This window comes from Noviherbaspirillum aerium, from assembly GCF_008929045.1.
Classification (GTDB): domain Bacteria; phylum Pseudomonadota; class Gammaproteobacteria; order Burkholderiales; family Burkholderiaceae_D; genus Noviherbaspirillum; species Noviherbaspirillum aerium.
The window spans coordinates 57,672-173,014 of sequence record NZ_VFAH01000003.1; the positions used below are offsets into that span (position 1 = coordinate 57,672).

At 59.2% G+C, this 115,343-nt stretch carries 103 protein-coding genes and 3 tRNA genes (2 of these 106 cut by a window edge); 29 read left to right on the forward strand and 77 right to left on the reverse strand.

Translation table 11 applies throughout. From position 1 onward, the window contains the following. The 3 genes in view from FH061_RS06095 to FH061_RS06105 are tightly spaced (at most 21 nt apart) and all read right to left on the reverse strand, a layout consistent with a single transcriptional unit that may run on beyond the window. Window positions 1-1,128 carry the 5' end (the start) of a RelA/SpoT family protein gene (locus FH061_RS06095; RefSeq protein WP_151634062.1) on the reverse strand. 1,134 nt of this gene lie to the left of the window's left edge, so the window shows 1,128 of its 2,262 coding nt (coding positions 1-1,128); its start codon is at window positions 1,126-1,128; its stop codon lies beyond the left edge, outside the window. A gap of 15 nt (window positions 1,129-1,143) precedes the next feature. Continuing rightward, window positions 1,144-1,491, reverse strand: coding sequence for a RidA family protein (locus FH061_RS06100; RefSeq protein WP_151634064.1), 348 nt, complete (start codon window positions 1,489-1,491; stop codon window positions 1,144-1,146). Between the two features lie 21 nt (window positions 1,492-1,512). Continuing rightward, window positions 1,513-2,379 (reverse strand): alpha/beta fold hydrolase, encoded by an 867-nt coding sequence (locus tag FH061_RS06105; protein WP_151634066.1) that lies wholly within the window; start codon window positions 2,377-2,379, stop codon window positions 1,513-1,515. Between the two features lie 112 nt (window positions 2,380-2,491). Here FH061_RS06105 and FH061_RS06110 point away from each other — a divergent pair, with 112 nt between their 5' ends. Beyond that, window positions 2,492-3,286: a 3-hydroxybutyrate dehydrogenase gene (locus FH061_RS06110; protein WP_151634068.1), complete on the forward strand. Its 795-nt coding sequence runs from the start codon at window positions 2,492-2,494 to the stop codon at window positions 3,284-3,286. 164 nt (window positions 3,287-3,450) lie between these two features. Here FH061_RS06110 and FH061_RS06115 read toward each other — a convergent pair whose 3' ends face one another. Then, window positions 3,451-4,104, reverse strand: coding sequence for a 3-oxoacid CoA-transferase subunit B (locus FH061_RS06115; protein ID WP_151634070.1), 654 nt, complete (start codon window positions 4,102-4,104; stop codon window positions 3,451-3,453). A gap of 14 nt (window positions 4,105-4,118) precedes the next feature. Further along, window positions 4,119-4,817, reverse strand: coding sequence for a CoA transferase subunit A (locus FH061_RS06120; RefSeq protein ID WP_151634072.1), 699 nt, complete (start codon window positions 4,815-4,817; stop codon window positions 4,119-4,121). Between the two features lie 130 nt (window positions 4,818-4,947). Between FH061_RS06120 and FH061_RS06125 the strand changes: the two genes are divergently transcribed. Continuing rightward, window positions 4,948-5,508, forward strand: a complete 561-nt coding sequence (locus FH061_RS06125) for a PAS and helix-turn-helix domain-containing protein (RefSeq protein ID WP_151634074.1) — start codon at window positions 4,948-4,950, stop codon at window positions 5,506-5,508. A 21-nt stretch (window positions 5,509-5,529) separates the two neighbouring features. Here the strand turns inward: FH061_RS06125 and FH061_RS06130 are convergent, their stop codons facing one another. Further along, window positions 5,530-5,943 (reverse strand): acyl-CoA thioesterase, encoded by a 414-nt coding sequence (locus FH061_RS06130; protein ID WP_151634076.1) that lies wholly within the window; start codon window positions 5,941-5,943, stop codon window positions 5,530-5,532. A 57-nt stretch (window positions 5,944-6,000) separates the two neighbouring features. Next, window positions 6,001-6,777 carry an SDR family oxidoreductase gene (locus FH061_RS06135; RefSeq protein ID WP_151634078.1) on the reverse strand — a complete coding sequence of 259 codons (777 nt, stop codon included), beginning with the start codon at window positions 6,775-6,777 and terminating at the stop codon, window positions 6,001-6,003. 162 nt (window positions 6,778-6,939) lie between these two features. Between FH061_RS06135 and FH061_RS06140 the strand changes: the two genes are divergently transcribed. Then, a complete protein-coding gene (locus FH061_RS06140; RefSeq protein WP_151634080.1) occupies window positions 6,940-8,616 on the forward strand; it encodes an electron transfer flavoprotein-ubiquinone oxidoreductase in 1,677 nt (558 codons plus the stop codon). Between the two features lie 57 nt (window positions 8,617-8,673). Here the strand turns inward: FH061_RS06140 and FH061_RS06145 are convergent, their stop codons facing one another. The 20 genes from FH061_RS06145 to FH061_RS06240 form a co-directional block, all read right to left on the reverse strand. Next, complete coding sequence (locus FH061_RS06145; RefSeq protein ID WP_151634082.1) at window positions 8,674-9,228, reverse strand: NUDIX domain-containing protein; 555 nt, start codon at window positions 9,226-9,228, stop codon at window positions 8,674-8,676. 68 nt (window positions 9,229-9,296) lie between these two features. Beyond that, window positions 9,297-9,602 (reverse strand): DUF2818 family protein, encoded by a 306-nt coding sequence (locus tag FH061_RS06150; RefSeq protein ID WP_151634084.1) that lies wholly within the window; start codon window positions 9,600-9,602, stop codon window positions 9,297-9,299. Window positions 9,603-9,616: 14 nt separating this feature from the next. Beyond that, a complete protein-coding gene (gene nuoN, locus FH061_RS06155) occupies window positions 9,617-11,098 on the reverse strand; it encodes an NADH-quinone oxidoreductase subunit NuoN (RefSeq protein ID WP_151634086.1) in 1,482 nt (493 codons plus the stop codon). Window positions 11,099-11,146: 48 nt separating this feature from the next. Next, window positions 11,147-12,637: an NADH-quinone oxidoreductase subunit M gene (locus FH061_RS06160; RefSeq protein ID WP_151634088.1), complete on the reverse strand. Its 1,491-nt coding sequence runs from the start codon at window positions 12,635-12,637 to the stop codon at window positions 11,147-11,149. Between the two features lie 27 nt (window positions 12,638-12,664). Then, on the reverse strand, window positions 12,665-14,740 hold the full coding sequence (gene nuoL / locus FH061_RS06165; RefSeq protein ID WP_151634091.1) for an NADH-quinone oxidoreductase subunit L: 2,076 nt from the start codon (window positions 14,738-14,740) through the stop codon (window positions 12,665-12,667). 27 nt (window positions 14,741-14,767) lie between these two features. After that, a complete protein-coding gene (gene nuoK / locus FH061_RS06170) occupies window positions 14,768-15,076 on the reverse strand; it encodes an NADH-quinone oxidoreductase subunit NuoK (protein ID WP_040040991.1) in 309 nt (102 codons plus the stop codon). Between the two features lie 12 nt (window positions 15,077-15,088). Next, window positions 15,089-15,733, reverse strand: a complete 645-nt coding sequence (locus tag FH061_RS06175) for an NADH-quinone oxidoreductase subunit J (RefSeq protein ID WP_151634093.1) — start codon at window positions 15,731-15,733, stop codon at window positions 15,089-15,091. Between the two features lie 44 nt (window positions 15,734-15,777). Beyond that, window positions 15,778-16,266 carry an NADH-quinone oxidoreductase subunit NuoI gene (gene nuoI, locus FH061_RS06180; protein WP_151634094.1) on the reverse strand — a complete coding sequence of 163 codons (489 nt, stop codon included), beginning with the start codon at window positions 16,264-16,266 and terminating at the stop codon, window positions 15,778-15,780. An 18-nt stretch (window positions 16,267-16,284) separates the two neighbouring features. Continuing rightward, a complete protein-coding gene (nuoH, locus tag FH061_RS06185) occupies window positions 16,285-17,352 on the reverse strand; it encodes an NADH-quinone oxidoreductase subunit NuoH (protein ID WP_151634096.1) in 1,068 nt (355 codons plus the stop codon). Then, window positions 17,352-19,688: an NADH-quinone oxidoreductase subunit NuoG gene (gene nuoG / locus FH061_RS06190; RefSeq protein ID WP_151634098.1), complete on the reverse strand. Its 2,337-nt coding sequence runs from the start codon at window positions 19,686-19,688 to the stop codon at window positions 17,352-17,354. The genes nuoH and nuoG overlap by 1 nt, the downstream gene beginning before the upstream one ends. A gap of 87 nt (window positions 19,689-19,775) precedes the next feature. Beyond that, window positions 19,776-21,071, reverse strand: coding sequence for an NADH-quinone oxidoreductase subunit NuoF (gene nuoF, locus FH061_RS06195; RefSeq protein WP_151634100.1), 1,296 nt, complete (start codon window positions 21,069-21,071; stop codon window positions 19,776-19,778). Then, window positions 21,068-21,547 carry an NADH-quinone oxidoreductase subunit NuoE gene (gene nuoE / locus FH061_RS06200; RefSeq protein ID WP_151634615.1) on the reverse strand — a complete coding sequence of 160 codons (480 nt, stop codon included), beginning with the start codon at window positions 21,545-21,547 and terminating at the stop codon, window positions 21,068-21,070. The genes nuoF and nuoE overlap by 4 nt, the downstream gene beginning before the upstream one ends. 33 nt (window positions 21,548-21,580) lie before the next feature. Then, complete coding sequence (locus FH061_RS06205; RefSeq protein WP_151634103.1) at window positions 21,581-22,834, reverse strand: NADH-quinone oxidoreductase subunit D; 1,254 nt, start codon at window positions 22,832-22,834, stop codon at window positions 21,581-21,583. Next, window positions 22,834-23,430 (reverse strand): NADH-quinone oxidoreductase subunit C, encoded by a 597-nt coding sequence (locus FH061_RS06210; protein ID WP_151634105.1) that lies wholly within the window; start codon window positions 23,428-23,430, stop codon window positions 22,834-22,836. The genes FH061_RS06205 and FH061_RS06210 overlap by 1 nt, the downstream gene beginning before the upstream one ends. A gap of 19 nt (window positions 23,431-23,449) precedes the next feature. Next, window positions 23,450-23,926 carry a NuoB/complex I 20 kDa subunit family protein gene (locus tag FH061_RS06215; protein WP_151634107.1) on the reverse strand — a complete coding sequence of 159 codons (477 nt, stop codon included), beginning with the start codon at window positions 23,924-23,926 and terminating at the stop codon, window positions 23,450-23,452. A gap of 3 nt (window positions 23,927-23,929) precedes the next feature. Continuing rightward, window positions 23,930-24,289: an NADH-quinone oxidoreductase subunit A gene (locus FH061_RS06220; RefSeq protein WP_151634109.1), complete on the reverse strand. Its 360-nt coding sequence runs from the start codon at window positions 24,287-24,289 to the stop codon at window positions 23,930-23,932. Window positions 24,290-24,389: 100 nt separating this feature from the next. Further along, window positions 24,390-24,474: transfer RNA gene (locus FH061_RS06225), tRNA-Leu, on the reverse strand. A gap of 71 nt (window positions 24,475-24,545) precedes the next feature. Beyond that, the gene (secG, locus tag FH061_RS06230; protein WP_151634111.1) at window positions 24,546-24,929 is read right to left on the reverse strand and encodes a preprotein translocase subunit SecG; all 384 of its coding nucleotides are present in this window, start codon (window positions 24,927-24,929) and stop codon (window positions 24,546-24,548) included. A 37-nt stretch (window positions 24,930-24,966) separates the two neighbouring features. Beyond that, entirely contained in the window at window positions 24,967-25,713 is a 747-nt protein-coding gene (gene tpiA, locus FH061_RS06235; protein WP_151634113.1) for a triose-phosphate isomerase, read from the reverse strand. 138 nt (window positions 25,714-25,851) lie between these two features. After that, entirely contained in the window at window positions 25,852-26,832 is a 981-nt protein-coding gene (locus FH061_RS06240; protein WP_151634115.1) for an NAD(P)H-quinone oxidoreductase, read from the reverse strand. Between the two features lie 253 nt (window positions 26,833-27,085). On the opposite strand from FH061_RS06240, the gene FH061_RS06245 reads away from it, so the two are divergent. After that, window positions 27,086-29,401, forward strand: a complete 2,316-nt coding sequence (locus FH061_RS06245) for a diguanylate cyclase domain-containing protein (protein WP_151634117.1) — start codon at window positions 27,086-27,088, stop codon at window positions 29,399-29,401. A gap of 273 nt (window positions 29,402-29,674) precedes the next feature. Here the strand turns inward: FH061_RS06245 and pnp are convergent, their stop codons facing one another. Then, window positions 29,675-31,813 carry a polyribonucleotide nucleotidyltransferase gene (gene pnp / locus FH061_RS06250; protein WP_151634119.1) on the reverse strand — a complete coding sequence of 713 codons (2,139 nt, stop codon included), beginning with the start codon at window positions 31,811-31,813 and terminating at the stop codon, window positions 29,675-29,677. A 192-nt stretch (window positions 31,814-32,005) separates the two neighbouring features. Continuing rightward, on the reverse strand, window positions 32,006-32,275 hold the full coding sequence (gene rpsO, locus FH061_RS06255; protein ID WP_151634121.1) for a 30S ribosomal protein S15: 270 nt from the start codon (window positions 32,273-32,275) through the stop codon (window positions 32,006-32,008). A gap of 139 nt (window positions 32,276-32,414) precedes the next feature. On the opposite strand from rpsO, the gene FH061_RS06260 reads away from it, so the two are divergent. Continuing rightward, on the forward strand, window positions 32,415-32,969 hold the full coding sequence (locus FH061_RS06260; protein WP_225984511.1) for a hypothetical protein: 555 nt from the start codon (window positions 32,415-32,417) through the stop codon (window positions 32,967-32,969). A 94-nt stretch (window positions 32,970-33,063) separates the two neighbouring features. Here the strand turns inward: FH061_RS06260 and FH061_RS06265 are convergent, their stop codons facing one another. The 6 genes from FH061_RS06265 to FH061_RS06290 all read right to left on the reverse strand — a co-directional run bounded on the left by FH061_RS06265 (window position 33,064) and on the right by FH061_RS06290 (window position 40,334). Further along, the gene (locus FH061_RS06265) at window positions 33,064-34,602 is read right to left on the reverse strand and encodes a 2-isopropylmalate synthase (protein ID WP_151634123.1); all 1,539 of its coding nucleotides are present in this window, start codon (window positions 34,600-34,602) and stop codon (window positions 33,064-33,066) included. A gap of 355 nt (window positions 34,603-34,957) precedes the next feature. Next, the gene (gene pssA / locus FH061_RS06270; RefSeq protein ID WP_151634125.1) at window positions 34,958-35,842 is read right to left on the reverse strand and encodes a CDP-diacylglycerol--serine O-phosphatidyltransferase; all 885 of its coding nucleotides are present in this window, start codon (window positions 35,840-35,842) and stop codon (window positions 34,958-34,960) included. A 337-nt stretch (window positions 35,843-36,179) separates the two neighbouring features. Beyond that, window positions 36,180-36,959 (reverse strand): SIMPL domain-containing protein, encoded by a 780-nt coding sequence (locus FH061_RS06275; protein ID WP_151634127.1) that lies wholly within the window; start codon window positions 36,957-36,959, stop codon window positions 36,180-36,182. Window positions 36,960-37,064: 105 nt separating this feature from the next. Then, window positions 37,065-38,081, reverse strand: a complete 1,017-nt coding sequence (gene ilvC, locus FH061_RS06280; RefSeq protein WP_151634129.1) for a ketol-acid reductoisomerase — start codon at window positions 38,079-38,081, stop codon at window positions 37,065-37,067. A 43-nt stretch (window positions 38,082-38,124) separates the two neighbouring features. Next, window positions 38,125-38,616, reverse strand: a complete 492-nt coding sequence (gene ilvN, locus FH061_RS06285) for an acetolactate synthase small subunit (RefSeq protein ID WP_119738913.1) — start codon at window positions 38,614-38,616, stop codon at window positions 38,125-38,127. Next, on the reverse strand, window positions 38,616-40,334 hold the full coding sequence (locus FH061_RS06290) for an acetolactate synthase 3 catalytic subunit (protein ID WP_151634131.1): 1,719 nt from the start codon (window positions 40,332-40,334) through the stop codon (window positions 38,616-38,618). Before FH061_RS06290 ends, ilvN begins: the two co-directional genes overlap by 1 nt. Window positions 40,335-40,841: 507 nt before the next feature. Between FH061_RS06290 and FH061_RS06295 the strand changes: the two genes are divergently transcribed. From FH061_RS06295 to FH061_RS06330, 8 genes are all read left to right on the forward strand, one after another. Further along, complete coding sequence (locus tag FH061_RS06295; protein ID WP_151634133.1) at window positions 40,842-41,411, forward strand: RNA polymerase sigma factor; 570 nt, start codon at window positions 40,842-40,844, stop codon at window positions 41,409-41,411. After that, window positions 41,408-41,815: a DUF3619 family protein gene (locus FH061_RS06300; protein ID WP_151634135.1), complete on the forward strand. Its 408-nt coding sequence runs from the start codon at window positions 41,408-41,410 to the stop codon at window positions 41,813-41,815. Before FH061_RS06295 ends, FH061_RS06300 begins: the two co-directional genes overlap by 4 nt. A gap of 72 nt (window positions 41,816-41,887) precedes the next feature. Continuing rightward, complete coding sequence (locus FH061_RS06305; protein WP_225984512.1) at window positions 41,888-42,499, forward strand: DUF3106 domain-containing protein; 612 nt, start codon at window positions 41,888-41,890, stop codon at window positions 42,497-42,499. 73 nt (window positions 42,500-42,572) lie between these two features. Next, window positions 42,573-43,040: an RDD family protein gene (locus tag FH061_RS06310; protein WP_404822427.1), complete on the forward strand. Its 468-nt coding sequence runs from the start codon at window positions 42,573-42,575 to the stop codon at window positions 43,038-43,040. Between the two features lie 403 nt (window positions 43,041-43,443). Continuing rightward, window positions 43,444-44,289 (forward strand): esterase/lipase family protein, encoded by an 846-nt coding sequence (locus FH061_RS06315; RefSeq protein WP_318840958.1) that lies wholly within the window; start codon window positions 43,444-43,446, stop codon window positions 44,287-44,289. Between the two features lie 190 nt (window positions 44,290-44,479). Beyond that, window positions 44,480-44,947 carry a fasciclin domain-containing protein gene (locus FH061_RS06320; RefSeq protein ID WP_151634143.1) on the forward strand — a complete coding sequence of 156 codons (468 nt, stop codon included), beginning with the start codon at window positions 44,480-44,482 and terminating at the stop codon, window positions 44,945-44,947. Window positions 44,948-45,157: 210 nt separating this feature from the next. Beyond that, window positions 45,158-45,823: a TetR/AcrR family transcriptional regulator gene (locus FH061_RS06325; RefSeq protein WP_151634145.1), complete on the forward strand. Its 666-nt coding sequence runs from the start codon at window positions 45,158-45,160 to the stop codon at window positions 45,821-45,823. Between the two features lie 154 nt (window positions 45,824-45,977). Beyond that, entirely contained in the window at window positions 45,978-46,571 is a 594-nt protein-coding gene (locus FH061_RS06330; RefSeq protein ID WP_151634147.1) for an LOG family protein, read from the forward strand. 101 nt (window positions 46,572-46,672) lie between these two features. Here FH061_RS06330 and FH061_RS06335 read toward each other — a convergent pair whose 3' ends face one another. Further along, on the reverse strand, window positions 46,673-47,914 hold the full coding sequence (locus tag FH061_RS06335) for a cystathionine gamma-synthase family protein (RefSeq protein WP_151634149.1): 1,242 nt from the start codon (window positions 47,912-47,914) through the stop codon (window positions 46,673-46,675). Window positions 47,915-48,218: 304 nt separating this feature from the next. Here FH061_RS06335 and FH061_RS06340 point away from each other — a divergent pair, with 304 nt between their 5' ends. From FH061_RS06340 to FH061_RS06350, 3 genes are read left to right on the forward strand one after another with little or no spacing between them, the layout of a single operon-like run. After that, on the forward strand, window positions 48,219-48,908 hold the full coding sequence (locus FH061_RS06340) for a PAS domain-containing protein (RefSeq protein ID WP_151634151.1): 690 nt from the start codon (window positions 48,219-48,221) through the stop codon (window positions 48,906-48,908). Continuing rightward, window positions 48,905-49,321: a response regulator gene (locus FH061_RS06345; RefSeq protein WP_151634153.1), complete on the forward strand. Its 417-nt coding sequence runs from the start codon at window positions 48,905-48,907 to the stop codon at window positions 49,319-49,321. The genes FH061_RS06340 and FH061_RS06345 overlap by 4 nt, the downstream gene beginning before the upstream one ends. 15 nt (window positions 49,322-49,336) lie before the next feature. After that, window positions 49,337-52,690, forward strand: coding sequence for an EAL domain-containing protein (locus FH061_RS06350; RefSeq protein WP_151634155.1), 3,354 nt, complete (start codon window positions 49,337-49,339; stop codon window positions 52,688-52,690). A gap of 233 nt (window positions 52,691-52,923) precedes the next feature. Here the strand turns inward: FH061_RS06350 and purF are convergent, their stop codons facing one another. The 18 genes from purF to aroC all read right to left on the reverse strand — a co-directional run bounded on the left by purF (window position 52,924) and on the right by aroC (window position 73,733). Continuing rightward, the gene (purF, locus tag FH061_RS06355) at window positions 52,924-54,441 is read right to left on the reverse strand and encodes an amidophosphoribosyltransferase (protein WP_151634157.1); all 1,518 of its coding nucleotides are present in this window, start codon (window positions 54,439-54,441) and stop codon (window positions 52,924-52,926) included. Between the two features lie 24 nt (window positions 54,442-54,465). Next, window positions 54,466-54,954, reverse strand: a complete 489-nt coding sequence (locus tag FH061_RS06360; protein ID WP_151634159.1) for a CvpA family protein — start codon at window positions 54,952-54,954, stop codon at window positions 54,466-54,468. Window positions 54,955-54,973: 19 nt separating this feature from the next. Continuing rightward, window positions 54,974-55,924, reverse strand: coding sequence for an SPOR domain-containing protein (locus tag FH061_RS06365; RefSeq protein WP_151634161.1), 951 nt, complete (start codon window positions 55,922-55,924; stop codon window positions 54,974-54,976). Window positions 55,925-55,985: 61 nt separating this feature from the next. Beyond that, window positions 55,986-57,290: a bifunctional tetrahydrofolate synthase/dihydrofolate synthase gene (gene folC, locus FH061_RS06370; RefSeq protein WP_151634163.1), complete on the reverse strand. Its 1,305-nt coding sequence runs from the start codon at window positions 57,288-57,290 to the stop codon at window positions 55,986-55,988. A 116-nt stretch (window positions 57,291-57,406) separates the two neighbouring features. Then, window positions 57,407-58,279 (reverse strand): acetyl-CoA carboxylase, carboxyltransferase subunit beta, encoded by an 873-nt coding sequence (gene accD / locus FH061_RS06375; RefSeq protein WP_151634165.1) that lies wholly within the window; start codon window positions 58,277-58,279, stop codon window positions 57,407-57,409. A gap of 90 nt (window positions 58,280-58,369) precedes the next feature. Next, window positions 58,370-59,173: a tryptophan synthase subunit alpha gene (gene trpA / locus FH061_RS06380; RefSeq protein WP_151634167.1), complete on the reverse strand. Its 804-nt coding sequence runs from the start codon at window positions 59,171-59,173 to the stop codon at window positions 58,370-58,372. 106 nt (window positions 59,174-59,279) lie between these two features. Further along, window positions 59,280-60,548: a tryptophan synthase subunit beta gene (gene trpB / locus FH061_RS06385; RefSeq protein ID WP_151634168.1), complete on the reverse strand. Its 1,269-nt coding sequence runs from the start codon at window positions 60,546-60,548 to the stop codon at window positions 59,280-59,282. 211 nt (window positions 60,549-60,759) lie between these two features. Beyond that, window positions 60,760-61,431 carry a phosphoribosylanthranilate isomerase gene (locus FH061_RS06390; RefSeq protein ID WP_151634170.1) on the reverse strand — a complete coding sequence of 224 codons (672 nt, stop codon included), beginning with the start codon at window positions 61,429-61,431 and terminating at the stop codon, window positions 60,760-60,762. Between the two features lie 57 nt (window positions 61,432-61,488). Continuing rightward, entirely contained in the window at window positions 61,489-62,286 is a 798-nt protein-coding gene (gene truA, locus FH061_RS06395; protein ID WP_151634172.1) for a tRNA pseudouridine(38-40) synthase TruA, read from the reverse strand. Between the two features lie 72 nt (window positions 62,287-62,358). Continuing rightward, window positions 62,359-65,433: a FimV/HubP family polar landmark protein gene (locus tag FH061_RS06400; protein ID WP_225984513.1), complete on the reverse strand. Its 3,075-nt coding sequence runs from the start codon at window positions 65,431-65,433 to the stop codon at window positions 62,359-62,361. A 314-nt stretch (window positions 65,434-65,747) separates the two neighbouring features. Then, on the reverse strand, window positions 65,748-66,884 hold the full coding sequence (asd, locus tag FH061_RS06405) for an aspartate-semialdehyde dehydrogenase (RefSeq protein ID WP_151634176.1): 1,137 nt from the start codon (window positions 66,882-66,884) through the stop codon (window positions 65,748-65,750). A gap of 39 nt (window positions 66,885-66,923) precedes the next feature. After that, window positions 66,924-67,994, reverse strand: coding sequence for a 3-isopropylmalate dehydrogenase (leuB, locus tag FH061_RS06410; RefSeq protein WP_151634178.1), 1,071 nt, complete (start codon window positions 67,992-67,994; stop codon window positions 66,924-66,926). A 97-nt stretch (window positions 67,995-68,091) separates the two neighbouring features. Then, entirely contained in the window at window positions 68,092-68,739 is a 648-nt protein-coding gene (leuD, locus tag FH061_RS06415) for a 3-isopropylmalate dehydratase small subunit (protein WP_151634180.1), read from the reverse strand. A gap of 75 nt (window positions 68,740-68,814) precedes the next feature. Further along, window positions 68,815-68,937, reverse strand: coding sequence for an entericidin A/B family lipoprotein (locus FH061_RS06420; protein ID WP_151634182.1), 123 nt, complete (start codon window positions 68,935-68,937; stop codon window positions 68,815-68,817). A gap of 22 nt (window positions 68,938-68,959) precedes the next feature. Next, complete coding sequence (leuC, locus tag FH061_RS06425; protein WP_151634619.1) at window positions 68,960-70,363, reverse strand: 3-isopropylmalate dehydratase large subunit; 1,404 nt, start codon at window positions 70,361-70,363, stop codon at window positions 68,960-68,962. A gap of 150 nt (window positions 70,364-70,513) precedes the next feature. After that, the gene (locus FH061_RS06430) at window positions 70,514-71,338 is read right to left on the reverse strand and encodes a M48 family metallopeptidase (RefSeq protein ID WP_151634184.1); all 825 of its coding nucleotides are present in this window, start codon (window positions 71,336-71,338) and stop codon (window positions 70,514-70,516) included. Next, window positions 71,335-72,591, reverse strand: a complete 1,257-nt coding sequence (locus tag FH061_RS06435; protein WP_151634186.1) for an MFS transporter — start codon at window positions 72,589-72,591, stop codon at window positions 71,335-71,337. Before FH061_RS06435 ends, FH061_RS06430 begins: the two co-directional genes overlap by 4 nt. Before the next feature lie 41 nt (window positions 72,592-72,632). Further along, entirely contained in the window at window positions 72,633-73,733 is a 1,101-nt protein-coding gene (gene aroC / locus FH061_RS06440; protein WP_151634188.1) for a chorismate synthase, read from the reverse strand. A gap of 398 nt (window positions 73,734-74,131) precedes the next feature. Between aroC and FH061_RS06445 the strand changes: the two genes are divergently transcribed. Both FH061_RS06445 and FH061_RS06450 read left to right on the forward strand, forming a co-directional pair. Next, entirely contained in the window at window positions 74,132-76,402 is a 2,271-nt protein-coding gene (locus tag FH061_RS06445) for a putative bifunctional diguanylate cyclase/phosphodiesterase (RefSeq protein WP_225984514.1), read from the forward strand. A 389-nt stretch (window positions 76,403-76,791) separates the two neighbouring features. Further along, the gene (locus tag FH061_RS06450; protein ID WP_192804944.1) at window positions 76,792-80,058 is read left to right on the forward strand and encodes a PAS domain S-box protein; all 3,267 of its coding nucleotides are present in this window, start codon (window positions 76,792-76,794) and stop codon (window positions 80,056-80,058) included. Window positions 80,059-80,110: 52 nt separating this feature from the next. Here FH061_RS06450 and FH061_RS06455 read toward each other — a convergent pair whose 3' ends face one another. Beyond that, window positions 80,111-81,997 (reverse strand): MFS transporter, encoded by a 1,887-nt coding sequence (locus FH061_RS06455; protein ID WP_151634192.1) that lies wholly within the window; start codon window positions 81,995-81,997, stop codon window positions 80,111-80,113. Window positions 81,998-82,314: 317 nt separating this feature from the next. Continuing rightward, the gene (locus FH061_RS06460; RefSeq protein WP_151634194.1) at window positions 82,315-82,761 is read right to left on the reverse strand and encodes a CBS domain-containing protein; all 447 of its coding nucleotides are present in this window, start codon (window positions 82,759-82,761) and stop codon (window positions 82,315-82,317) included. A 198-nt stretch (window positions 82,762-82,959) separates the two neighbouring features. Here FH061_RS06460 and FH061_RS06465 point away from each other — a divergent pair, with 198 nt between their 5' ends. From FH061_RS06465 to FH061_RS06475, 3 genes are all read left to right on the forward strand, one after another. Further along, window positions 82,960-84,279 (forward strand): O-acetylhomoserine aminocarboxypropyltransferase, encoded by a 1,320-nt coding sequence (locus tag FH061_RS06465; protein ID WP_151634196.1) that lies wholly within the window; start codon window positions 82,960-82,962, stop codon window positions 84,277-84,279. A 1-nt stretch (window position 84,280) separates the two neighbouring features. After that, window positions 84,281-85,084 carry an alpha/beta fold hydrolase gene (locus tag FH061_RS06470; RefSeq protein ID WP_151634198.1) on the forward strand — a complete coding sequence of 268 codons (804 nt, stop codon included), beginning with the start codon at window positions 84,281-84,283 and terminating at the stop codon, window positions 85,082-85,084. Between the two features lie 214 nt (window positions 85,085-85,298). Next, complete coding sequence (locus FH061_RS06475) at window positions 85,299-85,616, forward strand: DUF962 domain-containing protein (protein ID WP_151634200.1); 318 nt, start codon at window positions 85,299-85,301, stop codon at window positions 85,614-85,616. A gap of 15 nt (window positions 85,617-85,631) precedes the next feature. Here FH061_RS06475 and FH061_RS06480 read toward each other — a convergent pair whose 3' ends face one another. Continuing rightward, a complete protein-coding gene (locus FH061_RS06480; RefSeq protein WP_151634202.1) occupies window positions 85,632-86,963 on the reverse strand; it encodes a YihY family inner membrane protein in 1,332 nt (443 codons plus the stop codon). Window positions 86,964-87,013: 50 nt separating this feature from the next. Between FH061_RS06480 and wrbA the strand changes: the two genes are divergently transcribed. From wrbA to FH061_RS06500, 4 genes are read left to right on the forward strand one after another with little or no spacing between them, the layout of a single operon-like run. Further along, window positions 87,014-87,625, forward strand: a complete 612-nt coding sequence (wrbA, locus tag FH061_RS06485) for an NAD(P)H:quinone oxidoreductase (RefSeq protein ID WP_151634204.1) — start codon at window positions 87,014-87,016, stop codon at window positions 87,623-87,625. After that, complete coding sequence (locus tag FH061_RS06490; RefSeq protein WP_151634206.1) at window positions 87,622-88,014, forward strand: DUF2069 domain-containing protein; 393 nt, start codon at window positions 87,622-87,624, stop codon at window positions 88,012-88,014. Before wrbA ends, FH061_RS06490 begins: the two co-directional genes overlap by 4 nt. Further along, a complete protein-coding gene (locus FH061_RS06495) occupies window positions 88,011-89,417 on the forward strand; it encodes an FAD-binding oxidoreductase (protein ID WP_151634208.1) in 1,407 nt (468 codons plus the stop codon). Before FH061_RS06490 ends, FH061_RS06495 begins: the two co-directional genes overlap by 4 nt. Window positions 89,418-89,435: 18 nt before the next feature. Then, a complete protein-coding gene (locus tag FH061_RS06500; protein ID WP_151634210.1) occupies window positions 89,436-89,903 on the forward strand; it encodes a DUF4124 domain-containing protein in 468 nt (155 codons plus the stop codon). 39 nt (window positions 89,904-89,942) lie between these two features. Here FH061_RS06500 and FH061_RS06505 read toward each other — a convergent pair. From FH061_RS06505 to FH061_RS06530, 6 genes are all read right to left on the reverse strand, one after another. Continuing rightward, a tRNA-Arg gene (locus FH061_RS06505) sits at window positions 89,943-90,019 on the reverse strand. A 449-nt stretch (window positions 90,020-90,468) separates the two neighbouring features. Beyond that, window positions 90,469-90,545: transfer RNA gene (locus tag FH061_RS06510), tRNA-Pro, on the reverse strand. A 262-nt stretch (window positions 90,546-90,807) separates the two neighbouring features. After that, window positions 90,808-92,145, reverse strand: coding sequence for a phosphoglucosamine mutase (gene glmM / locus FH061_RS06515; RefSeq protein ID WP_151634212.1), 1,338 nt, complete (start codon window positions 92,143-92,145; stop codon window positions 90,808-90,810). Next, a complete protein-coding gene (gene folP, locus FH061_RS06520) occupies window positions 92,142-93,005 on the reverse strand; it encodes a dihydropteroate synthase (RefSeq protein ID WP_151634623.1) in 864 nt (287 codons plus the stop codon). Before folP ends, glmM begins: the two co-directional genes overlap by 4 nt. Window positions 93,006-93,077: 72 nt before the next feature. Then, window positions 93,078-94,964 (reverse strand): ATP-dependent zinc metalloprotease FtsH, encoded by a 1,887-nt coding sequence (gene ftsH, locus FH061_RS06525; RefSeq protein WP_151634214.1) that lies wholly within the window; start codon window positions 94,962-94,964, stop codon window positions 93,078-93,080. A gap of 135 nt (window positions 94,965-95,099) precedes the next feature. Next, the gene (locus FH061_RS06530) at window positions 95,100-95,747 is read right to left on the reverse strand and encodes an RlmE family RNA methyltransferase (protein WP_151634216.1); all 648 of its coding nucleotides are present in this window, start codon (window positions 95,745-95,747) and stop codon (window positions 95,100-95,102) included. A 35-nt stretch (window positions 95,748-95,782) separates the two neighbouring features. Here FH061_RS06530 and yhbY point away from each other — a divergent pair, with 35 nt between their 5' ends. Then, entirely contained in the window at window positions 95,783-96,256 is a 474-nt protein-coding gene (yhbY, locus tag FH061_RS06535) for a ribosome assembly RNA-binding protein YhbY (protein WP_151634218.1), read from the forward strand. Between the two features lie 262 nt (window positions 96,257-96,518). On the opposite strand, the gene greA is transcribed toward yhbY, so the two are convergent. The 5 genes from greA to FH061_RS06560 form a co-directional block, all read right to left on the reverse strand. Continuing rightward, window positions 96,519-96,995: a transcription elongation factor GreA gene (greA, locus tag FH061_RS06540; RefSeq protein ID WP_151634220.1), complete on the reverse strand. Its 477-nt coding sequence runs from the start codon at window positions 96,993-96,995 to the stop codon at window positions 96,519-96,521. A gap of 100 nt (window positions 96,996-97,095) precedes the next feature. Next, window positions 97,096-100,326: a carbamoyl-phosphate synthase large subunit gene (gene carB, locus FH061_RS06545; protein ID WP_151634222.1), complete on the reverse strand. Its 3,231-nt coding sequence runs from the start codon at window positions 100,324-100,326 to the stop codon at window positions 97,096-97,098. Continuing rightward, window positions 100,319-101,470, reverse strand: coding sequence for a glutamine-hydrolyzing carbamoyl-phosphate synthase small subunit (gene carA / locus FH061_RS06550; RefSeq protein ID WP_151634224.1), 1,152 nt, complete (start codon window positions 101,468-101,470; stop codon window positions 100,319-100,321). The genes carB and carA overlap by 8 nt, the downstream gene beginning before the upstream one ends. Before the next feature lie 268 nt (window positions 101,471-101,738). Next, window positions 101,739-102,146 carry a GlcG/HbpS family heme-binding protein gene (locus FH061_RS06555; RefSeq protein ID WP_151634226.1) on the reverse strand — a complete coding sequence of 136 codons (408 nt, stop codon included), beginning with the start codon at window positions 102,144-102,146 and terminating at the stop codon, window positions 101,739-101,741. A gap of 74 nt (window positions 102,147-102,220) precedes the next feature. Continuing rightward, window positions 102,221-103,369: a response regulator gene (locus FH061_RS06560; protein ID WP_151634228.1), complete on the reverse strand. Its 1,149-nt coding sequence runs from the start codon at window positions 103,367-103,369 to the stop codon at window positions 102,221-102,223. A 179-nt stretch (window positions 103,370-103,548) separates the two neighbouring features. On the opposite strand from FH061_RS06560, the gene FH061_RS06565 reads away from it, so the two are divergent. Continuing rightward, a complete protein-coding gene (locus tag FH061_RS06565; protein ID WP_225984528.1) occupies window positions 103,549-104,019 on the forward strand; it encodes a C40 family peptidase in 471 nt (156 codons plus the stop codon). 33 nt (window positions 104,020-104,052) lie between these two features. Here FH061_RS06565 and FH061_RS06570 read toward each other — a convergent pair whose 3' ends face one another. Beyond that, window positions 104,053-104,982: a patatin-like phospholipase family protein gene (locus tag FH061_RS06570; protein WP_151634232.1), complete on the reverse strand. Its 930-nt coding sequence runs from the start codon at window positions 104,980-104,982 to the stop codon at window positions 104,053-104,055. Between the two features lie 187 nt (window positions 104,983-105,169). On the opposite strand from FH061_RS06570, the gene FH061_RS06575 reads away from it, so the two are divergent. Further along, window positions 105,170-106,216, forward strand: coding sequence for a Fe(3+) ABC transporter substrate-binding protein (locus FH061_RS06575; RefSeq protein WP_151634234.1), 1,047 nt, complete (start codon window positions 105,170-105,172; stop codon window positions 106,214-106,216). 49 nt (window positions 106,217-106,265) lie between these two features. On the opposite strand, the gene FH061_RS06580 is transcribed toward FH061_RS06575, so the two are convergent. The 8 genes from FH061_RS06580 to pstS form a co-directional block, all read right to left on the reverse strand. Further along, window positions 106,266-106,484 (reverse strand): hypothetical protein, encoded by a 219-nt coding sequence (locus tag FH061_RS06580; RefSeq protein ID WP_151634236.1) that lies wholly within the window; start codon window positions 106,482-106,484, stop codon window positions 106,266-106,268. Window positions 106,485-106,542: 58 nt separating this feature from the next. Continuing rightward, a complete protein-coding gene (gene phoR / locus FH061_RS06585) occupies window positions 106,543-107,862 on the reverse strand; it encodes a phosphate regulon sensor histidine kinase PhoR (protein ID WP_151634238.1) in 1,320 nt (439 codons plus the stop codon). 11 nt (window positions 107,863-107,873) lie between these two features. Then, on the reverse strand, window positions 107,874-108,563 hold the full coding sequence (locus FH061_RS06590; protein WP_151634240.1) for a response regulator: 690 nt from the start codon (window positions 108,561-108,563) through the stop codon (window positions 107,874-107,876). A 2-nt stretch (window positions 108,564-108,565) separates the two neighbouring features. After that, a complete protein-coding gene (gene phoU, locus FH061_RS06595) occupies window positions 108,566-109,273 on the reverse strand; it encodes a phosphate signaling complex protein PhoU (protein WP_151634242.1) in 708 nt (235 codons plus the stop codon). Window positions 109,274-109,362: 89 nt separating this feature from the next. Continuing rightward, window positions 109,363-110,145, reverse strand: a complete 783-nt coding sequence (gene pstB / locus FH061_RS06600; protein WP_151634244.1) for a phosphate ABC transporter ATP-binding protein PstB — start codon at window positions 110,143-110,145, stop codon at window positions 109,363-109,365. A 1-nt stretch (window position 110,146) separates the two neighbouring features. Beyond that, the gene (pstA, locus tag FH061_RS06605) at window positions 110,147-110,995 is read right to left on the reverse strand and encodes a phosphate ABC transporter permease PstA (protein ID WP_151634625.1); all 849 of its coding nucleotides are present in this window, start codon (window positions 110,993-110,995) and stop codon (window positions 110,147-110,149) included. Continuing rightward, window positions 110,989-112,020, reverse strand: a complete 1,032-nt coding sequence (pstC, locus tag FH061_RS06610) for a phosphate ABC transporter permease subunit PstC (protein WP_151634246.1) — start codon at window positions 112,018-112,020, stop codon at window positions 110,989-110,991. Before pstC ends, pstA begins: the two co-directional genes overlap by 7 nt. A gap of 105 nt (window positions 112,021-112,125) precedes the next feature. Continuing rightward, complete coding sequence (gene pstS, locus FH061_RS06615; RefSeq protein ID WP_151634248.1) at window positions 112,126-113,169, reverse strand: phosphate ABC transporter substrate-binding protein PstS; 1,044 nt, start codon at window positions 113,167-113,169, stop codon at window positions 112,126-112,128. Between the two features lie 207 nt (window positions 113,170-113,376). Here pstS and ppk1 point away from each other — a divergent pair, with 207 nt between their 5' ends. Beyond that, window positions 113,377-115,343 carry the 5' portion of a polyphosphate kinase 1 gene (ppk1, locus tag FH061_RS06620; protein ID WP_151634627.1) on the forward strand. It continues 127 nt past the right edge of the window, so the window shows 1,967 of its 2,094 coding nt (coding positions 1-1,967); the start codon lies at window positions 113,377-113,379; its stop codon lies beyond the right edge, outside the window.

The following is a 115,343-nucleotide window of genomic DNA, read 5'->3' on the forward strand; positions in this document are numbered from 1 at the left end:
CTCGTCATACTTCTGCGCCGCGAAAGCCGACCCGCCGCTTTCCTTGTAGCGCCAGTGGGCGGCGACGCCATACTCTGCGAAACGGTGCATCTCATGCGTGCGGATCTGCACTTCCAGCGCCTTGCCGTCTTCACCCACTACCACCGTATGCAGCGACTGATACCCGTTCGACTTCGGCCGGGAGATATAGTCATCGAATTCTGCCGGAATCGGCGCCCAGATGTTGTGGACCAGGCCAAGCACCGCATAACAGGTCTTGATGTCTTCGACGATCACGCGGAACGCGCGCACGTCATAGAGCTCGGAGAAATCGAGCGACTTGCCCCGCATCTTGTTCCAGATGCTGTAGATGTGCTTGGGCCTGCCGAACACTTCGGCCTTGATGTCGGCCGCCGCCAGTTCGGACCTGAGCCGGTTGATCGCATTTTCGACGAAGCTTTCGCGCTCGAGCCGCTTTTCCTCAAGCATCTTCGCGATGCGCTTGTATGTGGCGGGCTCGATGAAGCGGAATGCAAGATCCTCCAGCTCCCACTTCAGCTGCCAGATGCCGAGCCGGTTTGCCAGCGGCGCATAGAGGTCCAGCGTCTCGCGCGCATAATTGTGCGTCTTCTCGTCTTCGAGCTTGATCTCGGCAAAGTAGCGCAACGTCGTGATGCGTGACGCCAGCCGGACCAGTACCGCGCGCATGTCGGACGCCATGGCAAGCAGCATCTTGCGCAGCGTTTCCAGCTGTTCGGCTGCCTGCAGGGAAGCATTCTTGCCGCGCGCCGGCTCCTTTTGTCCGAATGTCTGTCCATGCAGCTTCATCAGCGTCCGGATGCCGGTCACCAGATCGGAAATTTCCTTTCCGAAACGATCTTCGATGGATGCATAGGCTGCGGCATCGAAGTCGGCCAGCTCGAAAAGCAGGCCCGCTATCCGGGAATCCGTGTCGGTATTGAGCAGAGCAAGCGTCGTTGCCACACCCTGCGAAAAGGCAAACGCATCCTGCCCCGTCACCACCGCATGGTCGCGGTAGAGTGGCTCGACAAACGCGAGCGCATCCAGCACGCGCGCTCCATCCTCGGCACTCAGGCCGGCAGTGAGCTGTACATGCGTTTCGCTGGGCGAAGCAACAATCGAGACCATGAAAATCGAAAGTCTTTATTGCGCTGCCGTGACAACCATTTCGACCAGCCATTCCGGCTTGGCCAGCTTTGCCTGCACCGTGGCGCGCGGCGGCGAATTGCCTTCCGCAACCCACTCGTTCCAGACGGAATTCATCCCGGCGAAGTCCTTGATGTCGGCAATGTAGATCTGGCACATCAGGATGCGCGACTTGTCGCTGCCCGCCTCGGCAAGCAGCCGGTCGATATGGCCGAGTACCTCGCGCGTCTGGCCTTCGATGTTCTGGGTCAGGTCTTCTGCAATCTGGCCGGCAAGATAGATCGTGCCGTTATGGATGGCAAGCTCGGAAAGAGTCTTGCCGACATGGAGACGTTGTATTTCCATATGCTCATTTCAAGAAACGTTTTAACCCAGCAGGAAATCCCGGACGATCCGGATCTGCTGTTCCTGCATGAGGGTCGGAGCGTGCCCTACCCCCGGTAGTTCAACCAGCTTCGCTCCTGGTCCACGCGCCGCCATGGCAAGCGCCGTCTCGTGCGAAACGAGGTCGGACTGCTCGCCGCGCAGCAGAAGCGTCGGGCATGCGATCGCGTCATAGGCCATCCAAAGCAGAGCCTCGCCCTGCTTTGCCGATTCCGGCGTCGCCGCCTTGAATGGCTCCGCCACTCCAAGATCGTAATGGCGGACCCATTGCCCATCCTCATTCCGGCGCAGCACATCCGCCGCAAGCTTGTGCCACTCACCCTCGTCATGCGGGCCGAACGGCTGCGAAATCTCGCGTATGTAACGTGCGCCCTCCTCGAAGCTCGCAAAGCGCATGTCCTGACCGATGTACTGCCCTATCCTGGCGATTGCCTCGGGATTGAGCGTCGGCCCGACATCATTGAGCACCAGCCTGTTGATCGGACTGTCCTTGAGCGAAGCCAGGCTCATTCCGATCAGGCCGCCCATCGAGGTGCCGACCCAGTGCACGGTATCGGCATTCAGGCGCGCCAGCAGCGTCACCATGTCGGCGACATACTGCGGCACCTGGTAATGCTGCGGGTTCTTCAAACGCCCCGAACGGCCGCGACCCACCACATCCGGGCATACGACCCGGTACTCGTCGCAAAGAGTCATGGCAAGGCGGTCAAAATCATCGGACACCCGCGTCACGCCATGGACACAGACCAGTACCCTGGGGTTTGCGGGATCACCCCACTCCTTGTAGGCCATCTGGTGCAGACCGGATGGTGACAGGCATTGCACCGCTTTAATCTGGACTTGGCTCATATTTGTGTCGAATCAGCGAATCTGCTTGCCATTCTCACATTTTAATGGGCGTTCCGCTTAAAATTCTATTTAAGTTCGGCTCAGGTACAAAATTTCATTCGCAGGAGAAATCATGCAGGGCACTATGCATCAGGGAAAAACGGCGCTTGTTACCGGGTCGACGTCAGGAATCGGATTGGGTATCGCCAGGAAGTTTGCCGGCCAGGGAGCGAACATCGTCTTCAACGGCTTTGGCGACGCGAGTGAAATTGAAGCGCTGCAAACCGCGGTAAAAAACGAGTTCGGCGTCCAGACTGCCTATCACGGGGCTGACATGTCCAAGCCCACCGAGATTGAAGCCATGATGAAGTTTGCCGCAGAGAAGTTCGGCGGCGTGGATATCCTGGTCAACAATGCCGGCATCCAGCATGTTGCGAACATCGAAGATTTTCCGGTGGAGAAATGGGACGCCATCATTGCGATCAACCTGAGTTCCGCCTTTCACACTACCCGGCTCGCCCTGCCCTCGATGAAAGCGAAGAACTGGGGACGCATTCTCAACATCGCATCGGTTCACGGTCTGGTCGGCTCAGCGCAGAAATCGGCTTACGTCGCCGCCAAGCATGGCATCGTCGGCCTCACCAAGGTAACGGCTTTGGAAAACGCGCAAGGCGGCGTGACATGCAATGCAATCTGTCCCGGCTGGGTACTGACACCGCTGGTGCAGAAGCAGGTGGATGCACGCGCCGCGCAGCAAGGCCTGTCGAACGACGAAGCAAAAACGTCGCTGCTCTCGGAAAAACAGCCCTCGGGAGATTTCGTCACTCCCGAACAGCTGGGTGACCTCGCGGTATTCCTCTCCAGCGATGCAGCGTCGCAGGTACGCGGCGTGGCCTGGAACATGGATGGAGGCTGGGTGGCCCAGTAATATCCCGACTCATATTCCGACTCAGGCCATGCCGCACGATCGCCGGCGGCATGGCAGGTCTCTACCACAGGACTTGCATCGGACCCATCAATAAAAAAACGGTGCCCGCATTTAGCCGGCACCGTTTTTTATCGGGGAAATACGCAGAAGAGCGCAGGAGAGAATCAGGAAATCGCGCTGAGGTCCACTGCCGCACCGGTCTTCTCGACCAGTTCTTCCTTGCTCACGCCCGGCGCCAGTTCGACCACCTTCAGCCCCTTGTCCGTCACATCCAGCACGCCGAGGTCGGTGATGATGCGATCGACGACGCCCACGCCGGTCAGGGGCAGATCGCACTTCTTCAGGATCTTGTGCGATGTCGTGCCATCCTTGGCTTTCGCCACATGCTCCATCAGGACGACCACGCGGCCCACACCTGCAACCAGGTCCATCGCGCCGCCCATGCCCTTGACCATTTTGCCCGGGATCATCCAGTTGGCCAGGTCGCCCTGTTCGCTCACCTGCATTGCTCCCAGGATGGCGATATTGATCTTCCCGCCCCGGATCATGGCGAACGAGTCGGCGGAACTGAAGAAGGAGGAACCGCGCAGCGATGTCACCGTCTGCTTGCCCGCGTTGATCAGATCGGGATCGACCGCATCATCCGTCGGGAACGGGCCGATGCCGAGCAGGCCGTTCTCCGACTGCAGCCACACTTCCATATCGTTCGGAACATAGTTCGCCACCAGCGTCGGCAAGCCGATGCCCAGGTTCACATAGAAACCGTCCTGCAGTTCCTTCGCTGCGCGTGCAGCCATTTCATCACGAGTCCATGCCATGTTCGTTCTCCAGATTACTTTGCACGCACTGTGCGTTGTTCGATACGTTTTTCGGGCGTTGCATTGACGACGATGCGGTGCACGAAAATGCCTGGAGTATGGATCTGGTCGGGATCGAGCTCGCCAGTCTCCACCAGCTTCTCGACTTCCACGACGGTGATCTTGCCAGCCATGGCGACATTCGGATTGAAATTGCGCGCGGTCTTGCGGAAGACCAGGTTGCCCACCTTGTCGGCCATGTAGGCCTTCACCAGCGACACGTCGGCCACCAGCGAGCGCTCCATCACGTATTTCTCACCGTCGAATTCACGCACTTCCTTGCCGTCGGCGACGATCGTGCCGACACCGGTCTTGGTGAAGAAGGCCGGGATGCCGGAGCCGCCGGCGCGCAGCTTTTCAGCCAGCGTGCCCTGCGGAGTGAACTCCAGTTCAAGTTCGCCCGCCAGGTACTGCCGCTCGAACTCCTTGTTCTCGCCGACATAGGATGCGATCATTTTTTTGATCTGGCGCGTTGTCAGCAGCTGGCCCAGGCCGAAACCGTCGACGCCGGCATTGTTGGAAATCGCCGTCAGGTTTTGCACGCCGGAGTCGCGCAACGCGGCGATCAGCGCTTCGGGAATGCCGCACAGGCCGAAGCCGCCCACGGCGATAGTCTGCCCGTCCTTGACGATGCCGGCCAGCGCGCTGGCGGCATCCGGATAAACTTTATTCATACCGACCCTCTTCTTGTATAAAGTGCCCGTAGGCTGTTCTAATGTGTCCGCCAGCATAAGATGGTGGACTTGGCCATGCAATACCGTAAAAATACGAATTTTCCGCCTTAAGCAAGCGCCCCGAGGAAGAATGAGCGCATTTCCAACTATAGATTACGAGACAATCTTCCGGCATGCCCCGGTCGGCATGTGCGTTTCCCACCATAGGGTCATCCAGTCCTGCAACGAGGCGCTGGCCCGCATGTTCGGCTATCAGCCTGACCAGCTGGTAGGAAAATCCTTCCTGGTGCTATATCCCACCCTGGATGAATTCGAGCGCACCGGTGCCCGCATCGTGCCGATCATGAGCGCCAAGGGCCATTATTCGGACGAGCGCATCATGAAACGGGCGAACCAGGAGCTATTCTGGTGCCATGTGAGCGGCCGTTCATTGATCCATGACGACCCGCATGCGGCCGGCATCTGGACTTTTGAAGACTTGAGCGCAAAACGGCCCGTCACGGCGGAACTCACGCCGCGCGAACGGGAAATCGCCGCCCTTCTGGTCGAGGGCAAGACCAGCAAGCTGATCGCACGCCAGGTCGGACTCAGTCCGCGCACCGTGGAGATGCACCGTGCCAAGCTGATGCGCAAGTTCTCAGCGTCGACCTCCAGCGAGCTGGTGCATCGCCTCGTCGGCGTCACCGGTTGAGCGACCCTGCCCGGCCCTGTCTTATTCCGGTGTCGCGAGCAGAGCCCGGATGCGTTCGGGAAGCGGCGTCGATTTCTCCTTGGGGAAATCGACCCACACGATCTTCGCCCCGCCTTCCGCGGCGATCACATCGGGCTCGTCGACGCGGCGGATTTCCTGATAGCTTTCAAAGCTGGAACGTCCCGGCTCGCCGACATAGGTACGGATTTCGATGTCGCCCGGATACTTCAGCTGCTTGATGAAGGTGCATCGGGCATTGACAATGACCGGCCCTTCCCCGCTCGGGTCTGGCTGGCAACCGGCTTCCACGAACCAGGAGATGCGGGCCTGCTCCAGGTAGCGGAAATATACCGTGTTGTTGACATGTCCCATCGCATCCATGTCGCCCCAGCGGATGGGCATGCGCAGCGTATGGACGAGCTTCTTTCTTGTCATCGGATTCAATCGATTCAATCAGTAATCGGTGGTTGGGGATGCCTGCGGGGTGCCGGATCAGTACGCCGCCATGCCGTCGTCGGCGGTGACGATCGCGCCATTCATGAAGCGCGACTCTTCGCCCGCGAGCAGCAGCAGCAGGCCATCCAGATCCTCCGGCTGGCCGAGACGCTTGCGCGGCAGCATGTTGATCAGGTTCTGGCCGTTTTCGGTGGCGAAATAGTCTTCGTTGATCTCGGTGCTGATGTATCCCGGACAGATGGCATTGACGTTGATGCCGAAACGCCCCCACTCGACCGCCATGGATTTGGTCATATGCACGACCGCCGCCTTGCTCATGCAGTAGATACCGATCTGAGGCAGCACGCGCAAGCCGGCCACCGAAGCAATATTGATGATGCGATGCTGTTTCTTCGGATCACCCTTGGCGCGGGCGATCATGCGCTTGGCAGCCTCCTGGGCAACGAAGAACGCGCCGCGCTGGTTGGTGTCCATGACAAAGGCATAGTCTTCCGGGGTGACGTCGACCAGGCGTTGAGTGGTCGATACGCCGGAATTGTTGACCAGGATATCGATCGGGCCGGCTTCGGTTTCGGCATGGGCAATGGCGGACTTGATGCTGCCATAGTCGGTGACGTCCAGAGCGACGACATGGGCCGCACCGCCGCCAGCCTCGATTTCGGCGCGCAGCTCCTTGAGCCGCTCCACCCGGCGCGAAGCGAGAACCACCTGCGCGCCTGCCTGTGCCAGCACCTTGGCGAAACGCGCTCCCAAACCGCTGGAAGCGCCGGTAACCAGAGCGATCTTGCCTTCAAAGTTGACTTCAATCCCCACAAGTTTCTCCTTTTATTGATTCCGGACTCGGTCTTGATAGATGGCTAGACGTTATCATTACATGAAAGAGCGGCAATTAGAGCGGAGCGTCTAGCGTTCAATCGCGAAATCCACGACAATTAGCACGTTCGTTCGATAATTCTAAACTACCTTGGTGAGACCATGACGCAGACCCAAAACCTGATAGAACAATACGGCCCGCGCGAAGCGATGAAATATGACGTCGTGATCGTCGGCGGCGGCCCGGCCGGCCTGTCAGCCGCGATCCGCTTGAAGCAGCTTGCCGCCGAACAGGGCAGCGAGGTCTCCGTCTGCGTGCTGGAAAAAGGCAGCGAAGTCGGCGCCCATATCCTCTCCGGCGCCGTCATGGACCCGATCGCCATGAACGAGCTCTTTCCCAACTGGAAGGAACTCGGCGCCCCGCTCAATACGCCGGTCACCGAAGACCAGTTCCTGTTCCTGACCGAGAAGAAAGCCACCAAGACCCCCGGCTGGGCGCTGCCCGCCTGCTTCCAGAACCACGGCAACTACGTGGTGTCGCTGGCAAACGTGGTGCGCTGGCTAGGCCAGCAGGCCGAATCGCTTGGCGTGGAAATATTCCCCGGCTTCCCGGCCGCCGAAGTCCTGTACAACGACGACGGTTCGGTCAAAGGCGTGGCCACAGGCAACATGGGCGTGGACCGCGAAGGCAATCCGACCGACGCCTTCCAGCTCGGCATGGAACTGCATGCGAAGTACACCTTCTTCGCCGAGGGCGCGCGCGGCCACCTGGGCAAGCAGCTCATGTCCAAGTACCATCTCAACAAGGATGCCGATCCCCAGACCTATGCCATCGGCATCAAGGAACTGTGGGAAATCGATCCGAAGATGCACAAGCCCGGCCTGGTGATTCACACCGCCGGCTGGCCGCTCGATGCCGATACCTATGGTGGTTCCTTCCTCTATCACCTGGAAAACAACCAGGTGGCGGTGGGTTACGTGATCGGGCTGGCATACCAGAATCCCTACCTCTCGCCCTATGAGGAATTCCAGCGCTACAAGACGCATCCGGAAATCCGCAAGTACTTCGAAGGCGGCAAGCGCATCTCGTACGGTGCGCGGGCGCTGGTGGCCGGCGGCCTGCAGTCCCTGCCGAAGCTGACCTTCCCGGGCGGCGTGCTGATCGGCTGCGATGCTGGCTTCCTGAATGCGTCGCGCATCAAGGGCAGCCATGCGGCGATGAAGACCGGCATGATGGCGGCGGAAGCGGCCTTTGCCGCGCTCGGCGCCGGTCGTGCCCAGGATGAGCTGACCGCATTTCCGGAAGCGTTCAAGGCATCATGGCTGCATGAAGAACTGTACAAGGGCCGCAACTTCAAGCCGTTCATGACGCAGGGCCTGTACAAGGGCACGCTGATGGTGGGCATCGACCAGGTCCTGTTCCGCGGCAAGGCGCCCTGGACGCTGCGCCACAAGCATGCCGACCATGAATGCCTGCGCCCGGCTTCGGACTTCAAGCCGATCGTCTATCCGAAGCCCGATGGCAAACTGACCTTCGACAAGCTCAGCTCGGTGTTCATCTCCAACACCAATCATGCGGAAGAACAGCCGGTGCACCTGACGCTCAAGGATGCGAGCGTGCCGGTCAACGTCAACCTGGCGAAGTATGCGGGGCCGGAACAGCGCTACTGCCCGGCTGGCGTGTACGAGTATGTGCAGAACGACGCCGGCGAGGACCGGCTGCAGATCAATGCGCAGAATTGCGTGCACTGCAAGACCTGCGACATCAAGGATCCGACGCAGAACATCGTCTGGGTCACGCCGGAAGGCGGCGGCGGACCAAATTATCCGAATATGTAACGCAATAAAAAGAGCCGCACATGCGGCTCTTTTCTCATCCTTCGGCATCAAGCCCAGTCAAGGCTTCCATTGGCCGCTAATGATTCTTTCCAGCCAGAAGCTGCCGATCACGGTCTTCACGTCCGTAATCTTCCCGGACCTCACCCATTCCAGCATCTCGGGAACGGTCGCAGTAAAAGTTTCCAGGAACTCGCCTTCATCGAGTTCACTCTCTCCGGCCGTCAAACCGCGTGCCAGGAAGATATCGAGATGTTCATCGGAATAGGCAATCGCATTGTGGATGGTGCAGAGGAAGTGCCAGTCGGTTGCGGTGTACCCCGTCTCTTCCTTCAATTCCCGCTTCGCGCAATCCAGCGGATCCTCATTCGGATCGATTTTGCCGGCGGGAAATTCAATGAAGACATCATGCAAGGGATAGCGGAACTGCCGTTCGAGCAGAACAGTTCCGTCATCCAGCAACGGAAGAATCACCACTGCGCCGGGATGCTTGATGTACTCGCGCTTGGTCTGCTTGCCGTCAGGCAGGCGAATGGTATCGCGCTGGACCTTTAAAAAATGTCCGTCATAGGCGACTTCGGTATCGACCTGCGTTTCTTTCAAATCCGGATTCACGTGCCTGCCCTATCAACGATGGAAAACCATCATTGTAATCTCCGGGCAATGTCCGGCATTAGAGCAAATCAAGCATGCTGCTTGCGCAGATAGCGGAAGACGAAGCCCGGAAACGAGAGAACGAGGAAAAGACAGCCGGTAATGGCGTAGAACTCCCAACGCTGCGGAAACGCATTGCCTATGCGTGATTCAATGAAGTAGGCAATAGCTCCGACGATGAAGTAGAGGATGATGAGTTCCAGCAGGCGAAGCCAGAGAGACTTGGCTGGACGCTTGAAAGACACGATGCCGAGAAAGCGTTCGTTGAGAAACGGGAGGTTGGCGGCGGCTGCCGCCAACAGGATCACGAACCAGCTTGAAAGCGAAACATCCACTGCGCTATATCGTTTCAGGAAGACAGGGTTCTGACCATCGCCGTTGCGCACAGCGCCATCAGCGGGCCGGGAAGGATGCCGAGGACAAGCACCGCCAGGCCATTGATTGTCAGCGTCATGCGCATATCGCCGGGCACCACGATCTTGCTGTTATCCACCGGCTCGTCAAAGTACATGACCTTTACCACGCGCAGATAGTAGAAGGCGCCGATCAGGGACAGAAGCACCGACACCACCGCCAGCCAGACCTGACCCGTGCTCAGCACTGCCTGCAGGACCGCCAGCTTGGCATAGAAGCCAACGGTAGGAGGAATGCCGGTAAGGGAGAACATGAGGATCAGCATGACAAGGGCGAACAGCGGGCTGCGCTGGTTAAGGCCTTTGAAGTCGTCAATGCTCTCCGCCTCGAAACCGGCGCGCGCCAGCAGCATGATCAGCCCGAAGGTACCGAGCGTCGTCAGCACATAGGCAACGGAATAGAACATGGCCGAGCTGTAGGCATTGGCCGCCGAGGCGATATTGCCATTCACCACGCCGGCGAGCATGCCAAGCAGCATGAAACCCATCTGACCGATGGTCGAATAAGCCAGCATGCGCTTGAGGTTGGTCTGCACGATGGCCGTGATGTTGCCCACTGCCATGGAGAGCACCGCAAGAACCGTCAGCATCTGCTGCCAGTCGATCGCCAGCGGGAACAGGCCTTCCACCAGCAGGCGGATACAGATCGCGAAGCCAGCCAGCTTGGGAGCGCCGCCAAGCAGGAGCGTGACAGCCGTCGGCGCACCCTGGTAGACGTCGGGCACCCACATGTGGAAAGGCACCACACCCAGCTTGAACGCCAGACCGGACACCACGAAGACCAGGCCGAACACGAGCACCGTCTTGTTGACGCTGCCAGATGCGGTTGCCTTTGCAACTTCGGTCAGGTCGAGCGAGCCGGTGGCGCCATAAAGCATGGACATGCCGTACAGAAGGAAGCCAGAGGACAATGCGCCGAGGATGAAGTATTTCATCGCCGCTTCGGTCGACACGGCATTGCCGCGGCGAAGAGCGACCAGCGCATAGGTTGACAGCGACATGAGTTCGACGCCGAGGTAAATGATCAGGAAATTGTTCCCGGAGATCATGACCATCTGTCCAAGCAGCGCAAACAGCGCCAGGACATAAAATTCACCGCCAAGTCCATTGCCAAGCATGCCGCGCTCGGTGGCGTATTGACGGGAATAGATCAGCGTCACGCCCATGGCGATATATGAACAGATCTTCAGCAGGTTCGACATCGCATCCGACACGAACATGTTGTTGAAGGTGTATGCCGTGGGGCGTGCGTAATCGACGGCATTCAGGCCGATACAGACCACCAAGGCGATGAGGGTAAGCGCATAGGTGATATTACGCTTGCCATCCTTCAGGAACATATCAATCAGAAGGATTGCCGATGTCGCTATCAGCAGGAAAATTTCCGGATAAACCGGTACGAAATTTACATTGTTCATCTTGTCGTCGCTATTGTGCGTTCATTCATGCATTCAGCCGGATGCCGGTTATTGCAACTTGGAGACTGCGACATGCTTGAGCAGGTCATCGACTGAAATCTGCATGACATCGGTAAACGGTGCCGGGTAGACGCCCATTGCGATCACGGCAATTGCCAGTACGCCCAGCATGAAGAACTCGCGGCCATTGAGATCGGTCAGCTCGGCCACATGCTTGTTGCCGATGTCGCCGAACACCACGCGCTTGACCAGCCACAGGGAGTACGCCGCGCCGAAGATCAGCGCCGTCGCGGCAAGCATGCCGATCCAGAAATTGAACTTGACCGCGCCCAGGATCACCATGAATTCGCCGACGAAACCGGAGGTCGCAGGCAGTCCGCAGTTCGCCAGCGAAAACAGCACGAAGAATGCGGCGAAGCGGGGCATGGTGTTGATCACGCCGCCGTAGTCGGCGATCTGGCGGGAATGCATGCGGTCGTACAGCACGCCGATGCAAAGGAACATGGCGCCCGACACGAAGCCGTGGGAAATCATCTGCACGATACCGCCCTGCACCGCCATGTCGTTGAACATGAAGAAACCGAGCGTTACGAAGCCCATGTGCGCAATCGACGAATAGGCGACGAGCTTCTTCATGTCGGCCTGCACCAGGGCAACCAGGCCGATGTAGATCACCGCAATCAGCGACAGCGTGATGATGAACCCGGACAGCGCATGGCTGGCGTCAGGAGCGATCGGCAAGGAGAACCGCAGGAAACCGTAGGCGCCCAGTTTCAGCATGATCGCGGCCAGCACCACCGAACCGCCGGTCGGCGCTTCCACGTGGGCGTCTGGCAGCCAGGTATGCACCGGCCACATCGGCACCTTGACCGCGAAGGCCATCAGGAAAGCGAAGAAGATCAGTATCTGGACATTGAGCGGTAGCGGAAGCTTGTGCCAGGTCAGGATTTCGAAACTGCCGCCCGACTTGAAGTACAGGTACAGGAGCGCCACCAGCGTCAGCAGCGAGCCGAGCAAGGTGTAGAGGAAGAACTTGACTGCCGCATAGACGCGGTTGGCGCCGCCCCAGACACCGATGATGATGAACATCGGGATCAGGGTCGCTTCGAAGAAGACATAGAACAGCAGACCATCCAGCGCGCAGAACACGCCGATCATCAGTCCCGAGAGGATCAGGAAGGCGCCCATGTATTGCGCGACGCGCTTTTCGATCACTTCCCAGCCGGCGATGACGACGATCACCGTGATGAAGGCCGTCAGCAGGACAAACCAGACCGAGATGCCATCAACGCCAAGCAGATACTGCACGTTGAATCGCTCGATCCAGGACGCCCTCTCGACAAACTGCATGCCGTGCGCCGCCTTGTCGAACTGGTTAATCAGCGGCAAGGTGACGAGGAAGCTGATGATCGAACCGATCAGCGATACTCCGCGCACCAGGCCAGGATTGCTGTCCCTGCCGAATGCGAGGACAAACACGCCGAATGCGATCGGACACCAGATCGCAAGGCTCAAGAGAGGAAAAGTTGACTGCATCATGGTTTTTATTTGCTTTACATCGCCAACTTATTTGGCAAACGACGGGAACGGCATGAAATAGATCAGGAAGCCCAGCACGCCAATGATCATCACGAAGGCGTAATGGTAGATGTATCCGGACTGCAGATGACGAATCACCGTGGAGAACCATCCCACCGCCTTGGCACTGCCATTGACGATCAGTCCGTCGATCAGCGTGCGGTCGCCCACTTTCCACAGCCCGCCTCCCAATACGCGCGCGCCGGAACCGAAGACTACCTCATTGAACTTGTCCATGTAGTACTTGTTTTCCAGGATCGTATAGATGCCATGGAACTTGCTGTAGAACCACGCAGGAACCCTGGGATTGATCATGTAGCAGTAATACGCGGCTGCGACCCCGGCCAGTGCCAGGTAGAACGGCGCCGTCGAGAATGCATGCAGACCCATCGCCGTGGCGCCATGGAATTTTTCACCCAGGAGCTGCATTGCCTTGTGCGACTCGCCGACGAAGATCACGTCCTTGAAGAAGTCGCCGTACAGCATCGGACCGATGGCGATGAAGCCGATCAGGACGGATGGAATGGCCAGCAGGATCAGTGGCAAAGTCACGACGAACGGCGCCTCATGCGGCTTTTCGCCAGGTGCAAGGCCGTGGTGATGATGTGCGTCGTGCGCATTGTCATGCTCTTCGTGCGCGTCGTGCGCATCATGCCCGTGATGATCATGATGGCCGTGCGCCTTGCCGAAACGTTCTTCGCCGTGGAAAACGAGGAAATACATCCGGAAGGAATAAAAAGCCGTGACGAAGACACCGGCCAGCACGGCGAAGTTGGCGAAACCGGAACCCCAGATATGGCTTTCATGCACGGCTTCGATGATGCTGTCCTTCGAATAGAAACCGGAGAAGAACGGCGTTCCGATCAGGGCCAGCGAACCGAGCAGCGAGGTGATCCAGGTGATCGGCATGTACTTGCGCAGGCCACCCATGTTGCGGATATCCTGGTCGTGGTGCATGCCGATGATGACGGCGCCGGCACCAAGGAACAGCAGCGCCTTGAAGAAAGCATGCGTCATCAGATGGAACACCGCTACCGAGTAGGCGGACGCGCCGAGAGCGACCGTCATGTATCCCAGCTGCGAAAGCGTTGAATATGCCACCACCCGCTTGATGTCATTCTGGATGATGCCGAGGAAACCCATGAACAGCGCGGTAATCGAGCCGATTACCAACACGAAGGACAGAGCGGTGTCGGACAGTTCGAACAGCGGCGACATGCGGGCCACCATGAAGATACCGGCTGTCACCATCGTGGCAGCATGGATCAGCGCGGAAATCGGTGTCGGACCTTCCATCGAATCAGGCAGCCAGACGTGCAGCGGAAACTGGGCCGATTTACCCATCGCACCGATGAACAGGCAGATGCATGCCACGGTGATCAGCATCCAGTCGGTACCGGGAAGCAGCAGCTTGGCCAGTTCATCCTTCTTGGCAAAGACTTCGCCGTAATTCATGGAACCTGCGTACGCAAGCAGCAGGCCGATGCCGAGAATGAAACCGAAATCGCCCACACGGTTGACCAGGAAGGCCTTCATGTTCGCGTAGATTGCAGTAGGACGGGTGTACCAGAAACCGATCAGCAGATACGAAACCAGACCGACCGCTTCCCAGCCGAAGAACAACTGCAGGAAGTTGTTGCTCATGACGAGCATCAGCATCGAGAAGGTGAACAGGGAAATGTACGAGAAGAAGCGATTGTAGCCTTCGTCATCCGCCATGTAGCCGATCGTGTAGATGTGCACCATCAGCGACACGGACGTCACGACGCACATCATCATTGCAGTCAGGCTGTCGACCAGGAAACCGATCTCCAGCTTGAGCCCCATCACGGTCATCCAGTTGTAGATGGTGCCGTTGTATGTGGCGCCGTCCATCACAGCCAGCAAGGTCTGGACAGAAATGATGAATGCGATCAGGACGCCAAGAATGGTGGCCGAGTGCGATGCGGTACGGCCAATCTTGTTGCCGAAAAACTTGGTTCCCAACAGGCCCGCGATTGCAGAACCTGCCAGTGGTGCCAGCGGCACAGCCAAGAGTAGATGTGGGTTGAGTTGCCCCGCCATGATGGACCTTATCCGTTATTTTTCTGGTTAACCTTTGAGACTATCGAGATCTTCCACATTGATGGTGTCCAGATTACGGAACAGCACCACCAGGATGGCAAGACCGATCGCGGATTCCGCTGCAGCCACCGTCAGAATGAAGAAGACGAAAATCTGCCCTGCCGCATCGCCGAGATAATGCGAGAAGGCGATGAAATTCATGTTCACCGCCAGCAGCATCAGTTCAATTGCCATCAGCAATACGATGATGTTCTTGCGGTTCAGGAAGATGCCGACGATCGAGATGGCGAAAAGGATCGCGCCAAGGATCAGATAATGTGCAAGTGAAAGAGCCACGGTGCGATTTCCTTATTGTTTTTCTGCGGCGGAAGCCGGTGCGCTGGCACTGCCGTTCGCGCGCTCGGATTCGGCCTTCATGCTGACCATGCGGATACGGTCGTTGCGCTTGACCTTGACCGCTGCGGCAGGATCGAAGTACTTCGAGTCCTTGCGGCGGCGCAGGGTCAGGGCCACGGCCGCCACGATCGCCACCAGGAGCACGACCGCCGCGATTTCAAACGCATAGATGTACTCGGTATAGATCAGCTTGCCCAGCTCCTTGGTGTCGCCGATGTTGGCGGACGCCGCAGGCGCCTGTGCCGCCGGATCCCAGAAACCATGGAACAGCACGGCAGCCATCTGAAGAACGATGAGCACGCCGACGCCGGCAGCCAGCGGGAAGTAACCCCAGAAGCCCTCGCGCATCTTGCCGATATCGATATCGAGCATCATCACGACAAACAGGAAAAGCACCATGACCGCGCCCACATACACGAGCACCAGCACGATGGCCAGGAACTCGGCTCTCAGCAGCATCCAGATGCCTGCGGCCGAAAAGAAGGAAAGCACCAAGAACAGCGCGGCATGCACGGGATTGCGTGCGGTGATGACACGAATCGCGGCAAGTATCAGAATTGCCGAGAACGCGTAGAACAAAGCAGTTTTAAATTCCATAATCGACCAAGTGAGTCAGCTTTACGAAGGCCTGACGGCCGGCATCAACGATATGCGGCGTCGGCTGCTCGGGCAGCGGCAATGTCCTTTTCATAACGATCGCCGACAGCAAGCAGCATTTCCTTTGTAAAGTACAGGTCGCCGCGCTTTTCGCCGTGATATTCAAGGATGTTGGTTTCGACGATGGAGTCGACCGGGCAGGATTCCTCGCAAAAGCCGCAGAAGATGCACTTGGTCAGGTCGATGTCATACCGCGTGGTACGGCGGGTGCCGTCGTCACGCTCGGTCGATTCGATGGTGATGGCCATTGCCGGGCAAACCGCTTCGCACAGCTTGCAGGCGATGCAGCGCTCTTCGCCATTCGGATAGCGGCGCAGCGCATGCAGGCCGCGAAAACGCGGCGACAATGGGGTTTTCTCTTCGGGGAACTGCACGGTGATCTTGCGGGCGAACATGTATCGTCCGGTAAGAGCCAGCCCCTTGAGCAGCTCTCGCAGCATCAGGCTGCCGAAAAAATCTTTGATGGCTTCCATATTGATCAGCCTCTTTCTTTACTTCCAAATATTCCAGGGGGTCTGCATCCAGGCGGCGACAATCACCAGATAGGCCAGGGTCAGCGGAATGAATACCTTCCAGCCCAGGCGCATGATCTGGTCATAGCGGTAACGCGGGAACGAAGCGCGGGCCCAGATGAACAGCGAAACGACGAGGAAGGTCTTGATGCCGAGCCAGATCCAGCCCGGGATGAAGTCCAGGAACGATACCGGCGCCGCCCATCCGCCAAGGAACAGCAGCGAGGCAAGCATCGAGATCAGGATCATGTTCGCGTATTCGGCAAGGAAGAACATCGCGAAGGACATGCCCGAATATTCCACCATGTGGCCGGCCACGATTTCCGACTCGCCTTCCACCACGTCGAACGGGTGACGGTTGGTTTCCGCAATGCCCGAAATGACGTAGATCACGAAGATCGGCAGCAGGGGCAGCCAGTTCCATGACAGCATCGGCAGGCCCTTGTCGGCGAAGAAGCCCTTGTTCTGGCCCATCACGATATCGGTCAGATTGAGGCTGCCCGAGACGAGCAGCACGATCACCAGCGCAAAGCCCATTGCAATTTCGTATGACACCATCTGGGCGGATGCGCGCATCGCACCGAGGAAGGCGTATTTCGAATTGGATGCCCAGCCGGCGATGATCACGCCATACACTTCCATCGAGGTAATCGCCATGACGAACAGCAGGCCGGCGTTGACGTTGGCCAGCACGGTTTCCGGACCGAACGGAATGACGGCCCAGGCGGCCAGCGCCGGCATGATGGTCATGATCGGGGCGATCACGAACAAGGCCTTGTTGGCGCGTGCGGGAACGACGATTTCCTTGAGCAGGAGCTTGAGCGCATCCGCGATCGGCTGCAGCAGCCCCGCCGGACCGACACGGTTCGGGCCGATACGGATATGCATCCAGCCGATCATCTTGCGTTCCCACAGCGTGAGATAAGCAACGCAGCCCATCAGAGGAAGAACGATGGCGACGATCTTGACGAGATTCCAGATCAGCGGCCACAGCATGCCGAACACGTTCTGCCCGGTGCTGTTGATGGTCGTAAACACCTGATCCATTAGATTTTCTCCACGCTGATAGGACCGAACATGCCGCCGAGACCGATGGTGCTGGGATGTGCAGCTGCCACCCGGACCACGTTGGCCGGAAGTTTGGCATCGACCGTCACCGAAACGACAGCGGCGCCCTGCCCTTGCAGCACCTTGATCTGTGCGCCCTCACCAATGCCGAGCTGCTCGGCGAGCAATGCGGAGATGTGGGCCTTCGGCGCCTTCGCATCGGTTGTCTGCTGCAGCGAACCGGCACGGCGTACGATGGCATCGCTGAAGTAGATCGGCACGTCGGCGATACGCTCGAGCTGGCTGGCGGCTGCCGGCTTGGCTGCCTGCGGCGCCAGGTTGGCGATGTTGTTCAGCTTCGATGACAGATCGGCTTCTTCGGCCAGCTTCGTGCCCAGTACTTCAACGCGAATCTGCTCCGAGGTGTCGTAATTGAAACCGCCGATGTCGAGCAGGTTGCCGAGAACGCGCAGCACTTTCCACGCTGGGCGAGTTTCGCCGAGCGGCTTGACGGTGCCATTGAAACCTTGTGCGCGGCCTTCGCAATTGACGAATGTGCCTGCCGTTTCGGAAAACGGCGCGATCGGCAGCAGCACGTCGGCGTATTCGGCGCCATGCTTGTAAGGCGACATGACAACGACCATCTCGGCCTGATTCAGCGCTGCGCGCGCTGCCTGCGGATCGTAGCAATCGTATTCCGGTTCCGCGTGCATCAGCACGTAGGCCTTGCGCGGCTGCGCAAAGAGCTGCAGCGCATTGGCCCCATTGCTAGGCAGGGCGTTGGCGATATGTCCGCCGACAGTATTGGCCGCTTCGGTCAGGTAGCCGAACTTGGCATCGGTCTGCTGCGCGATCCACTGCGCCGCGGCATGCAGCTGCGAAGCTTGCGGATGATGGGCTGCCGAATTGCCCAGAACAACGGCCTTGCGTTCGCCGGACAGCAGGCTGTCCGCGATACCTTTCGCGACTTCGCCGGCTTCGATACCTTCATAGCCGCTGGGCGCAGCGATGCCCTTGGCGGCGGCGATTGCCACCACCACTTCGCTCAATGCCGACAGCCATTCGGACGGCGCCTTGATCAGGCGGTTTGTAATCGGCAGCAGCAGCTCGTCGTCGGTGGCATTGAGGATGCTGACCTTGGTGCCGCGCTTGGCCGCATGCCGCAGGCGGGCTGCGAGAAGCGGATGATCCTTGCGCAGGAAGGAGCCGATCAGGAATGCGCGATTGACTTGACCGAATTCGTCGATCGACATGCCGAGCCAGGGTGTTACCTTGCCGTCCAGGCTGAAGTCGGACTGGCGCAAGCGGAAGTCGATATTGTCGGAACCCAAACCGCGCACCAGTTTCTGCAGCAGGCTCAGTTCTTCCAGCGTCGAGTAAGGCGCGGCCAATGCCGCAATGGCGTCGGCACCATGCTCATGGCGAATATTGCGCAGCCCGTGTGCCACGTATTCCAGCGCGGTCTGCCAGTCGGTTTCGATCCATTTTCCATCCTGCTTGATCATCGGCACCGTCAGACGGTCCTCATGATTCAGGCCTTCATAGGAAAAACGATCCTTGTCGGACAGCCAGCATTCATTGACCGCTTCGTTTTCAAGCGGAAGTACGCGCATGACCTTGCCGCCCTTGACCTGAACCATCAGGTTGGAACCAAGGCCGTCATGCGGACTCACGGAACGGCGGCGTGACAATTCCCAGGTACGTGCGGTATAGCGGAACGGCTTCGAGGTCAGCGCGCCGACCGGGCACAGGTCGATCATGTTGCCCGACAGTTCGGAGTCAACGCTGTTGCCGACGAATGTGGTGATTTCCGAATGTTCGCCGCGGTTGAGCATGCCGAACTCCATCACGCCGGCAATTTCCTGGCCGAAGCGCACGCAGCGGGTGCAATGGATGCAGCGCGCCATCTCGCGCATGCTGATCAGCGGACCTGCGTCTTTCGGATCGATGACGCGCTTTTCTTCTTCGTAGCGCGAAGCCGACGGACCGTAACCCACGGCGAGATCCTGCAACTGACACTCGCCGCCCTGATCGCAGATCGGGCAATCCAGCGGGTGATTGATGAGCAGGAACTCCATGACGCTCTTCTGCGCCTTGATTGCCTTGTCGCTGTTCGAGCGGACGATCATGCCGTTGGTCACCGGTGTTGCACAGGCGGGCAGCGGTTTGGGGGCCTTCTCGACTTCAACGAGGCACATGCGGCAGTTCGCCGCGATGGACAATTTCTTGTGATAGCAAAAATGCGGTATGTAGGTGCCAACCTTGTTGGCAGCATCCATAACCATGCTGCCTTCCTGCACTTCTACTTTTTTGCCGTCGATTTCAATTTCAACCATGGCTCTGTTTTGCCTCAGTATGGGTAAGGCGCGCCGGGCGCGCCAGGTAACTTGTTCCGTGCCGGGCCCTGCGGCCCTTTACGCGAATCAGACATAGGCAGGGACGATGCAGCGCTTGTGCTCGATGTGGTATTCGAACTCTTCACGGAAGTTTTTCACCATCGCGCGCACGGGCATCGCCGCAGCGTCGCCGAGTGCACAGATGGTACGTCCCTGAATGTTGTCCGCGATCGAATTCAGCATATCCAGATCATCGGCGCGGCCTTGGCCGTGTTCGATGCGATGAACCATCCGGTACAGCCAGCCAGTGCCTTCGCGGCAAGGGGTGCACTGTCCGCAGGATTCCTCGTAATAGAAATACGACAGACGCAGCAGCGACTTCACCATGCAACGGGTTTCATCCATGACGATGACGGCGCCTGAGCCGAGCATCGACCCCGCCTTGGCGATCGAGTCGTAATCCATGTCGGTTGCCATCATCACATCGCCGGTGAGTACCGGCATCGATGAACCGCCGGGAATGACCGCCTTGATCTTTTTGCCATCGCGCATGCCGCCCGCGAGTTCCAGCAGCGTTGCGAACGGCGTACCGAGCGGAACTTCATAATTCCCGGGGCGTGCCACGTCGCCGGACATCGAGAAGATCTTGGTGCCGCCATTGTTCGGCTTGCCCAATGCCGCATAAGCCTCGCCCCCCATGCGCATGATGAAAGGCACGGCCGCGAAAGTCTCGGTGTTGTTGATCGTGGTCGGCTTGCCGTACAGACCGAAGCTGGCTGGGAATGGCGGCTTGAAGCGCGGCTGCCCTTTTTTGCCTTCCAGGGATTCGAGCAGAGCGGTTTCCTCGCCGCAGATATAGGCGCCGTACCCATGGAAAGCGTGCAGCTGGAACGTGAATTCGCTGCCCATGATGTTGTTGCCCAAGAAGCCGGCGGCACGCGCCTCTTCCAGCGCTTCTTCGAAACGCTCGTATTCTGCCCAGACTTCGCCGTGGATATAGTTGTATCCGGCGGTGATGCCCATCGCGTACGCGCCAATCGCCATGCCTTCGATCAGGGCATGGGGGTTGTAGCGAATAATGTCACGGTCCTTGAACGTACCGGGTTCGCCTTCGTCGGTATTGCAGACCAGGTATTTCTGCCCCGGGAACTGACGCGGCATGAAACTCCACTTCAGGCCCGTCGGAAAACCCGCGCCGCCGCGACCGCGCAGCGACGATGCCTTCAATTCGGCGATGACCTGTTCCGGCGCGATCTTTTCGTTGAGGATGCGCTTGAGTGCCTCGTATCCTCCACGCTTCACGTAGTCGGACAGATGCCAGTTGCTGCCGTCGAGCCCGGCGAGGATCAGCGGATTGATATGTCGGTTGTGCAGGCTGGTCATTTCTTCAATTCCTCTACCAGCGCATCGATTTTCTCATTCGACATGAAGCTGCACATGCGCTTGTTGTTGACCAGCATGACGGGCGCATCGCCGCAGGCACCCATGCATTCACCCTCAACCAAGGTGAACTGGCCATCAGCGGTGGTTTCCTTGTAGTCGATACCCAGTCTGTCTTTCAGGTAATGCGCAGCTTTTTCGCCGCCCGAAAGCTGACACGGCAGGTTGGTACAGACCGAGATCTTGTACTTGCCCACCGGCTTGGTGTCGTACATATTGTAAAAAGTTGCTACTTCCTGTACCGCGATCGGAGCCATCCCGATATAGTTGGCCACATCCAGCAGCACCTCGGGAGGCAGCCAGCCTTTCTCGTCCTGGGCAATCGCCAGTGCCGCCATGACAGCGGACTGCCGTTGATCGGCAGGGAATTTCGCGAGTTCGCGATCAATTTTCTTGTAAGCTTCTTGACTTAACAGCATATCGTCAACCATCCGTGCGCAGTCTCTGCGCGGTTATCGGTCAATCTCACCGAACACGATATCTTGCGTGCCGATGATCGTTACTGCGTCCGCAATCATGTGGCCCTTGGCCATTTCGTCCAGACCCTGCAGGTGCGGGAAGCCGGGTGCGCGGATTTTCAGGCGATAAGGTTTGTTCGCACCGTCGGAAATCAAGTAGACGCCGAACTCGCCCTTCGGATGCTCAATCGCCGCATAAGCCTCGCCTTCCGGAACATGGAAGCCCTCGGTAAAGAGCTTGAAGTGGTGAATCAGCTCTTCCATGTTGGACTTCATGTTGACGCGCGACGGCGGCGCGACCTTGTGGTTGTCGGTCATCACGGGGCCGGGATTGTTGCGCAGCCACTCGATGCATTGCTTGATGATGCGGTTCGACTGGCGCATTTCCTCGACACGCACCAGATAGCGGTCATAGCAATCGCCATTGACGCCAACCGGGATGTCGAAGTCGAGCAGGTCATAGACTTCATACGGCTGCTTCTTGCGCAGATCCCATGCAATGCCGGAGCCACGCAGCATCGGGCCGGTGAAGCCCATCGCCTTTGCTCTTTCGGGAGTCACCACGCCGATGCCGACAAGGCGCTGCTTCCAGATACGATTATCCGTCAGCAGGGTTTCATACTCGTCGACGTAACCCGGGAAACGGTTCGTGAAATCTTCGATGAAGTCGAGCAGGGATCCCTGGCGATTTTCATTGAGCTGACGAATCGCCTTTTCATTACGAACGGCAGATGCCTTGTACTGCGGCATCGTGTCGGGAAGATCGCGGTAGACGCCACCCGGGCGGTAGTAGGCCGCATGCATGCGCGCCCCCGAGACCGCCTCGTAGCAGTCCATCAGGTCTTCACGCTCGCGGAACGCGTACAGGAACACTGCCATGGCGCCGACGTCGAGACCATGCGCACCGATCCACAGAAGATGGTTCAGTATGCGTGTAATTTCGTCGAACATGACGCGGATGTACTGGGCGCGCAGCGGGACTTCAATACCAAGCAGCTTTTCCACGGCCATTACATAACCGTGCTCATTACACATCATCGACACATAGTCGAGACGGTCCATGTAGGGAACGGACTGCAGGAAAGTCTTCTGCTCGGCGAGTTTTTCCGTCGCGCGGTGAAGCAGGCCGATATGCGGGTCGGCACGCTGAATCACTTCGCCGTCGAGTTCAAGAACAAGGCGCAGCACGCCATGCGCTGCCGGGTGCTGCGGACCGAAGTTCAGTGTGTAATTCTTGATTTCAGCCATTATTTCATCCCGTATTTCTCTTCGCGGATCACGCGCGGAATAATTTCACGCGGCTCAATCGTCACGGGTTGGTAAATCACTCGGCGCTGCTCGGCGTCGTAACGCATTTCAACATACCCGGACACCGGGAAGTCCTTGCGGAACGGATGGCCTATGAAGCCGTAGTCGGTCAGAATGCGGCGCAGGTCATTATGTCCTTCGAACAGGATGCCGAAGAAATCAAACGCCTCCCGCTCATACCAGTTTGCTGCCGACCAGGTATCGACCAGCGAAGCCACGACAGGCATGTCATCATCCGGAGCGAATACGCGTACACGAATACGCCAGTTGTGAGTCACGGACAGCAGATGCGAGACAACAGCGAAACGCGGGCCGTCCCAGACTCCGTCGCCATAGGTGGAGTAATCAACGCCGCACAGGTCAATCAGCTCTTCGAAACGCAGATCGGCATGATCGCGCAACGTGCGCATCACGGACAGATAATCGGAGGCAGCGACGACGATCGTCACCTCTCCCAATGCCACCTTGAGATCCTGGATCTGGCTGTCGAGCGCATTGCGCACTGCAGCTTCAAGGGTTTCAATTTTTGTCGTCATATCTCTTTAACACGACCTGTTAGCGCGCAATCGTATTGGTGCGCTTGATCTTGTTCTGCAATTGAAGAATGCCGTAGAGCAGCGCCTCAGCGGTCGGGGGACAGCCCGGCACATAGACATCCACCGGCACGATGCGGTCACAGCCGCGCACTACGGAGTAGGAATAGTGGTAGTAACCGCCACCGTTTGCGCAGGTACCCATCGAGATGACCCAGCGCGGCTCCGCCATCTGGTCATATACCTTGCGCAGCGCGGGCGCCATCTTGTTGCACAGTGTGCCGGCAACGATCATCACATCCGACTGACGGGGCGACGGGCGGAACACAATGCCGAAACGATCAAGGTCATAGCGCGATGCGCCGGCATGCATCATTTCAACCGCACAGCAGGCCAACCCGAACGTCATCGGCCACAAGGATCCGGTACGTGTCCAGTTGATCAGCTTGTCTGCTGTCGTGGTCACAAAACCTTCGTTCAATACACCTTCAATAGCCATGACTTACTCCCAATCCAGTGCGCCCTTCTTCCAGATGTACCAGAAGCCCACGACGAATTCGGCGATAAACACCATCATCGTCAGGAAGCCCGGCCATCCCAGGTCGCGCATTGCCACGCCCCAGGGGAAGAAAAATGCGGTTTCCAGATCGAACAAAATGAACAGAATGGCGACGAGGTAGTAACGCACGTCGAACTTCATGCGCGCATCCTCAAATGCCTCAAAGCCGCACTCGTACGGCGACAGTTTTTCCACGTCCGGCTTGTGCGGCGCCAGCACACGTCCGAGCACCTGCGGAACTACGCCGACACCGATGCCGACAAGAATGAACAAAAGTATGGGGAAATAATTTTCGAGGTTCACGATAGGAAGCGGATGTTGGTTAATTAAATGATTGGCAAATCAAACCAAATAGCCTCGATAAAAAGCCAGCTCGGGAAATCCCTCGCTGGCTCTAGATTATTGGTGCCGACGGCGAGACTCGAACTCGCACAGCTTTCGCCACTACCCCCTCAAGATAGCGTGTCTACCAATTTCACCACGTCGGCTAAGACTGCTATTTTACCCTGTTTCGCAGCATTTGTTCAACGCACAATTGCTGACGACCAAGCCCAATAAACTATTTCGGAATCTGGTTTGCCTGTCCCGCACCGCCGGCCGGAGCTGCGGGTGCAGCAGGAGCAGAATTGGTTGCGCCTGCAGGTGCCGGCGCGTTGGCCGCAGGCACGGGCAGATTATCCATCACGCCACCCGTTGCGGGTCCTCGCTTGCTGCCGATGAGAGCCAGCGCGAGCGTTGCCGAGAAAAAGACGACAGCGGCGACGCCCGTGGACTTGGAAAGGAAGTTCGACGAACCGGTGGCCCCGAACAGGCTTCCGGACGCACCGGAACCAAATGCAGCCCCCATGTCAGCGCCTTTTCCATGCTGAACAAGTACCAGCCCGATAATGGCCAGTGCGGAGACGACTTGCACTACAACAATCAATGTGAACAATACGTTCATTACATGCTTTCCAATGCTTGATTAAAACCTGTACTGCTTAGGCAGACCGGATGATGGCCAGAAAATCCGCTGCCTTGAGCGCCGCGCCGCCGATCAAACCGCCATCGATGTCCTGCATTGCCAGCAACTCCTTTGCGTTGTCCGGCTTCATGCTGCCGCCATACAGAATCTGGATGGTTTCGGCAGCGGAAGCGCTCTTGGACGCCACCCGCGCACGCAATACCGCATGAACGTCCTGCGCCATCTGAGGTGTTGCCGTCTTGCCGGTACCGATTGCCCATACCGGCTCGTATGCGATCACCATCTTGCTGCAATCGCCCGCATCAATGACGGACAATACTGCATCCAACTGCATGCCGACCACCGATTCCGTCTTGCCTGCCTCGCGCTCTTCAAGAGACTCGCCCACGCATACGATCGGAATGAGCCCCGACTTGATTGCTCGTACCGCCTTGGCGGCGACCAGTTCACTGCTCTCGCCGTGATAGGACCGGCGCTCAGAATGTCCGACAATGACGTAGGCACAGTCGAAATCATTCAGCATGGCAGCAGCGACTTCTCCCGTGTATGCCCCCGACTCGTGAACGGACACATCCTGACCGCCCCACTTGATAGACGTACCCGAGAGTAGCGACTTGCATTGCGCCAGATAGGGAGACGGCACACATACCGCAACATCACATGAGGCTTGCGAAAGTTCGCTCTTGATTCCATCCAGCAAAACGGCATTGGCAGCGAGGCTGCCATTCATTTTCCAGTTTCCGGCTATGAGTTTGCGACGCATAATGGCCTAAAATTTCGATAACCCTTGATTCTAGCGCGCCGCAACATGGATGGTCAAACCCGAGCAACTTTCTATGACTGCGAACAAGCGGTTGATGTTCCTCAAACTGCGTGGCGGGCGTAAATAAATCCGACCAGCTTATTCGAGACTGAGGACAATCTTTCCGACATGGGTACTGCTCTCCATCAATGTATGGGCCTGGGCAGCCTGTTCAAGCGGGAAGATGCTGTGAATTACTGGCTTGATCTTGCCAGCCTCGATGAGCGGCCAGACATTACTGACAAGCTTGTTCGCAATGGCGGCCTTGAATTCGATTGGGCGCGGGCGCAAGGTAGAGCCGGTGATGGTAAGCCGGCGGCGCAGTACCTGTGCCAGATCGATATCCGCTTTCGCGCCGCCAAGCAATGCGATGATGACAATGCACCCATCATCTGCAAGACAATTGATTTCACGATTGACATATTCGCCGGCGACCATGTCCAGGACCACGTCAACCCCCTTGCCGCCGGTTTCCGCCTTGATTACTTCGACAAAATCTTCTGCCCGATAATCGATACCTCTTGCCGCGCCAAGCTGTTCGCATGCAAGCCGCTTTTCCTCGTTGCCGGCAGTTGCGAAAACCCTGTGTCCCATGGCTGCCGCCAATTGAATTGCCGTAACGCCGATGCCTGACGTTCCCCCCTGCACCAGGAGGGTTTCATTGCCGGATAAGCGCGCGCGGTCGAACACGTTGCTCCAGACGGTAAAGAAAGTCTCCGGCAGCGAAGCGGCCTCAACGGCGTTCAGGCCCTTGGGTACAGGCAGGCACTGACGTACGGGAGCCGCGCAATACTCCGCATAGCCGCCGCCTTGCACCAGCGCGCAAACGAACTGCCCTTTGGCGAAACCCGTACCGTCAAGGTTGCCGTCAACGATTTCACCTGCCACTTCCAGACCCGGCAGATCCGATGCGCCCGGGGGCACCGGATAATGCCCCAGGCGCTGCAGCACATCAGGACGATTGATGCCTGCCGCATGCACCTTGATAAGGACTTCCCCTTCCTTCAAAACAGGCAGAGGGCGCTCGCACAACTGAAGCACTTCAGGTGCGCCGGGACGGGTAATCTCAATCGCTTTCATGATGGTCCTGTCAATATGGAAAAGGCATTTTACGCCAAACGCGTCGGCCTACCCGAAGCCTGCGCTCGGACGGCAATGTCTATTGCCCTAGCCCGCCGCCCTAAACAACTCTATCGATCGCGTTAGGAACACGAGTTGAATTCTGATTATCAATCCGATTTGTAACAAAAATGCATGTCAGGGTTACAAAACAAGTTGAACTTAACGCCAAGTTCTTATTTCCAAAGTGCAATAACATTTCACGCAGGCAAACATGCAGGATTCCACTTGCAAAATCACTGAAGCCGCAGGACAGCCGGCCGACACTCCGCTGGCCATTCTCCAATGCGCTCTGGCGCAGGCAATACAAGTGTCATGCCGCCAGTTTGCCTTTGAGTGGGACATCGGCACTAACCATCTAGTGATTACTCCCCAATTGGAGAGCCTGCATGCAATAGATATTGCACAGGTATCTCGACCATGGTGCATGACCATCCTGCCCTCGCTGCTACATCCGGAAGACCAAGCCGCCTTTTGCAAACATTTGCATGCTGTTCTGCGCAACAACGGAAATCAGGCTGAAACATGCAAAGTTTCGTTCCGCATAGCGATTGACAACAAGCCCGAATGGCGCTGGATGGAACTGAACAGCCGTATTCTTGAGAGGAATGAACATGGACACACGGTACGCCTCACAGGCACCCTGGCGCTCCGCGGAATGCAATCGCTGACAAACAAAACCAATCCAGGCGGCGCAGGCAACGAGGAAAAAATTCCGACGGCCATTCTCACTGCGGCGCCCGATTGCATCATCTCTATCAACCATATGGGGGAGATCCTCACTTTCAACAACGCTGCCGAACAAACCTTCGGCTACCGAAGCAGTGAGGTAATTGGCCGACGGCTCCCGGAGGTTCTCATTCCAAGGCCGTGGCGCGAAAAGCACGAGCAGGAACTAGAAAAGTGCCGGACCATTGGAAAAAGCGCATTGCTCAATCGCCGCATGGAAGTGACCGCAATGCATGCAAACGGAACGGCTCTCAGCGTGGAAATGACTGTCGTTCCCCTGAGTGTCGAAGACAATCCGGTCTTTACCGTGTTTATCCGGGACATATCCGAGCTCAAGCGCGAGGCGATGCGCTATCAGCAACTGGTGGACTTGTCACCGGAAGCTATTCTGGTATGTCAGAACAACCGCCTGGCCATGCTCAACCGCGCAGGCGCACGTCTTCTAGCAGGCAGTCAATTGGCTGCAGATCTCCTCGGACGCAGCGTGACGGATTTCATTCATCATGACTTTCATGCCCTTTTTGCCCAAAGCGCGGTTCCATCAAAGGCCGATACAGACGATATCCCGTTTGTCGAGCAGATATGGATAAAGGCGGACGGCACGCCGTTCAATGCCGAAATTGGCATCAGACAGTTGAGCTACAACGGCGCACCCGCGCTGCAGGTAGTGGTGAGGGACATTACGCAACGCAAGCATGCAGAGTCCCTTCAAATCGGCCAGAACCGCATACTGAACATGATCGCGACCGGAGCGGAACTTCCGGACATTCTTCATGAACTGGCCTGCTTCGTCGAGCGACACTCCGATCAGGGCCTCTGCTCGATACTGCAGGCAAATGCCGACCGGACCCTACTTGAGAACTGTGTTGCGCCCAGTCTTCCGCCTGCGTACATCGACGGCCTCGGCAAGATCGTGGTTGGTCCCGCCGGAGGCTCATGCGGCACCGCCGTATATCGATCTCAACCTGTCATGGTGACCGACATTGCCAGTGATCCACTATGGGAACCGAACAAGTCGCTTGCACTTCGACACGGGCTGAAAGCTTGTACCTCCTGGCCCATATTTGGAAAGAATCATACGATTCTCGGCAGCTTTGCCCTTTACTTTCGCCATGAGACTGCACCAGGCATTCAGGATCTGCGCCTGTTCAATATCTGCACGCATCTGGCCGGGATTGCGATGGAGAGCCGCGCTTCTGAAGAGAGAATCCGCTACCTCGCTCATTACGACGGCTTGACTTCCCTGCCCAACCGCTTCCTCTTCAAGGATTACCTCGACAACGCCTTGCGCAACGCACAACGGTATGGACGGCGATTTGCCGTCCTCTTTCTCGATCTGGACAGGTTCAAGGAAATCAATGACACGATGGGGCATGAAGCAGGCGATCATGTATTGCGGGAAGTCTCCAAACGCATGCGCGCTTGCCTGCGCGAGACAGACAAGATTGCCCGCATGGGCGGCGACGAATTCTACGTGCTGATCGAGGATCTGGATGACAGCCGCCATGCCGCCGATATCGCGCAGAAGCTGCTGAACGCCGCATCGCTTCCCATCACGGCCGAAGGCAAGGAATGCCGAATCAGCGTCAGCATTGGCATTGGCATTTACCCGGACGACGGGAGCAGTGGTCCCGCACTCATCAAGAATGCGGACAATGCGATGTACCGGGCAAAGGAGCGTGGCAGAAATGCCTTCCAGTTCTTTTCAGTGCCAGCCGCAAATGACCAGGAAACGTCATTGCTTGACGAGCCCTTATCACGCGTCCACTGGCTGAAGAAAAACATGATGCAGTCAAGCTAGAGCGGTTTCACCCTGACCCGCCTGCCGATTCCGGACAGATTGCCGCCGGTCAGGGCGAAAACGCTCTAGCCAGGCATCGGCGTTGCAGAATTTCCAGAACCGGCTCGCCGCATGCGAAGCAAGAGGCGACGTTATCTCTATCGCTGGCACGGCCATGCAAGACAGAACCCTTGCCGCGGCAAGCGACTGCTATAAAAAAACCGCCCGGACTATCGTCACGGGCGGTTTCTGCAATGAGACACAGTGCCATAGTCATGGCACTTTGAATCGTGCTTACTGCTGTTGCTGTTGTTGTTGTGCAGCACCTGACTCTTCCGCTGCTGCGGCCTTCATCGACAGTTTAAGGCGGCCGCGATCATCCGTTTCCAGGACCTTCACGCGAACCTGCTGTCCCTCTTTCAGATAGTCTGCAACTGCATTGACACGCTCGTTGGCGATCTGGCTGATATGCAACAGGCCGTCCTTGCCCGGCATGACCTGTACGATCGCGCCGAAGTCGAGAAGCTTGAGCACTACACCGTCGTAGCTCTTGCCGACTTCCACCGAGGCAGTCAGTTCCTCGATGCGACGCTTTGCTTCCTGGCCGGCCGCCGCATCCACGGAGGCAATGGTCACGACACCTTCATCGCTGATATCGATCTGGGTACCGGTTTCTTCGGTCAGTGCACGAATGACTGCGCCACCCTTGCCGATCACGTCACGGATTTTCTCCGGGTTGATCTTGATGGTGATCAGGCGCGGAGCGAAGTCCGACAGTTCGGACTTGCCGGTCGGCAGTGCGTCCTGCATCTTGGCCAGAATATGCATGCGGCCTTCTTTCGCCTGCGCCAGCGCAACCTGCATGATTTCCTTGGTGATGCCCTGGATCTTGATGTCCATCTGCAGCGCGGTGATGCCGTTTGCCGTGCCGGCCACCTTGAAATCCATGTCGCCCAGATGATCTTCGTCACCAAGGATGTCCGTCAGGACGGCGAACTTGCTGCCTTCCTTGATCAGGCCCATCGCGATGCCGGCGACATGCGCCTTCATCGGCACGCCCGCATCCATCAGCGCGAGGCAGCCGCCGCACACCGATGCCATCGAGGATGAGCCGTTGGATTCGGTGATTTCGGAAACCAGACGCACGGAATAACTGAACTCTTCGGGAGAAGGCAGCGCTGCCTGCAACGCACGCTTGGCAAGACGGCCGTGGCCGATCTCGCGCCGCTTCGGCGTACCAACGCGCCCGGTTTCACCGGTAGCAAACGGGGGCATGTTGTAGTGAAGCATGAAGCGGTCCGAGTACTCGCCCATGAGCGCATCAATCTTCTGCTCGTCGCGAGCCGTGCCCAGCGTTGCGACGACAAGCGCCTGCGTTTCGCCGCGCGTGAACAGTGCCGATCCGTGGGTGCGCGGGAGCACGCTGTTGCGGATGCTGATCGGACGCACAGTGCGCGTATCCCGGCCGTCGATGCGCGGCTCGCCTTCGAGAATCTGGGAGCGGACGATGCGCGCTTCCAAGTCGAACAGAATGCTGCCGACTTCCGCGGAGTCCGGCGCTGCCTGGCCCGCTGCTGCGGCCTGCTCCGCTAGAGCGGCGCCGAGCTGAGCAGATACTTCGTTCAGCTTGGCTGTACGCGCCTGCTTGTCCTTGATCTGGTACGCCTCGCGCAGCCTGCCTTCGGCCAGTTCGGTGACACGGGCGATCAATGCCTCGTTCTTCGGCGCGGGCGCCCACTGCACTTCAGGCTTGCCGCCGTCGCGAACGAGTTCGTGAATCGCATCGATCACTGCCTTCATCTGTTCATGGCCGTACACCACGGCGCCGAGCATGACTTCCTCGGACAGCTGATTGGCTTCGGACTCCACCATCAGCACAGCCTGTTCAGTACCGGCGACGACGAGATCCATCTGCGACTTGGGCATCTGGGAAGAAGTCGGGTTGAGTACGTACTGGCCGTCGATATAGCCCACGCGCGCGGCGCCGAGCGGACCACTGAAAGGAATGCCGGCGACGCTGATGGCGGCAGATGCGCCGATCATTGCCGGGATGTCGGGATCGATTTCAGGATTCACCGAGAGGACATGCACGATGACCTGCACTTCATTCAGGTAGCCTTCCGGGAACAGAGGGCGGATCGGGCGATCGATCAGGCGGGAAGTCAGGGTTTCCTTTTCCGACGGACGGCCTTCGCGCTTGAAGAAGCCGCCAGGGATACGGCCTGCGGCGTAGCTCTTTTCGACATAATCGACAGTCAGCGGGAAGAAATCCTGGCCGGGCTTCGCATCCTTGCGAGCGACCACGGTGGCCAGCACGACGGTGTCTTCCACCGACACCATCACGGCACCGGAAGCCTGGCGCGCAATTTCGCCGGTTTCGAGCGTGACCGTATGCTGCCCATACTGGAAGGTCTTGGTAACTTTGTTGAACACGGTGTTTCCTTTCTATTTTTGCCGACAGATTTTCAGGCGCTGTCGTTCACCTCACCACGGATGACCCGTCACGCATGACACGCCATCTTTACTGCATGAAATCACGAAACAGGAATCGCCAAATGGCAAAATGCCTGCATCAGAGACTGACGCAGGCATTTTTCCAGTCAAACTCGCGAATATCGCAAGAGTTTACTTACGCAGACCGAGCTTCTCGATAAGAGCGCGATAGCGATTTGCATCCTTGGTCTTCAGGTAGGACAGCAGACGCTTACGGCGATTAACCATCATGATGAGGCCACGGCGGGAGTGGTGATCCTTGCTGTGGGCCTTGAAGTGGCCGTTCAGTTCGTTGATGCGGGCTGTCAGGAGCGCAACCTGCACTTCCGGAGAACCTGTGTCGTTTGTGCCGCGGGCGTTGTCCGCGATGATTGCGGCCTTGTTGATGTTTTCTACTGTCATGACTTACCTTTCACATGCGGTGCACAGAGTCGCAACCCCGACGCACCGTGAACATTTTTGAAATAAACTTGGTCAAAAAAACCAAGACGCGAAGTATAGCGGAATTGGCCCCTTAATTCAAATACTTAGGTAAGTCATCATGTATTTCCTGAAGAAAATGGCGAACTCGACTGCATGCAGGCATATGCTTGCCATGGGCATTCTGGGCATGCTGGCGGCAATGAGCGGATGTGCCTCCCTCATTCCGCCTGCGGTCAATGCCGGCGATAGCGCGTCTGATCTGGTGGCGAAACGCGGGCACCCCACCCACCGCTACAGGGACGGAAACGAAGAGATCTATGAATACATGCAGGGTCCATGGGGGCAGCGGACTTACATGGCCCGGCTTGATGCGACAGGCAGGGTGAAATCGTTTGAACAGGTGCTGACCAGCGAGAAATTTGCATCAATCGAGGTTGGCAAGGCAACGAAGGACACCGTACTGCGGACCATAGGAGCACCCAGCGACACGTCGTATCTCCCGCTGCGCGATCTTGAAGTCTGGTCCTATCCTTACAAGGAGAGCAATGTCTGGAATTCGCTCATGCATGTGCATTTTGACCGGAGCGGCGTTGTACAGCAGATGATGAACGGCCCTGATCCGAGATTTGATCCGGACAGGCGTCTTCCATTCGCATTCGGCGGCTTGCGCTGACCTTTCCCAAATATTGCCACGATGGCATCACATTCATAACCCGCATGAAAAACGCCGGCACTGCCGGCGATTCCACGTTGAGGTCCTGATGCCCTTAGAGCTGCGGATTGAGCCTTTCGGCTTTCGAATGCAGCTTGTTGAGAGCCGACAGATAAGCCTTTGCAGAAGCGACGACGATGTCGGGATCCGCACCGATGCCGTTGACGATGCGGCCCGATTTGGAAAGACGCATCGTCACTTCACCCTGCGACTGCGTACCGGTGGTAATGGCGTTCACCGAGAACAGGAGGAGTTCCGCTCCGCTCTTGGCTTCCGTTTCAATCGCGTTGACCGTCGCATCAACCGGCCCATTGCCCTCGCCCGTGCAGCTCAGTTCCTTGCCGTTCATCGTGAAAACCACCTTGGCGCTGGGTCGTTCACCGGTCTCGGAACGCTGGGCAAGCGAGACGAAGCGATAGAACTCATTGTCATGGGAATGCTGTTCGTCCGCGACGACGGCAATGATGTCTTCATCGAAGATCTCCGACTTGCGGTCCGCCAGTTCCTTGAACCGGGAGAAGGCGGCGTTGATCTCCGTCTCCGATTCCAGTTCAATACCGAGTTCCTCGAGACGTTGCTTGAATGCATTGCGGCCAGACAGTTTGCCAAGAACAATCTTGTTGGCTGTCCAGCCCACGTCTTCAGCCCGCATGATTTCATAGGTATCCCGCGCCTTGAGCACGCCGTCCTGGTGAATGCCGGAGGCGTGTGCAAAGGCATTGGCGCCGACCACTGCCTTGTTGGGCTGCACCGCAAACCCGGTGATCTGGGAAACCAGCTTGGAAGCGGGAACGATTTGCGAAGTATCGATCGACAGGTCCAGTCCGAAATGGTCGCGGCGGGTACGCACCGCCATCACGACCTCTTCCAGTGCCGTGTTGCCGGCCCGCTCGCCGAGGCCATTGATCGTGCATTCCACTTGGCGGGCACCGCCGATGACCACGCCGGCCAGCGAATTCGCCACGGCCATGCCGAGGTCGTTGTGACAATGAACAGACCAGACCGCCTTGTCGGAATTCGGGATGCGCTCTCGCAGCGTCTTGATCATCTGTCCATACAGTTCAGGCACGCCATAACCGACGGTATCCGCGAAATTGATGGTGCGCGCACCCTCGTTGATCACGGATTCAATCACCTTGCAGAGAAAGTCCATGTCCGAACGGCTGCCGTCTTCCGGGCTGAACTCCACATCGTCGGTGAACTGGCGCGCGAACCGTACTGCAAGTTTTGCCTGCTCCAGTACCTGCTCGGGCGTCATGCGCAGCTTCTTTTCCATATGCAATGGCGAAGTCGCGATGAAGGTATGGATCCGCTTGCGCTCTGCGGGAGCCAGGGCTTCCGCGGCACGCGAAATATCACGGTCATTCGCACGCGACAGCGAACAGACCGTGGATTCCTTGATCGTACCGGCGATGGCCTTGATCGATTCGAAGTCGCCTGGCGACGCTGCCGCAAAACCGGCCTCGATGACATCAACACGCAGGCGCTCCAGCTGTTTGGCGATGCGGATTTTCTCGTCCTTGGTCATCGACGCGCCTGGCGACTGCTCGCCGTCTCTCAAGGTCGTATCAAAAATAATCAGCTTATCGGCCATGCTGCACTCCTGTGGGGGTCATTGGAAAAAGGTCATCGCAATCGCCATCTTCATCTCAGCTCCCATCGCGGAACACCATGGGTCGGGACTGCATGACTTGTAAGAGTTGGGAGTCGGTGCGCTTTAGCGCACTAGTAGACGCAGCAGGCCAGGCAGGCTGCCGGACAAGGCGAATGCAGAAATGTGGCTTTCGCGGAACATGCAAAAAACTATAAGCGGATTCTCTCGAAAGCGCAATAAGCGGATTTCCGCGTCGCCATGTCATGTTTTTAAGCGGTAAACGGGGTTGGAAGGCATACATCAGAGGCCTGCCTCTCCGTCCGCATCATCGAGCCGCAGCACATTACTCCGGCGTTTAATCCTTGATATCCGGCGTTTCCGCCTCGGAAGTCTGCACGATGCTGACCGGCTTGCCTTTGAACAGGCGCCAGAAGTAAACCGCGTATCCGGACAGACCATACAGCACAAACATGCCAAACAGCACTTTGGGCGGGTCGCTTGAAATCAGCACGAAAACCAGCACGATAAGGAAGATGGCGATAAAGGGAACCGACTTGCGGAAGTTGATTTCCTTGAAACTATAGAATGGCACATTGGTTACCATCGTCAGCCCGGCATACAGGGTGATGGTCCAGGCATACCATGCCAGATCGGTGCCGGCAAAGCCCAGATCATGCATCAACCAGATGAACCCGGTTACCAGGGCCGCGGAGGCAGGACTAGGCAAGCCTTGGAAATACCGCTTGTCCACGACGCCGATATTGGTATTGAAACGTGCCAGACGCAGTGCCGCACCCGCGCAATAAACAAATGCGGCAAGCCAGCCGAGCTTGCCCATTCCGCGCAGCGACCATTCATACACGACCAGCGCAGGAGCCGCTCCGAAGGAAAGCATGTCGGCAAGGCTGTCATATTGCGCTCCGAATTCGCTTTGCGTATTGGTGAGGCGTGCCACCCTGCCATCCACGCTGTCGAGCAGCATGGCGGCAAAAATCGCCACTGCCGCATAGTCGAACTTGAGATTCATTGCCATCACGATGGCAAAAAAACCGCAAAAAAGATTGGCAGTGGTAAATGCGTTCGGCAGCAGATAAATGCCCCGCCGCCGGGGCGGAGGCAAAGACGATTCGCCATCGGCGGTGCCGCGACCGATGGCATGGTGCAAGCTCCGTTTGTTAAAGCGCGCCTTCGGGAATATCCCGGCGCCGCCCTTCGCCTTGCGACGATTGAAGGTTGCCATGCTGGTTCCGTATCTATGAATAAAAATGCCGACAAGTCTTCGGCGTCGTTGCCGCATCGCGTCGCTGTCCGGACTGCTCCGCGCCTCGCTGCTGAGGCGAATACAAGCCTACTCCATCAATGACTGTCACGATGACTGGCGTCCTGCCGGGAAATTGCCTGATGAGACAGGCATTCCCTATAAGCAAGCGCGTGGCTATTCTAGACGAGCCGCTACCAAATGTAACCCCTTGACATGCTTGCGCCCTGTCCGATGGAATCGGACTTTGGACAGTTCCTCCCCGCAGCTCAACTCCGGATGGACTTTTCTTCAAGCATGTCATGCACCGGGAGCGGCATTATTTGAAACGCACCTTCCCCACCACGCGCGAATTCAGCACCGTTTCCCCTGGCTCGAAACTCGGTTCTTCCACTGCCGCAGGTGCGGCTGCCCCCACACTCATGGGCTTGGCCATGCGCATGTCCGAACGCTCGGCAAAAGCGCCCGACGCTTCGAAATCCACGGTATCCAGCACCGCATCCGACACATTGCGCCCCATGGCTTTGGCAACCGCTGCAATGCGGTCGGTCAGGTTTGCGTATGCGGCGGCAATGCGCTCCTCCTCCAGCTTGCGATTGGTAGCGGGACTCAGGGTGAATTGCAGGCCGCTCAGGGCGAGAACCTTCTGGGCGGCTGCGACTGTCCGCGGCAGCTCCGCAAGACTGGAGGTGGTTACTTCGAGATACTGGCCGACACGCCAGCCGATTGCCTGACGCGGTTTGGTTAAGGGCCTGGGCTGTCCCTCATCCGCGTAGACCGGGTAGGTATAGTAGCCGCCGGTCTTCAATTCGGCCCTGGCATCCTCCTTGCGCAAGATTTCCATGCCCTGCTTCATCTTGAGATTGACGCGCGATGCCGCCGCAGACTTGTCCTTGTCCTGTTCTTCAATCATGAAGCTTACCCGGGCCTCGTCATTCGCGTGGCGCACCTCTCCAAACGCGGGCACGATGACCAGCGTGCCGCTCGTTTGTGCAGCCGCCGGCGCCGCGGATGCCGCTGGCATGGCAGCTTGCGCATGAACGGGCAGCGCATGAATAGCGATTGAAGTCAGCAGAACTCCGGTCAGTACACGGCGCATTCAAATATCTCCGGCAATAAAAAAGGGCTGCACACATGTGCAGCCCCTGCATTCTACCTATCCGCGGCGCATTGATTGTTTGCCGCTCGTAAGCAATGTTACAACTTAGTTCTTGGTCTGGTCGACAAGCTTGTTCTTCTTGATCCAGGGCATCATCGCGCGCAGCTTTTCACCGACTTGCTCGATCTGGTGCTCCGAAGTCAGGCGGCGACGGGAAATCAGTGTCGGGGCGCCAGCCTTGTTTTCAAGGATGAAGCTCTTTGCGTATTCGCCGGTCTGGATATCCTTCAGGCACTGACGCATTGCGTTCTTGGTATCTTCGGTAACAACGCGCGGGCCGGTGACGTACTCGCCATACTCTGCATTGTTCGAGATCGAGTAATTCATGTTGGCGATGCCGCCTTCATAAATCAGGTCAACGATCAGCTTCAGTTCGTGCAGGCATTCGAAGTAAGCCATTTCCGGAGCATAGCCGGCCTCGACCAGTGTTTCGAAACCTGCCTTGATGAGTTCGACGGTACCACCGCACAGAACTGCCTGCTCGCCGAACAGATCGGTCTCGGTCTCTTCACGGAAATTGGTTTCGATGATGCCGGCACGGCCGCCGCCGTTGGCCATTGCATACGACAGGGCGATGTCGCGGGCGCTGCCGGACTTGTCCTGATAAACCGCGATCAGGTGCGGCACGCCGCCGCCCTGGGTGTAAGTGCCGCGCACGGTGTGGCCCGGCGCTTTCGGTGCAACCATGATGACGTCGAGGTCGGCACGGGGAACGACCTGGCCGTAATGGACGTTGAAGCCGTGCGCGAATGCGAGCACTGCACCCTGCTTGGCGTTCGGTGCGACGTTTTCGTTGTAGACCTGGGCGATGTTTTCATCCGGCAGCAGGATCATGATGACGTCGGCAGCCTTGACCGCCTCATTGACTTCCATGACGTTCAGGCCGGCATTCTTTGCCTTTTCCCAGGAAGCGCCGCCCTTGCGCAGTGCAACGGTAACCTTGCAGCCGGAATCGTTCAGGTTTTGAGCGTGGGCATGGCCCTGCGAACCGTAACCGATGATGGTGACATTCTTGCCTTTGATGAGGGACAGGTCGCAGTCTTTATCGTAGAAAACTTTCATGGATCTTCCTAACAGGTTATATAGTTTTGTTTGGTGTGCAGTGTCAGACTTTAAGAATGCGCTCGCCGCGGCCGATGCCGGAGCCGCCCGTGCGGACAGTCTCCAGGATCGCGGTGCGGTCGATCGATTCAATGAAGGCATCGAGCTTCGATTTGTTACCCGTCAGTTCGATGGTGTAAGTCTTCTCGGTGACATCGATGATGCGGCCGCGGAAGATATCCGCGGTACGCTTCATTTCTTCGCGTTCCTTGCCGACGGCGCGCACCTTGATGAGCATGAGTTCACGCTCGATATGCGCGCCTTCGGTCAGATCGACAACCTTGACCACTTCAATCAGGCGGTTGAGATGCTTGGTGATCTGTTCGATCACGTCATCCGATCCGCTGGTGACGATGGTCATGCGCGACAATGTCGCATCCTCGGTCGGCGCCACGGTCAGGGTTTCAATGTTGTAGCCGCGGGCCGAAAACAGGCCGACCACGCGGGACAACGCGCCCGCTTCGTTTTCAAGCAATACGGAAATGATATGGCGCATTACAGATCCTCCGAACCCAGCAGCATTTCAGTCAGGCCCTTGCCAGCCTTCACCATCGGCCAGACATTCTCGGTCTGGTCGGTAATGAAGTTCATGAATACCAGCCGGTCTTTCATGCCGAAGGCTTCGCGCAGCGCCCCGTCAACATCGCCCGGTTTTTCGATCTTCATGCCGACATGGCCGAAGGATTCTGCGAGCTTGTTGAAGTCCGGCAGGGAATCCATGTACGACTCGGAATAGCGGGAGCCGTAATCGATCTGCTGCCACTGGCGAACCATGCCGAGGAAGCGGTTGTTGAGCAGGATGATCTTGGGTGTCAGGTGATACTGCTTGCAGGTGGCGAGTTCCTGGATGCACATCTGGATCGATGCCTCGCCGGTGATGCATGCCACCGTGGCGCCCGGGTTGGCCATCTGCACACCCATTGCGTAAGGCAGGCCGACGCCCATGGTGCCAAGGCCGCCGGAGTTGATCCAGCGCCGCGGCTTGTCGAAGCCGTAGTATTGCGCGGCCCACATCTGGTGCTGGCCGACATCGGAAGTAATGAAGGCGTCGCCCTTGGTGACCTCCCACACTTTCTGCACCACGGACTGCGGTTTGATGACTTCGTTCGACGGCGCGAATTTCAGGCATTCGCGGCCGCGCCACTCGTTGATCTGGCGCCACCAGGCTGCCAGTGACTGCGCATTCGGCTTGGCTTCGGCGGCATCGAGCTGCGACAGCAGTTCGACCAGCACGTCCTTGACGTTGCCGACAATGGGAATGTCCACCTTGACGCGCTTGGAGATCGAAGAGGGATCGATGTCGATGTGAACGATCTTGCGCGGATGTGTCGCGAAGTGCTTGGGATTGCCGATCACGCGGTCGTCGAAGCGCGCGCCAATGGCAATCAGCACGTCGCAGTGCTGCATGGCCATGTTGGCTTCATAGGTGCCATGCATGCCGGGCATGCCGACGAACTTGTCACTGGAAGCGGGATATGCGCCAAGCCCCATCAGGGTATTGGTGCAGGGATAGCCCAGCTTGTCGACCAGCTTGTTGAGCTCGTTGGAGGCATTGGCGAGGATCACGCCGCCGCCGGTATAGATCATCGGACGCTCGGCCGACAGCAGCAGCTGCACGGCCTTGCGGATCTGGCCCGCATGGCCCTTGTCTACCGGCTTGTAGGAGCGCATCTCGAGTTCTTTCGGATACTCGAATGCAGCCTTGTGCATCGTGATGTCCTTGGGAATGTCGACCAGTACCGGGCCGGGACGGCCGGTGGTGGCGATGAAGAAAGCCTTCTTCATCGTCTCCGCAAGATCCTTGACATCCTTGACGAGGAAGTTGTGCTTGACGCACGGGCGGGTGATGCCGACCGTGTCGCACTCCTGGAACGCATCCTGGCCGATCGCATGCGACGGCACTTGCCCGGAAATGATCACCATCGGGATCGAATCCATGTAGGCGGTCGCCAGGCCGGTGACGGCATTGGTGACACCGGGGCCGGAAGTCACGATGGCGACGCCGACTTTCTGCGAACTGCGGGAATAGGCATCGGCCGCATGGATCGCAGCCTGCTCATGACGTACCAGTATGTGCTGGAATTTGTTCTGATTGAAGATGGCGTCGTAGATGTAGAGAACCGCGCCGCCGGGATAACCGAACACGTGTTCGACGCCCTCTTCCGCCAGGCAGCGGACGACCATCTCCGCGCCGGTGATTTCATTGCTACTCATTGCCAGGTTCCTTTCAAGGTCCATTGGAGATTGATCGGATGCTCTCTCCTGCGAAATCGTGCGTGACAACAGCGCCTGGGCGTCCCTTCTTTGTGCGGTCACGCCATTTCGTTGCGCACCAGTAGATGCGATTCAAAATGCCGCTTAACGCGACTCGTTCAGCCGGGGAATCTGGAGTACCGCTACGGTTTTCTCACGCTTGTGGCGTGGGTTAGAGCAAACAGCTTTTAAAAGTAAAGCGCGTCTGATCGGGAGGCGGCATCATGGGCCGCGCGAACAGACTATCCTTCAAGATGGGAAGGGAGTGATACGTTAATGGCTCGCACTCTTTTGGTCAAGCTAAATTGCATTAAATCCGTTAGAAATCAAGCGGTTTTCACAAAAACCATGCACAATTACGCGCGCTTTTGTTAACATGCGCACTGTTTTCACATCGTCTGCCCGCAATTTGCCGCCACGTTCCGCTCCACCTATTCAGGCATACAGAAAAAATGCTCCGCCTCCCTGATGGCAACTGAAAAAGAACTTTCCGACTTCCTCGAAAGCGTGGAACGCCGGGCCTTCAAACAAGCCGTATACGCGGTACGCAAGGATGAATCGGCACTTGATATTGTTCAAGATGCAATGATCAAGCTGGCTGAAAAGTACGGCGACAAACCTCCCGCCGAACTGCCCCTGCTGTTCCAGCGTATCCTGCAAAACACGATCCATGACTACTTCAGGCGTGAGAAGGTGCGCGATACCTGGGTCAGCCTGTTCTCGTCGCTGGGAAGGGAAACCGAGGATTCTGACAACTTCGACATTCTGGAAACCTACGAGGCCGAGGAAGGCACCGAGGCGGCGGAGTCCAGCGCGGACAAAATCGAACGTGAACAGGTGCTCGCAGTCATAGACCAGGAAATTCAAAAGCTCCCCGGGCGTCAACGAGAGGCATTTCTGATGCGTTATTGGCAGGATATGGATGTCGCCGAAACCGCTGCGGCAATGGGCTGCTCGGAAGGCAGCGTCAAGACACACTGCTCTCGGGCGACACATACCCTGGCCCAGGCGCTGCGCGCAAAGGGAATTACCTTATGAACACCAGAGAACTCAATTTCGCGTACAAAATTCGTCACGCGCTCAATGAAAACCTCGATCATCTGCCGCGGTCGACCGCCGATCGGCTGGCTGCCGCGCGCAAGGCGGCCGTATCCCGGAAAAAGCAGGAATCGGCGCTGCGCGCATTATTTACGCGCCCTGTTCTCGCCTCCCGGGGCGCAACCCACGTCTCGGGTGGCCGCCTGGCATGGCTGGGACGCATGGGGCTTGCCGTGCCGCTGATCGCGGTAGCGGTCGGTCTGGCCGGCATCTATCAGTTCGAGCAGCAGCGCAGAATCAGCGACACGGCCGAGCTCGATGCCGAAATGCTTGCCGACGAACTGCCGATTTCCGCCTATCTTGACCAGGGTTTCAACACCTTCCTGGCAAAGCGGGGCGAGTAAGTCATGGATATGCCGCAGACACTGTCGTTATCGGGCATCCGTATCCTGCGGGCCGCATGCTTATCATGCAGCATGATCGCCACCCTGGCCGGTGCAGCAACATTGAATGCTTCCGCACCTCCTGCCTCTTCGGCATCGCCTGCGACCGCTGTACCCGCAGCAGGTTCATCCGCCGCGACTAGGCAACAGCCCAATACGCGCCCGCTGTGGACCGAGCTGACGCCGGCGCAGCAACAGGCCCTCTCCCCTCTGGCCGCGGAATGGAACCAGCTGGATGGTTTTCGCAAGAATAAATGGCTGGCCATCGGCAACAAGTTCGCCGCCATGAAACCGGATGAGCAGCAACGTGTGCAGGAACGCATGCGTGACTGGGTCAGGCTGACACCGGAAGAGCGGCGCACCGCGCGCGCCAATTACACGCGAGCCAAGACACTGGGCTCGGGCCAGAAAAACGAGCAATGGGAAAAGTATCAGCAGTTGCCGGAAGAGCAGAAGAAGGAACTGGCTGACACCCCTGCCGCCAGGAAGCGGGTCACCACGCTTCCCTCGCCCAGCGTTCAACGCAATGCCAGCACCACGCTTCCTCCCATCAAGGCTGCGCCGAAACCGGTGCATGAACAATCGGTGACACCGAAAGTCACAGGCCAGTCCGCAATTTCACCAGTCGCCATTCCATCCAAATAACAACTCAGAAATGCCGCCTGTTACGATGCCCACTTCTTTGAACCCGCCCTCACTGAGACGTCGCCTTGCCAGCATGGTCTATGAAACCATGCTGCTGTTCGGGGTGGTGTTCGTTGCAGGATGGCTGTTCTCCACGCTGCTTGAACAGAAGCACGCACTCTATCTGCGCAACATGCTGCAGGACTGGCTGTTCGTCGTGATCTGCCTGTATTTTGTCTGGTTCTGGACTCACGGCGGACAAACCCTCGCAATGAAAACCTGGCGTCTGAGGGTCGTCACAACGTCCGGTGATGCGCTCGGCTACAAAAGGGCGTTGGGCCGCTATCTTCTGTCATGGATGTGGATATTGCCCGGTCTTGCCGCAGCATGGGCGCTGAACGCAAAAACATGGATGCTGCTGGTGGTTCCCATGATCAACGTCGTTCTCTGGGCACTGACGGCTTATCTCGATCCGCAGCGGCAGTTTCTCCATGACAGGATCAGCGGCACGCGCATTGTGCGGGTGGCGGACAAGCCGGCACAAGTCGAGGCCGCCGCATAGCCACGGGACTGCGTGCGGCGCGGCAGCATTCCCTGTCTGTCGCGATCCGTAATTTCCTCCTGCCACTCGTGCCACTCCTGCCGGGGAGCGCGTATCGACACTGTCTATCCGGTTGATGGCGGCTGCCAGACGCCGTCAACCGATATCATGCCGACAGAGCCGACCGCGGCATACCGCACGCTTCCGGTGAACTGGACGCATCGCCCGCATTACGCGCCAGCTTATTGACAAGATCAACCCAATGCGTCGCTCCATCCTCAAAACCGGCTCGTCATTCGCGAATTCGTTCTGTTAAGCCATGGTTGCACGCATCTGTAAATTCATTCTCCTCGTTCAGTTTATCGCGATCATTGCGATTGCCGGATGTCTGGCCGGCATACTGCACTGGAGCTGGCCGGCCGCTTTGCTCTTCGCATTTTGCTTCGCACTGGCGGTTCGCTTCGTGATCGCGGCAAACAATTTCCGGCTTGCCGCTCGTACGCGCAGCAAGCTTCCGGAACGATATCGGATCGGACCGCTCGCCTTCTGCCGCCTGCTGCTGGGCGAATACCGCGCCACCATGCTGAGTTCGTCATGGAGCATGCCGTTCAGGCGCTTCTGGCGGCGCATGCCGGTACAGCCGCGGGGATTGCCGGTCCTGCTCGTTCATGGCTATGGATGCAACAGCGGTTACTGGCATGGCATGAGCAAGGCATTGTTCAATGCGCACATTGCGCACCAGGCAATTGACATGGAGCCCATCGTCTGCAGCATCGATGAGTACGCCGCACTCATTCATGATGCGATCGAAGCATTGTGCCGCGATACCGGGCATACCCAGGTGGTGGTTGTGGGCCATAGCATGGGAGGACTGGCGGTGCGGGCCTATATGCGCGCTCATGGCCAGCGCCGAATCGCCAGGGCGGTTACGCTGGGCACACCGCACCACGGCACTGCCCTGGCGCATTTCGGGATCGGCCTCAACACGCAGCAGATGTGCTGGACTGCCGCCGAGCAGGGAGGCGTGGCAAGCGACTGGCTGCGCCAACTGGCCGCAGGAGAAGGCGAACGCATTTACCGACTGTTCGTTTCCATCTACTCGCATCACGACAACATCATCTCGCCGCAAACCTCGTCGCGTCTCGAAGGCGCCGTCAATATCGAGTTTCATGCGATCGGTCATGTCGCCCTCGCCCTTGATCCCCGCGTCCAGGCAACGGTAGTTCGCGAAATCCTCGCCGTCCCCGGCCTTCAGCAAAGTACGGCATAGCCTCGATGGCGGCGCGCCCCGCCGCCCTCCTGCGGCAGGCAATGAGCTGCCCCTGCAGGAAGTCGGGCTTCGGCACCGGAACTTTTCCGGCTTTCCGAAAACAGAATGACAAGACGCGATCACCGCCAACGCAGCGGTAGCTTCAATGCCGCGCGGAACCTATTCATTGCCTCACCACAAGGAGTTACACATGAAGCGTTCGATCGCTGCCATCGCATCCGGTATCGTCCTGTCGTTTGGAAATACGTCATACGCCTCGGACCTGGTGGAGACCGCCTCCACCGGCGCCACGTTCAAGACCTTCATCGCTGCGGCTCAGACCGCCGGCCTGGCGAACACGCTGAAAAATTCCGGCCCCTATACGGTATTCGCGCCAACCGATTCGGCATTCAACAAGCTTCCGCCCGACACCTTGCGGACCCTGATGAAAGACAAGGAAAAGCTGGCTGAACTGGTGAGCTATCACATCGTTCCCGGCAAGATCACGGTTGCCGATGTCAAGCCGGGCAAGGTAAAGACCGTGCAAGGCGAAGAAGTGACATTGACCTCCGACAACGGCAAGGTGACGATAGACAATGCCAACGTGATCCAGAGCGACATGATGGCGGACAACGGCGTCATCCATGAGATCGATACGGTCATCCTTCCAAAGAAGTGAGCCCCTGAAGCGCTGCGCCGCAAACCGTCGGCGGTAGAGCCGCTGCTTCCGCGATCCTGGCCATTCCGCGTCCCGGATTTCTCCCGCTCCCTCTCCCGGATGCCAAGCGGCACCAGGGCATCGCGACTTCCGGGCCGGCTGCTTATCCGGAAGGCATCAACGGTGTTATCCTTGCCGCGAAATGAACACAGGAAATGGGAGCCAGCGCTCATGCAACCAAAAGCCCCTCGACGCACGCGTGAGCGGATCCTCGAACTGTCCTTGCGGCTCTTCAACGACTTCGGGGAACCGAACATCACCACGACCGTGATTGCCGAGGAAATGGAGATTTCGCCCGGCAATCTGTACTACCATTTCCGCAACAAGGATGACATTGTCAATTCCCTGTTTGCCCAGTTCGAAACCGAGATCAGCCGCATGCTGGCCGTGCCGGCCGACCGCCGCCCGACCGTGGAAGATGTGTGGCAGTACCTGCACCTGATGTTCGAACTGGTCTGGCGCTATCGGTTCTTCTATCGCGACCTGAGCGATCTGCTGTCGCGCAACCGCAAGCTCGAACTGCATTTCAAGCAGATACTGACGCACGAGATCCAGGTTGCCCAGCAATTGTGCACCGGCTTGCGCGCGGACCAGGCGCTTGAGGCCACGGACCGGGAAATCGAGACCCTGGCGACCAACATGGTCGTGGTGGCCACTTACTGGCTCTCCTATGAATACGTGCGCAATCCTCGCAAGTACACCGAACAGGAAGTCATGGCGGAAGCCCTGGCGCGGGGCTGCTACCAGGTCCTGTCGCAAATCGTTCCCTATCTGCGCGGCGAAACCCGCGTCATGTTCAACAGGCTCGCTGACGAATATCTGCAGAAGCTGAAGTAGGCGGCTGCGGCGCACTCCCGCCATGGCCGCAGCCGCATGGCGCTTTCCGTCAACGGACCCGCATCGCCAACGCGACTCCCGGTATACTCGGATTCCCGTTGATTTTTCCTGTATTGCTCCGCCACGCGCGGCGCATCTGATAGCCCTGGCCTCTATGAAATCAATTTGTATCTATTGCGGTTCATCCGTTGGCGCTTCCCCCGTGTACGCGGACGGCGCCCGCCTGCTCGCCAGGACCATGGTCGACAATAATATCGCCCTGGTCTACGGCGGCGGCAATGTCGGCCTGATGGGCGTGATCGCGGACGAAGTGCTGCGTCTTGGCGGCGAAGCAACCGGCGTCATTCCCAAGGCGCTGATGGACAAGGAAGTCGGCCATGGCGGACTGACGCGCCTGCATATCGTCAAGGACATGCACGAGCGCAAGGCGCTGATGGCGGAGCTGTCGGCGGGATTCATCGCCATGCCCGGTGGTATCGGCACCCTCGAAGAACTGTTCGAAGTCTTTACCTGGGCACAGCTCGGTTTTCATGAGAAGCCGATCGGCCTGCTGAACGTCAATGGCTTTTACAATGGCCTGATCGGCTTCCTCGATCATGTGATCAACGAACGCTTCCTGCGCCGCGAGCAAGCCGAGCTGCTCGTTCATGCGGAGGAACCGGCCGCCCTGGTCGAGATGCTGAAAAACCATCGTCCGCAGCGGCATGCGAAAACCTTCGACAGGGTTACCGCCGGCAAGATCATTTAGCCCGAACTCGGCTCTGTTCCGCAAGGAAGACGTGGCATTCGCTCCTCCCTCCCGGATATCGGCCTCGGACGGCAGAGCCTGAACGGCGCGCCTGATCGCCGTCAGGCATCGAGGGCTTGCCGGAAATCGTCGAGCAGGTCTTCGGTATCCTCGATGCCGACCGACACGCGGATCAGCGATTCGGCGATGCCCATGCTGGCACGCCTCTCCGGGCCCATCTCATAAAAGATGGTGTGGGCGACCGGGATGACCAGCGTCCGCGTGTCGCCGAGATTACTCGCCGGGATGCCAAGCTTTAGGCGGTTCAGGTAATCGAAACAGTCGATGCCTTCCTTGAGCTCGAAGCTGAACAGGCTGCCGTAGCCGGAAAACAGTTCGCTCGCGATGGCGTGCTGCGGATGGGATGCCAGGCCAGGATAATAGACCGCCGCAACACGCTCGTCGGCTTCCAGCATGCGCGCCAGCGCAAGCGCATTCGCGCATTCGCGCTCCAGGCGCAAAGCCATGGTTTCAGAACCGACCGCAATATGGTGCGCGGCTTCCGGCCCGAGCGTGCCGCCGAAATCGCGCAGGCTCTTCGCACGGATCTGAGCCATGCCCCACTGGCTCGGCGTGTACTTCTTGTAGGTTTCAATGATGTTTGGGAACCTGGTCCAGTCATAGAGTCCGGTGTCGGTCAGGCTCCCGCCCAGCGCATTGCCATGGCCACCGATTGACTTGGTCAGCGCATTGACGACCAGACCCGCGCCTACCATCTTCGGCCGGAATAGATAAGGCGACGTCATCGTGTTGTCGACCACATAGAGGATGCCGCGGTCCCGGCACAGCTGACCGATGCGCTTGAGATCGGCGATCTGGGTGCGGGGATTGGCGATCGTCTCCACAAATACGATGCGGGTCGATGGCGTCAGCGCCGCCTCGACATTCTTCACATCGGTCGCATCGACCATGGAAACCTTGACGCCCTGGCCGTTCACCGTCTGCCACAGGCTGTTGGTGTTCCCGAACAGGAAAGCCGAGGACACGACATGGTCGCCTTCACGCAGCAAGGCCTGGGCCACCGCGCCGATAGCCGCCATGCCGGTTGAAAAGCAGATCGTGGCCAGCCCCTGCTCCATCTTGGTGACCTTGTCTTCCAGCGCCGCCACCGTGGGATTACCCTGGCGGCCATAGCGGTATCCGGGCTGCTTGCCCTGGAAGACTTCGGCCAGCTGGCGCGCATCGCGGTAACCGTAAGTAACCGAGGTGTGGATCGGCTTGTGCAGTGAGCCGTGTTCGATCGGCTTCTGGCGATCGCTATGCAGGATGCTGGTGGTGAAACCGTATTTTTTTGTGTCGGTCATGGCGTAAAAAAACCCGCTTGGCTTGCGCAAAAACGGGTCGGAACACAAAACCGTTTTAGCAGCATTTGTCATGGGACTCTACCCGGGCGCCCGCAATCAGAACAAATCGGCGCAGACCCGTATCGTAACGTAAAAAGTAATGAACGCAAAATGGCAAGTGCAGGTCAGTGCGTGAGCGGCATTCCGATGCCTGTTCGGCTCGCTCCATGAAACAAATCGGGCTTGTTTTCCGGCCGGAGCGGAAGAGGTGTTTTGCAGTTAATTGTTACGTTCAAAATATTTTTTTGCACTATTTTTATAACAAGTGATCGTAGTCAAACGGCAGCGATTTTCTGTCACGCATTTGTCTTCAGCCGGTAGCATTGCCCGGGGTCTCACTACTCGAAAAGATTGCAAATTTTTGCCGATGGATTTCAATGAACTGGTGTTGCAAGAAATTCTGGACGCGGTCGTCGTTCTGACACCCGAGGGGAGAATTGCACATTGGACAAAGGCTACCCAACAGGTATGCGGCTATGGCAGCATGGAAGCAAGCGGACAACGGCTGCATGAGTTGCTCATGCCGCAGGAGCTTCATGACGGGCAATTGCATTCACTGGCATTGCTGAAACCGGCCGGCGGATACTGCTACGAGCCGGTGCGCAGGACCAGGAGCGTCGCTTTCATTCACGTCGACATTCCAAGCAAGGCGGTTCATGCGGACAACGGCGCGTTCGCTTATGTATTGAGCAGCCAGAAAGACGTCACGGAACTGAAGGTCAGGCGCGACGCCACATTACTTGAAGCAAAATTCCATGACCTGCTGGATTGCATGCCGGACGGGATGCCGGCCCGCTGCCAGCTGCACGACCGGATCCATGGGCACCATGATCTGCATGGACCGCATGCATCGCATTGCGGCGATTGGTTCAGGCTCCATCCCGATGAACCGCAGCAGACCTGCGGCGATTCTCGCGACGCCTGTCCGGCATCTGGCATGGAGTCGTCTGATTGAACAACTGCATCCCTGACATCGACGACAACCCTGCCAGCATGGGACTGACGGTCTATCTGCCCAACGCAGTTGGAAACCAGGCCATGACCGCGCACGACGGCCTGAGCAGCCTGGCAGACGCACGGCGCGAACGCCCGGACCCGATCATCTGCAACGTTCAACCTCCCGGGTTGAATGGCTATGGCGTGATTGCCATACTCAAGTCGGAGGGAACCCTGGCTTCGATCCTCGCCATTGCGGTGACTGCGCTAGCCATGGCGGAAGACCTGCAGAAACCGCCGGCCGCCCGATTCGACGGCTATGTCAGCAAACCGGTCGAGCCGGAGCGCCTTGTCGACGCAATCGAACAGTTCCTGAAATCCTCGCATGCCGGCAGCCCGCAGCCAGCCCGGGCACCGAACATCCCACAGTAACGCAAAGGAGGCAAAATGGCGACCATACTGATCGTTGACGATCATGTTTTGAACCGGCAGTTTCTCATGGTCCTCCTCGGTTACAGTGGTCACCGGCTGCTCGAAGCCGCCAGCGGCGCCGAGGCACTGGAGCAGGCCGCGAAGGGCCGGCCCGACCTGGTGATTACCGACATCCTCATGCCGAACATGGACGGCTATGAATTCGTCACCCGGCTGCGTGCAATGCCTTCGGTCGCCGCAACGCCGGTCATCTTCTATACGGCGGCCCACCACGATCGGGAAGCCAGCCTCGTGGCGATGTCCTGCGGCGTGCGCTGGATTCTGCCCAAGCCTTCCGATCCGGAGCTGATCCTGAAGACGGTCCAGGAGGCACTCGGCCAGACGGCTCACAACCTACCGGCGGCGCTTGCGGGCCCGGCGCCGGTCGAACCGGCTCACCGCTCCGGACTGGATGACCAGCTGTCGGAATACCTGGTCGAGCTGGAAGCCAGCAGCACCCTGATGTCGGAAATTGCGCTGGAAGGACAAGCCCGGGGTGACTCGGGATCGGCAGAGCTGCAGCACATCGCCCAGCGGCTTGCCAATGCGCTGTCGAGCCTGCAGGGAGTCAGCCTGCGATTGACCGCACTGATCGAGCTCGGCATCGAGCTGACCGCGGAACGGGCCCCCCGGCGCCTGCTGGAGATCAGCTGCCGCGTGGTCAGGGACATCTGCGTTGCCCGCTATTCCGCGATCGGCATCCTCGCAAAGGACCGCCGCCGGCTTGAGCATTTCATGACGTGCGGATTGGATGAAAACGCCGTCGCGCAGCTGGCGCTGCCTGTGCCGGACGCGGGAATTCTTGGCAAGGTGCTTGCGCGGCGGGCGCCCTGCCGCATAAGCAATCCGGATGGTGTTCCCGAGCGGCTTGGACTGCCCTCCGGCCATCCACCGGTGCATTCCATCCTGGCAGTGCCGGTGGCATCACAGGAAAAAACCTACGGATGGCTCTACCTGGCCAACAAGCTCGGCGCGGCGGAATTCACCGAGGTCGATGAGCGGGCTGCTGCGACGGTAGCCGCGCAGCTCGCCGTGGTCTATGACAACCTCATCCTTTACAGCGAAATCGAACACCAGCATGCGCTTCTGAAAAAGGAGGTCAGCGACCGCAAGCAGGCACAGGAAGCCCTGCGCCGCACCTTGCGCGCGCGCACCGTGATGGCTGAATGCAACCATGTGATGGTGCATGCCAGGGATGAGCGTACCTTGCTGCAGGATATGTGCCGCACGGTGGTCGAGGCCGGCAGGTATCAGATGGCATGGATCGGCTATACCGGCGAGGATGGCACGCTCACGCCGGTGGCTCATGCCGGATCCGTACCGGGGATGGACGGCATCGAGCTTGAGCATGCAAGCCGATTCGCCTCCGGCACTGTTTCCAATGTCGCGTCGGCGCTGGTCGACCGGCATGCGCGTCCATGGGTCGTGATCGACATGACGGGTACCGACGGCGCGGTCGATACCTTGCCCGAACCGGCTGCCGTGTCGCTGCCGCTCAAGCATCAGGAGCAATTGTTCGGCGTGCTGACGATTTACGAACAGGACGCCGGCGCCTTCGACAGCGAGCAGATTGCGATGCTGGAGGAACTGGCGGATGACATTTCCTACGGCGTCGCCAGCCTGCGCACCAAGCGGGCGCGTGAAAAGGCCGAGACCGATCTGCGGGTGACGGAGGAAAAGCTGTCCAGCATCCTGGATTCGATCGACAACGTGGTCTGGTCGGCAACCGACAGAGGTTTCATTTATCTCAACTCCATCGTCGAAAATCTGTATGGGAGGCCGATAGAGGATTTCTTCCGCGACCGCGATCTATGGTTCGAGTCCGTGCATCCCGAAGACCGGGCCGCAATGCGTGCCGGCCATGCCCGGCTTGCGCATACCGCCAACCTGACGCATGAGTACCGCATCGTTCGTCCGGACAACACCATACGCTGGGTCGAGGAACGCGCGCGGGCGATCCGCGACGAACGCGGCCGGCTCCTGCGCTACGACGGCATTGCCATCGATATCAGCGAACGCAAGCAATACGAGGCGCGCATCGAATACCTGGCCGACCATGATGCGCTGACGTCGCTGGCCAACCGCAATCTGCTCGGTGACCGCATTACGCAGGCCATGGCTCACGCGCGGCGCAATGCGCAGATGCTCGCCCTCCTCTTCCTCGACCTGGACCGCTTCAAGAGCGTCAACGACAGTCTCGGCCACATGCTCGGCGATAACCTGCTGCTGGAAGTATCGAACCGGCTGCGGCAGGTGGTGCGCGAAGGCGATACGGTGGCGCGCCAGGGCGGAGACGAATTCATCATCCTGCTCACCGATATCCAGCGACCGCAGGATGTGGCGGCCGTGGCACAGAAGATTTTCGACGTGTTCGAAAAGCCGTTCCTAGTCAAGAACCATGAATTGTTCATTACCACCAGCATAGGCGCGACGCTGTATCCGGACGACGGCGAAGATATCCAGACCCTGTTGCGCAACGCCGACACGGCCATGTACCGGGCCAAGGAAGAACAAGGCAACGCCTTCCAGTTCTATTCGGCCGAGATGAGTGTGCGCGCCCTCGAACGCGCCTCTCTGGAAAGAGCCCTGCGCCGCGCCCTTGAGCGAAACGAGTTCGAGCTGTTCTACCAGCCCAAGGTCGATGTACCCTCCGGCCGCATCATTGGCGCCGAAGCACTGATTCGCTGGCACCATCCCGACATGGGGCTGGTGCCGCCCACCCGCTTCATTCCCATGGCAGAGGAAATCGGACTCATTGTCCCGATCGGCAACTGGGTCATCCAGACCGCATGCGCACAAAACCGCGCCTGGCAGGATGCCGGGTTGCCTCCGATCAGCATCTCGGTCAACCTGTCGGCTCGCCAGTTCAATCAGGAGGGATTGGTGCAATCGGTTGCCGACGCGCTCGACAGCATGGGGCTCGAAGCGCACCACCTTGAACTTGAGCTGACCGAAAGCATCGTGATGAACAGCGCCGAACTCTTCATCAACAAATTGCATGAACTGCAGAACCTTGGGGTGCAGCTGTCGATCGACGACTTTGGCACCGGCTATTCAAGCCTCAGCTATCTGAAGCGTTTTCCGCTGCATCATCTGAAGATCGATCAGTCCTTCGTGCGCGACCTTGCCACCGACGCCGATGACGCTGCCATTACCAGCACCGTCATTTCACTGGGACACAGCCTCAACCTCCGGGTGATTGCGGAAGGCGTGGAAACCGAGGAACAGGTTGCCTTCCTGCGCGAGCATCAGTGCGACGAAATGCAGGGATACTTTTTCAGCAAGCCGCTTCCGGCGGGGGAATTTGCGCATCTGCTGCAGCGGCATTAAATGTAGAGCGGATTGCAGGTGGGTGTATGGAAGAATCGGCCTGCCCTGGGTGGGATGCAGGGCAAGCCGAGGCGACCATACACCCGTCTGCAAACAGCTTAACTATGCCTGATGCTCCTCATTTGGGCATGCAATGGACAGCAATGGGCAGCAATGGGGAAACAAAAAAGCCCGCGACATGATATCGCAGGCTTTTTGTTATTTCGGCAGTCCGGAAGTCAGGACATCCGTCGTCAATCAACGCGTGCCAGGTTCAAGGCAAGCTGGGAACGTACCGCATCCTCGATCACCGGCTTTGGATTGTTGCGCACATATTCGATGCGGTCGAGGTAATCGCGCGAGATGTCGCCGGTGATATAAATGCCGTCGAAGCAGGATGCCTCGAAGTCCTTGAGCGCCGGATTGATATCCGAGATCGAGCGCTTGAGCGCATCGACATCCTGGTAGACCAGCGCATCGGCCGTGATTTCGCGGCAGACTTCTTCCTCGCTGCGGCCATAGGCGATCAGCTCGTTGCGAGTCGGCATGTCGATGCCGTAGACGTTCGGGAACATCACCGGCGGCGCCGCCGATGCAAAGATCACCCGCTTGGCGCCGGAGTCGCGTGCCATCTGCACGATTTCGCGGCTGGTGGTGCCGCGCACGATCGAATCGTCGACCAGCAGCACGCTCTTGCCCTTGAACTCGCTGCTGATGGCATTGAGCTTCTGGCGAACCGATTTCTTGCGCAAGCCCTGGCCCGGCATGATGAAGGTGCGGCCGATATAGCGGTTCTTGATGAAGCCTTCGCGATAGTCGAGATTGAGCTTGAGCGCGAGTTCCATCGCCGCGGGACGCGAAGAATCCGGAATCGGCATAACGACGTCGATATCGCCGGCCGAGAACTGGCGCTTGATTTTTTCTGCCAGGTATTCGCCCATCTTCAGGCGCGAAGCATACACGGAGGCGCCGTCGATGACGGAATCCGGCCTCGCCAGATAGACGAATTCGAATGCGCAGGGATTGAGGATCGGGTTGTCCGCGCACTGCTGGTTGTACAGCTTGCCGTCGAGATCGACGAAGATGGCTTCGCCGGGCAGCACATCGCGCAGGAAACGGAAACCCAGCCCCTCGAGCGCAACAGATTCGCTGGCGATGATGTATTCGGTGCCCTTGTCGGTTTCATTGAAACCGATGCACAGCGGACGGATGCCGAAAGGATCGCGGAATGCCAGCAGGCCGTACCCGGCGATCTGGGCAACGACGGCATATGAGCCGCGTACGCGCTTGTGCAGGACAGTGACTGCCTTGAACAATGCCGACGGATCCAGTGAATAGCCGGTCGTGGCCATCTGGATTTCATGGGCCAGCACGTTGAGCAGGACTTCGGAATCGGAGTCGGTGTTGACGTGGCGACGATCGTTCTTGAACATCTCGATCTTGAGCTGTTCCCAGTTGGTCAGATTGCCGTTGTGCGCCAGGATGATGCCGAACGGCGCATTGACGTAGAAGGGCTGCGCCTCCTCTTCGCTCGACGAACCGGCGGTCGGATAGCGGACCTGGCCGATGCCGGCATTGCCGGGCAGCGAACGCATGTTGCGTGTGCGAAACACATCCCGGACCAGACCATTGGCCTTGTACATCGAGAAGGTATTGCCATGATTGGTCGCGATACCTGCCGCATCCTGACCGCGATGCTGCAAGAGCAGCAGCGCGTCATAGATCAGCTGGTTGACCGGACCTTGGGAAACAACGCCAACAATGCCACACATGGTGGACTCCTCAACTAAGACAATTCAAAAGCTTACGTGCCTGACCCAATCGCCTGGCAGATAGGGTGTAACCGTTTTCGCAGCCGTTTCGGCCAATGGACTGAGCAAGGCTTCCTTCCAGAAAGCCTGTTGCGGGACCGCCGTCATGCCGCATACAAGCACTACCGCCAGCACGATCACCAGTCCGCGTCCCAGACCGAAGAGGCCGCCCAAGCCGCGATCGGCCAGCGTCAGGCCGCTCGCCTTGATAACAGCATCCACCGCCATGCTCAGCAGCATCATCAGAAGGCGCACCCCAATGAAAAGGGCAATGAATGCCGCGATCAGGCGTGTCGTGCTGCCGGGAATCATGTCGGGAAGTAGTTTGGCCAGTTCCTCGCCATACGCATTCGCCACCACCAAGGCGACGATCCAGCTCAGCAAGGACAGGATTTCCTTTACCAGGCCCCGCAAGGTGCTGATGACGATCGAGCAGATCAGCACAAAGACAACGAGATAATCAAAAACCGTCACGTCGGCCTGTGCCCCATGCTCAGGCCGGCACCAGAGTGCCATTCAAGCCAAGCTTGACGATTCTTGCACGAACCTTCTCCGCCTCGTCCTTGTTGGTGAACGGTCCAACCCGGATACGGGTGCGGTCACCGGTATCGGTAGCCACGGTCTGCGTGAATGATTTGATGCCGGCGTCCTTCAGTTTGGTTTGCAGCTCATTGACCTTTTCCTTGGTCGCAAGTGCCGCCACCTGGATTACAAATTTTCCGGAATTTTTTTCGCTGGAAGGATCTGGCCTGCCTTCCAGCAAAGCTTTTGCACGCGCGGCTTCGGCAAGTTTTTCCGCCTGCTTGGCATCGGTCTTGTCAGACTTATCAGACTTGTCAGCTTTGTCGGATTTCGGCTCGGGTTTTGATTCCGGCTTCGGCTTGGCTTCATGTTTCGGCTCGGGCTTGACTTCGGCCTTGGCAACCGGTGCAACCGGCTTTGCCTGCTCGTCCTTGGAAACGGCGGCCTGCTTCGGTGCCTCCGCTTTCGGCGCCGGCGATGGTGCGGCGGCAGACGGCGCGCCGATATCAGCCGGGTCGACGACCTCTTCCTTCGGGTCGAGCGCAGCGCTTGCACTCACGCCGGTCGAGGCCTGCGGCGCTGAAGACGCGGCGCCGGAGCTGGATGGTGCGTGCGGCTTGTCCTTGGAGGGAATCTGGATGGCGATATCGTCTGCGATCGGATTGGGCTCGGAATCCAGCAGCATTGGCAAACCGACCACAGCGGCCAGCACCAGCGCCACGGCGCCGATCAGCCGGCGTCGCGCCCGCTTCTTTTCAGGCAAGACCGGATCGGCCTGCCCGGCGCCTTGCGCCTGCGGCTTGTCCGGACGGCGCTTGCGGCTGCGTACCGCCTTGGATTCTTCTTCAGCGCGCGAATAAAACGCGCTGTCATCGGAAGCGGATTCCTGCTTGTTTTTGCGGAAGGACGAGAACAAGCTCATGCGATAAAAAGTGTCGGTAAATTCAGTGGTAGCTGGAGAGCTTGAAAAAACATTACTGCTTTCAGCCAGCCCCTTCGGATCTTTTCGCCTGCATCACGCCGGCGACAGTCAGGAATGATCCGAAAACCGCAATTCTATCATTCTCGCCGGCCCTGCTTCGTGCATTCGCGAAAGCTGTGGCGGGAGAGGCGAAAGTTTCAATCGAGCGTTCGGCACCTGCTCCGCTCTGCGGCACGATTCCGGCATCCAGCAGCCTCTGCTTCAAAAATTCGGCGCTCGCCGCGCGTGGAATCGGCAGATCGGTGAGGCACCAGTGATCGATACGATCCTTGAGTTGCGCAATGACGCCGTCGATATCCTTGTCCTGCATGGCTCCGAATACGGCATAGGTATAGGGATGGAAGCCCATGTTGTCGAGATTCTGCGCCAGCGTGGCGGCCGCGTGGGGATTGTGCGCGACATCGAGGACAACCGTCGGCCGTCCCGGCAGCACCTGGAAGCGACCCGGCAGATCCACCATCGCCAGTCCGGTTCGCACTTCCTGGGCGCCAACGGGCAGCCGATGGCGCAGCGCCTCCAGCGCCGCGAGCGCGGCCGATGCATTGAGCAGCTGGTTGGCGCCGCGCAGCGCCGGATAGCCGAGCGAGTTGCGCCGCTGTCCGCGCCCGCCATAGCTCCACTGCTGCTTGTCGCCGGAATAATTGAAGTCGTGTCCGAACAGCCAGAGGTCGGCGCCAATGGCATGCGCATGATCGACCAGGGACTTTGGCGGAACCGGGTCGCCGCAGATGGCGGTACGGCCGCCTCGGAAAATACCGGCCTTCTCGAAACCGATTTTTTCGCGGGTATCGCCGAGGTATTCGGTATGGTCGATATCGACACTTGTCACAATCGACACATCCGCATCGATCACATTGACCGCATCGAGCCGCCCGCCGAGCCCGACTTCAAGAATGACCGCATCGAATCCGGCCTGCGCGAACAGGCGCAGGATGGCGAGCGTGGTGAATTCGAAATAGGTCAGCGAAATATCGCCGCGCTGCGCTTCCACGGCGGCAAACTGTTCCGTCAGCATGCTGTCCGACGCCGGTTCGCCATTGATGCGTGCCCGTTCATTGAAGTCGATCAGGTGCGGCGAGGTGTACAGTCCGACGCGATAACCGGCCTGCAGCAGGATGGCTTCCAGCATCGCGCAGGTGGAGCCCTTTCCATTGGTGCCGCCCACGATGATGACCGGGCAATCGAAATGAATGCCAAGTCTGTCCCTGACCTTGCCCACGCGTTCCATCCCCATGTCGATCGCTTTGGGATGCATGGATTCAAGTTGGGAAAGCCAGTCGGCCAGGGTTGCGGGTTGCGTTGTCATGACTTTTTGCGGCAATGGATAGGATGTTCAAATGCAAGACGGCGAACAAGGCAGGTACGGCGACTTGCGTCGTGCCGTAGCTGTCTTGTTCGCCGTTCCGGCGCCCGGCCCGAATATCAGGCCAGCACTTCTGCGGGCTGGTTCTGCAGCAATGCCAGCAGATGGGCGATTTCCTCGCGCATCTTGCGACGGTCGACGATCATGTCGACCGCGCCTTTCTGCAGCAGGAATTCGGCACGCTGAAAGCCTTCAGGCAATTTTTCCCGGACCGTGTTCTCGATCACCCGCGGCCCGGCGAAGCCGATCAGTGCCTTCGGTTCGGCGATCACGACATCACCCATGAAGGCGAACGATGCCGAGACACCTCCCATGGTGGGGTCGGTAAGCACGGAAATAAAGGGCAGCTTCTTTTCCGAGAGCTTGGTCAGCATGGATGTCGTCTTGGCCATTTGCATCAAAGACAACAGTCCTTCCTGCATGCGGGCGCCGCCGGTCGCGGTGATGCAGATGAAAGGCACCTTCTGGTCCAGCGCCGCCTGGACGCCGCGTGCGAAGCGCTCCCCGACCACCGAACCCATGGAGCCGCCCATGAACTCGAATTCGAAACATGCGACGACGACCGGCAGTGTCATGATTGCGCCGCCCATGACGATCAGCGCATCGGTCTCGCCGGTGGCTTCCATTGCATCCTTGAGGCGATCCGGGTATTTCTTGCTGTCCTTGAATTTCAGGGAATCGACCGGCAGGGCTTCCTGGCCGATTTCATAACGGCCGCCGGCGTCGAGCAAGGCATCGAGGCGCTCGCGTGCGCGAATGCGCATGTGATGATCGCATTTCGGGCAGACATGAATGTTCGACTCGAGGTCCGTGCGGTACAAGACAGCTTCGCAGGACGGGCACTTCACCCACAAGCCCTCCGGAACCGATTTGCGGTTGCCGGAGTCGGAACGCTGAATGCGCGGGGGAAGCAGTTTTTCAAGCCAACTCATCGTGACCTCTTTTGATTTTTGGGGTGGGCGCATTGTACCGCTCGGCTTGCTTTGCGCCAATATCGGCTTGACGAAGGCAGCGCATGAAAATCATGCCTTTTCGTCAAGTGCCTGCCTTATTCCGGTGATAAACGATTGCACCGCCTCGACTGCCCTTTCCTGCGGCGTGTTCTCCAGTTCCTGGATGATGCGGCTGCCAATGACCACTGCATCCGATACGGACGCAATCGCCTTCGCCGTGGCTCCATCCCGGATGCCGAAACCCACGCCGACCGGCACCTGCACATGTTTCCTGATCTGCGGGATCTTGCTCGCCACCGCATCCAGGTCGAGGTGCCCCGAACCGGTGACGCCCTTGAGCGAGACGTAGTAGACATAACCGCTCGCGATCTTGCCGACTTGCGCGATCCGCTCGTCGGTCGATGTCGGCGCCAGCAGGAAGATCGGATCGAGTCCGTTCCGCTTCATCAATGCGGCGAATTCCTCGCACTCCTCGGGCGGATAATCGACCACCAGCACGCCGTCGACGCCCGCCTCCCTGGCGGCAAGAATGAAGGTTTCGGCGCCCATTCTTTCGATCGGATTGGCATAGCCCATCAGTACCACCGGCGTCGCCTGGTCGACGGTGCGGAACTCTCTCACAAAGCCGAGTACATCGCGCATGCCGACACCCTGAGCCAGGGCGCGCTCGGACGCGCGCTGGATGACCGGGCCGTCAGCCATTGGATCGGAGAAAGGCACGCCGAGTTCGATGATGTCGGCACCGCCCGCCACCAGGCCATGCATCAATGAAACCGTGAGGCCTGGCGAAGGGTCGCCCGCAGTAATGAAGGGAATCAGGCCTTTGCGGTTTTGTTCGGCAAGTGCGGTCAGCGTATTCTTTATTCTGGACATGATTGGTCTCTGTCTTGTTGTTCGGCCACGTATTCAAGTCGGGCACCCTTGCGGGCGCCGGCGACTTTCAGACTGGCAAGGACGTATGTGGTGTGCGCAACGCTTTTCAGAATGTTTTCTTCATACGTTCGGCGACGGTATGCATGTCCTTGTCGCCGCGGCCGGAAAGGTTGGCAAGAATGATCTTGTCCTTGGGCTGAGTGGCTGCGAACTTTGCCGCATAAGCCAGTGCGTGGCTCGATTCGAGCGCCGGTATGATGCCTTCGATACGGCAGCAATTATGGAAGGCTTCGATGGCCTCGTCGTCGGTCACGGACACGTACTGTGCGCGGCCGGCGTCCTTGAGCCACGCATGCTCCGGCCCGACGCCGGGATAATCCAGGCCGGCCGAGACGGAATGTGTCTCGATGATCTGGCCGTTGTCGTCCTGCAGCAGGTAAGTGCGGTTGCCATGAAGCACTCCCGGCGAGCCTGCGATGAGCGATGCGGAGTGCTTGCCGCTCTCGAGGCCCTCCCCCGCCGCCTCGACGCCGATCAGCTGCACGTCCTTGTGGTCGATATACGGATAGAAAATACCCATGGCATTGGAGCCGCCGCCGATGCAGGCCACGACATAGTCGGGCTGCCTGCCCGCCATTTCCGGCATCTGCACCAGGCATTCCTTGCCGATCACTGACTGGAAGTCGCGGACCATCATCGGATACGGATGCGGACCGGCAACGGTGCCGATGATGTAGAAGGTATTCTCGACATTGGTCACCCAGTCGCGCATGGCTTCGTTGAGCGCGTCCTTGAGCGTCTTGGAACCGGATTCGACAGGTACCACCTTCGCACCCAGCAATTCCATGCGGTAGACGTTCTGCACCTGGCGCTTGACGTCTTCGCTGCCCATGTAAATCACGCATTCCAGGCCGAAACGCGCGCAGATCGTGGCTGTGGCGACGCCATGCTGGCCGGCGCCGGTTTCCGCGATCACGCGCGGTTTCCCCATGCGCTTGGCCAGCAGGGCCTGGCCGATCACGTTGTTGATCTTGTGGGCGCCGGTATGGTTGAGGTCTTCCCGCTTGAAGTAGATCTGCGCACCGCCCATCATCTCCGACCAGCGTCTTGCATGATAGATCGGGCTGGGGCGGCCGACGAAGTGCTTCAGTTCGCGTTCGAATTCAGCGAGGAACTCCGGATCGTTCTGGTAATGCGCATAGCCGTTCTTGAGTTCGGTCAGCGCATGCGTCAGGGTTTCCGACACGAAGGTGCCGCCATAGGGGCCGAAATGCCCGCGTGCGTCGGGAAGGTTATAAGGCGCGGTCTGGTGCAGGGCGGTAGTAGCGAGCGGCTGGCGCTCGCTGAAATTGCCAAGCGAGTTGAATTCTTTCATGGTCGTCCTCTTTCAAACTTTGCGACAAGGCGCTCGCAGTCGAGCGATCGCCTTCGGTCTGTTCATGGATGGATATTGCTTGCCGGTTCAGGCGGCGTCCCGGCGTCCGCGGCCGCCATTGCAAAGTCATCGCAACGGGCCACCTTGACGGCGGGGCGAACATGTCTCCGGTGGCATCATGCGGCGCATCCTAATGCGTGGCGCCACCTCGCTAGGTATTTCTCTGGGCGTCGGCCAGGCAGACAGCCCTAACGAAAGCGGTAATCTTTGCGGGATCCTTGATGCCTTTGGAGAGTTCGACGCCGCTGCTGACGTCGACGGCGTGCGGCCGTACCTGAAGCACCGCTTCAGTGACGTTTTGCGCGCTCAAGCCACCACTCAAAACGACCCGAGGCGCGAGCTCTTTTGGGATGAGAGACCAATCGAAAACCTTTCCACCGCCGCCATAACCGTCGACAAGGGCGTCGAGCAGCAAACCGGCAAACAAGGGGCCGGCGGCGCGGTAACTTTCATCGTATTTTAGCAAATCGGCGGCGGTCATATCCGGCCCCACCCGAATCGCGCGCATGAACGGGCGGGAAACCGCCTCGGCCGCCGAGCGGCATTGTTCCGGCGTTTCATCGCCATGGAATTGCAGCATGGACACGGGCGCGATGCGGACCACTTCCCTTACTTCGTCCGGAGAAGCATTGACGAACAGGCCGACCGTAGTGATGTAGGCCGGAACAGCGGCGATCAGGGCAGCCGCAGCCTCCGGCGCGATATAGCGGGGACTCTTGGCATAAAACACAAAACCGATCGCGTCGGCGCCGGCCGCAATAACGGCCTGCAGGTCCTGGGGACGGGTAATGCCGCAGATCTTTGCTCGGGTACGGGAAGTCATGGAATCGAAAATGGGAAATCGGACAGCCGTATTATGCGCCTGAGGCGGGACGGCTTGCTAAAACCATGGCAGCGCGGAAGAACCCTCCTGCGGCAACGCCCACTTGGCATCGTATTCGATTCTCGCCAGGTACAAGCCGTCCGGCATGAATGTCGGTGCGGCCAGGCTGCGATCACGCTTGTCGAGAATGCCGGCCAGCCATTGAGGAGACTGATTCCCGTTTCCCACCACGATCAGGGATCCGACAATGTTGCGCACCATGTGATGCAGGAAAGCGCTGGCGGTCAGCGTGAATACGATGAGGTCGCCGCGCCGCTCTATGCGGATGTCATGCATGGTTTTAACCGGCGACTTGGCCTGGCATTCCGCCGCCCGGAACGCCGAGAAATCATGCGTGCCGAGCAGGCATGCTGCGGCTTCCCGCATTGGCTCCACCTGCAGGGGACGAAACACCCAGCCAGCCTTGCCGGCAAGCAGCGGCATGCGCACGGGATGGTTGTAAAGCGCGTAATGGTAGGTCCGGGAACGGGCGCTGAAGCGTGCGTGGAATGCCTCTTCTCCGCTACCGTCCACTTCCTTCGCCCAGCGAATAGCGATAGAGGCAGGCAGGAAGGCATTGACGCCGCGCACCCAGGAAAACGTATCACGCTTGAGGTCGGTATCGAAATGCACTACCTGTTCCAGCGCATGCACCCCGGTATCGGTGCGCCCGGCGCAGGTGGTGGAGATGTCGGTCAGAGCAAAACGCTTGATCGCCGATTCCAATGTGTCCTGCACGGTCTTGCCGTGGGGCTGCGTCTGCCAGCCATGCCAGTGGGCGCCGTCATACTGGACGCCAAGCGCAATGCGTTTCAATTCCACTCCAGTTCATCCAAAAAGAAAACGGGCGCAAGCTCGGCTGCGCCCGTTTTTCATTCGCCGTGCAACTCAGGCAAGTTCAAGCAGCAGGGATTTGGCCCGCTCGCTCTGTTCCGGACTGCCGCCCTTCAGCACTTCATCAAGAAGTTCACGCGCGCCTTCCTTGTCGCCGATTTCCTGATAGGCGATGGCCAGGTCGAGCTTGGTTTCCATCTCCGCGCTGTTGATGCTCAGATCAAGGTCATTCAGCCCGTCTGCGTCAAGTCCTCCGGTAGAGCCCGAAAGATCGTACTGGGATGAACCACCCGCGTCCTTCGGGTTGAGTTCCAGGCTGATCCCGGACAGATCGAAATCCAGCGGGTCACTGGAAGCACCTGCGGAGGCTGGTGCCGGCGTGTCGGACACTTCGCCGAGTTCAGGGATATCGAGATTGAACGGCGACGGCGCAGCAGGCAAGTCGACGTTCAGCGCGAACGGGTCGTCGGTGTTTCCGTCAGCCTTGGCACTTGCCGCCGGGTCGACATCATCCAGCGAGAAATCGAGATCCTTGATTCCCGGAAGGTCAATGGGTTCCGCCGGCGCCGCTGCCTGGTTCTGAAGATTCGGCAGGTTCAACTCGAAGTCGGCCAAGTCATCGTCTGACATCTCCGCCTCGGCAGTATCCGCGGCAGGCTTGAAGGCACCGACTGTTTCGGCCGGCTTTTCCTTGTCTGTGGAAAGCGAATCGAGGAAATCAAAATCGATGGAGCTCAGTTCAGGAAGCGGTTCCGCTGCAGCGGCAGGTGTCTGCGGCATCGATGGCACCGGAGTCATGTTCAGGCCGTCGAGGTCGAAGTCCAGGTCGTTGGACAAGGACTCGGGCTGTTCCGGCTCCGCCTTTGCTTCCGTGCCTGCATCCGTTCCGATGTCCAGTTCACTCATCGGTTCGAAATCGAGTTCGTTCTTGCCATCTGACGGCGCGTCTTCCCTGGCGTCTTTCACATCGGCAGGAACGTCCGCCGGCATCCCGGTATTGGTGAAGTACGACGTATCGGTCTCGAGCGAATTGATGGCCTGCAGCGTAGAGTTGTCCGTTTGGGTCGAGGAAAGCAGCGTTGCGAGCCCCTGCTCTTCCAGCGGCCGCGTCGGCGCCAGCAGTCCGTCTTCCGGCTTCTCGTCCGCATCGGACTTGCCGCTCGCATACAGCGGATTATTCGGATCGATGGCGACGCCCAGGGCGACGGCCTGTGCCCATTCCGGACCCTCGCCCTTGGTCAGGCCATAGAGTTCGGTCGCCAAGACCTCAAATGCACGCAGGTCCTTGCGGTTGGAGTAGATTTCGAGGAGCTTGACACGAACCGCATGGCGCTCTGGCTGGGTGCGCAAAGCCTCTTTGAGAATTTCTTCCGCCTGCGCATCCCGTCCGTAAGCGATGTAGACATCGGCCTCGGCCACCGGATCGACTTCATTGGAGTCGAGCTGGCTTGCCGACGGCGTGAAGCTGGAGTTGAACACGCTGTTGTTGGTATCGACCGTCTGACCGCCGGTGGAGCCGAAGAGTGAATTTGCCTTCAGGCTGGAATCGGTAATAAGACTGTCTTCGAACTGCTTGCTTTCCTTTTTGCGCCGGGCACGATAGATGCCCAGTGCGCCGAGGGCGACGAGCAATGCGCCGACTCCCGGCAGGGCCAGCGGATTCTCGGTCAGCGATTCGATGAAACTCGGCTCCGGCGGTGCAGGCGGCGGAGTCAGCGGCTTGGCTTTTGCGGGAGCGGGAGTTGCCGGTGCGGCGGCAGTTGGCGCAGGCGCTTCCGCCGGTTTTTCGGCCGGCGCGGATGCGGCCGGTGCTGATTCGGCCGGTGCGGATGCGGCCGGTGCGGCAGGAACGTTTGCTGGGGTTGGGGTTGATGGTGCTGGTGCGGCTGCAGACGGCGCAGCAGCCACAGCGCCGGCGGCGGCCTTGCCTCCATCGGCAAGCGGCGCTTCGGCTTGCTTCTGCTGTTCTGCCAAGCTCTTGTTCTTGACCTCAAGCAGTTTTTGCAGCTCGCTGACGTTCTTTTCCAGTTCCTTTACGCGCATGTTGGCTTCAGCGGCCGCCTTTTCCTGCGCAATGCGATCCTCGGCGGACCCGCCGGCGGCGCGCTTGTCCGCATTGGCGCCGGCTGCCGGCATGGCATTGGACAGCTTGAGTTTGTCTCGGGAATCCGCCGCAGGGGACGACTGCTCTTCGACTTTGGCATTGATCCTGCCGCCGGCGCTCTGCCGGCCTTCGCCGGATTTCTGCGCGGAGCCCGCAGCCACCTGTCCGGCGAGCTTGCTGCGGTAATTATTGAAGTCCGCAGCCTGGGCCACGACAATGCTGCGTGCTTCCGTTCCGCTGACCGCCCTGGCGGTGTCCTCGCCGGGAACGGACAGGATCTGGCCAGCCTTGAGGCGGTTCATGTTCTCGCCGGCGAATGCATCGGGGTTCGTACGGTACAGCGCCACCAGCATCTGGTCCAGTGAAACACCGCTCGGCTTTACGCGCCCGGCGATGCGCGCCAGGGTATCGCCGCTGCGTACCTTGTAATCGCCTGGTGTCCCCGCAGCCGGTTCCTCGCCTGTACGCGTCGCACGCGGTGCTGCAGGGACCGGAGCAGGAGTGGAGGCAGCCGCCGACGCACGGCGTCCAGGCGCGGCCTCGGCACCCTGCTGTGCAGGCAGGCTTTGCTGCTGCGTCCTTGCCGCCGTATCAGGAATACCTACCGTCGACGGAGCGACTTGCGCAGACTGGGCGGTGCGCAGGTCGGCGGGGTCCAGCAGGAAGGTGTATTCACGGACAAGGCGTCCGTTCGGGCCGGACATCTCGAGCAGCAGATCGACGAAGGGTTCATTCAACGGCTGGCCGGAAGTAACACGAATCACGGGACGATCGCCACGCTGTTCGACAGAAAACCTCAGGGATGCCAAGGCAGCGTTGTAATCGATGTTTGCCTGACGAAAGGTTTCGGGAGAGGCAAGCCGCGCCGTCAGGGAGCCGAGCTCGCCCTTGGAAACGGACGTTAACTCAATTTCTGCACGCAATGGCTGCCCGAGGGATGACAGCACCGTCAGTTTGCCTAATCCGGCGGCATAGGAACTGGAAAACAGCAATGCCGACGCAACGGCGGCACTGATCGTTTTCAAAGTGAATGCGCGGATTGACGGTTGCTTTTGTGAATGCATGTTGGATGGCATAGGGGGCATTCCGTTTGCGGAGATGGCGAGGTGGCGGGTACGACGCCAATTTAACATTGTTCGGAGGAACTTTCACCATATCATCATGGACTTAGGCACGCAAGTGTAACCAAAGTACCAACTTCGACGAGCGTTCGTGACAGTCTATATACGATAGTCGGCAATTGCTGTTGTGCTTTGACAACGAGACTGGGGCCTGCGGACACCGGTCGTACATTCCGGTATTCCGCAGGCCCCAGCGTTTAGATGTTACTCGCGAACGATCAGTTGTCGAGCACGATGCGCAGCATGCGGCGCAGCGGTTCGGCGGCACCCCACAGGAGCTGATCGCCGACGGTGAACGCGGACAAGTACTCGCCGCCCATCTGCATCTTGCGCAGGCGGCCGACCGGGATGGTCAGGCTGCCTGTTACGGCTGCCGGCGTCAGATCCTTCATCGATGCTTCACGGGTGTTCGGCACGACCTTGGCCCACTGGTTGTTGTCGGCGATGATGCCTTCGATTTCGTCAAGCGGCACGTCCTTCCTGAGCTTGATCGTCAGCGCCTGGGAATGGCAGCGCATCGCACCGATGCGTACGCACAAGCCGTCCACAGGAATGGCGGACTTGGCGGAAGCGCCGAAACCTTCGCCGCGTCCGAGAATCTTGTTGGTTTCCGCGCCGCCCTTCCACTCTTCCTTGGAGACACCATTGCCCAGATCCTTGTCAATCCACGGAATCAGGTTGCCGCCGAGCGGAACGCCGAACTGCTTGGTTTCCTCTGCCGACATGGAATGCTGCTTGGCAAGCACCTTGCGGTCGATTTCCAGGATGGCGGAAGCGGGGTCATCGAGCAGCGCCTTGACCTCGGCATTGATGGAGCCGAACTGCGTCAGCAGTTCGCGCATGTGCTGTGCGCCGCCGCCGGAAGCCGCCTGGTAAGTCATGGAAGTCATCCATTCGACGAGGTCGTTCTGGAACAGGCCGCCCAGTCCCATCAGCATGCATGAGACCGTGCAGTTGCCGCCGACGTAGTTCTTGACGCCGCGCTTGAGCGCGTCCTTGATGACATTCAGGTTGACCGGATCGAGAACGATGATCGCGTCTTCCTTCATGCGCAGCGTGGATGCCGCATCGATCCAGTAACCGTTCCAGCCGGCGCCGCGCAGCTTGGGATAAATCTCGGTCGTGTAGTCACCGCCCTGGCAGGTAATAATGATGTCGCATTTCTTCAGCTCATCAATATTATTTGCATCTTTCAGTGTGGTTTCGTTTTTCGCCATCGCCGGCGCTTTGCCGCCGGTGTTGGATGTCGAAAAGAATACCGGCTCGATATGAGCGAAATCGCCCTCTTCCTGCATGCGCTGCATCAGGACCGAGCCCACCATACCACGCCAACCCACCAGGCCTACTAACTTCACGATTTTCTCCCTCAAGTGCCCATCAAAAAAAACGACTCATTACCTTAGCGCCTGCACCACGGCATCGCCCATCTCCTTGGTGCCGACCTTGGTCGTACCCTCTTCATAGATGTCCGGCGTGCGCAGGCCCTGTGCCAGTACTGCCTTGACCGCGTTCTCGATGCGGTCGGCCTGTTCGGCCCTGTTCAGCGAGAAGCGCAGCATCATCGCTGCCGACAGGATGGTCGCCAGCGGATTGGCGACGCCCTTGCCGGCGATGTCGGGCGCCGAACCATGCGACGGCTCGTACAAGCCCTTGTTGTTCGCATCCAGAGACGCCGACGGCAGCATGCCGATCGAACCGGTCAGCATCGCCGCCGCATCGGAAAGGATATCGCCGAACATGTTGCCCGTGACGATGACATCGAATTTTTTCGGCGCGCGCACCAGCTGCATCGCCGCATTGTCGACATACATGTGATCCAGCGTCACGTCCGGATATTCCTTGTGGACGTCGGTAACGATGTCTTTCCAGAACTGGAAGGTTTCCAGTACGTTGGCCTTGTCCACGCTGGTCAGGCGCTTGCCGCGCTTGCGGGCGGCCTGGAAGGCGACATGCGCGATACGGCGGATTTCTGTTTCCGCATAGCGCATGGTGTCAAAACCTTCACGCTCGCCCTTGAACGCGCCATCGGGTGCGGTACGCACGCCGCGCGGCTGACCGAAATAGATATCCCCGGTCAATTCGCGGATGATCAGGATATCGAGTCCCGATACGACCTCGGGTTTGAGGGTCGATGCGCCGGCCAGTTCCGGATAAAGAATCGCGGGACGCAGATTCGCGAAAAGATTGAGGTTCTTGCGCAGGCCGAGAATCGCCTGCTCGGGGCGCAACGGGCGTTCCAGCTTGTCATACTTCCAATCGCCGACAGCGCCGAACAGGACTGCATCGGCGGCTTTCGCCAGCGCCAGCGTTGCTTCCGGCAGCGGATGGCCGCTGGCCTCGTAGCCCGCGCCGCCGACGGGAGCGGTTTCCATTTCAAATTTTTCATCCAGCGCGTTCAGCACGCGAACTGCCTGCTCGATGATTTCCGGTCCGATGCCGTCGCCCGGCAAGATTGCGATTTTCATTGTTCTATTCTCAAAACCTAAAATGTTCGATCATCCGGTCAGGCCGAAAGCAAGCGACTGGCTGCAATCGCGATCCTTCGCCGACGCGGCCAGGCGTTTAGATGGTGTTGGCCAGCCACGGATGCGATGCCAGGTGGCGCTCTTCGAATGCACGGATCTTGTCCGCCTGACGCAACGTGAGGCCGATATCGTCCAGGCCGTTGAGCAGGCAATACTTGCGGAATCCATCCACCTCGAACGGGAAGCTGGCGCTGCCGTTGACGGTGCGCACCGCTTGCGCTTCCAGGTCGACCACCAGGCGATATCCCGGGAATGCCTTGACTTCATTGAACAACTGGTCGACCTGGCTTTCGGTCAGCACGATCGGCAGCAAGCCGTTCTTGTAACAGTTGTTGAAGAAGATATCGGCAAAGCTCGGAGCAATGACGGCACGGAACCCGTACTGCTGCAATGCCCAGGGCGCATGCTCGCGTGACGATCCGCAGCCGAAGTTCTTGCGGGTCAGCAGAATGGAAGCGCCCTGGAACTGGGGCTGGTTGAGCACGAAATCCGGGTTGAGCGGACGCTTGGAGTTATCCATGCCCGGCTCGCCGTGGTCAAGATAGCGCCATTCATCAAACAGATTGGGGCCGAAGCCGGAGCGCTTGATCGACTTCAGGAACTGCTTCGGAATGATCGCATCGGTATCGACGTTGGCGCGGTCCAGCGGCGCGACCAGCCCTTCATGTACGGTAAATTTATCCATGGTTTCCAACTTGACGGCGTCGGCGATGATCTTCCTCTCAGGGAGAAAGCCGTTTCGCCTTCGGCCGGTTATCGTTTATCTCTTCGCAGCGCTTTCCACCACTTCGCCGACCTTCTTCACATCCTTGCCGACGCCTTGAACGGTGTTGCAGCCGGCCAGGGCCAATGCGGAAAGCAGCAATGCAAACATTGTTTTCATGTTTTTCTCCCTTTACTGCAGCTCAGCGAATGGCGCGCACGTCGACGAAATGACCCTCCACGCCGGCGGCCGCGGCCATTGCGGGCGATACCAGGTGCGTGCGCCCGCCCTGCCCCTGGCGTCCCTCGAAGTTGCGGTTCGATGTCGAAGCGCAGCGCTCGCCCGGCTCGAGCCGGTCGGCGTTCATGGCCAGGCACATCGAACAGCCCGGTTCGCGCCATTCAAAGCCCGCGTCCTTGAAGATCTTGTCCAGTCCCTCGGCTTCGGCCTGTGCCTTCACCAAGCCGGAGCCCGGCACCACCATCGCCACCTTGACGTTGGAAGCACGCTGCTTGCCGCGCACGACCGCGGCCGCGGCGCGCAGGTCCTCGATACGGGAATTGGTGCAGGAGCCGATGAACACCTTGTCGATGCGGATATCGGAAATGGCGGTATTGGGTTTCAGGTCCATGTAGACCAGCGCCTTTTCCATGGCGTCGCGCTTGACGGCATCCTTTTCCTTGTCGGGATCGGGCACGCGGTCATCGATCGAGACCACCATTTCAGGCGAGGTGCCCCAGGTGACCTGGGGCCGGATTTCGGCGGCGTTGAGCGTAACGACCATGTCGAACTTGGCGCCCGGATCCGAATGCAGCGTACGCCAGTAATCGACAGCGCGGTCCCAGTGCGGCCCGACGGGAGAATACGGACGGTTCTTGACGTAATTGATGGTGGTGTCGTCGACCGCGACCATGCCGGCTCGCGCGCCCGCTTCGATCGCCATGTTGCAGATCGTCATGCGGCCTTCCATCGACAGCGAGCGGATGGTGGAACCCGCGAATTCGATCGCATAGCCGGTGCCGCCGGCGGTGCCGATCTTGCCGATCACGGCCAGCACGATATCCTTGGCGGTCACGCCGAACGGCAGCGCGCCGTCGACTTGCACCAGCATGGCTTTCGACTTCTTCGCCAGCAAGGTCTGGGTCGCCAGCACATGCTCGACTTCCGACGTGCCGATGCCATGCGCCAGGCAGCCGAAGGCGCCATGGGTGGAGGTATGCGAATCACCGCACACCACGGTCATGCCCGGCAGCGTCGCGCCCTGTTCCGGTCCGATCACATGGACGATGCCCTGGCGCTTGTCGGCCATGCTGAAATAAGTCAGGCCATAGTTTTTCGCGTTGGCGTCGAGAGTCTCGACCTGCAGGCGCGATACCGGATCGGCAATGCCGTTGGCGCGGTCGGTCGTCGGCACATTGTGGTCGGCCACCGCCAGATTGGCGGAAATGCGCCAGGGCTGACGCCCTGCCAGCTTCAAGCCTTCGAAGGCTTGCGGACTGGTCACCTCATGCACCAGGTGACGATCGATATAGAGAATGGCAGTCCCGTCCTCTTCGGTATGGACTACGTGCGATTCCCAGAGTTTGTCGTAGAGCGTTCGGACCATATTCAAGAGCGTGCAGAGCAGCGCAAAACGGTGAAAATAGCCTTGGATTATGCCATAGTTGAGCAGGCTCAAACGAGGAAGGCGGCTTACGCCGCCAATGAAAAATGCCCGCTGGCGCAAGCCGCGGGCGTTTTATTGGATTTCTGGCAATCAGCGCGTCTTTTTCGCCTGTTCGTAGAGCGGCATGACGCGTTGCGAATAGGCGGAAAGGTCGCTCAGCCGGTCGGACTGCGACGGGTGGGTGGAAAGAAACTTGGGCGTGCCGCCGCCTCCGAGCTGCCCCATCTTTTGCCAGAGCGTAATGGCAGCCCGGGGATCATAGCCGGCGCGCGCCGCAAGTTCGATTCCAAGCCTGTCGGCTTCGGTTTCATGAGCACGAGAGTTCGGCAGGCCGACAAGACCCATGTAGGCATACTGGGCACCCTGCTGTCCGATCTGCCCCAGGCCTAGCAGCGCGCTGCCGACCGAAATCACTCCGCTGGCGAACATCTGCTCCGAAGCGCGCTCGCGCGCATGTTCCCTCAAGGCATGGGCGATTTCATGCCCCATTACCGCGGCCAGTTCATCATCCGTCGCCTGCAGCTTTTCAATCAGACCGCTATAGACCGCCATCTTGCCACCAGGCATGCACCAGGCGTTGACTTCGGGCGATGTGAGCACATTGACTTCCCATGCCCAGCCGCGCGCATCCGGACGGAATACCGTCGTTTGCGGAACGATCCGTGCCGCGATGGCCTTGATCCTCGCAACCTGGGCAGGATTCCGGTTGAGCGTTCCCTTGCGTGCTTCCTCGGCGATCAGCTGCGCATATTGTTCGCGTGCCGCCTGTTCCAGCGCATCCGCGGAAACCGCCATCTTCTGTTCCCGGTTGACGCCGACCACGCCGCCCTGGGTCGTCTGCACCGTTTCGCATGCGGTCAGGGCCAGCATGGAAGAAGCGAACACGGCGTGCCTGAACATCGTCTTGAATTTCATTGTCTCTCCTCATCGTTCTGCCATCGATATGACAAGGCCGCGGCAAGCGCGCCGGCCAGTGAAAACAAAGCTGCCGCCAGATAGACTGCCTGGGAACCGAATGTATCCCATAGGGCGCTCAGCACCAGTCCGCCCAAGGTGCCCCCCAGGCCATAGGAGATGCTGGTGAACAGTGCCTGCCCGCGCGCCTGCAGCGGCCCGGAGAACCAGCGCTGCAGGGTGATGATGGAGGCTGAATGGTGCACTCCGAAGGTCACCGCGTGCATTGCCTGCGCTGCCAGCAGCAAGACCAGCGACTGCGCGCCGAAACCGATCATCAGGAATCGAAGCGCCGCAACCAGCAGGCTGGCGAACATGAGACGCCTGACGCCGAACCGGCGAAACAACGGTGCCTGATAGAAAAAGAAAACGATTTCCGCTACCACGCCCACCGACCACATCAAGCCTATCACCGTGTTGCTATAGCCGATTTGCGCCAGATACAAGGAAAGGAACACGTACAGCGATGCGTGCGCCGCGATCATCAGGAAGGTAGACGCAAAAAAGGCGATGACTTCACGGCGCCGCAGCAGGTCCGGCAATGATGCTTTCGGCTTCGCGCCATCGTCATGCGCTGTCTCGCGCATGCGCAGACTGCTGGCGAACACCAGGACCAGCAGCGCGAAAGCGATCCACGGCATGGTATCGACGCCATAGCGGTCGAGCAGCGGACCGGCAAGGGCGACGCTGGCAATGAAGCCGACGGAGCCCCATAGCCGCAACCTGCCGTAGGGCGAGTAATCGCCGCGCATTTCGGCAAGGATCAGCGCCTCGGACAAGGGATTCTGCGCACTGGCAAACAGATTGAACACCACCATCGCCAGGAAAAAATGCGCGAATGTCTGGCCGAAGAATATGCCGGTAAAGCTGACCACCGCCGCCAATGCGGTCAGACGCAGAACCGTCGCCCGCCTCTGATGGCGATCAGCCACCCAGCCCCAGAGATTGGGGCCGATCACACGCATGGCCTGCATGAGGGAGAGCAGCACGCCCACCTGCGTGGCCGTCAGTCCCTTCGCCGCAAAATAGAGGCTGGCATAGGGCGAGAAGACGCCGACATAGCCGTAGTAGGCAAAGAAAAACAGCGCGAAACTGAATGTTTGCCGGGACCAGGAAGCGGGCTGCACAAGAAAGGATATCGACGGAAACGGATGGCCCGGCGCGCCCGGGATGCCTGCTGCAGGGTGCCGGTCGGTGGCCGGCCCTTGATACATCGGCGCCGGTCACCGGCAGGAAAAGCAATGACGCCCGGCGTCTACCTTGACTGCAGCGCGATGTCCGGCGTGTCGACGCGCACATCGCCGCACTGCGCGCGATGGCGCAGCACATGATCCATCAGCACCAGCGCCAGCATGGCTTCGGCGATCGGCGTGGCACGGATGCCGACGCAGGGATCATGGCGGCCGAAGGTTTCGACATTGATCGGATTGCCTGCCTTGTCGATCGACGGACGCGGCGAGCGTATGCTGGAGGTCGGCTTGATCGCGATGGACACCGTGATGTCCTGGCCGGTGGAAATACCGCCGAGCACGCCGCCGGCATTGTTGGTCGCGAAGCCTTGCGGCGTCAGCGCGTCGCCGTGTTCGGTGCCCTTCTGCGATACCGATTTGAAGCCGGCGCCGATTTCCACGCCCTTGACCGCATTGATGCCCATCATCGCATAGGCGATATCCGCATCCAGCTTGTCGAACAGCGGCTCGCCGAGGCCGACCGGAACATTCCGGGCAACGACATCGATGCGCGCGCCGCAGGAATCGCCATCCTTGCGAAGCTGGTCCATGTACTCCTCGAGCCGGGGGATCATCGTGGCATTGGCGGCGAAGAACGGATTGTGGCGCACATGATCCCAGGACTCGAAAGGAATGGCCAGTTCGCCGAGCTGACTCATGCAGCCCATGAATGTGATGCCGTGGGCCTGGGACAGCCATTTCCGGGCGATGGCGCCGGCCCCGACCACCGGCGCGGTCAGACGCGCCGAGGACCGTCCGCCGCCGCGCGGATCGCGGATTCCGTACTTGTGCCAGTAGGTGTAGTCGGCATGGCCGGGACGGAAGGTATCCAAAATATTGCCGTAATCCTTGCTGCGCTGATCCTCGTTGCGAATGAGCAGCGCAATCGGCGTACCGGTCGTCCTTCCTTCATACACGCCGGACAGGATTTCCACCCGGTCCGCCTCGTTGCGCTGCGTGACATGACGCGAGGTGCCCGGCTTGCGCCGGTCAAGCTCCGGCTGGATGTCCGCTTCCGACAGCTCCATGCCAGGCGGACAGCCGTCCACTACGCATCCGATGGCCGGTCCATGCGACTCGCCGAAAGTGGTAACGGTAAAGATTGCGCCAAAGGTATTGCCGGACATGATGGTATGCAGTAAGTCGGGAAAACGGTGATTTTAACTTATCGGCAGTAACGCCCGGCCAAAATGTCGCCTGGGAGACAAGTTGCAGTTTTCCCCGAAATGAAAAGAATGGCATTTTCTGGATGAATGCCCGTGTTTCACAAAAATCAATGAGTGGCGCCAATTTGCGACATTCCCCGCTACCGGCACGCAGGGAGACCGCACGCCGTTACTTTCCGCATTGCATGCCAAACGAATATGGTGCAACATCCGAGAAACGCTTGCAGGCCAGCAATACTTGACACGGCACCCGGCGTGATCCGGCTATTGCGGCTTTCAGGCTGATTGCATGAGGCAAGCCGGTGTGTCGGTAGCGCCTTCACACTCCTAATTGCCTGGAATGCAATGCATGAACGTACATGAATGAACCGGATGGGCTGCTGGAGAAAACCATGAACAGGTCGGACATGTCCGATGACGAGGATCTCGTATTTCTCGCTGAAGGCCCGGCTGAGCCAGAATCGCTCGACACACCGCCGGCCTCTGATGGCTGGCGCATATTGATCGTCGACGACGATACCGACGTGCATACGGCCACCCTGTTCGCCCTGGGCAAGCTGGAAATGCAGCAGCGCCCGCTCGAATTCCTGCATGCCTATTCGGCCGCGGAGGCCCGTACCATACTGGCTGCGGAAAGCGATCTGGCGGTGATTCTGCTGGATGTGGTCATGGAACGGGAAGACTCCGGCCTGCAGCTGGTCAGGCACATCCGGGAAGAACTCAAGCTGAGCGAAGTCCGCATCATCCTGCGCACCGGCCAGCCCGGTTACGCGCCTGAAATCGACGCGATCCGCGACTTCGACATCAACGATTACAAGACCAAGTCGGAACTTACCCGCATCAAGCTCTACACCGCTGTGGCCACGGCCATCCGCTCCTATGAGCAGATACGCGCGATCAATGCCAGCAGACGCCGCCTCGACCGGATTGCCCGTGCAAGCACCGATCTGATGACGGCTCATGGACTGGAAAATTTCGCCTACGGAATCATCAACCACGCATCGGCCGTCTTCGATATTCCCAACAACGGCCTGGTATGCATTCAGGAGCATGGTCGGGACCGCACTGGCGAATTGTTCGTGATCGCCGCCTCGGGCCGCTATAGTCCGGCTGCCGACACGGCACTCGATGCGGGGCAGGATGCCCGTCTGCAGCGTCTGCTGCTGCGCGCTCTCAAGGAGCGCCGCAACATCTTTGATGCCGACGGCGTGGCGCTCCACCTCGGAGGCAACGCCAACCGCAATTTCGCCGCGGTGCTCGATATTGAAAGGCCGCTCGATGAGATCGACCGCAGCCTGATGGAAGTCTTCTGCCGCAACATCATGGTCGGGCTCGACAACATCCTGCTGATGACGCGACTGGAAACCTTTGCGTTCTACGATCCGCTGACCAAACTGCCGAACCGCACCCGCCTCCGGGAACTCGTCGACAAGGCGCTGGGCGGCCAAGCCCGCGGCGACGCCACGCTCGCGCTGGTTGACATCGACCATTTTTCCGAGACCAATGACGCCCTGGGACATCAGTTCGGCGACCTGCTGCTGCTGGGCGTCGCGGCCCGGCTGAAGAAGCATCTCGGCAGCCAGCTTGTGGTAGGCCGCGTCGGCGGCGACACCTTCGGCGTGCTGGGCGAGGCGTGCCTCGTCAATCCCTCCATCCTGCTGGAACTGTTCAGCAGGCCCTTCAGGATCGATGGACAGGAAGTGCAATTGACGGCGACCGCCGGCCTGCTGCGCCTGGACGACTACGAAGGCAGCGGCGCCGATGCGCTCAAGGATGCCGACATCGCGCTCAAGCGCGCCAAGCTGCTGCAGCGCGCGGGCCACTTCTACTTCACGCGGAATATGGGTGTCGATATCCGGGAGCGGGTCCGGATGATGCATGCACTGCGCACGGCCATTGATGAACAGGAAATGTTCGTGGTCTATCAGCCGCAGATCGACCTGGCCACGCGACGCGCGGTGGGCGCCGAAGCGCTGCTGCGATGGAAAACCAGGGACGGCAATTTCATACCGCCCGACCGTTTCATTCCGATTGCCGAGTTTTCCGGGCTGATCATCAAGATCGGCGAGCGCGTATTGAGGGAGGCCTGCCGCGAACTGGTCAGGCTGCAGGCGCTCGGCTTCACCGACTTCACCATGTCGGTCAACGTGTCGCAAGTGCAATTCCGCCATCCCCGCTTCCTGGACATGCTTGAGGCCGTGCTGGCCGAGACTGGCGCGCCCGCATCCCAGATCGAGCTGGAAATCACCGAGTCCATCGCGATGGAAGATCCGGATGTGCTGATCGACCTGCTCCGGAGGATCAAGCACACCGGCGTCAGCATTGCCATTGACGATTTCGGCACCGGCTTCTCGTCGCTCAGCTACCTGCAGCGCCTGCAGGCGGACCGCCTGAAGATCGACCGCCTCTTCGTCACCGAGATCACCAGTGCGTCGCGGGGCAGCAGCATCGCCGAGATGGTGATCCAGCTTGGCCGCAATCTCGGCATGTCGGTGGTCGCGGAAGGCGTGGAGGATGAACGCCAGGCCGCCATCCTGTCCTCGCTCGGCTGCCCTCTGGCACAGGGTTATCTGTTCGCGCGGCCTATGCCGTTCGATCAGCTTGCCGGCTGGCTTCGCGACAACCCCTAGGCCGATCCGGGGCGTCGTTTCCGATCACCGGCAAACGGTCGAACCGGACATATTCGCAGGCGGCAAGGACGCCCTGCCCTGCGATCACTTATTGATTCGGCCCGAAGAATGCTTCATTTTTCGGGCCGCCGATCTCACCCTCCACCTCTGGGAGAGGGCCGGGGTGAGGGGGGCCGGTCCAGGCTATTTTCGGGCCGATCTATAGTTCTAGTGGTGCGAGTTGAAAATGAGTTGAAGGCAAACAGGGCGGAGTCATGCCGGGACAAGGAAAAGAGCACGGCAAGGCCGAGGCCTGGCGCGCCTTGTTGACGCGGTACCGGCGTGACTCCCGTCCATTATTTGACCAACGAATTTTTACCCGCGCCACTGGCTGGAACAGGATATCAACGATGTTTAGTGGACGCACCCTGACCCTTCGCCGCGCGATTGTCTTGACAGTCGTGCTTGGCCTGCTGATTCCGGTACTGCTCATCAGCGGATATTCCTGGTTCAAGCAATATACCGACGATATCAGGAAGCAGACCTGGGAAGTCCTGCACCAGAATGCGGACATCCTTTCCAATGGCATGCAGGAACCGCTGTGGAACATCAACCAGGAGAGCGGCAATGCGCTGATGGAGGCCATGATGGTGCGCAATCCCGACATCGTGCGCATTGAAGTGCGGGACAACGCGCTCGGCGTCTTTGTGTCCGCCGAAAACCCCGAACGCCGCGACGGCTTTACCGCCATGGCGGACAAGCCGGTCATGTATCGGGGCAATACGATCGGCTCGGTCAAGATCGAGGTCGGCAGTGCGCAACTGCGGCAGGTCATGATCAAGGGCCTGATCAGCTCCATTGCCGCGGTAATGGCGCAGGCCGTACTCTCCATCGTACTCATCCTGATTCTGCTTGATCGCCGCCTGGTACGCCCGCTGCAGCGCCTGGGCGCTGGCGCGGAACGACTGGCCAGCCGCGAACTCGACATCCCGTTCACCTGGCAGCGGCTGGACGAGATCGGCCTGCTCAGCCGGCGCATGGAAGATACCCGCATCCGACTGGGCAAGCTGTTCGAAGAGCTGGATGAAAAGAATCGCGAACTGGAAGAGGATATCGACAAGCGCAAGCGCATCGAGCAGGAACTGCACGAGCGCGAGGAACGCTATCGCGCGCTCGTCGAGCAGAGCCCGATTGCCATTATCGAATGGGATGCGCAGTTCAAGGTCATCGAATGGAATGCCGCGGCCGAACGCATCTTCGGCTATCCGCGGGAACAGGCTGTCGGCCGCAGCGCCTCATTCATCATGTACGAGGCCGGCCCGGACAGCCTTGCAAGGCTGTTCCGCCCGCTCACCGAACGCCGGGGCTATTCCAGCAGCATCGGCCTGAATCTTCGCGCCGACGGTCAGGTCATCACCTGCCAATGGAGCCATACCCATATCGCCGATGATGCCGGCAGGACCGGGCGGCTGCTTTCCATTGCGGAAGACGTTACCGAAAAACGGCGGGCGGAACAGGCCTTGAGCCTGTCGGAAGCCAAATTCGCGGGCGCTTTCCAGGACAATCCGGACTCCATTTCCATTTCCCGCGTCAGCGATGGCGTGCTGATCGACATCAACGAAAGCTTCATTGGGTTGACCGGATTCCGGCGCGAGGAAATCGTGGGCCAGACCGCATATGACCTGCACCTCTGGGCTCGCCCCGAGCAGCGCAGAGGTTTGCTGGAAGCCATCGGCAATGACCGGATGGTGCGCAACTTCGAGTGGGAGATGCGCACCAAGCCAGGCATCGTGCGCAAGTGCGTGACGAACGCAACAGCCTTCAACGCCGGCAATGAGCGGTACATGCTGGCAGTCATCCGCGACGTTACCGACCAGCGCCTGCTGGAGGAACGCAAGGCCGAAGCCGACCGGGCATTGATGCGGCTTGCCCAGGGAACGCACGACATGACCGGCGAATCGTTCTTCGAACTGCTGGTGGCGGATCTGGCTTCCGCACTGCGGACCGATTGCGCGCTGATTGCGCTATGCGCACCGGAAGAGACAGCCAAGCTGCGTACCATTGCCGCCCATGTGCGCGGGCATACGGTGGAAGACTTTGACTACCTCAGCATCGGCACGCCTTGCTCGCGCACGCTTGCGGGCGAGCTTCATGTGGTGCCCTCGGGCATACGCGACAGCTATCCGCTGCAATCCAGTCCGCTTGAGGAAGGCTGGGAAAGCTATGCAGGCGCCCCCCTGCGCGACACCGCCGGAAATCCGATCGGCGTGCTGGCCATCATGCATTCCGAGCCGCTGGGCAACCCGGACCTGGTCAAGTCGCTGCTCCAGGTATTCAGCGAGCGCGCATCGGCGGAACTGGAACGCAAGCGCACCGAAGAAAAACTGCTCAACAGCGAACGGCGGCTTTCCACCATCTTCGAATGGTCGCCGGTCGCCATGTTCGTTACCGAAATCCACGGCCGCTACGCCATCAAGGACGTCAATCATGCGTTCGAGCAGCTGTTCCGGCGCCAGCGGGACCTGATCGCGGGACGCAATGCCGACGAGATCGGGCTTTACTGCGACGTGGGCGATGGTGCGTCGCTCATCGCGGAACTGGAACAGACCGGCGTCTCGCGAAGCCGGCGCGAGATCTGGATGAACCGCGGCGACGGCGGCAAGGTGCTGGCGCAGTTCTCGGCGCATACCTTCTCGCTGAACGGAGAAAGCTTCGCCATCGTCGCGTGCGTCGACATGACTTACAAGCACCATATCGAGAATGAAATCCGCGAACTGAACGCCAACCTCGAACAGCGGGTGATCGAGCGCACCGAGGAGCTCCAGCATGCGAACCTGGAGCTCGCCTCCACCTTGCAGACGCTGAACATTGCGCAGGAAGAACTGGTACGCAGCGAAAAGCTGGCTGCGCTCGGCTCGCTGGTTGCCGGAGTCGCCCATGAGCTCAACACGCCCATCGGCAACAGCCTGATGGTGGCGAGCACGCTGGCCGACCAGGCCAAGAGCTTCGCCCAGGCTTACGAAGGCAACAGCTTGAAGCGCTCGACGCTGGAAAGCTTCATGCACGACGCCGAACGGGCCGGCGACATCCTGGTGCGCAACCTGCATCGCGCAGCCAACCTGGTCACCAGTTTCAAGCAGGTCGCCGTCGACCAGACCAGCTCGCAGCGGCGCAGGTTCTCCGTTGCGGAAGCCGTTTCGGAAATCATGCTGACGCTTTGGCCGACCCTGCGCAAGACATCCTTCATCGTCAAGCAGGACATCCCCGAAACGCTGCAGATGGATAGTTACCCCGGTCCGCTCGGGCAGGTCATCACCAATCTGGTCAACAACACATTGCTGCATGGATTCGAGGGAAGACACTCGGGAACGGTGGACATCTCCGCGGAAGCGGTGAATGACGGCTGGATCGAAATCACGGTGGCCGACGACGGCATCGGCATTCCTGCTGCCAATCTGAACCGCATCTTCGATCCTTTCTTTACCACCAAGCTGGGTGCCGGCGGCTCGGGGCTGGGCTTGAACATTACCCATAACATCGTGACCGGGATTCTGGGCGGACGCATCCGCGTCCATAGCGAACTCGGCATGGGAACGACATTCGTGCTGTCCATGCCTCTGGTGGCGCCGCAACGCCAGGGCGAAGAGGATCTGTTGCGGCAGGACACCGCCGCCTGATGCGGCGAGCGGCAGGCGGCGAGCCGCAGGGCCGGCTTGCCGCATCCTCCCTCTACTTCCAGCCGCCCCTCAGGCTCAGCACATGCTCATAGAGATGCTCCGGCGTCGCCTTCGTCGGCGGCACCGGCTCGCCGACCACCAGCGAGAGACGGGAAAAGGGCCCGCGCCGGAATGAGCGTCCGAAGGGATTGCCGGGACTGCGCGTCAGCATGCTGCCCCACAGTCCGCGCAGGGCCATGGGAATGACCGGCACTGGGGACCGTTCCAGAATCTTGCTGATGCCATTGCGGAACGCATTCATTTCCCCGGTGGTGGTCAGCTTGCCTTCGGGGAAAATGCAGACCAGCTCGCCTTCATGCAGCGCCTGCGCGATGTCGATAAATGCCTTTTCCATCAGCCAGGGATCTTCCTTGGCCGGCGCGATCGGGATGGCTTTCGCGGTGCGGAAGATCCAGGACAGGACGGGAATCCTGAAGATCCGGTGGTCCATCACGAAGCGGATGGGACGCGGACTGGCCGCCATGATGACCACGGCGTCGACATAGCTGACATGGTTGCACACCAGGACTGCCGCACCCCCTTCCGGAATGCGCTCCTTGTCCACGGTCTGGACGCGATGCACGGTATGGATCAGCATCCACGCCAGGAAGCGCATCAGGAATTCCGGCACCAGCGAGAAGATGTAGATCGCCACCAGCGCATTGGCCAGCGCGGTCGCCATGAACAGTTCGGGAATGGTAAAGCCCATCTTCAGCAGGATCATCGCGAACAGCGCCGCCACCACCATGAACAGGGCATTCATGATGTTCATGCCGGCGATGGTGCGCGACATGTGCTTGCGGTCGCTGCGGGTCTGGATCAGGGCGAACAGCGGAACGATATAGAAGCCGCCGAACACGCCGATCATCACCAGATCGAACAGGATGCGCAGGCTGCCGTCCTGGGAGAGGAAACCTGTCATGTCCACCATCGCGGTATTCGTGTACGCCAGGCTGGCGAGATACAGATCGAATCCGAACACCGACAGGCCGATCGAGCCGAACGGCACCAGTCCGATCTCCACCTTGTGCCCTGACAGTCTTTCGCACAGCAGCGAGCCGGTGCCGATACCAAGCGAAAACACGGTCAGCATGAGGACGAATACGCTATGGTCGCCATGCAGGTAATCCTTGGCATACACCGGGAACTGCGCGAGGATCACCGCGCCGTAGAACCAGAACCAGGAGTTGCCGAGCACCGACAGGAATACCGATCGATTCTGGCGCGTGAACCGGAGATTGCGCATGGTTTCGGTAAGCGGATTCCAGTTGATCTTCAACTCCGGTTCAGGCGCCGGGGAATGCGGAATGCGCCGGCTGAACAGCCAGCCCAGCACGGCGATGCCGATGGTGCCGCAGGCCACCAGTTCAATGCCGATCGGTTTGTACACAACCAGCAGCGCGCCCAGGACTTCTCCCAGCAGGATGCCGACGAAGGTGCCCATTTCGATCACGCCGTTGCCGCCGACCAGCTCCTCGGACTTCAGATGCTGGGGCAAGTAGGCGTACTTGACGGGGCCGAACATCGTGGAATGCAGTCCCATGCCGACCACCGCCGCCACCAGCAGCCAGAGCTCGCGGGTCATCCAGCCAAAAGCGGCCACCGCCATGATGGCAATCTCCATCACCTTCACATAACGCGCCAGGCGCCCCTTCTCGAACTTGTCGGCAAGCTGTCCGGCGGTGGCCGAGAACAGCAGGAAGGGCAGGATGAACAGGCCGGGAATCAGGTTGTTCAGCAAGCCGGAATCCAGCGTGGTCCAGTGCAGCGCGTCATAGGTGAGGACGGTGAGCAGCGCGGTCTTGAATACATTGTCGTTGAACGCGCCCAGGAACTGGGTCCAGAAGAACGGTCCGAAACGGCGTTGACCAAGCAGGGAAAACTGGCTGGATTGGCTCATTGAGGTAAGTGAATTGACTATTCTGAAAACGGATTGCGGCAGCCCGGACCCGCACCCTTCACCGGTGCATGGCGACACCATGCGCAGTGTAGCCGAGCCGTCCGTCGGTGCGCGCCCTTGCTGGGCAAGTCGCGGAAAATGCTACGTCGGGTACTTTGGATGACGGCGCGTCCATCATGAAAAAGCCGTTCATGGCGCAATCCCTGAACGGCTTTTGTCTCTTGAATTATTGGGTGACCAGATCTTTGGATTTCCCGATCCCGGTCTCCGAATTTCGAATGCAGGACCGGCTTCCGGATGAAGCCGGACAACACTCCTCACTCGTCGCTTTCCGCCGGCCAGTCGCGGATGTAAGCCTTGAGCATCTTGTTTTCGAAGCTTTGCGCTTCGAATACCGCCTTGGCCACGTCATAGAAGGAAATCACGCCATACAGGGTCTTGGCGCCGACCACCGGCACATAGCGCGCATGGCGCTCAAGCATCAGCCGGCGCACTTCATTGACCTCCGTATCGGGCGTAATGGTGATCGGGTGATCGTCCATGTGCTTGCGCACCGTGCTCGCGCCGATCTCGCCCTTGTTTTCATACAGTGTCTTGATGACTTCGCGGAAAGTCAGCATCCCCACCAGTTCCCCGAACTCCATGACCACCAGCGAACCGATATCCTTTTCAGCCATGGTGTTGACCGCTTCGGTCAAGGATGTGTCCGGCGTGACGGTATAAAGAATATCGCCTTTGACTTTGAGGATTTCAGAGACTTTCATGGATGGATCCCAACGTGAATTGTAGTTATGGCATGTTTAAATGTAGCTTACCACGAACCGAAAATCCAGAGCAGCCCTCATCCCCGGCGGCAACCGCCCCCGGCGTTCGGTGCTAGCATGTGCGCCATGCAGTGCGATGCAGCCTGCAAGGCAAAACAGTACCGAATAATAGAGAGTAAACCGGAGACCACACGTATCATGAGCAGCCCCAAATACCCCGGCTTCGACACCCTGTCGCTGCATGCCGGCGCCACGCCCGATCCCGTCACGGGCGCGCGCGCCACGCCGATCTACCTGACCACTTCCTTCGTCTTCAAGGATTCCGACCACGCGGCATCGCTGTTCAACATGGAACGCGCCGGCCATGTCTATTCGCGCATTTCCAATCCGACCAACGCCGTCCTGGAAGAACGCATCGCGGCGCTGGAAGGCGGCGTGGCGGGGATCGCCGTGGCCAGCGGACAGGCGGCCATGCATCTCGGACTGGCGACCATCGCCGGCGCCGGCTCGCATGTCGTCGCTTCCCGTGCGCTGTACGGCGGTTCGCAGAATCTGCTTGCCTACACGATGAAGCGCTTCGGCGTCGAAACCACCTTCGTCGATCCGCGCGATATCGACGCCTGGCGCAGTGCCATCCGCCCCAATACCAAGGTGCTGTTCGGCGAAACCCTGGGCAATCCCGGCCTCGACGTACTCGACATTCCGAGCATCGCGGCGCTCGCGCACGAGCATTACCTGCCGCTGATGGTGGACGCCACCTTCACTACGCCCTATCTGCTCAAGCCTTTCGATCACGGCGCCGACCTGATTTTCCACTCCGCCACGAAATTCCTGAGCGGACACGGCACCGCCATCGGTGGCCTGCTGGTGGACGGGGGCACCTTCGACTGGCAGCAGGCTTACGAAAAGACCGGCCATTTCGCCGAGCTCTGCGCGCCCTACGATGGCTTTCACGGCATGGTGTTTTCCGAGGAATCGAGCGTCGCCGCCTTTTCCCTGCGCGCCAGGCGCGAAGGCCTGCGCGACTTCGGCGCCGTGATGAGCCCCCATAACGCGTTCGCGATCCTGCAGGGCATCGAGACGCTCGGCCTGCGCATGGACCGGCATGTCGCCAATACGCGCAAGGTGGTCGAGTTTCTCGCGGCCCATCCGGCGGTGGAGTCGATTGCCTATCCGGAACTGGAAAGCCATCCCGATCACGCCTTGGCGAAAACCCTGCTGCCCAAAGGTTGCGGCGCGGTATTTTCCTTCAGTATCCGGGGCGACCGGGCGGCGGGACGGCGCTTTGTCGAATCGATGAAACTGTTCTCGCACCTGGCCAATGTCGGCGATGCCAAGTCGCTGGTGATCCATCCCGCGTCCACCACGCATTTCCGCGTGCCCACCGAACAGCTGGCGGCCTCCGGCATTACCGAAGGCACCATGCGCCTGTCGATCGGGCTGGAAGACGCCGACGACCTGATCGAAGACTTGAACCGTGGCCTGAAAGCGGCGCAGAGCGAAAAGAAGGGAGCCTGAGATGATGATCAACGGCAACGGGCACGATGCCTACTGCTATACCGGCGGCAAGCCCTACTCGCCCGAATTGCCAACCGCGGTGTTCGTCCACGGCGCGCAGCATGATCATTCGGTCTGGGCCTTGCAGACCCGCTATTTCGCCCATCACGGCTTCGGCGTGCTGGCGGTGGATCTGCCCGGGCATGGCCGCAGCAAGGGGGAGCCGCTGTCCAGCGTGGAAGCCATGGCGGACTGGCTGCTGGCCCTGCTCGATGCCGCCGGTGCAAGGAACGCCGCGCTGGTCGGCCACAGCATGGGTTCGCTGGTTGCGCTCGAAGCCGCCTGCCGCGCGCCGGAACGCGTCAGCAAGCTGGCGCTGGTGGGCACGGCATATCCGATGCGGGTGTCGGGAGCGCTGCTCGACGCTTCACTGAACGAGGAGCAGAAAGCCATCGACATGGTGAACATCTGGTCGCATTCCACCTTCATGCAAAAGCCCTCATGTCCCGGGCCGGGGTTTTCCGTGCTCGGCGTGAACCGCCGGCTGATGCAGCGCCTGTCCGCGAACCAGCAGGCACCGGTGTTCCATACCGATTTCTCGGCTTGCAATGCCTATGCGAACGGGGAAAACGCGGCACGTGCCGTCACCTGCCCCACGCTCTTCCTCCTCGGCAAGCGCGACATGATGACGCCTCCGAAAGCTGCGTCCGGTCTGGCTGCCATCATCAGCCACGCCCGCACGGTTCAGCTCGACCACTGCGGGCATGCACTGATGTCCGAGCAGCCCGATGCCGTGCTTGATACGCTGTTCGACTTCCTCAGGTAAGCAATACGTGCGGGCGCAACGTGGGCGAAGTGCGGGCGCCTTGCCGCACCGCACCACGGGATTAGGGTTGCATGCCGGAGCGGGCACGACTACTCTGTAAATGTGTCTGCTTGGTGCCAACATGGCGGCGCGGCATCGGAGCACACTGAACTGGCTGTACTCGGCTTCCGCTGCTTCACCGCGTATGCAACCGTAAAATCCCGAGGAGGATGTGATGGCTGATGTCATGCAAAGGGAGTTTTCATCGTTCACCGAGTTCTACCCCGCCTACCTCAGCGAGCACTCGAACCGGACCTGCAGGGAACTGCATTTCATCGGTTCGACGCTTGCCCTGTTCTGCCTGGGCGCACTGATGCTGACCGCGAACCTCTGGTGGCTGCTCGCCGCTCTGGTCTGCGGCTACGGCTTTGCCTGGATCGGCCACTTCTTTTTTGAAAAGAACCAGCCGGCCACCTTCAGACATCCGCTGTACTCCTTCATGGGTGACTGGGTCATGTACTGGCAGATGCTCACCGGGCAGGCGTCCTTCTGAATTCCGCCATCGAAGTCAGGCCGGCTGCACGGGCTCCACCGGCTTTGATACCGGAATTTTTCCGGTGGCGAAATAATCGGCCAGGCTCTGTCCGAGCCCGTCTTCCACCGCGGTCTCGACCTGCCTGGCAAGCGTCGCGTTGCCGCCGGTATTGAACACAAAAACGCGGTAGACGTCGGCCACCTTGAGTTGCCCGGGATTGGCCAGCAGGGTCCATGCATCAAGTCCTTCGGCAAGCCGGGTGCCGAACTTCACCCGCCTCTTCTGTTCCGGCCGGATACGTCCTACCCATCCGGCATCCAGCATCTGCTGCAGCAGCATTTCCGACTCGTCGAATCCCAGCCGCGTCAGCGAACGCAGGGTGCGCGCATCCACCGCGGCGTTGGCGCCCTTCGAACGCGCTTCATTGAGCACCGTGAGAATGGCCATCGCATCGATGAATGCGCTGCCGGGCGTGGGAACATGCCACCAGCGCTCATACTTGACGATCGGCAGCGCGGATGCCAGCACGGCGCCCATCAGGGTGATCCACCATGACACATAGATCCAGATCAGGAACAGCGGCAAGGCAGCCAGAGTGCCGTAAATGACGGTATAAGTCGGAATCTTGGTGATGAAGATGACGAAGACTTTCTTGGCGATTTCAAAGGCCACGGCAGCAAGCAGGCCGCCGCAGGCCGCATCCCTCCAGTCGACGGTACGGTTCGGCACGGTCATGTAAAGCAGCGTGAAGGCGCACATTGTCAGCAGCACCGACAGCAGCGTATAGAAGGTGGCGCCGATCACGGGCAGTCCTGTGATAAGGCCATCGGTGGCGCGGAACAGGTCCGAGGTGAATGTGATCGATACGCCGATCAGCAAGGGGCCGAGGGTAACGATGGCCCAGTAGATGATCAGCCGCTGCGAGAAAGGCCGTGCGGTCCTGACGCGCCAGATCTGGTTGAACGCCCTGTCGACCGTGAGCATCATGATGAGCGCCGTCATGATGAGCACCACCGCCCCGATGGCCGACAGGCGCGTCGCCTTGCTGGCGAACTGGCTGAGATAGCCGAGGATGGTATTGGCAATCGCCTTGGGCATCAGGCTCTTGATGAAGTACGCTTCCAGTCCCTCGCGAAAGGTATTGAACAAGGGAAACGTCGTGAAAATGGCAAAGGCGATCGTGAGAAGGGGCACAAGTGCCAGCACTGTAGTGAAGGTCAGACTCCCCACAACCTGGGGCAAGCGCTCCTCGTTCAGGCGCCGGCGGGCGAACTGGATCAAGCCGTGCACGTCCTCCAGCGGAAAATTGCGGAAGATGGGCAGGGTGAACGGAAATACCCGGCGTGTTTGCGGAGGCTGCGGCATGCGTGTCTGGCAGTGTTTGGCGGGTTCCAAAGCATCCTATAATACCAAGCATGAATTCGTCTGAACTTTCCATCCTCGTTTTATATTATTCCCGCCATGGTTCCACTCGCAAACTGGCCGAACTGATCGCCCAGGGAGTGGAAAGCGTGTCCGGCTGCGAAGCCAGGCTGCGCACCGTGCCCGCCGTGTCCACCGTCGCGGAGGCCGTCGAACCGGATATCCCGAGCGACGGCGCGCCCTATGTCGACCTGCAGGATCTGCGGGAATGCGCCGGCCTGGCACTGGGGTCGCCGACCCGTTTCGGCAACATGGCCGCGGCGGTCAAGTATTTTCTCGACGGGACGACAACCGAGTGGCTGTCGGGCGCGCTGGCGGGCAAGCCGGCTTGCGTGTTCACGTCTACCGGCAGCCTGCACGGCGGCCAGGAATCGACGCTGCTGTCGATGATGATTCCCCTGCTGCATCACGGCATGCTGCTGCTCGGTCTTCCCTATACCCATCCTCAATTGATGACGACCGCCTCGGGCGGGACGCCGTACGGCGCCAGCCACTGGTCGGGCGCGGGCGGCAACCAGCCGCTGTCCGACGATTCGCGCGCCCTCGCGGTGGCGCTCGGCAGACGGCTCGCGGATACCGCGATGCGGTTAAGGAGCGCGGCATGACAAGCAAACTGCAACGGGCCTGCTACTTCGGCGCGGCGGGCAGCCTGGTGATACTGATCCTGCTATGCGTGGCCTGGGAACTCTTCCTCGATCCGCTGCGTCCGGGAGGTTCCTGGATGGTGCTCAAGGTGCTGCCCTTGCTGCTGCCGCTGCGCGGCGTCCTCAAGCGGAACATCTACACCATGCAGTGGTCATCCATGCTGATACTGCTTTACCTGACCGAAGGCATCGTGCGCGCCACCAGCGACAAGGGCCTGTCCGCCATCCTGGGCATGGTCGAGATCGGTCTGGTTTGCGTATTTTTTGTCTGCACCATCATGTTCCTGCGTCCCTACAAGCAGGCGGCCAAGAAACTTGCGCAGCAAGCCATACAAAAAGCATCCAAATGAGCGAATTCATCGATACCTGCCGCACCCTCGTCGGTGCGGCCAATGTGCTGACCGAACCTGCCGACCTTGAACGCTACCTGACCGACTGGCGCAGGCGCTACACCGGCAAGGCGCTGGCAGTGGTGCGACCGGCAAATACCGAAGAAGTGGCGGCGGTGATCAGGCTCTGCAACGAGCATCGCGTGCCGGTCGTTCCGCAGGGCGGCAACACCGGCCTCGTGCTTGGCAGCGTGCCCGACCAGAGCGGCACGGCCATCGTCCTCTCGCTGTCGCGCCTGAACCGCATCCGCAACGTCGATACCATCAACAACACCATGACGGTCGATGCGGGATGCATACTTGAACAGATCCAGAACGCGGCCGAGGAGGCCGGGCGCCTGTTTCCGCTGTCGCTCGCCGCCGAGGGCAGCTGCACGATTGGCGGCAATCTTGCCACTAATGCCGGCGGCACTGCGGTGCTGCGCTACGGCAACGCGCGCGAGCTCTGCCTCGGACTGGAAGTGGTGACTGCGGCCGGCGAAATCTGGGATGGCTTGCGCGGCCTGCGCAAGGACAACACCGGTTACGACCTGCGCGACCTGTATGTCGGCGCCGAAGGCACGCTGGGCATCATCACTGCCGCAGTCATGAAAATTTTCCCGCAGCCGAAAGGCCAGCTGACCGCCCTGGCGGCAATGGAGACGCCCGAACATGCACTGCGGCTGCTGTCGCTGGCGCAGGAGCGCTGCGGCGCCGCGCTGACAGGCTTCGAGCTCATGTCCAATCTCTGCCTGCAACTCGTGACCAAGCATTTCCCGCAGATGCGCCTGCCCTTCCCCCAGCCCTACGCGCAGTATGTGCTGCTGGAGCTGTCCGACAGCGAATCGGAAGACCATGCCAATACGCTGCTCGAAGGCTTGATCACGGAAGCCCTGGAACAGGAGATTGCACAGGATGCGGTAATCGCCTCTTCCATTGCCCAGTCGAAGGCGCTCTGGAATCTGCGCGAGCATATTCCCCTTGCGCAAGCGGAAGAAGGCAAGAACATCAAGCATGACGTGTCGGTGCCGATATCGCTGATCGGCGAGTTCATCCGCGTGACCGATGTGCAGCTGCAGGAACAGTTTCCCGGCTGCCGCATGGTGACGTTCGGTCATCTCGGCGACGGCAATCTGCACTACAACGTATCGCCGCCGGAAGAAGGCTCCCAGGATGCGTTCATCGAACACCAGGCCGCCATCAATCGCGTCGTGCATGACAGCGTTCATCGTTTCAATGGATCGATCTCCGCCGAACACGGCCTCGGCGCGCTCAAGCGCGAGGAAGTTCGTGCCTACAAGTCCGATGTCGAACTGCGGCTGATGCGTACGCTCAAGCAGGCGCTCGACCCGCTCAACATCATGAATCCCGGCAAGGTCATCTGAGGAAATTTGAGGAAACGGATGCGCTATCTTTTCTTTGCGCTGACCGCGGCGCTGCTGACTTTTTCCGGTGCATCGCATGCGGTCTATCGCTGCGACGTGGACGGCAAGACCAGCTACAGCGACCAGCCCTGCGCGAGCGGGCGCAAGCTTGACATCGCCGATGCGCCGCCGGATGCGGCAAGCAATGCACGCCGCATCGAGAAAGGCCTGGCCGCCAGCAAGAAAGAGCTGCGGCAACTGGAAGCGCAGCGTCGAAAGCATGAAGCGGAAGCCAGCAGGAAACGGCAGCGAGCAGAACGAAAACAAGCAGCAATGGACCGGCGCTGCGATTCGCTGGAGCGACGCCAGCGCTGGGCCCGCGACGATGCTGCGGCCGCAACCGGAAAAGCGTCCGACAAGGCAAGGAAAAAGGCGCAGCGCGCTACCGAAGTGTACGAGGGAGAATGCGGAGCGGGAAAGCGCGTACGCCCGCTGCAGTCATCCTGACAACGAGGCAAACGGAATCGTTGGAATACTCGGAAAGTGTGGCCTGCCCAACAGGAGTCGAACCTGTGACCTACGGCTTAGAAGGCCGTTGCTCTATCCAGCTGAGCTATGGGCAGTCTGTGGAATTCCTCGAGTCTGCGTCGAAAGGCGCTTGCGCAGCAAGGCGCAATGACGGCAACGCGATGGATGTATGCTTTGAGCAATAATTGCCTCAGGCCTGCGGATATTACCTCTATTGGCCATTGCTTTCAATGACCATCTGCATGCCGCAAGCATGCGGGTGCGATTGCAGTTGGAATGCCTCGAAGTACATGGCCAGCATGGGCTTATCCAGAAGTCGTATTGGCCATCCGCCCGCATCGCTGCGGGCACGGGAAAGCTGATTGCATCATTCTCGTGACACCTTCAGCAATATTCCATCAGTGCTACTGTTTCAAACTGGCTTGCTGATGGAATTCGCAGAAAATTTCCAACCGAGTCGAATATGCCGGTTTCGAGCCGTATAGAAAAACGGCCTCCGGTTAGTTTTCACTAAATTCGGAAGCCGTATTCATACTGCATTTTCTGGTCGGGGCGACACGATTCGAACGTGCGACCACCTGATCCCAAATCAGGTGCGCTACCAGGCTGCGCTACGCCCCGAGAGCCTTGCATCATACCGATGTCAGGCCTTCCGGTCAATTTATAACTTGCGATTGGACACAAATCGCCGGCTCGTTTTGGATGACCTCTGAAACGGTTCCACTCTGACCTGCCTGCCGGTCACGGTTGAACTGCCGCTGGCACTAGGTTGTGACTCCTTGCCATGCCCTCGCCATGTCACGCCCTGTTCCAGCGGCAATTCAACTCGGCGGCGACCAGGGCCAAGACAAACCCGCCCTCGCCGCCTGATGCCAGTCTTCAGTCAGGCAGCGATCTTGTCTGCAATTCTCCGCGCCATCGTTTGGGCAAGGTCGGCGTTCCTTGCCTCCACCATCACGCGTACCAGCGGTTCGGTGCCGGAGGCGCGGATCAGCACGCGGCCGCTGTCGCCGAGCTCGGATTCGGCAATGCGTTTTTCTTCGCCAACGGCTGCATTCTTCTGCCAGTCGAATCCGGGAGTGACCTTTACATTGATCAGGCTTTGCGGGAACAACTGCAGGGGCGCGATCGCTTCCTGCAGGGTCTTGCCGCTGCGCTTGAGCGCCGACAGCACCTGGAGCGCCGAGACGATGCCGTCGCCCGTGGTGTGCTTGTCGAGGAACAGGAGGTGCCCCGACCCTTCTCCGCCGATCAGCCAGCCACGCTCCTGCAGCACTTCCAGCACATAGCGGTCGCCGACCTTGGCGCGCGCAAAGCCGACGCCCATTTCGCGCAGTGCCACTTCCAGCGCCATGTTGGTCATGAGCGTGCCCACCACGCCTTCCACCGGCGCCGTGGCCATGCGGTCCATCACCATCACGTAAAGCAGTTCATCGCCGTTGTAGGGGCGCCCGCTGGAGTCGACCATCAGCAACCGGTCTGCATCGCCATCAAGCGCGATGCCGAGGTCGGCGCGGTGCGACTTCACGGCGGCCGACAGTGCGCCGGGAGCGGTGGCGCCGAAACCGTCATTGATGTTGGTGCCATTCGGCTGATTGCCGATGGCGATCACTTCCGCGCCCAGTTCGTGGAATACGTCCGGTGCGATATGGTAGGCGGCGCCGTGAGCACAGTCGACGACGATGCGCAGTCCACGCAGATCGAGTTCGTTGGGGAAGGTGCTCTTGCAGAATTCGATATAGCGGCCCTGGGCATCGAACAGGCGCTTGGCCTTGCCCATCTTTTCGGAAGACACGCATTCCATCGGGCCTTCGAGCGCGGCTTCGATCGCCTCCTCGACGGAGTCCGGCAGCTTGTTGCCCGACTCGGAAAAGAACTTGATGCCGTTGTCGTCGTAGGGGTTGTGCGAAGCGGAGATGACGACACCCGCCGACAGTCGCAGCGCACGTGTCAGATAAGCGATGGCTGGCGTAGGCATGGGCCCTGCCAGCATCACATCGACACCCGCCGCCGCAAAACCGGCTTCAAGCGCCGCCTCAAGCATGTATCCGGAGATGCGGGTGTCCTTGCCGATGAGTACGACAGGCTTGCCGTTGCTGGTCGCTTCCTGGGCGAGCACCTTGCCGGCCGCATAGCCGAGGCGCATCACGAAGTCCGGTGTGATGGGCAGAACGCCGACGCGTCCCCGCACGCCATCGGTGCCAAAATATTTGCGTGTCATTTGCTGTCCTTCTTCATTGTTTCAACTGCCTGCCAGACCTTGATCGCATCGACCGTTGCCGCCACGTCGTGAACCCGCACGATGCGGGCACCATGCGCGATTGCACTCAGCGCTGCAGCAAGGCTGCCGCCAAGGCGCTGCTCAATCGGCTTGCCGGTAATTGCGCCTATCATGGACTTTCTCGAGAGGCCTGCCAAGACTGGAGCATCGAGTTCCCGCGCCATCCTGCCAAGGTCCTTGAGCAGCGTCAGATTGTGTTGCAGCGTTTTGCCGAATCCGAAACCGGGGTCGATACAGATCCTTTCCAGTTCCACTCCCTCACTGCGCAGCGCTCCAATCCGCTCACCGAGAAATTCAATCACTTCCCTGGTGACATCCGTATATTGCGGCCCTGCCTGCATGGTTTGCGGATCGCGCTGCATGTGCATGATACACAACGCGCACTCGCTTTCATTGACCACACGCAACGCCCCCTCCGCTCTGAATCCGTTGATGTCGTTGATCATGTCGGCGCCGGCGGCGATGGCTTCTCGCATGACTTCCGTCTTGTAAGTGTCTATCGAAAGCGGCTTGCCGCAATCCCGGAGCGCATAGATGAGAGGCATGACGCGCCGCAGTTCTTCATCCAGCGGCAAGGGCTCGGCTCCGGGCCGGCTTGACTCGCCGCCGATATCAATGATGTCCACGCCATCCGCAATCATCTGTTCTGCGCGGGACAAGGCGAGATCCAGAGAGTGAAACTGCCCGCCATCCGAAAAGGAATCGGGCGTGACATTGAGTATGCCCATGACCAGGGGTGTGCCATGCTCCTCGCCTATCGGCAGGCGATAGCGGCCACACTGCAAAAACTGTTTATTCATCATCGTGCGCCGGAAATGAAAAAGGGTGAGGATTTCTCCCCACCCTTATACCATCGAATCAAATTTCCTCGATCAGGCCGGTGCAGTGGCGTTGGGCGAAACACCGCCCGAGGCACTATCCGACGGAGACCGCTTGACCGGTACGCCGGCCTTCGGCGGACGCGGCTCAAGGCCTTCCATGATGTCGTTGATCTGATCGGCATCCAGCGTTTCCCAATCAAGCAGGGCCTTCGCCATGATTTCGACCTTTTCCTTGTTTTCCTCGAGCAGGCGGCGCGACAGCGCGTACTGCGCGTCGAGGATGGAACGGATTTCGGTATCGACCTTTTGCTGGGTAGCCTCGGAAACGGTTTTTGCGCTCATGCGTCCGAAATAGGCATCCTGCTCGCTGTCTTCATAAACCATGGTGCCGAGTGTCTCGGACATGCCGTAACGCGTGACCATGGCGCGGGCAAGCTTGGTTGCACGCTCGAAGTCATTCGATGCGCCGGTCGACATCTGGTGCATGAAGATTTCTTCGGCGATGCGGCCGCCGAACAGGATCGCGATCTCTTCCAGCATCTTGTCCTTGTACATGTTCACGCGATCATGCTCGGGAAGCTGCCATGTCAGGCCAAGCGCATATCCGCGCGGCATGATGGTGACCTTGTGAACGGGATCGGCCTTGGGCAGCAGCTTGGCAACCACTGCATGACCGGACTCATGGAAGGCCGTATTGCGGCGCTCTTCCTCGCGCATGACCGCAGACTTGCGCTCCGGACCCATCACGATCTTGTCCTTCGCATCCTCGAAGTCCTGCATTTCCACGAGACGCTTGTTGCGGCGTGCGGCAAACAAGGCAGCTTCGTTCACGAGATTGGAGAGATCTGCACCCGAGAAACCGGGCGTACCGCGCGCCAGGATGTCAGCCTTGACGTCAGGCGCGATCGGCACCTTGCGCATGTGAACATAGAGAATCTGCTCGCGGCCGCGGATGTCGGGAAGACCGACCATCACCTGGCGGTCGAAACGACCGGGGCGCAGCAGCGCCTTGTCCAGCACGTCCGCACGGTTGGTTGCGGCAATCACGATGACACCGGAATTGGCTTCGAAACCGTCCATCTCGACCAGCAGCTGATTGAGGGTCTGTTCGCGCTCATCATTGCCGCCGCCCATGCCGGCACCGCGGTGGCGGCCAACGGCATCGATCTCGTCGATGAAGATGATGCAGGGGGAATGCTTCTTTGCATTTTCGAACATGTCCCGAACGCGCGAGGCGCCGACACCGACGAACATTTCAACAAAGTCGGAACCGGAGATGGTGAAGAACGGGACCTTGGCTTCGCCCGCAATTGCACGTGCCAGCAGTGTCTTACCAGTACCCGGGGGACCGACCATCAGCACGCCGCGCGGAATGCGTCCGCCGAGCTTCTGGAACTTGGTGGGATCGCGAAGGAAGTCGACCAGCTCCTGCACCTCTTCCTTGGCCTCGTCGCAGCCTGCGACGTCGGCAAAAGTGACGGTATTGCTGGCTTCATCGAGCATGCGCGCCTTCGAGCGGCCGAAGGAAAACGCACCGCCTTTTCCGCCGCCCTGCATTTGCCGCATGAAGAACACCCAGACGCCGATGAGCAGGAGCATCGGGAACCAGGAAATGAATACCTGGGACAGGAAGGACTGCTCTTCCGGCTGCTTGACGTCGAACTTGACGCCGTTGTTCACCAGATCACCGATCAGGCCACGGTCAAGATAGGTAACTGCCGTCTTGATGCGCTTGCCATCGTTCGTCGTGGCGACGATGGTGCGATCTTCAATCGTCGCCTCACGGATCTGTTTCGCCTTCACCTCATCCAGGAAATCGGAATAAGGAATGGACGTCGCGCCTCCTGCGAGAGTACGACCGTCGAACTGCTTGAAGACGGTAAACAGCACCAGGGCGATCACCACCCATATGGCGGCTTTCGAAAACATGTTGTTCACTAGAACTCCTTAGACGCAGCTGCGCCTATATTTACATTACTTGTAAAATTGATTCTACTCGCAATAATCAGTGCTTGCTAGGCTGCATGTGCGATTGGGGAGATTGAAATCAAGGGTTGACAAGAAATCAACTTGTCATTGGGAAGGGTTTTTCAGAACTTTTCCAAGCAAAAAGATTTCGGAGGATTTGTCCCTGCTGGCTTTGGGCTTCTTCTGGGTAACGGTTTTGAATTCCTGGCGGAATTTTTCAACAAGCTGCGAGTACCCAGTCCCGTTGAAGCATTTGACGAGAAGCGCACCGGAAGGTTTCATGTGTGCACGAGCAAATTCGATTGCCAGATCGATCAGATCCTCGACACGGGCAGCGTCGCTGATGGCTACCCCCGAGAGGTTGGGCGCCATGTCGGACAGGACCAGATCCACCTTGCGTCCGGCGACCACCGCTTCCAGCTGTTCCAGCACGGCCTGCTCGCGGAAATCGCCCTGGATGAAATTGACATTGGCGATGGGTTCCATGGGCAGCATGTCCAGACCGATGATGGTGCCGTGAATTCCGCCCCCCGCCTGCCCCGCCAGCTTGTTGCGCACGTATTGCGACCAGCTGCCCGGCGTGCAGCCCAGATCGACAATGATCTGCCCGGGCCGGATCAGTTTTTCCTCCTCGTCGATTTCCTTGAGCTTGTAGGCGGCGCGCGCACGGTAGCCTTCCTTCTGCGCCAGCTTGACGTAAGGGTCGTTGATATGGTCGTGCAACCAGTTTTTGTTGAATTTGTTCTTGGCCATTCGCGTAGAATACCGCTTTTAAGGAATCATTAAATATGCTGAAACTTACCCCTGCGGAACGAAGCGCGCTTCGTTCCGAAGCCCATGCTCTCAATCCGGTCGTCATTATCGGCGAATCGGGACTGACGCCTTCGGTTCTCAAGGAAATCGACTCCAGCCTGGATGCGCATGGGTTGATCAAGGTACGCGTGTTCGGCGACGACCGTGAAGCACGCATCGGGATGTACGAAACGATCTGCGAAAAACTGGATGCGGCGCCGATCCAGCATATCGGCAAGCTGCTCGTGCTTTACCGCCCCAAGAAGGAAGCTGCCAAGGAACGCGGCGACAAGCGCGGCAAGGGCCTGCGTGAAGTGACGATCGTCAAGCCGAGCCCGAGCGGAACAAAGCGCCCAACAGTGACCAAGGTTGTCCTGAAGGGCAATGAACGCGTGACCGCGGGCGGCAACGTCAAGCGAGCCAAGCCGCGCCAAACCAGTTCGAAGAAGCTCGCGCTCGGCCGCCGCTGACTTCTTCCTGCAGCACCCTCTCGTTTGGATCGCCGAATGCGGGTTTCCACGGCGGCGCAGAGCGGGAGGCGGCTTCCCGGACGTTCATGACAAAAAACATTCGAGTGATGCCTTCCCCGCCGTGCCAGGCCGCCTGCCGGCAGGCGCACCGCAGGCGACTTCAGAATCAGTTCCCGACCCGGCCTTCAGCCACCACCGCCTTCAATCGCGCCAATGGCAGGATGACTGGCTGATTGCAGGCAAGCCGCATGCAATCGCCACTTCAAACGTAACGCACTTCCAGCACTTCATATTCGCGAATGCCAGATGGCGCATTCACTTCGACGACATCGCCGGCATACTTGCCGATCAGCGCACGCGCGATCGGCGAGGTGATCGACACTTTGAGTTCCTTCAGGTCGGCCTCGTCCTCTCCGACAATCTGGTAAGTCACTTTCTGGCCGGACTCGAGATCCTCGAGATCCACGGTGGACGCGAAAACGATGCGTCCTTCCGCGTCCAGAGTCTTCGGATCAATGATCTGGGCTGCGCTCAGCTTGCCCTCGAGCTCGGCGATGCGTCCTTCGATAAAGCTCTGACGTTCTTTCGCGGCATCGTATTCGGCGTTTTCCGACAAATCCCCCTGTGCCCGGGCTTCGGAAATGGCATTGATGACGGCAGGACGGTCTTTGGTTTTCAGGCGGTGCAACTCTTCCTTCAGAAGCTCTGCGCCGTGCTTGGTAATAGGAACTGTGCTCATGGTTTTCTTTTCAGGAAATGAAAACCACAGAGGTCACAAATAGTACCGGGTGAACCCGGCACCGTCTGTGACCTCTGTGGCTAAGTTGAAACTTGTGGGCTTAGTGTAAAGACTTATGCAAGCCTTGTAAATCGTAGACGTGCAGTTCGTCGAGATGCCGCATACCCTCGACTGCGGCTTCAGCCCCGGCAATCGTCGTGTACGTGGTTGCCCGCGCCAGCAAGGCCGAAGTCCGGATGGCACGGGAGTCGGCGATCGCTGTCCGCTTTTCTTCGACGGTGTTGATGACCAATACGATTTCGTTGTTCTTGATCATATCGACCACATGCGGACGTCCTTCGACAACCTTGTTGACCGCCGTTACCGGAATTCCTGCGGAACCGATGGCGGATGCCGTTCCCTTGGTCGCCACCAATGAAAAGCCGAGTTCAACCAGATCTTTGGCAACCTGCACCGCGCGGGGCTTGTCGCTGTTCTTCACGCTCAGGAACACCTTGCCCGACTTCGGCAGCTTGACGCCGGCACCGAGCTGGGATTTTACGAACGCTTCGCCGAAGGTCTTGCCGACACCCATCACTTCGCCCGTCGACTTCATTTCCGGTCCGAGAATGGTATCGACGCCCGGGAACTTGTTGAACGGGAAGACAGCTTCCTTGACGCAGTAATACGGCGGCACGACTTCATGCTTGACACCCTGGCTGTCGAGCGACTGGCCCACCATGCAGCGGGCGGCGATCTTTGCCAGCTGAAGACCCGTCGCCTTGGACACATAAGGCACGGTACGCGATGCGCGCGGATTCACTTCCAGCACATAGACGATGTCTTTCATTGCGCCGTCAATTTCCTGCTGCTGGATCGCGAACTGGACGTTCATCAGACCGATGACATTCAGGCCCTTTGCCATCAGCGAAGTCTGGCGCTTGAGCTCCTCGATCGTTTCCTTCGACAGCGAATACGGAGGCAGCGAGCAGGCGGAGTCGCCGGAATGCACGCCGGCTTGCTCAATGTGTTCCATCACGCCGCCGATGAAGGTGCGCTGGCCGTCCGACAGACAGTCCACATCCACTTCGATGGCGTCGTTGAGGAAGCGGTCGAGCAGAACCGGCGAATCGTTCGACACTTTGACCGCCTCGCGCATGTAGCGCTCGAGATCGCGCTGTTCATGCACGATTTCCATTGCACGGCCGCCGAGCACGTAAGACGGGCGAACGACCAGCGGGTAGCCGATTTCCTGGGCAAGACGCAGCGCCTCTTCTTCGGTACGCGCCGTGCGGTTCGGCGGCTGGCGCAGGTTGAGTTCCTGCAGCAGTTTCTGGAAACGCTCCCGGTCTTCGGCCGCATCGATCATGTCGGGGGAAGTGCCGACGATCGGCACGCCATTGGCCTCCAGGTCGAGCGCCAGCTTGAGCGGCGTCTGTCCGCCGTACTGGACGATCACGCCATGGGGCTTTTCCTTGTCGACGATTTCCAGCACATCTTCCAGCGTGAGCGGCTCGAAGTAGAGACGGTCGGATGTGTCGTAGTCGGTCGAGACGGTTTCCGGATTGCAGTTGACCATGATGGTTTCATAACCATCCTCGCGCATAGCAAGCGCCGCATGCACGCAGCAGTAGTCGAATTCGATGCCCTGGCCGATCCGGTTGGGACCGCCGCCGAGAACCATGATCTTCTTCTTGTCCGTCGGCTGCGACTCGCACTCTTCGTCATAGGTCGAATACATGTACGCGGTCCTGGTCGCAAACTCGGCGGCGCAGGTGTCGACGCGCTTGTAGACCGGACGCACGTTCAATTCGCGGCGCCGTTCCCGCACTGCCTTGTCGGTCGTCTTCAGCAGCTTGGCGAGACGCCGGTCGGCGAAGCCCTTCTGCTTGAGCTTGAAAAGAGTGGTCTTGTCGAGCGATTCCAGCGACTGTGTTTCCAGCCAGAGTTCGATGTCGACGATTTCCTTGATCTGAACCAGGAACCACGGGTCGATATGGGTCAGCTGATGCACTTCTTCCAGCGAGAAGCCTTGTGCAAACGCATCACCGACATACCAGATGCGTTCCGGTCCCGGCTCCCCGAGTTCTTCCTCGATGGTCTCGCGATCGGTGGTCTTTTCGTTCATGCCGTCGACGCCGACTTCCAGCCCGCGCAGGGCTTTCAGGAAGGATTCCTGGAAGGTCCGACCAATAGCCATGACTTCGCCGACGGATTTCATCTGGGTCGTCAGGTGGCTGTCCGCTGTCGGGAATTTTTCGAAAGCGAAACGCGGCACCTTGGTCACCACGTAGTCAATGCTGGGCTCGAAGGACGCCGGGGTCTGGCCGCCGGTGATCTCGTTGCGCAGTTCATCAAGGGTGAAGCCGACCGCCAGCTTGGCGGCGACCTTCGCGATGGGAAAACCGGTCGCTTTCGAAGCCAGCGCGGAAGAACGCGAAACGCGCGGATTCATTTCAATGACGATCATGCGGCCATCCGCGGGATTGACCGCGAACTGCACGTTCGAGCCGCCGGTATCGACGCCGATCTCGCGCAGCACCGCAAGCGATGCGTTACGCATGATCTGGTATTCCTTGTCCGTCAGGGTTTGCGCAGGAGCGACGGTGATCGAGTCGCCGGTATGCACGCCCATCGGGTCGAGGTTTTCAATCGAGCAGACAATGATGCAGTTGTCCTTCTTGTCGCGGACAACTTCCATTTCATACTCTTTCCAGCCGATCAGCGATTCCTCGATCAGCAGTTCGGAAGTCGGAGATGCCTCGAGTCCGCGCTTGCAGATGGTTTCGAATTCTTCCGGATTATAGGCAATGCCGCCGCCGGTGCCGCCCATCGTGAACGACGGACGGATGATGACCGGAAAGCCGAGTTCCTTCTGCACCGCCCATGATTCCTCCATGGTGTGCGACACGCCCGAGCGCGCGGAGCCGAGACCGATCTTGGTCATCGCCTCCTTGAACTTGGAGCGATCTTCCGCCTTGTCGATGGCTTCCGGGGTCGCGCCGATCAGTTCGCAGCCGTACTTGGTGAGAACACCGTTGCGATGCAGGTCGAGCGCGCAGTTCAGCGCGGTCTGGCCGCCCATGGTGGGCAGGATGGCATCCGGACGTTCCTTGTCGATGATGCGCTCGACCGCCTGCCAGGTGATCGGCTCGATGTAGGTGACATCGGCCATTTCGGGATCGGTCATGATCGTCGCCGGATTGCTGTTCACCAGAACGACGCGGTATCCCTCTTCGCGCAAGGCCTTGCAGGCCTGCGCGCCGGAATAGTCAAATTCGCACGCCTGGCCGATGATGATCGGGCCGGCGCCAATAATCAGGATGCTTTTAATGTCGGTGCGCTTAGGCATTTTTGTGTTTCTCCATCATCGCCACGAAGCGATCGAACAAGGGGGCGACGTCGGTCGGACCGGGGGAAGCTTCGGGATGGCCCTGGAAGCAGAAAGCCGGTTTGTCTGTACGGGCAAAGCCCTGGAGCGAACCGTCGAACAGCGAGACGTGGGTCACGCGGCAATTGGACGGCAGGGTCTCCTGGTCCACGGCAAAGCCATGGTTCTGCGATGTGATCATGACCTGCTTGGTATCGAGATCCTGCACCGGATGGTTCGCGCCATGGTGGCCGAATTTCATCTTGAGCGTCCTGGCGCCCGATGCGAGGGCCATGATCTGATGACCCAGGCAGATGCCGAAGGTCGGGATGCCGCGGTCAATCAGTTCGCGGGTTGCCGCGATCGCGTAGTCGCAAGGCTCGGGATCGCCAGGCCCGTTGGCAAGGAAAATCCCGTCCGGGTTCAGGGCGAGCGCCTCTTTCGCTGTCGCCTGCGCCGGCAGGACAGTGATCTTGCAGCCGCGCTCGGCCAGCATGCGCAGGATATTGCGCTTGACGCCATAATCGAAGGCGACCACGTGGTACTTGGGATCGGACTGCTTGCCGTAGCCTGCTCCGAGTTTCCACTCCGTCTCGGTCCAGACGTAGGACTCCTTGGTCGACACCACTTTGGCGAGATCCATGCCAGCCAGCCCCGGGAAGGATTTTGCCAGTGCAAGTGCTTTCTCGACATCGGCTTCGCCGGCGAGAATGGCGCCGTTCTGCGCGCCCTTTTCTCTCAGGATGCGCGTCAGTTTGCGGGTATCGATTCCGGCGATGCCCACCACGTTTTCCGACTTCAAGTAGTCGGACAGGCTCTGCTTGGAGCGGAAGTTTGAAGTGATCAGTGGCAGGTCTTTGATGATCAGACCGGCGGCGTGAATGCGGCTGGCCTCGACGTCCTCTTCATTGACGCCGACATTGCCGATATGGGGATAGGTCAGCGTGACGATCTGGCGGCTGTAGCTGGGATCGGTCAGGATTTCCTGGTAACCGGTCATCGCCGTGTTGAACACGACTTCACCGATCGTATGACCGGGCGCACCGATGGAAAAACCCTGGAAAATCGACCCGTCTGCAAGCGCAAGGATAGCCGGAACTGATTGGCCAGAAAAAAATGGCAGCAAGGGTAACTCCTGAGATGGTTACCGCCGCTGCGCCGCGCCAGAACGACCGTCAACCAAACGGCATGCGCTGGATGTTGCGGGTCTTTTTGGGACGAGATGGAAGGGGTATGCGCTACGGCGGACTGGATTAGATAAACCCCAAGATTATAGCCGAGAACCACCTTCACTGCAAACCCGGCGGAGAGCAAAAAACCTGTTGCCGATTGCCGGCATCCGCATCTCCGCCGGAGCCGTCATTGCCTTTCCGGCAATGACAAAAGAGCATGCGTCAAAGGCCGAGTGCGGCGATGCCTGCCCTGGCGATCTGTACGTCTTCCGAGGACTTGACGCCGGATACGCCGACCGCGCCGATGCACTGGCCTTCAACGACGATCGGAACGCCGCCTTCCAGCATGCCCTCGATAACAGGAGCAGTGATGAAGGAATAACGGCCGTTGTTGATCATGTCTTCATAGACCTTGGTTTCGCGGCGGCCGATGGCCGCAGTCTTGGCCTTGGCCGGAGCGATGCTGGCCGAGACCGGTGCCGCGTTGTCAAGACGCTGCAGCCACAGCAGATGGCCGCCGTCGTCCACGATGGAAATCGTCACTGCCCAGTTGTTTGCCTTTGCTTCCGCTTCTGCGGCAGCGGCAATCTTTTTAGCGTCGTCGAGTGTGAGAATCGGTTTTGTTTGCATTCCAGCTCCTTCTGAAGAAGCGTGGATTGTACGACAGGCATCCCCGCCGCGCACAGCGCAGCGCAGCAATGTGGTCAGGACGGACTGCGTTTCATGACGAGTTCCGCCAGCGACTGCAATTCGGCGGGTAGCTTGTCGAGGTGAGGTCTTACCTGCTCTTGCCTTCCTTCCCGGATCCAGCGGAGCAGCGTCGCCGCATCGGGGGTGCCGCTTTCGGCATGTTCGATCGCCGGCGCTGCCAGCGGCATGCCATTGGCCGCGCCAGCTTCCTCTTGTTCTCCGACCGCACCGATGAAGCCTTGTGCCATTCCCAGCTCGGCTCGCCTGCGTGCGATTTCCTGCATGCGCAGCAGGCTGATGTCCTCGGTTGCAGAGCCGCGCTCGGAAAGCGAGGCCACTCCGCAGCATGCGAAGAGATGCCCGCTTGCCTCATTGGCAATATCCGCGTCGGCGATCGCGTGACAGATGCGCCGGGCGAAAATAATTGCGGCATCAAAATTGATGCTGCCGGTAGCCAGCATGAACTCGGCCTCGCCGGTCTGCGCGACATGATCGGTCTGCCGGATGGTACGGCGCAATAACTGGCCGATGGCCGCCATCACCGAAGCCGGCGGAGTACCGCAGGCGCCCTCGGCGACAATGCGGCGCAATGCAAGCCTGACACTAAGAAGCACGAAATTGCGCCTGCCTTGGACTGCACTCTGCAGCAATGCCGATGCGTCGGCATTGAATCGTTCCTGCATCGGCAACGCGAAGAGAGCTTCGGGGTTCACATCCTGCACCAGGGATTCCAGACTGCGCCGGAACTCCTGCCGGGTGGTCGTCAATGTGGAAAGAACATCAAGGCGTGAAACCAGATGGGCGGTGCCTATGCCTTTGGTAATAAGATCGCTGGCGCCCGCGGCGATGGCGCGCTCGCGTTCGGCTTGTTCATCGCTGCCTGAAATCACCACGACTGGAATTTCCCGCAGGCGGGTGATGCTGGAATGCCGGATACGCTGCAGCAAGCCATAACCATCCAGCCGCGGCATGGTGATATCGGTAATTACCACTTTGATATGCCGGTCGGCCAGCAGCATTTCCCATGCTTCTTCACCATTGCATGCCTCGCGAAAATCGAACATCCCCTCGATATGCTTGATCAGCGTAGCCCTTACGATGCGGGAGTCGTCGGCGATCAGGATGCGAGGCTTGACCGGCAAGTCGGTCGCAATATCGGCCATGGTTTTGTAGTCATGTATATAGAGGTCGTGAAAGCATACTCTTGAGAAACTTTTTTTGACAGCGGCATGCGTATCCCTTACATTGGCGGTCGTTGCCAAGATTAAACATTTACAGCATGACAACAACGCGCGGAATTCAGGGATGTGTGAAATTTGGAATGTCCTCGCTGGCTCTTGCCATGTTCATTACGGCTCCCGCATATGCCAGCGAAACGCCGCCACCCCAGCCATCAGGCCCGTTGGCGAAACTGCAAGGCATCACCTCGCGCGCGTCAGAGCTGGCGCTGCACGCGATGACCATGATCGGCATCCGGTATCAGTACGGCGGCAACGCTCCTGAAAGCGGCCTGGATTGCAGCGGGCTGGTACGTTATGTCTTCAAGCAGGTCACTGGAGCCGAGCTTCCTCGCACCTCGGAGGAAATCAGCCGGGTCGGTCAGAATGTCGAGCCGAGCGAGCTGCAGCCTGGCGACCTCGTCTTCTATAACACCTTGCGCCGCGGTTTCTCCCATGTGGGGATCTATCTGGGAGACAACCGGTTCATTCATGCGCCTTCGGCGGGCGGAAAGGTGCGCATCGAAAGCATGGATATCAGTTATTGGAAAAGCCGCTTCAACGGCGCCCGGCGGATCAACCAGCCCGCCGAATAGAATTCCCCCTACCGGCCAACTCCCGGCTTCACGCTAAAGCGCCTGTCCGCGTTTTGTAGCCAGTTTTTTGCGCAGTTCGGGCAGAAGCTGGGCGGTTGCCTGCTCACCCGCAAGAATCGCGTTGTTTCGCCCTGGAAAGTCGTTGCCCTTCATGGTGCCGAGCCGCGGCTGGATCACGACATCCGCATCGCGCAGTTCATAGTGATTGATGCTTTGTCCCATGATGGCGAAGGTCTGCAGGAGAACATCCACGGAACTGGACGCAGGTTGCGCATCCGGCTGCGATGAAATGTTCACCGCAATCACAAAGTCCGCGCCCATTTCCCGGGCAAAGCGTACCGGCACCGGTGATACCAGCCCGCCATCCACATAGGAATGGTCGTTGATGCGCACGGGCTGGAATACGCTCGGCACAGCCGATGAAGCGCGAACCGCCAGGCCGGTATTCCCGCGGCGGAACAGGATCGGCGCACCGCTGTTGAGGTCGGTGGCGACCGCGCCGAAGGGAATCCGGAGCTTTTCAATCGGCACATTGTTGACGCTTCGGTTGACGTAACCCTGCAAGGCTTCGCCCTTGAGCACGCCGGTCGCCTTGGCGAACAGCGGAACCGACCAGTCCGAGATGGCAGCCTCGTCCATTTCCAGCGCCATCTTGTGCAGCGCAAAGCCGTTATTGCCGGCGGCATACAAGGCCCCGACCAGACTGCCGGCACTCGTACCTACGACGATATCGGGCACGATGCCCTGGGCTTCGAGCGCCTTGATGACGCCGATATGCGCAAAACCGCGCGCCGCGCCACCGCCGAGGGCCAGGCCGATCTTCACGCTGCGCGGAGTGTTGGATGCGGACGGCGCCTGAACCGGCGAGGCCGGGGATTTTGCCGAAGGCGAGATGCTGGAACATCCTGCCGCCAGCAGAGACATCGACAGGACGATGGTGATACCACTTCTGGAAAAAAGCATAAATACGTGTTGAATGACAAGACGACAATACGGAGTTGCTTCTCCCCACTCCGCGACGGACACCTATTGTATCGGACGCATCCCGACGGGCGGGCATGCCGCTTAATGAGAATGATTAGCGTTCGTTATCAAACGGGTTATACTTGCGCGACAAGAAATTCACATTCACAAAAGGAGCCTCAGCATCATGACGGATCGTTTCGCAAAAAGTTTGTCTGTCGCCGCATTTGTCGTGGTCGCAGCGTCATCGTCGGCCGTTGCACAGGAGAATGTACTTAACCTCTACTCCTCGCGCCATTATCAGACGGACGAACAGCTCTACTCGAATTTCACCAAGCAAACCGGCATCAAGATCAACCGCATCGAGGCGGAAGACAATCCCCTGCTGGAAAGACTGAGAAACGAAGGCAAGAACAGCCCTGCCGACGTCATCCTCATGGTCGACGCCGCACGCTTGTGGCGAGCGCAGATCGATGGCTTGTTCCAGCCTGTCAAATCCAAGGTGCTGGACACGCGCATCCCCGCCAACCTGCGCGGCAAGGATGACGGCAACGGCTCCGAATGGTATGGCTTCTCGACACGCGGACGCGTCATTGTCTACAACAAGGCCAGCGTGAACCCGGAAGATGTGTCGACCTATGAATCGCTGGCCGATTCCAAGAACAAGGGCAAGGTCTGCACCCGTTCCGGCTCCCATCCCTACATGCTGTCGATGATCGGTTCGATGATCGAGCGCAACGGCGAAGCAGCGACCGAGAAATGGGCGCAAGGCGTGGTAAACAATTTCGCCCGTCCTCCGCGCGGCGGCGACACCGACCAGATCAAGGGCGTGGCTTCCGGCGAATGCGGCGTCGCGGTGACGAACACCTATTATTACGTGCGCCTGCTGCGCTCCAACAAGCCGGAAGACAAGGAACTGATCAGCAAAGTCGGCTTCATCTGGCCCAACCAGAAAACGTCCGGGACCCATCTGAACATTTCGGGCGGCGGTGTCGCCAAGAATGCGCCGCATCGGGATGCCGCAGTCAAGTTCCTCGAATATCTGGCCAGCGATGAAGCCCAGGGTTATTTCGCCAACGGCAATAACGAGTGGCCGGTAGTGAAATCCGCTGTGGCGGCCAATCCGGCCCTGGAGTCGCTGGGCAAGTTCAAGGCGGAGAATGTGTCCATCGCCACCATCGGCAAGAACCAGATTGCCGCGCAAAAGATCCTGGACCGGGTCGGATACAAATAATAGGCAGCCACGGAAGCCACACAAGTAACGATGGGCGGCATCTGCCGCCTCAATAAAAATCGGCGCATGAAGCGCCGATTTTCATTTCTCTTTTGTTGGCCGGCTCTGCCGCTGCCCGCCCTGCTTCATGCCAATCCCGCTTCATCGCATGCCATGAGACCGCATCTGTTTCGGCCTGGCCGCGTTGCGCCGGACATCCATTGTCCATTACCTCCGCCATGAATTTTCGAGCTGCCGCCTCCGCCTTGCCAGCCGAAAAATCCGTCAAACCTCATTCAGGATGGTATGACGTAGCTGGTATCCGATGCAACTGCCGCAGATCGGCCTCACGCCTTCACTGTCTTTTCCGCAAACGATTCCACGATCATCCGGCGCGGGAAGCGTACCGTGAATGTGCTGCCCTTCTCCGGTTCGGAGTCGATTGCCAGCGCGGCATTGTGACGCAGCAGCACATGCTTGACGATCGCCAATCCGAGTCCGGTGCCTTGCGTCTCGCGAGAACGGCTCTTGTCGACCCGATAGAAGCGTTCCGTTAGGCGAGAGATATGCTCCGGCCGAATGCCGATGCCATTGTCGCGTACGGCGAATTGCGGACCATCGTCGCCCATTCTCCATGAAATATGAATTGCGCCGTTTTCGGGCGTGTACCGGATGGCATTCGAAACAAGATTGCCGAAAGCGCTTCGCAATTCTTCGGTGTTGCCCTTGATGTCGGGGCCGCTGATTTCCAGCGTGATCTGATGGCGGCCGTTAGAGAGGGCATTGGCGTCCTGCTGGATCTGCTCCACCAGCAACTCCATGTCGACCCGCTCGGATCGCAGCGGATAATCGACCGACTCGAGCCTGGTCAGGGTCAGCATGTCCTCCACCAGGTTTTGCATGCGATGCCCCTGTTCGCTCATGAGCTTGAGATGGCTCATCCGGGTTTTCACGTCCAGATTGGGCTGGCTGCAGGCGATTTCCAGGAAACCGTTGATGACCGTCAGCGGCGTGCGCAGTTCATGGGAAGCATTGGCAACGAAATCGCGGCGCATGGTTTCGATGCGGTCCGATTCCGTCGCATCATGCGTTACCAGGATCTGGCGCCTGTTTTCGAAGGGAATGATCTGGACGATCAGCTTGCGGTCGCGCACCGCTAGGGTGAGCGGCTGTTCATAGCGCCCGAGGATAATGTAATCGATGAATTCCGGACTGCGGATGAGATTGGTGACGCGCATGCCCTTGTCGCGGTCCAGATGCAGGCCGAGGTGTCTTTCGGCGGCCGGATTGCACCATTCGAGAAACAGCACGTCATCCATGATAACGACGCCGTCCGGCAGCAGGCTCATCGCCTGTCGGAAGCGGGCCAGCCATTCGGCAAGCTCGGCCTGGTTGCGTTCGTCGCCGCGCCGCAGCTTGTAAAGCCGGGAGAAGATATCGGTCCAGGCGCCCCATCCGTCCGGCAGCCTGGCGCTGCTGGGATGATCAAGCCAGTCGGCAAGCTGATACAGATAATGCAGTTGCACCACAAGCAGCACGCACAAGCCACCGAGGGCTGCCGCCAGCCCCCATACCGCACCGAAGAAATACCAGACAACGCCCCCGCCGGCCAGGATGATGGCCAGGCGCAGCACTGCGGGTATCCAGAAAATCAACCGTGGATTCATGTCGGGCCGGACTATTTTTCAGACAGCATGTAACCGACGCTGCGCACGGTCTTGATGAGCGACTCGGCATCCTTGAGCGCCTTGCGCAGTCGCAGCACGTGAACGTCGACGGTACGTTCCTCGATGGCCACATGATCGCCCCACACCTTGTCCAGCAGCTGGCTGCGGGAAAACACCCTTTCCGGATGGGCAAGGAAGAACTTGAGCAGCTTGTACTCGGCGTGGCCAATATCGATCTTCTGCTCGTTGAGCATGACCGAGCAGCTGATCGGGTCCAGCGTCACCGGACCGATGCTCATTGGCGTCTGCGCATGCTCGGGGCTCTTGCGACGCAGCAGGGCCTTGATGCGGGAAGTCAGTTCTCGCGGCGAGAACGGCTTGGTGATGTAGTCGTCCGCACCATTGTCGAGGCCGGCGATCTTGTCTTCCTCCATGCTTTTCGCCGTCAGCATGATGACCGGCAGCGCCTGCATCTGGCGGTCGCCGCGGATACGGGACAAGAGGCGCAGGCCGGACTGGTCGGGCAGCATCCAGTCCAGCAGCACCAGGTGCGGCGTGCGCAGCTGCATGAATTCCCATGCCTCGCTTGCCGTATGGGCCGCGGTGCAATTCCAGCCTGCCTCCTTCAGCGTAAAGGACACCAGCTCGATGATGGGCGGTTCGTCTTCAACGATCAGGATTGTGGTCTTGTCAACGGCCATGATTAGACGGAAGTGTCGAGCTTGGTATAGACGTAATCGGTATGCCGGATATCCTTGCCTTCGACGATATAGATGACATATTCGGCAATGTTCTTTGCATGATCGCCGATCCGCTCGATCGCCTTGGCCACCCACAGGGTATCAAGCGCCGCGGAAATCGTACGGGGATCTTCCATCATGAACGTAATCATCGTGCGGGTAATCGCACGGAATTCATGGTCGATCACATCGTCGTGGGAAATGATGCGCGCGGCCTGCTTGTCGTCCAGGCGGGCGAAGGCATCCAGCGCATCATGCAGCGATTCGGCGGCGCTGGCGGCCAGCACCCTGACCGACTCGTAATGATTCAGCACGCCGACGGTGCCACGCTCATGCAGGTTTTTCGCGGTGCGGGCGATCTTGGTGGCTTCGTCGCCGATGCGCTCCAGATCGGTAATCACCTTCAGCGTGGCCATCACCGTGCGCAGGTCATTGGCGGCCGGCTGGCGCTTGACGATGAGATGGCTGCAGGTATCATCGAGCGACACTTCCAGCTTGTTGACGTTTTCGTCGCCCTTGATGACCTGTTCGGCTTGCGCGATATTGCCGGTACGGAAGCAGTTGATCGCGTCGTTGAACTGGCTTTCCACCATGCCGCCCATCAGCAGAACCTTGGAGCGGATCGCTTCCAGATCCATGTCGTATTGCTTAGAAGAGTGATCGCCTGGCATCAGGTTCTCCGTAATGATTCGTGGTTAGCTTATCCCAATCCCGCGCCAATGCATGGCCGGAATTGGTATGGCACTGTTTCAACGCTGCTTCAGCCGAAACGACCGGTGATGTAGTCCTGCGTTTCCTTTTTCGCCGGATTCATGAAAATCTGGTCGGTTTCGCCGAACTCGACGAGTTCCCCAAGATACATGTAAGCAGTGTAATCCGAGCAGCGCGCAGCCTGCTGCATGTTGTGAGTCACGATGGCGATGGTGTAATCCTGTTTCAATTCGTGGATCAGTTCTTCGATCTTCACCGTCGAAATCGGATCGAGCGCCGAAGTCGGTTCATCCAGCAGCAGCACATCCGGCTTGACCGCAACGCCGCGTGCGATGCACAGGCGCTGCTGCTGTCCGCCGGACAGGCTCAGGCCGCTCTTGTTGAGCTTGTCCTTGACCTCGCCCCACAACGCGGCTTTCTTCAGTGCCCATTCGACGCGCTCATCCATCTCGCCCCTGGACAGGTTTTCATAGAGGCGCACGCCGAAGGCAATGTTTTCGTAGACGGACATCGGAAACGGCGTCGGCTTCTGGAACACCATGCCAACCTTGGCGCGCAGCATGTTGACGTCCTGTCCCGGGTCGAGAATGTTGCGGCCGTTGTAGATGATCTTGCCCTCGGCGCGCTGGCCTGGATACAGGTCATACATGCGGTTGAGCGTGCGAAGCAGGGTCGACTTGCCGCAACCCGACGGGCCGATGAAGGCCGTCACCTTTTTCTCGTAGACGTTCAGGTTGACGTTTTTCAAGCCCTGAAAGCTGCCGTAGTAAAAATTCAGGCCGGAGATTTCAAGCGTCGGCGGTACGAGCTGCGAATTGGTAGAAGTCATCATGTCAGTTAGGAATTTTCTGGCTGAACAAAGTGCGCGACAGGATATTCAGGCCCAGCACGCTGAACGTAATCAGCAGCGCGCCGCCCCAGGCAAGTTCGCGCCAGTTGTCGTACGGGCTCATCGCGAACTGGTAGATCACGACCGGCAGGTTAGCCATCGGCGCGTTCATGTTGGCGCTGAAGAACTGGTTGTTCAATGCGGTAAACAGCAGCGGCGCCGTCTCGCCCGAGATGCGTGCCACCGCCAGCAGCACGCCGGTGATGACGCCTGCCTTTACTGCACGCAGGCGCACCATCATCGCGACCTTCCAGCGCGGCGCGCCCAGCGAGAAAGCGGCTTCGCGCAGGCTGCTCGGCACCAGCTTGAGCATGTTGTCGGTCGTGCGCACGATCACCGGGATGGCGATCAGCGAAATGGCGAAGGTGCCGGCCCATCCGGAAAAGTGCCGTACATTGGCAACATAGATCGCGTAGACGAACAGGCCGATCACGATGGACGGCGCCGACAGCATGATGTCGGTGACGAAGCGGGTGATCTGCGCCAGCCAGCTTTCCTCGCCGTATTCGGCCAGGTAGATGCCGGCCAGGATGCCGATCGGCGTGCTGACCAGGGTTGCCGCGCCCACCATCAGCAGGCTGCCCACGATCGCATTGATCAGGCCGCCGCCGTCCCCGCCAGGTGCCGGCGTGGTTTCGGTGAACATGGCGATGCTCAGTGCGCTGAATCCCTTGATCAGCAGGGTGAACAGGATCCAGCCGAGGAACAGCAGGCCGACGGCCATGGCGCCGATGGACAGCGCAATACCGATACGGTGCGCCAGCAGGCGGCGGCGATAGACGGGATTCACGATTTGGCTCCTTCCTTGCGCGCCATGCCCATGAGCATCAGCTTGGCAGCGGACAGGACGATGAAGGTAATGACAAAGAGAATAAGCCCCAGTGCGAACAGGGACGATACATGCAGCTTCGATTCGGCTTCGGCAAACTCGTTGGCCAGCGTCGAGGCGATGCTGTTGCCGGCGGCGAAGAGCGACCAGGACAGCTTGTGCGCATTGCCGATGACGAAGGTCACCGCCATGGTTTCGCCGAGCGCGCGGCCCAGGCCGAGCATGACGCCGCCGACGACGCCGGTCTTGGTGTAGGGCAGCACGATCTTGCGCACGACTTCCCAGCGCGTGCAGCCCAGTCCGTAGGCCGATTCCTTGAGCACTGCGGGAACGATTTCGAACACGTCGCGCATGACCGAGGCGATGAAGGGAATGATCATCACGGCGAGAATGAGTCCGGCGGTCAGGATGCCGATGCCCATCATCGGCCCCTGGAACAGCTGGCCGATGACCGGCAGCTGGCCCAGCGTGCCTTTCAGGAAGGGCTGCACATGGTCGCCGAACAGCGGGGCAAACACGAACAGGCCCCACATGCCGTAAATGATGCTGGGCACGCCGGCCAGCAGTTCGACGGCGGTGCCCAGCGGACGGCGCAGCGTGGCCGGGCAGATTTCGGTCAGGAAGAGCGCGATGCCGAAGCTGATGGGAAAAGCGATCAGCAGCGCGATCAGCGAGGTCGCCAGCGTGCCGACGATGGCGATCAGCGCGCCGTACTGGTCATTGACCGGATCCCATTCGACGGTAGTCACGAAAGCAGGCCCGAACTCCTTGAGTGCCGGCCAGGCGCCGATGATCAGGGAAACGATGATGCCGACCAGGACGATCAGGACGCTGAGCGCAAATGCCAGCGTAACTTTGTGAAACAGGAAATCCTGAAGCCGCTGCTTGCGCATGGTCGATACCATGGCTTTGGAAGCGGCTTCCTGCTCTTTCGTCACCTGCACGTGGTTTGTGCCGGACGAAGCAATCGTGGAGAGATGTGCATTCATAATGCCGTGTGCCCTCGGGCCAAATGAGGCTGCGACCATGATGTCCATGCGGGCAGGCATGGTCGCAGCGGTTCAGCGCGCCAGGACCAAGCCTGGCGCGGATTCTTACCAGAGCGCCTTGCCGGCGGCATCCTTGACCTGGGACTTCCAGGCATCCTGCACCAGTTTCACCACCGGCGCGGGCATCGCAACATATTCGAGGTCGGTGGCCATGGCGCCGCCGTTCTTGTAAGCCCAGTCAAAGAATTTCAGCACTTCCTTGCCCTTGGCGGTATCCACCTGGTTCTTGTGCATCAGGATGAAGGAGGCACCGGTGATCGGCCAGCTGCTCTTGCCGGCCTGGTCTGTCAGCACCACGGCGAAACCGGGAGTCTTGGTCCAGTCGGCCCCTGCCGCGGCGGCCTTGAAGGATTCATCATCCGGCTGGACGAACTGGCCGTCACGGTTCTTCAGCTGGGCATGCGACATCTTGTTCTTCTTCGCATACGCGTACTCGACGTAGCCGATCGAGTTCTTGATGCGCTGGACATTGGCCGCGACACCTTCATTACCCTTGCCGCCCACGCCGGTCGGCCACTTGACCGCCGTGCCCGCGCCGACCTTCGCCTTGAAGTCGGGACTGGACTTGGACAGGTAATCGGTGAACAGGAAGGAGGTGCCCGAGCCGTCAGCCCGGTGAATGACGGTGATATCGTCCGCGGGCAGCTTGACGCCGGGGTTGAGCGCAGCGATTTCAGGAGCATTCCACTTGGTGATCTTGCCGAGATAGATGTCGGCGACAACCTGACCAGTCAATTTGAGTTGACCAGGAGCAATGCCTTCCACATTCACTACCGGCACCACCCCGCCCATGATCGCCGGAAACTGCATCAGGCCGTCCGTCTCCAGATCCTCGGCCTTGAGCGGCATGTCGGACGCGCCGAAGTCGACTGTCTTGGCCTTGATCTGCTTGATGCCGCCGCCGGAGCCGATCGACTGGTAATTCAGGCCGTTGCCGGTGGCCTTCTTGTATTCTTCAGCCCACTTTGCATAGATAGGGTAAGGGAAGGTTGCGCCCGCGCCGGTGATATCGGCCGCGATCGCACCAGAAAACATGAGGGTGCTACCCGCAGCGATCATCATCGAGGTGATGAATTTATTCAGTCGCATATCTGCTCCATGAGGTTCGTCAAAATCAGACAGGGCGAACTGTAGCCAACAATTGTGACAGCTTTATGACAGTAACGGAAAGCTATGTCATAAATGGGGAAATGGGCTGTAATTCTGTCATCAACTTGTCATATTGGGCGACTACACTGCCGCAAAATTGACCTATGGAACGGTTTACCGGTAATGAATAAGAAGACACACCGTGAAATGCCGAAAGCGAAAACGACCACAGCAGACGTTCCCGAAAATATTTACCTGAACCGCGAGCTTTCCCAACTTGCCTTCAATCGCCGCGTACTTGCTCAGGCGGAGGATAAAGACATTCCATTGCTTGAACGACTCCGGTATCTGTGCATTGTGAGCAGCAACCTGGATGAATTCTTCGAAGTACGCATCGCCAGCCTGCTCGCCCATAACCGGATGCAGGGCGCCCTGACGGAGCCCCCTGCTCTGACAGCCGCGCTGGAACGTACCGGCGATGAATGCCATGCCATTATCGAACGGCAATACAACCTGCTGAACAATGAAATCTTGCCCCGGCTGGCGGACTCCGGCATTCACCTGCTGCGGCACTCCGATCGCAACGAGGAGCAGCGGGCGTGGGTCAAGGAGTATTTCGATCGCGAAGTACGGCCGCTGCTGACGCCGATCGGACTGGATCCGGCGCACCCTTTTCCACAAGTCGTCAACAAGAGTCTCAATTTCATCGTGGAACTCTCCGGCAAGGATGCCTTTGGCCGCGGGACCGGAATTGCCATCCTGAAAGCGCCTCGCGTGCTGCCCCGTGTGATACGCCTGCCGGATCATCTGTCGAAAAAAGGCGGCGCATCATTCTGTCTTTTGTCGTCTGTCATTCATGCGCACATTACCGATCTGTTCACCGGTCGCGAGGTGATCGGGTATTCCCAGTTCCGGGTAACACGCAACAGCGACCTCTGGGTAGACGAAGAAGAGGTGAAAAATCTGCGGCAAGCCTTGCAGAGCGAATTGCACAGCCGGCAATTCGGTTTTGCGGTACGCCTCGAGGTTGCCCGCAATTGCCCACGTCACCTCGCCGATTTCCTGCTCGGACAGTTTTCGATTCCGCGCAGCAGGCTCTATGCTGTCGATGGTCCGGTCAACATGGTGCGCCTGCTTGAGCTGATCAATGGCGTACAGCAGCCGAGCCTGCATTTCCCCACATTCAATCCGGGCTTGCTGCCCCGCCTTGCTGACGGAGACATCTTTGGCACCCTCAAGCAGCAGGATGTGCTGCTGCACCACCCTTTCCAGTCCTTCCAGCCGGTGGTCGAATTTATCCGCACCGCCGCGCTCGACCCGAATGTCGTGGCGATCAAGCAGACCATCTACCGCACCGGCATGAACTCCGACCTGATGGAGTCGCTGATCGCGGCGGCCCATCGCGGCAAGGAAGTTACCGTCATCGTCGAATTGATGGCGCGCTTCGACGAGGAAGCCAATATCAATTGGGCGGAGAAACTCGAGCGTGCCGGCGCGCAGGTAGTGTATGGCGTGGTCGGCCTGAAGACGCATGCGAAACTGGCGCTGGTGCTGCGGCGGGAAGACAATGAATTGCGCAGGTTCGCCCATCTCGGCACCGGCAATTATCACCCGACCACGACCAAACACTATACCGACTTCGGGCTGCTGACCGCCCATCCTGCGCTGACCGCGGAAGTCAATGAAGTCTTCATTCACCTGACCAGCCTGACCAAACCGAAAAAACTGCAATACCTGTGGCTGGCGCCATTCGATCTGCAGAAGGAAATCATTCGCGCCATCAGAAATGAAGCCGAAATCGCCAAGCAGGGCAAGCCGGCGCGCATCATCGCCAAGATGAATGCCCTGCTCGACGAGTCCGTGATCCGCGCACTCTACGCAGCCTCATCCGACGGCGTGAAAATCGATCTCATCGTCCGGGGCGCATGCGCGTTGCGTCCCGGCGTGCCGGGACTGTCGGAAAACATACGGGTGCGTTCCATCGTCGGGCGCTTCCTGGAACACAGCCGCATCTATTATTTCCGCAACAATCTCGCGCACGACGTCTATCTTGCCAGCGCCGACTGGATGAACCGCAATCTGTTCAGGCGGGTGGAAGTGGCATTCCCCGTGCTCGACAAGACATTGAAGAAACAGGTGATTGCACAAGGGCTCAATCCGTACCTGAAAGACAA

Excerpts from the sequence above, each read along its gene's own strand:
- FH061_RS06215 (WP_151634107.1), bottom strand. The coding sequence starts at position 23,926 with ATGGCTATTGAAGGTGTATTGAACGAAGGTTTTGTGACCACGACAGCA.
- FH061_RS06460 (WP_151634194.1), bottom strand. The coding sequence starts at position 82,761 with ATGAAAGTCTCTGAAATCCTCAAAGTCAAAGGCGATATTCTTTATACC.
- FH061_RS06125 (WP_151634074.1), top strand. The coding sequence starts at position 4,948 with ATGAGCGCATTTCCAACTATAGATTACGAGACAATCTTCCGGCATGCC.
- FH061_RS06590 (WP_151634240.1), bottom strand. The coding sequence starts at position 108,563 with ATGGCCGTTGACAAGACCACAATCCTGATCGTTGAAGACGAACCGCCC.
- FH061_RS06160 (WP_151634088.1), bottom strand. The coding sequence starts at position 12,637 with ATGATGCAGTCAACTTTTCCTCTCTTGAGCCTTGCGATCTGGTGTCCG.
- FH061_RS06130 (WP_151634076.1), bottom strand. The coding sequence starts at position 5,943 with ATGACAAGAAAGAAGCTCGTCCATACGCTGCGCATGCCCATCCGCTGG.
- nuoE (WP_151634615.1), bottom strand. The coding sequence starts at position 21,547 with ATGCTGTTAAGTCAAGAAGCTTACAAGAAAATTGATCGCGAACTCGCG.
- nuoI (WP_151634094.1), bottom strand. The coding sequence starts at position 16,266 with ATGGAAGCCATCAAAGATTTTTTCGGCAGCCTGATGCTGCGAGAGCTG.
- FH061_RS06335 (WP_151634149.1), bottom strand. The coding sequence starts at position 47,914 with ATGACCGACACAAAAAAATACGGTTTCACCACCAGCATCCTGCATAGC.
- wrbA (WP_151634204.1), top strand. The coding sequence starts at position 87,014 with ATGAATTCGTCTGAACTTTCCATCCTCGTTTTATATTATTCCCGCCAT.
- FH061_RS06320 (WP_151634143.1), top strand. The coding sequence starts at position 44,480 with ATGAAGCGTTCGATCGCTGCCATCGCATCCGGTATCGTCCTGTCGTTT.
- purF (WP_151634157.1), bottom strand. The coding sequence starts at position 54,441 with ATGTGTGGCATTGTTGGCGTTGTTTCCCAAGGTCCGGTCAACCAGCTG.
- FH061_RS06115 (WP_151634070.1), bottom strand. The coding sequence starts at position 4,104 with ATGGCATGGACTCGTGATGAAATGGCTGCACGCGCAGCGAAGGAACTG.
- FH061_RS06240 (WP_151634115.1), bottom strand. The coding sequence starts at position 26,832 with ATGAAAGCGATTGAGATTACCCGTCCCGGCGCACCTGAAGTGCTTCAG.
- FH061_RS06175 (WP_151634093.1), bottom strand. The coding sequence starts at position 15,733 with ATGGAATTTAAAACTGCTTTGTTCTACGCGTTCTCGGCAATTCTGATA.
- FH061_RS06570 (WP_151634232.1), bottom strand. The coding sequence starts at position 104,982 with ATGCTTTTTTCCAGAAGTGGTATCACCATCGTCCTGTCGATGTCTCTG.
- secG (WP_151634111.1), bottom strand. The coding sequence starts at position 24,929 with ATGAACGTATTGTTCACATTGATTGTTGTAGTGCAAGTCGTCTCCGCA.
- FH061_RS06260 (WP_225984511.1), top strand. The coding sequence starts at position 32,415 with ATGTATTTCCTGAAGAAAATGGCGAACTCGACTGCATGCAGGCATATG.
- FH061_RS06530 (WP_151634216.1), bottom strand. The coding sequence starts at position 95,747 with ATGGCCAAGAACAAATTCAACAAAAACTGGTTGCACGACCATATCAAC.
- pstC (WP_151634246.1), bottom strand. The coding sequence starts at position 112,020 with ATGAATGCACATCTCTCCACGATTGCTTCGTCCGGCACAAACCACGTG.
- pstS (WP_151634248.1), bottom strand. The coding sequence starts at position 113,169 with ATGCGACTGAATAAATTCATCACCTCGATGATGATCGCTGCGGGTAGC.
- aroC (WP_151634188.1), bottom strand. The coding sequence starts at position 73,733 with ATGTCCGGCAATACCTTTGGCGCAATCTTTACCGTTACCACTTTCGGC.
- pstB (WP_151634244.1), bottom strand. The coding sequence starts at position 110,145 with ATGATGACTTCTACCAATTCGCAGCTCGTACCGCCGACGCTTGAAATC.
- FH061_RS06300 (WP_151634135.1), top strand. The coding sequence starts at position 41,408 with ATGAACACCAGAGAACTCAATTTCGCGTACAAAATTCGTCACGCGCTC.
- FH061_RS06365 (WP_151634161.1), bottom strand. The coding sequence starts at position 55,924 with ATGAGCTTGTTCTCGTCCTTCCGCAAAAACAAGCAGGAATCCGCTTCC.
- folC (WP_151634163.1), bottom strand. The coding sequence starts at position 57,290 with ATGACAACGCAACCCGCAACCCTGGCCGACTGGCTTTCCCAACTTGAA.
- nuoF (WP_151634100.1), bottom strand. The coding sequence starts at position 21,071 with ATGACCAGCCTGCACAACCGACATATCAATCCGCTGATCCTCGCCGGG.
- greA (WP_151634220.1), bottom strand. The coding sequence starts at position 96,995 with ATGAGCACAGTTCCTATTACCAAGCACGGCGCAGAGCTTCTGAAGGAA.
- FH061_RS06565 (WP_225984528.1), top strand. The coding sequence starts at position 103,549 with ATGTTCATTACGGCTCCCGCATATGCCAGCGAAACGCCGCCACCCCAG.
- FH061_RS06420 (WP_151634182.1), bottom strand. The coding sequence starts at position 68,937 with ATGAAAACAATGTTTGCATTGCTGCTTTCCGCATTGGCCCTGGCCGGC.
- nuoN (WP_151634086.1), bottom strand. The coding sequence starts at position 11,098 with ATGAACAATGTAAATTTCGTACCGGTTTATCCGGAAATTTTCCTGCTG.
- FH061_RS06390 (WP_151634170.1), bottom strand. The coding sequence starts at position 61,431 with ATGACTTCCCGTACCCGAGCAAAGATCTGCGGCATTACCCGTCCCCAG.
- ilvN (WP_119738913.1), bottom strand. The coding sequence starts at position 38,616 with ATGCGCCATATCATTTCCGTATTGCTTGAAAACGAAGCGGGCGCGTTG.
- pssA (WP_151634125.1), bottom strand. The coding sequence starts at position 35,842 with ATGGCAACCTTCAATCGTCGCAAGGCGAAGGGCGGCGCCGGGATATTC.
- FH061_RS06265 (WP_151634123.1), bottom strand. The coding sequence starts at position 34,602 with ATGGCCGATAAGCTGATTATTTTTGATACGACCTTGAGAGACGGCGAG.
- FH061_RS06475 (WP_151634200.1), top strand. The coding sequence starts at position 85,299 with ATGGCTGATGTCATGCAAAGGGAGTTTTCATCGTTCACCGAGTTCTAC.
- leuB (WP_151634178.1), bottom strand. The coding sequence starts at position 67,994 with ATGAAAATCGCAATCTTGCCGGGCGACGGCATCGGACCGGAAATCATC.
- FH061_RS06445 (WP_225984514.1), top strand. The coding sequence starts at position 74,132 with ATGAATGAACCGGATGGGCTGCTGGAGAAAACCATGAACAGGTCGGAC.
- FH061_RS06495 (WP_151634208.1), top strand. The coding sequence starts at position 88,011 with ATGAGCGAATTCATCGATACCTGCCGCACCCTCGTCGGTGCGGCCAAT.
- glmM (WP_151634212.1), bottom strand. The coding sequence starts at position 92,145 with ATGACACGCAAATATTTTGGCACCGATGGCGTGCGGGGACGCGTCGGC.
- FH061_RS06325 (WP_151634145.1), top strand. The coding sequence starts at position 45,158 with ATGCAACCAAAAGCCCCTCGACGCACGCGTGAGCGGATCCTCGAACTG.
- FH061_RS06465 (WP_151634196.1), top strand. The coding sequence starts at position 82,960 with ATGAGCAGCCCCAAATACCCCGGCTTCGACACCCTGTCGCTGCATGCC.
- carB (WP_151634222.1), bottom strand. The coding sequence starts at position 100,326 with ATGCCTAAGCGCACCGACATTAAAAGCATCCTGATTATTGGCGCCGGC.
- FH061_RS06210 (WP_151634105.1), bottom strand. The coding sequence starts at position 23,430 with ATGACGACAAAAATTGAAACCCTTGAAGCTGCAGTGCGCAATGCGCTC.
- ilvC (WP_151634129.1), bottom strand. The coding sequence starts at position 38,081 with ATGAAAGTTTTCTACGATAAAGACTGCGACCTGTCCCTCATCAAAGGC.
- nuoH (WP_151634096.1), bottom strand. The coding sequence starts at position 17,352 with ATGGATCAGGTGTTTACGACCATCAACAGCACCGGGCAGAACGTGTTC.
- FH061_RS06480 (WP_151634202.1), bottom strand. The coding sequence starts at position 86,963 with ATGCCGCAGCCTCCGCAAACACGCCGGGTATTTCCGTTCACCCTGCCC.
- leuD (WP_151634180.1), bottom strand. The coding sequence starts at position 68,739 with ATGGATAAATTTACCGTACATGAAGGGCTGGTCGCGCCGCTGGACCGC.
- FH061_RS06205 (WP_151634103.1), bottom strand. The coding sequence starts at position 22,834 with ATGGCTGAAATCAAGAATTACACACTGAACTTCGGTCCGCAGCACCCG.
- folP (WP_151634623.1), bottom strand. The coding sequence starts at position 93,005 with ATGAATAAACAGTTTTTGCAGTGTGGCCGCTATCGCCTGCCGATAGGC.
- FH061_RS06245 (WP_151634117.1), top strand. The coding sequence starts at position 27,086 with ATGCAGGATTCCACTTGCAAAATCACTGAAGCCGCAGGACAGCCGGCC.
- FH061_RS06435 (WP_151634186.1), bottom strand. The coding sequence starts at position 72,591 with ATGTATCAAGGGCCGGCCACCGACCGGCACCCTGCAGCAGGCATCCCG.
- FH061_RS06110 (WP_151634068.1), top strand. The coding sequence starts at position 2,492 with ATGCAGGGCACTATGCATCAGGGAAAAACGGCGCTTGTTACCGGGTCG.
- nuoL (WP_151634091.1), bottom strand. The coding sequence starts at position 14,740 with ATGGCGGGGCAACTCAACCCACATCTACTCTTGGCTGTGCCGCTGGCA.
- FH061_RS06330 (WP_151634147.1), top strand. The coding sequence starts at position 45,978 with ATGAAATCAATTTGTATCTATTGCGGTTCATCCGTTGGCGCTTCCCCC.
- FH061_RS06490 (WP_151634206.1), top strand. The coding sequence starts at position 87,622 with ATGACAAGCAAACTGCAACGGGCCTGCTACTTCGGCGCGGCGGGCAGC.
- FH061_RS06430 (WP_151634184.1), bottom strand. The coding sequence starts at position 71,338 with ATGAAATTCAAGACGATGTTCAGGCACGCCGTGTTCGCTTCTTCCATG.
- FH061_RS06310 (WP_404822427.1), top strand. The coding sequence starts at position 42,573 with ATGGTCTATGAAACCATGCTGCTGTTCGGGGTGGTGTTCGTTGCAGGA.
- FH061_RS06500 (WP_151634210.1), top strand. The coding sequence starts at position 89,436 with ATGCGCTATCTTTTCTTTGCGCTGACCGCGGCGCTGCTGACTTTTTCC.
- FH061_RS06105 (WP_151634066.1), bottom strand. The coding sequence starts at position 2,379 with ATGAGCCAAGTCCAGATTAAAGCGGTGCAATGCCTGTCACCATCCGGT.
- rpsO (WP_151634121.1), bottom strand. The coding sequence starts at position 32,275 with ATGACAGTAGAAAACATCAACAAGGCCGCAATCATCGCGGACAACGCC.
- FH061_RS06470 (WP_151634198.1), top strand. The coding sequence starts at position 84,281 with ATGATGATCAACGGCAACGGGCACGATGCCTACTGCTATACCGGCGGC.
- FH061_RS06455 (WP_151634192.1), bottom strand. The coding sequence starts at position 81,997 with ATGAGCCAATCCAGCCAGTTTTCCCTGCTTGGTCAACGCCGTTTCGGA.
- FH061_RS06555 (WP_151634226.1), bottom strand. The coding sequence starts at position 102,146 with ATGCAAACAAAACCGATTCTCACACTCGACGACGCTAAAAAGATTGCC.
- tpiA (WP_151634113.1), bottom strand. The coding sequence starts at position 25,713 with ATGCGTCGCAAACTCATAGCCGGAAACTGGAAAATGAATGGCAGCCTC.
- trpB (WP_151634168.1), bottom strand. The coding sequence starts at position 60,548 with ATGAAAGAATTCAACTCGCTTGGCAATTTCAGCGAGCGCCAGCCGCTC.
- FH061_RS06560 (WP_151634228.1), bottom strand. The coding sequence starts at position 103,369 with ATGGCCGATATTGCGACCGACTTGCCGGTCAAGCCTCGCATCCTGATC.
- FH061_RS06290 (WP_151634131.1), bottom strand. The coding sequence starts at position 40,334 with ATGAGTAGCAATGAAATCACCGGCGCGGAGATGGTCGTCCGCTGCCTG.
- leuC (WP_151634619.1), bottom strand. The coding sequence starts at position 70,363 with ATGGTCCGAACGCTCTACGACAAACTCTGGGAATCGCACGTAGTCCAT.
- phoR (WP_151634238.1), bottom strand. The coding sequence starts at position 107,862 with ATGAATCCACGGTTGATTTTCTGGATACCCGCAGTGCTGCGCCTGGCC.
- yhbY (WP_151634218.1), top strand. The coding sequence starts at position 95,783 with ATGCTGAAACTTACCCCTGCGGAACGAAGCGCGCTTCGTTCCGAAGCC.
- FH061_RS06450 (WP_192804944.1), top strand. The coding sequence starts at position 76,792 with ATGTTTAGTGGACGCACCCTGACCCTTCGCCGCGCGATTGTCTTGACA.
- FH061_RS06120 (WP_151634072.1), bottom strand. The coding sequence starts at position 4,817 with ATGAATAAAGTTTATCCGGATGCCGCCAGCGCGCTGGCCGGCATCGTC.
- FH061_RS06295 (WP_151634133.1), top strand. The coding sequence starts at position 40,842 with ATGGCAACTGAAAAAGAACTTTCCGACTTCCTCGAAAGCGTGGAACGC.
- FH061_RS06575 (WP_151634234.1), top strand. The coding sequence starts at position 105,170 with ATGACGGATCGTTTCGCAAAAAGTTTGTCTGTCGCCGCATTTGTCGTG.
- phoU (WP_151634242.1), bottom strand. The coding sequence starts at position 109,273 with ATGCCAGGCGATCACTCTTCTAAGCAATACGACATGGATCTGGAAGCG.
- FH061_RS06350 (WP_151634155.1), top strand. The coding sequence starts at position 49,337 with ATGGCGACCATACTGATCGTTGACGATCATGTTTTGAACCGGCAGTTT.
- FH061_RS06275 (WP_151634127.1), bottom strand. The coding sequence starts at position 36,959 with ATGCGCCGTGTACTGACCGGAGTTCTGCTGACTTCAATCGCTATTCAT.
- nuoG (WP_151634098.1), bottom strand. The coding sequence starts at position 19,688 with ATGGTTGAAATTGAAATCGACGGCAAAAAAGTAGAAGTGCAGGAAGGC.
- FH061_RS06100 (WP_151634064.1), bottom strand. The coding sequence starts at position 1,491 with ATGGAAATACAACGTCTCCATGTCGGCAAGACTCTTTCCGAGCTTGCC.
- FH061_RS06305 (WP_225984512.1), top strand. The coding sequence starts at position 41,888 with ATGATCGCCACCCTGGCCGGTGCAGCAACATTGAATGCTTCCGCACCT.
- trpA (WP_151634167.1), bottom strand. The coding sequence starts at position 59,173 with ATGTCCAGAATAAAGAATACGCTGACCGCACTTGCCGAACAAAACCGC.
- FH061_RS06140 (WP_151634080.1), top strand. The coding sequence starts at position 6,940 with ATGACGCAGACCCAAAACCTGATAGAACAATACGGCCCGCGCGAAGCG.
- accD (WP_151634165.1), bottom strand. The coding sequence starts at position 58,279 with ATGAGTTGGCTTGAAAAACTGCTTCCCCCGCGCATTCAGCGTTCCGAC.